Origin of the sequence: Citrobacter sp. S-77 (genome assembly GCF_963864895.1) — a bacterium.
GTDB lineage: Bacteria > Pseudomonadota > Gammaproteobacteria > Enterobacterales > Enterobacteriaceae > Citrobacter > Citrobacter murliniae.
On sequence record NZ_CAWLWU010000002.1, the window covers coordinates 1,019,428 to 1,115,805 of the forward strand.

The following is a 96,378-nucleotide window of genomic DNA, read 5'->3' on the forward strand; positions in this document are numbered from 1 at the left end:
TAAGCATAAAAAAAGCCACGGTATATACCGTGGCAAAACCCAACATAGCTAAATAAAAAAGTATCAGGCGGGCTGTACGCCGTTAGATCTCAACATCCCGGTTGCAATCTTTGGAATAGATGTAGCTGAATGCTTCTCCACGACCCACGCCGTATCCGGCCTGCAGGGAATAAGCGCCCATAAAGATGTAGTCGCCTTTTTTCACAGGGATCCACTGATTGTCGAGGTTATAAACGCCCTGGCCTGAAAGAATATAAGCCCCGTGTTCCTGGACGTGCGTTTCGATATAACCGTGGCTGGCGCCCGGCTCGAACGACAGAATGTGCATATTCATATCGAAGCCCAATTCTTTAGGCAGGAAATCCAGCAGAATCACGTCATCCATGCCTTCGTAATGGATGCGTTCTAACTGATTGGCGTTACCGGAGACCAGCCAAGGCGCATAGCCCGCTACTGGTATGTAACGACGTTTGTATAAAAACAGCTGGCTGTCTTCAGCCTGGGCATTGCTAAAGGTGAGCAGCTCGCCTGGCGGGCAATACAGATATCCACCCTGCGTTAAAGCGAATGTTTTACCTTCCGCTTTTGCCTCAATTTTGCCGGAAATAACATAAACGAACGTTTCAATGCCTTCGCCGCCGAAACCGCTCTGGTTGCCCCCGTTCTGATGTACCGTCACCAGATAATCAACAAACGACGCGCCCAGTTTTGGCGTTGAGAGGATGGTGACGTCACAGTTTTCAAAACCCGGAATGATATTTTTAACCAGTCCATCGGGGGTTAAGAGGGCGAAGTTACCGTGTTTTACAATTGCGCGGTTAGCCAGTAAATCATCGCGGTAACCCGTGACGTTATTCAGATATCCCATTGTTGACTCCTTATTTCTGCCAGGCAAGTTGATGAAGCATTAATGCCAGAGTTTTGACCCCTTCGGCAAGGTCGTTAATATTTGTGCGTTCAGCGGGGTTGTGGCTGATACCGTTAATGCTGGGCATGAATATCATGCAGGTCGGCACACGGGGCGCGAAAATCTGCGCATCATGGCCCGCGCCGCTGTGCATCACGCGATAGTTCAGCTGTTCCTTTTCACACAGTTTGGTGAGGGTGGCGACCAGTTTGCTATCCATCGGAACCGGCGTTTCGTCCATCCACAAATCGATATCAATGCCGATATCCATTTCGTCGCAGATGGCGCGCATGTCATTTTCCAGTTGCTGAGTAAAATCACGCAGCACTTCGGCGTTGGTATGACGGCAATCGATGGTGAAGGTCGTTTTTCCTGGCACCACGTTGACAGTGTTTGGCTGCGGCTCAACTTTGCCAAAGGTCAGTACCAGAGGATCGCCATGTTTTTTGGCTTTCTCAATCGACTGGCTACAGATACGGCTGAAGGCGTAAACGGTGTCGCGACGGTAGCTTAGCGGTGTTGTACCCGCATGGTTGGATTCGCCGTTCAGCGTTACTGTATAGCGACGCTGTCCAACAATCGCGCTGACGACCCCGATGGACTGACCATTGCTTTCAAGTACGCACCCTTGCTCGATGTGCAATTCAACAAAGGCTTTGATGTCAGTGCGAGCGTGGAGCGGTTCGGCGGGGAGAGTAAAGCCGCAGGCGTTCATCGCATCAACAAAACGTGTGCCTTTGGCGTCCTGGATGTCGCGGACGTCATCGGGATTCGCCAGCCCAAAAATGTTCTTACTGCCCCAGAAGACATACGGGAAGCGGCTGCCTTCTTCTTCTGCCATGGAGACCACTTCGACCGTTTTCAGCGGCGCGCCGTAGGTAGTCTTAAGCCAGTCAATCGCTAACCACGCCGCCAGCGCGCCAAACTGGCCGTCAAGATTGCCGCCATTAACGACGGTATCAATATGCGAGCCGCTTAAAATGACCTGTTCCGGGGATTCGCTCCCGCGCAGGCGACCGTATAAATTGCCCACTTCATCAAAGCGCGTTTCCAGGCCGCTGGCATCCATACGCTTTTTAAATTGCTGTTGTGTTTCAAGCCATTCTGGCGAATACAGCAAGCGCGTCATCCCACCGGAAGGATCTGCGCCAAAGGAAGAGAGCCAGGGAAGGGATTCTTCTATTGCGTGACGAAAATGGTTGATCATATGAAATTCCTGTTTCAATAATTATTGTGCAAAGGGATTCTTTGTTTCGTATGACTTGATATAGAGAACATCGGAAATCAGGTATTGATAAATATCGTCAACAATGTCGACGCCATGGGCCGCAGCATTGCGTTGATTAATATCTTGATCCTGTCCGGGGTAATAAACCTGTTTAAAACCAGGTGCAGGAGTAACAGCATTTAACTCTTGCATGGTTTGACTGAGATGCTGACGAAATAATTGGCTGGAGGAGAAAAACTCGGGATTAATCACTAAATGCAGTTGGCCTAAATTACGTCCGGCATGTAGATCTTCATACATAGAACTGACCTGGCGACCAAACGGTAATCCCAACAGGATGCCGGATAACACATCGATCATCATCATCAGACCATAGCCTTTTGGTCCGGCGGCGGGAAGCAACGCATTGACTGCAAAAGGATCGGCTGTAGGCGCGCCATCTTTATCGACAGCCCAGGTATCCGGGATCGGTTCATTGCGTGAGCGAGCATCCAGAACTTTGCCCCAGGCCTGCACCGTCGTTGCCATATCAAAGGTCATGATATCGTCGCCTTCCCCTGGTGCGGCGAAGGCTAGCGGATTGGTGCCGTAGTAAATATCCGCGCCGCCGAACGGTACGACCATCGGGTCGGACTGGCAAACGGAGAGGCCAATCAGGCCTGCGCGAGCGGCTTGTTGCACAAAGTAAGAAATGGCTCCGCTGTGTCCCATTCGGCTAATGCCGACAACGGCGACACCATTTTTTTTGGCAATTTCAATTGCATGCTCCATACCCATCTTTGCTGCGACTTGTCCGGCGGCATTATCGGCGTGCAAAATCGCTGTACAGGGACCGGTATCTTCAAAACGAAATGTGGGTTCGCGGTTGGTGCCGCCTTTTGAAATGCGCTCGGCATAGTATTCAACGCGTACGGCACCATGAGAGTGAATACCTCTGGCATCTGCATACACCAATACCTCGGCAACCGTTGCGGCGTGCTCACGTTTTAGTCCGGCCTTGCAAAGCTTATTCTCGATAAGCTGGTGGAGTGTTTCCCGACTGATTTTCATCTGTCTTCCTTTTTAACGACGGTGTGAAGCATGACTGCCGTTAACATACCGGGAATATAAATAGATTATGTGATCCAGACACACAAAAAAATATAGTTAGAATTTATTTGATAATCGGTACTGATTTGCCATTTCTTTTTAAATAAATAATGCCGTTAAAAAATAACATGTAATCCTCCTGTGGTTATTAAAATTCTTTTGCTAATAATCTGTGTGTGATGCTAGTCACTCTATTTGTGATGTTGGATATATACCTTGAGTTCCACATTAACACTACTCGTGCAATTGCCATGGGTGCAATTATTAAGGGGTTGTTATGATCCACGCCTTTATTAAAAAAGGGTGTTTTCAGGACTCTGTCAGTTTAATGATTATTTCACGCAAGCTGAGTGAGTCCGAAAATGTAGACGATGTATCGGTCATGATGGGAACGCCGGCGAATAGATCGTTGCTGGAAACGACCGGGTTTTGGCATGACGATTTTAATCAGGCGACGCCGAATGATATTTGCGTGGCTATTCGTACTGAAGCGGCGGATGAGAGTATTACGCAGGCGATTTTGCAACAACTGGATGAGTCGCTGCAGCAGCTGGCGCAGGCAACCGGAGGGAGCCAAACGCTTCTGCAGGTCAGACGCTGGGAAAGCGCGTGTCAGAAACTGCCTGACGCGAATATGACGTTAATTTCTGTTGCTGGCGAATACGCGGCAGAGCTGGCGAACCAAGCGCTGGATCGTAACCTGAACGTCATGATGTTCTCCGACAACGTCACGCTGGAAGATGAAATCAATCTCAAGCGCCGCGCACAAGATAAAGGTCTGCTGGTGATGGGACCGGATTGCGGAACCGCCATGATCGCCGGTACGCCGCTGGCTTTTGCCAACGTAATGCCGGAAGGCAATATTGGTGTGATAGGCGCCTCCGGCACAGGGATCCAGGAGCTCTGTTCACAGATAGCGCTGGCTGGGGAAGGCATCACTCACGCCATCGGGTTGGGCGGACGCGACCTGAGCGCTGAGGTGGGGGGGATTAGCGCATTTACCGCGCTGGAGATGCTCGGTGCAGATGATAAAAGCCAGGTGCTGGCTTTTGTGTCTAAACCACCGGCGGAAGCGGTTCGTCAGCGTATTGTCACGGCGATGAAAGCCACGGGAAAACCCGTTGTGGCCCTGTTTTTAGGTTACACCTGCACTGCGAACCGTGATGAGAACGTCTGGTTTGCATCGACCCTTGATGATGCGGCCCGTCTCGCCTGTTTACTGGCGCGCGTCAAGGCGCGACGCTGTGCGCTTGCTGGCACGGGAGATGGGCTGATTCGAGGGCTGTATACCGGAGGAACGCTGGCTGCCGAAGCCGCGGGACTGCTGGCCGCACACCTGAACGTTGCTACGGATGCGCAGCATCATCACGGCATGATGCTGGATGCTGCCGGGCATCAGATTATCGATCTGGGGGATGATTTTTACACCGTCGGGCGGCCGCATCCGATGATCGACCCTGCGTTACGTAATCAGCTTATTACGGATCTCGGCTCGCAGCCGCAGATACGGGTGCTACTGGTAGATGTCGTGATTGGCTACGGGGCGACGGTAGATCCGGCTGCGTCACTGGTTCAGGCCTGGCAAAAGGCATGTGCTGCCCGAGACATCGAGCAACCGCTGATTGCGATTGCGACGGTGACCGGCACAGAAGGTGACCCGCAGTGTCGTTCATTGCAAATCGCTACGCTGGAAGATGCCGGAATTGCCGTGGTGAGTTCGCTCCCTGAGGCAACACTGCTTGCCGCCGAACTGATTCGACCATCTCAACCGTTATCTCATCAATCCGCACCTTCGCTACTGGAAAACGTAGCGGTTATTAATGCCGGGTTACGCAGTTTTGCGCTGGATTTACAGGCGGCAGAAAAGCCGGTGGTGCATTACCAGTGGGCGCCTGTCGCTGGCGGTAATAAAAAACTGGCTCGTTTATTAGAACGTTTGCAATAAGGGGTTCCAATGTTTACATCAGTGGCGCAAGCCAATGCTGCAGTAATCGAACAAATTCGTCGTGCGCGTCCGCACTGGCTGGATGTGCAACCCGCGTCCTTGTTAATCAGCGAACTCAATGAAGGAAAAACGCTGCTTCATGCGGGACCGCCAATGCGTTGGCAAGAGATGACCGGCCCGATGAAAGGGGCCTGCATTGGTGCATGTCTTTTTGAAGGGTGGGCCAATGATGAAATGAGTGCGCTGTCATTACTGGAGCAGGGAAAAGTCAATTTTGTACCTTGCCATCACGTTAATGCCGTGGGGCCAATGGGCGGGATCACTTCTGCCAGCATGCCGATGCTGGTGGTGGAAAACATCACTGAAGGGAATCGGGCTTACTGCAACCTTAACGAAGGTATCGGCAAGGTGATGCGTTTCGGCGCGTATGGAGAGGATGTCCAGCAGCGTTTACGTTGGATGCGTGATGTTCTGATGCCGGTCTTAAGCGCAGCGCTGAGCACCCTGGAGCAGGGTATTGACCTGACCGCCATGATGGCGCAGGGCATTACGATGGGCGATGAGTTCCATCAGCGCAACATTGCCTCTTCAGCCCTGTTGATGCGTACGCTGGCGCCGCTAATTGCCCGCCTGGAACATGATAAGCAGCAGATTGCTGAGGTGATGGATTTTCTTAGCGTAACCGACCAGTTTTTCCTCAACCTGGCGATGGCTTACTGCAAAGCGGCAATGGACGCCGGAGCGCAGGTGCGTTCTGGTAGTATTGTGACGGCGATGACCCGTAATGGCGACATGTTCGGTATTCGCGTGAGCGGACTTGGCGATCGCTGGTTTACTGCACCTGTTAACACACCGCAGGGACTGTTCTTTACTGGTTTTTCGCAGGAGCAGGCCAACCCGGATATGGGCGATAGCGCCATCACCGAAACGTTTGGCATTGGCGGAGCAGCGATGATCGCCGCACCAGGCGTAACGCGTTTTGTCGGTGCAGGCGGGATGGAAGCCGCAAAATCCGTCTCCGAAGAGATGGCGGAAATCTACCTGGAGCGCAATATGCAATTGCAGATCCCCGGCTGGGATTTCCAGGGGGCCTGTCTGGGGCTCGATATCCGTCGCGTGGTCGAAACAGGGATTACACCGCTGATCAATACCGGTATTGCGCATAAAGAGGCCGGTATTGGCCAGATTGGCGCGGGAACCGTCCGTGCGCCGTTGGCCTGCTTTGAGTTGGCCCTGGAAGCGCTGGCTGAAAGCATGGGCATTAGCTAAAAGGGGCGCGCATGATGATCATCCATCCTCTGCTGGGCAGCCAGCAGTCTGCGGATTTTCGCCAGTCATGGCAGTTGTCTGGCATCTGGCGGCGCGCGATTAATCTTGTGGCCGAAAGCGGCGCATTGTTGACGTTGCACCGCCAGGGGAGCGGCTTTAGTCCGGGAGGATGGGTGATCCGTACGCATGACTTTGATGCGCTGCGTACGGCGTTACGTGGGAGTGAAACCCCTCTGGCTGTCCCTGGGGGGATCCAGTTGGGGCCATTTTTGCTGTGCCAGCCGCGGCGCTGCTGTTCGTTGAGAATAACTTACCGCCCACATTCCCCGCGCCTTGCACTCGCCTGGATGGATCGCGGCGAGGAAACGGGATTGTTCGGGCCATTAATGCTGGCGGCAAACCTGCCTTTGTGCCCCGAGCTACGTCAGTTCCGCCACTGCTTCTTCTCGGCGCTTGCGGGGTTGCCGACAGACTGGCGGCAGTGGTTAGGCAAAGGGCCCGGTTTAACGCCCAGTCATGATGACACGTTGACCGGTATGCTGCTGGCGGCCTGGTATTTCGGCGCGCTAAATAAGAACTCCGGGCACCGTTTCTTTGATGATTCCGGCAACCTTGAGCAGGCGACGACTGTGGTTAGCGTGACCTATTTGCGCTACGCGGCGCTAGGGTACTTTGCTTCACCTTTACTCCACTTCACCCATGCTCTGCGTCGCCAGGAAAGGCTGGACGCAGCGATAAATTCGCTGCTGGCGCTTGGGCATACCTCCGGCGCAGACACCCTGTTGGGGTTCTGGATTGGACAACAAATCATAGAAGGATAGGGAATGAAAACGCTGGTTGTTGCTCTTGGTGGCAACGCATTATTGCAGCGCGGCGAGGCGCTGACGGCAGAAAATCAATATCGTAATATTGCCAGCGCCGTACCCGCCCTGGCGCGTCTGGCGCGCTCGTACCGCCTGGCTATCGTACATGGCAACGGGCCGCAGGTTGGCCTGCTGTCGTTACAGAATCTTGCCTGGAAGGAGGTCGAGCCTTATCCATTAGATGTGCTGGTGGCCGAGACGCAGGGCATGATTGGTTATATGTTGGCCCAGAGCCTGACCGCAGAACCGGAGATGCCGCCAGTCACCACGGTGTTAACCCGTATTGTGGTGTCCGAGGACGATCCTGCGTTTATGTCACCGGAAAAATTTATCGGCCCGGTGTATTCGCCCGAAGAACAAACGCAACTGGAAGCTACCTACGGCTGGCATATGAAGCGTGACGGAAAATACCTGCGACGTGTTGTCGCTTCGCCAGAACCTCGCCAGATCGTAGAAAGTGATGCCATTAAGCTCTTACTTAAAGAAGGGCATGTGGTGATTTGCAGCGGGGGGGGCGGCGTGCCCGTCACTGGCGAAGGAGTCGGGTCTGAAGCGGTCATTGATAAGGACCTGGCAGCGGCGTTGCTGGCTGAACAGATTGATGCAGATGGTCTGGTCATCCTGACCGATGCAGATGCCGTGTATGAGAACTGGGGGACGCCGCAGCAACGTGCTATTCGCCAGGCTTCTCCCGATGAACTGGCTCCGTTTGCGAAAGCGGATGGGGCGATGGGGCCGAAGGTGACAGCGGTAAGCGGGTACGTGAAGCGGCGTGGCAAACCGGCCTGGATTGGCGCGTTGTCACGTATTGAGGACACGCTTGCAGGCAAAGCCGGCACCTGTATCAGCATGTAATTATTACGGGTGGCGTGAATAGACGACACCCGTTTCGTTTTACTTCAGCTTACTTTGCGCCCAGATAATCCCACTGGCGTATTCCGGCGGCAGAAGGGGAATGAGTGCTTCCAGCGTTGCGCTCAGGCGAGCGGTATCGCTGTCCGTCAGGTTCAAGTGACCGACCTTACGGCCTTCGCGCACTTCTTTGTCGTACCAGTGCAGGTGCACCAGTGGCAACTTCAGCCAGTCGTAGTTCAGGTCAGTACCGATAAGATTCACCATGACCGAAGGATTGTTCACTACCGGCGTGGGTAATGGCAGGTCGGTAATGGCGCGCAGGTGCAGTTCAAACTGGCTGATGCTGGCGCCGTTTTGCGTCCAGTGCCCACTGTTGTGTACGCGCGGGGCCAGTTCGTTAATCAGCAAGCCTTCCGGGGTGATGAAACACTCCATCGCCATTACGCCGACATAGCCCAATTCCTGCATAATAGCGGACAACATCGCTTCAGCCTGTTCCTGCTGTTTCGCATTGGCTTGCGGAAATACCACGCTGGTACGCAGAATGCCGTCCTGATGCAGGTTATGGGTCAGCGGATAGAAGACTGTGCTGCCGTCATGAGCGCGAGCGCCCACCAGCGACACTTCACCTGAGAAGTTTATGCCTCGTTCGACAATGCATTCGCCGTAGCAGTCGTCTGGAAGTTGTTCAGTTTCATTGACGCGTAAACGCCACTGACCACGACCGTCGTAGCCGCCGACACGACGCTTCACGATTGCCAGTTCGCCCAGTTTGTCGAATATTGCAGACCACTCGCTATTATCCGCCAGCAGTTGCCACGGTGCGGTCGCCAAGCCGAGCTTGTCAAAAAGCTGCTTTTGCGTCAGACGGTCGGCAATAATCGGGAACACATCGCGGTTAACAAACGCCGGATGGCGGGCCAGCTCGCGAGTGAGTGCGGTTTCCGGCCAGCGCTCAATTTCAGCGGTAATCACGCTTTGCTGAAAGGGGACGGCCGCAGGTTCGGCATCCAGGCCAACAGGCCAGACTGCAATGCCCAACGGCTCGCCTGCCTGACGCAACATGCGTCCTAGCTGACCGTTACCAAGTATGCAAACCTGCTTCATGCCGCACCTCGCGGGTCCGGGTTCTCCAGCACCTCATCGGTTTGCGCTTTACGCCAGTCGATCAGACGCTGGTGTAGCGTTTTATCGTGGGTTGCCAGAATTTGCGCCGCCAGCAGTGCCGCATTTGCTGCGCCCGCTTTGCCAATCGCCAGCGTGCCAACCGGAATGCCGCGCGGCATCTGCACGATGGAATAAAGGCTGTCTACGCCGCTCAGGGCAGCACTTTGTACCGGAACACCTAAAACAGGTACCAGCGTTTTCGCCGCAATCATGCCAGGCAGATGTGCTGCACCACCTGCACCGGCAATAATCACCTGATAGCCGTTCTCTTCTGCGCTCTCGGCGAAGCTGAACAGTTTATCGGGGGTGCGGTGAGCAGAGACAACTTCAACGTGGTGCGGGACATCCAGGATTTCGAAGATTTCGGCGGCGAACTGCATGGTAGTCCAGTCGCTTTTGGACCCCATCACGATGGCGACACGCGCCGGATTATTGCGGGAAGACATGCGTCTTAAAACTCCTGTGGTGCGAAACACACTGCTTTCGAGGCGAGAGAGAATAGCATGATATACAAGCAAGGAAAACGGTTGCGCAGCGAAATGTTAACGCCTGGATGTAATCCCCTGGAGGGTTTACTGGGAGATTTTTCATGGTCAAACAGGTCGTTACGCTGGGCTGTAGGGAAGTGGCAGATTTTCGATTATTGAAGCATTGGGTTTTGTTATTAGCCGCTGGTCAAAGTGCGTTTCTTCGTTATATCGGCGAGGAGCGTGCATATATCGGTGGCTTAGTTACTTCATTCCACTCTTTTTTGAGAAGCGCGTAGATAAAGGTGTCATCGTGGGGCGCGAAGCGGACATTCTCCAGCGGTATCGCTTACAAAAGTAGCAGTGCTAAAGATACCGACCCTGTAAAAACAATTTTTTATGAATAGTGCAACCCGCGGACCGTTCTTTCAGTCGCTCACACGCCACCATGCCTTGATAACACAATTTCGTATTTGGTATCCATTCGCATTCACCGAATGTCGGTACGATAATTCTGCTATTCAAATTGAGCACAGGATCACATTTAATCGCCTTATTACGGTTCAGCATGTTGAACAAGGTATATTTTCCACTACACAATGCCGATATCATTTATTCCAATAGCAAGAGGGAACCATTATGGTTCGCAAAGGGTGTAATTCATTAGTCCGTGCTGAAAAAATATTAACCCATATTGCGTGGGTAGGTGTGGCAAGTTATATGGAATTATTAAAAAAATTTCAGTATCCCAAAAGTAGTCTGCTTAATTTATTGAATGTGATGGTGGAATGTGGCTTCTTAATTAAAAATAAAAATGGCCATTATTCACTGGGGATTAAAAACTACGAACTGGGATGTCAGGCACTGCACCGCCAGAATATTTTTGAAGTGACGAAGCGGCCAATGCAGGAGCTGTCGTTGAAAAGCGGCTTGGTTTGTCATCTGGGCGCGATGGAGAGCTATTCTGCTATCTATCTTGACAAGATTGAAAGCCCGGATTCGGTGCCGACCAGCAAAAGCTGGATTGGCAAAAAACTTGAATTACATATTACCGCACTGGGTAAGGCGTTATTGGCCTGGAAAACGAGAGAAGAGTTGGATTATTTTTTAGATGCTCTTACGTTGACTCCACATACGCGCAATACATTTACTGATAAAAAATTATTTCTGGAAGAACTGCAAAAAACGCGGCTTCGGGGATGGGCCATAGATAACGAAGAATCGACCTATGGTGCAGTATGTTTAAGTATGCCTGTATTCAATATGTATAACCGGGTTAATTATGCGATCTCGCTATCAGGCGATCCGGTGGTTTACTCAGGAAATAAGATCGACGGTTATCTGGAACTGCTCCGAAAGTGTGCCGGGCAAATATCATATGGACTGGGATACATAAGCGAAAATGAATATTTACGAAAAGGAAATTGAAGTAATGAAAAAATTCAGCGGCATTATTCCACCGGTATCCAGTACGTTTCATCGTGACGGAACCATTGATAAAACGGCAATGCGCCAGGTTGCCGACTTCCTGATTAATAAAGGAGTCGACGGGCTGTTTTACCTTGGCACCGGTGGTGAATTTAGCCAGATGAATACCGCCCAGCGCATGGCGCTCACCGAAGAAGCCATATCCGTTGTTGGTGGGAGGGTTCCTGTATTGATTGGCGTCGGTTCGCCTTCCACTGATGAAGCGGTCAAATTGGCGCGGCATGCCGAATCCTGCGGTGCTGACGGTGTCGTCGCCATCAACCCTTACTACTGGAAGGTCGCGTCACGAAATCTTGACGACTATTACCAGCAGATCGCTCGTAGCGTCACTTTGCCGGTAATCCTGTACAACTTTCCGGATTTGACGGGCCAGGACTTAACCCCGGAGACAGTGAAACGTTTGGCCTTGCAAAATGAGAATATCGTTGGCATCAAAGACACCATCGACAGTGTCGGTCACTTGCGCACGATGATTAACGCAGTTAAGTCAGTGCGCCCGTCGTTTTCTGTATTTTGCGGCTATGACGACCATTTACTGAACACCTTGCTGTTAGGGGGGGACGGCGCGATTTCAGCCAGTGCTAACTTTGCACCGGAACTCTCCGTTGGTATCTACCGTGCCTGGCGCGAAGGTGATCTGGCAACCGCCGCCAACCTGAACAAAAAGCTACTGCAACTGCCATCTATTTACGCTCTGGAAACGCCGTTTGTCTCGCTAATCAAATACGGTATGCAATGCGTAGGGTTACCAGTAGAGACTTATTGCTTGCCGCCAATTCTTGAGGTGTCAGAAGAAGCCAAAGAAAAAGTCCATGCACTGTTGGTTGCGCAGGGTATTTTACCGGTCTGAGGAGAATCTCATGTCTGTACGCAATATTTTTGCTGACGAGAGTCACGATATCTACACCGTCAGAACGCACGCCAATGGCCCTGATGGTGAACTGCCGCTGACGGCGGAGATGTTAATCAACCGCCCGAGTGGGGATCTGTTTGGTATGACCATGAATGCCGGAATGGGCTGGTCTCCGGATGAGCTGGATCGGGATGGTATTTTACTGCTCAGTACGCTCGGTGGCTTACGCGGCGCAGACGGTAAGCCTGTTGCACTGGCGCTGCACCAGGGGCACTACGAGCTGGATATCCAGATGAAAGCGGCGGCTGAGGTTATTAAAGCGAACAGTGCCTTGCCCTATGCTGTGTATGTCTCCGATCCTTGTGATGGACGCACGCAGGGCACGACCGGGATGTTTGATTCGCTACCGTACCGTAACGATGCCTCAATGGTGATGCGCCGTCTTATCCGCTCTCTGCCCGATGTGAAAGCAGTCATTGGCGTGGCTAGCTGTGACAAGGGGCTTCCGGCTACCATGATGGCACTCGCCGCGCAGCATGATAAAGCGACGGTATTGGTGCCTGGTGGTGCGACGCTACCTGCAAGAGATGGGGAAGATAACGGTAAGGTGCAGACCATAGGCGCACGCTTTGCTAATGGTGAGTTATCACTACAGGACGCACGCCGTGCCGGCTGCAAGGCCTGTGCCTCATCCGGAGGTGGCTGTCAATTTCTGGGTACTGCCGGGACATCGCAGGTTGTGGCCGAAGGATTGGGGCTGGCGATTCCGCACTCGGCATTGGCCCCTTCTGGTGAGCCGGTGTGGCAGGAGATCGCCAGAGCTTCCGCAAGGGCGGCGTTGAACCTGTGCCAGCAAAGCATTACCACCCGGGAGATACTCACCGATAAAGCGATTGAGAATGCGATGACTGTCCATGCGGCGTTTGGCGGCTCGACAAACCTGCTGCTCCACATCCCGGCGATTGCCCATCAGGCAGGCTGCCATATCCCAACCGTTGACGACTGGATCCGCATCAATAAGCGGGTGCCCCGACTGGTGAGTGTGCTGCCCAATGGCCCTATTTACCACCCAACTGTTAATGCTTTCATGGCGGGCGGTGTGCCAGAAGTGATGCTGCATTTGCGCAATCTTGGATTGCTACATGAAGACGTTATGACTGTAACCGGCAGTACACTGAAGGAGAACCTGGACTGGTGGGAGCACTCAGAACGCCGACAGCGATTCAAACAACTACTGCGCGAACAAGAACAGATCGACGCTGACGAGGTGATCATGTCGCCGCAGCAAGCGAAGGCACGTGGCTTAACCTCAACAATTACCTTCCCAGTGGGTAATATTGCTCCGGAAGGGTCAGTGATCAAATCCACAGCCATCGATCCATCGGTGATTGATGATCAGGGAGTCTATTACCATAAAGGTGTGGCGAAGGTCTATCTGTCCGAGAAAAGTGCAATTTACGATATCAAGCACGACAAAATTAAAGCGGGCGATATTCTGGTCATTATCGGTGTTGGTCCTTCCGGTACCGGGATGGAGGAAACCTACCAGGTTACCAGCGCGCTGAAACACCTGTCATACGGTAAGCATGTTTCACTGATTACCGATGCGCGATTCTCGGGCGTTTCCACTGGCGCGTGTATAGGTCATGTGGGGCCAGAAGCGCTGGCCGGAGGACCAGTCGGTAAATTACGCACTGGAGATATTATCGAAATTAAAATTGATTGCCGCGAGCTTCAGGGCGAAGTCAATTTCCTCGGAACCCGTAGCGATGAAAAATTACCCTCAAGGGAGGAGGCAACAGCAATATTAAACGCCAGACTCAGTCATCAGGATTTACTTCCTGATCCTGAACTGCCCGATGATACCCGGCTTTGGGCAATGCTCCAGGCAGTTAGCGGCGGCACATGGATGGGTTGTATTTATGATGTGAATAAAATCGGTGCTGCGCTGCGAGATTATATTAATAAGAACTGATAGTAAAAAATAAAAAAATCCAGACACCCTAATAATTTGACTACGCGTTATAAATCATTTGCGTAGCCAGATTATTAGGGGTCGTTACCCTACAATGAGAGGACATTATGCCGCTAATTATCGTTGTGGCAGGGATTGCCTTACTCCTGCTTTTGACTATAAAAATTAAGCTTAATACGTTTGTATCTTTAATTATTGTCTCGATTGCTGTCGCCATCGCCAGTGGGATGGAACTGAATAAAGTCGTAACCTCGGTTGAGTCTGGTCTTGGCGGTACGCTGGGACATATTGGCCTGATATTCGGATTCGGCGTTATGCTCGGTCGATTACTGGCTGACGCGGGTGGTGCGCAGCGAATAGCTCTGACCATGCTGAATTATTTCGGGAAAAATAAACTTGACTGGGCGGTAGTCTGTTCAGCATTTATTGTCGGTATTGCACTTTTTTTTGAAGTCGGTTTAATCCTTCTGGTACCTATTTTATTCGCCATTGCCCGTGAAGCCAAAATATCGCCGATGTTTATGTGTGTGCCGATGCTCTCCGGTTTGCTGGTCGCGCACGGTTTTTTACCACCTCACCCCGGCCCGACGGTGATCGCCCGTGAATATGGTGCGGATGTAGGATTGGTATTGATATACGGTATTATTGTCGGCATTCCAACCTTTATTCTTTGCGGCCCGGTGCTGAATAAATTCTGCCAGCGCATTATTCCGGACGCCTTTAAAAAAGAGGGTAATATTGCCTCCCTGGGTGCAACCCGCCGATTCAGCGAAAGCGAAATGCCTGGCTTTGGGATCAGTTTTCTCACGGCAATGCTGCCAGTGATCCTGATGGCGGTAGTCACTATCATCCAGATGGCCCATGCCAAAAGCGCCGCGGACTCAGGCTTGTTCTACAACGTGATGCTGTTCTTAGGTAACTCGACGATCGCCATGCTGATTTCACTGCTGTTTGCGATCTATACCATGGGACTGGGCCGTGGGAAAACAATCCCTGACCTGATGGATTCCTGCGGGAAAGCGATTGCGGGTATTGCCGGTCTGCTGCTGATTATCGGTGGTGGTGGTGCATTCAAGCAGGTTCTCATTGACTCTGGCGTCGGTCAGTATATTTCCACCCTGGTGTCGGGCATGGATATCAACCCGATCCTGATGGCATGGGGCGTAGCCGCATTCTTACGTATTTGTCTGGGGTCTGCCACCGTCGCGGCGATCTCTACCGCCGGGCTGGTCATTCCGCTGCTGGCGGTACATCCTAATACCAACCTGGCCTTGATTACACTGGCTACCGGTGCGGGATCCTGTATTTGCTCCCACGTAAACGACGCCAGCTTCTGGATGATCAAAGACTTCTTCGGTCTGACCACCAAAGAGACGCTGTTGTCATGGACGCTGATGTCAACCCTATTATCCATATGCGGGTTGCTGTTTATTCTGGTTGCCAGCATTATTTTATAATAGTGTGTTCGCCAGTGAACCGCTTTGCCGGTTTACTGGCTCCCCTGTATCTCACAACAACAAGACAAAACTCAGACCTTCTGGTTGTCGCCTTATCTTATATGCCAACTCACAGATTTAACGGTCGGTGTCTTTGTCGTTTCGTTGGGAAAAGAGGGGGCCTGGATATTGATGCTGAAGCAGCCATACGCACTATCTTAAACACGACAGGGCATTTTTATTATTGTGGAAGGACGCTTCTGCTTTGCATTATCACGTTGTGTAGTAAACGTTACAGCAAATGGTCGCGATAATTTAAAACGGGAAAGCGATCAGTTCGACATTGTCTGGGGTGACTTTGACCATCGAGCCTTCAGTGTGCCATGCCCCGAGAACCACGCGGAAAGCGGGTTGTTTATTGGCGGTCAGTTTATGAACTGCCGGGCGATGAGTATGACCATGAATTAGCCACTGAACCTGATGTTTTTCCATCTCGGCAACGACGGCCTGTGGATTCACATCCATGATCTCCAGTGATTTGCTGCTGTTAGCGGCTTTGCTGTTGGCGCGCATTTTCGCGGCAATACGCTGGCGAATAAATAAAGGCATGGCAAGAAACAGAGTTTGTAACCAGGGTTGGTGAACTTTGGCGCGAAAAGCCTGATAGCCCGTATCATCGGTGCACAGGGTGTCTCCGTGCATGATTAATACTTTTCGGCCATACAGATCGAGCGCTTTTTCCTGCGGCAATAGGGTCATGCCGCTTTCACGGGCAAAACGTTTGCCGAGCAGAAAATCTCGGTTGCCGTGAATAAAAAAGCAGGGGATGCCTGAATCAGCCAGCGCTTTTATCGCGGCGGCGATTTGCTGATGCAGGGGATTGGGGTCGTCGTCGCCTATCCAGGCTTCGAAGAGATCGCCAAGAATGTACAGCGCATCAGCCTGGCGTGCTTCACCGGATAAAAAACGCAGAAAACCGGCGGTGATCGCCGGTTCTTCCGTGCAGAGGTGAAGATCTGCAATAAACAGTGTCGCCACGATTACTCGCTGACGGTCACGTTTTCGATGATAACGTCTTCTTTTGGTACGTCCTGGTGCATACCGCTGCGACCAGTGGAAACGCCTTTGATTTTATCAACCACGTCCATACCTTCGACAACTTCAGCAAACACACAGTAACCCCAACCCTGCATGCTTTCACCGGAGAAGTTCAGGAAGTCGTTGTCTGCAACGTTGATGAAGAACTGGGCAGTCGCGGAGTGCGGAGCCTGAGTACGGGCCATTGCCAGCGTACCACGAGTGTTTTTCAGACCGTTGTTGGCTTCGTTTTTGATCGCTTCTTTAGTGGTTTTTTGTTTCATGCCTGGCTCAAAACCGCCGCCCTGGATCATGAAACCGTTAATCACACGGTGGAAAATGGTGTTGTTGTAGAAACCTTCGCGGCAGTAGTCCAGGAAGTTTTTAACTGTTTCAGGCGCTTTATCATCAAAAGTTTTGATTACGATATCGCCGTGATTAGTGTGGAAAGTAACCATTTTTGCATCCTGTTCCGATAGAGTAGTGCTTCGACCCTGGTCAGGGTCACATATAGGGGCTTGTTATAGCATAACCGCAAGGTTCGATCACCTTGCAAAGTGTGCTGCTTCGAGGCCAATTTATAGGTATTATAGGGCTTTGTTATCCACACACGTCTACACGGAATCTTCGATGTTAAAAATCTTTAATACACTGACGCGCCAAAAAGAGGAATTCAAACCTATTCATGCCGGGGAAGTCGGCATGTACGTGTGTGGTATTACCGTTTACGATCTCTGTCATATTGGTCACGGGCGTACCTTTGTTTCTTTCGACGTCGTGGCGCGCTATCTGCGCTTTCTCGGCTACAAGCTGAAGTACGTGCGTAACATTACTGATATCGATGATAAAATCATTAAGCGCGCTAATGAAAATGGCGAAAGCTTTGTGGCGCTGGTCGATAGAATGATCGCGGAAATGCATAAGGATTTCGACGCGCTGAATATTCTGCGTCCGGATCTCGAACCGCGAGCGACACATCATATCGCTGAAATTATTGAAATCACCGAGCAACTGATTGCTAAAGGTCACGCCTACGTGGCGGATAATGGTGACGTGATGTTCGACGTGCCCACCGATCCGCATTACGGCCAGTTGTCGCGCCAGGATCTGGATCAACTGCAGGCGGGTGCTCGCGTTGATGTGGTCGATGTGAAGCGTAACCCAATGGACTTCGTTCTGTGGAAGATGTCCAAAGAGGGTGAGCCGAGCTGGCCATCGCCGTGGGGCGCGGGCCGCCCTGGCTGGCACATTGAGTGCTCGGCAATGAACTGCAAACAGCTGGGTAACCATTTCGATATTCACGGCGGTGGTTCAGATCTGATGTTCCCACACCATGAAAATGAAATCGCTCAGTCCACCTGCGCGCATGACGGTGAATACGTCAACTACTGGATGCACTCTGGCATGGTGATGGTTGACCGCGAGAAAATGTCCAAATCGCTGGGCAACTTCTTTACCGTACGTGATGTTCTGAAATACTACGATGCCGAAACCATTCGCTACTTCCTGATGTCCGGTCACTATCGTAGCCAGTTGAACTACAGCGAAGAGAACCTGAAACAGGCTCGCTCAGCGCTGGAGCGTCTGTATACTGCGCTGCGTGGTACTGATAAATCCGTTGCGCCAGCCGGTGGTGAAGCCTTTGAAGCGCGTTTCATTGAAGCCATGAACGATGACTTCAATACTCCGGAAGCCTACTCTGTGCTGTTTGATATGGCGCGTGAGGTTAACCGTCTGAAAGGCGAAGATCTGGCTGCAGCTAACGCGATGGCTTCACATCTGCGTAAACTGTCCGGTGTTCTGGGACTGCTGGAGCAGGAGCCGGAAGTGTTCCTGCAAAGTGGCGCACAGGCGGATGACGGTGAAGTTGCTGAAATCGAAGCGTTGATCCAACAGCGTTTAGATGCCCGTAAAGCGAAGGACTGGGCGGCAGCTGATGCTGCGCGTGACCGTCTGAACGAGATGGGTATTGTGCTGGAAGATGGTCCGCAGGGAACCACCTGGCGTCGTAAATAATCGTATTGCCGGATGGCGATGACGCTTATCCGGCCTGGAAAATATGAGCCGCTCTCAGGCCGGGTAAGGTGTTAGTCACCACCCGGCTTTTTAACGTCTGCGCCACCACAATAAACTCATCACTATCAATCCCGGCAGCCATACCCATATTAGTTCCGAGATAATGACCTGATATCCGTACGGCGTGGCATAGCGTGACAACGCAAACGGCGCGACCTTAATCACCTGCCACGGCGCAAAGAAGCGTTCATCTGACCATGGCCAAAGCCAGCCTACACCTTTGCCACCGGTAGTGACTGAATCCAGCAGGCTATGCGCCAGCAGTGAAACTGTCAGGAATAGCCAGCAGCGAATCAAGCCGGTTTTAAACCATCGTCGGCCAATCATCACGCAGAGCAGCGGTACGACAAAGGCAAACAACAACGAGTGGGTAAATCCGCGATGGCCAAACACGTTTCCATAGGCGACGCCGAACTTAAATGACAGGACGTCCGCATCCGGTAGCATCGCCAGTACGATCCCGGTGAACAGTAAACGTGGTGGAATAACGTTGAGTCCCAGGCCTAAACCTAAACAAATCGGAACGGCAGCGTGGGTAATAATGGTTGGCATGAGGTTCACTTCGAATGAGAAAACAACATGTTAGAAGTTTACTGTGAAGAGATGATGAAGTCAGTTACCTGACAATGGAGAAAACTGGCCGGATAAGGTGTAAACCGCATCCGGCACTCGGGATCACGCGACGACGTTAATGCTGTGACCTTCAAAACTGACGGTCTGTCCGGCAACGATTTTGCAGCGTTTACGCGTTTCCACTGCACCATCGACCTTCACTAACCCTTCGCTAATGGCAATTTTTGCCTGGGCACCGCTTTCGCTCCAGCCTTCCAGCTTCAGCAAATCGCAGAGTTCAACGTGTGGGTGCTTACCCAGTGAAAATGTGGCCATCTTAAACTTCCTTTACATCGTGATATTCAACGCACGCTTGCAGCGTGTTTTCGATAAGTGTTGCGACAGTCATTGGGCCTACGCCGCCGGGTACTGGTGTGATGTACGATGCCCGCGCAGCCGCATCGTCGAACACCACATCGCCAACAACCTTGCCATTCTCCAGACGGTTGATGCCGACATCAATCACAATTGCACCTTCTTTGATCCACTCACCGGGAATAAAGCCAGGTTTGCCGACGGCTACAATCAGCAGGTCAGCATGTTCAACGTGACGACGCAGATCTTTGGTGAACCGATGGGTGACCGTGGTAGTACAACCCGCCAACAGCAGTTCCATGCTCATCGGGCGACCAACAATATTTGATGCGCCAATAACCACGGCATTCAGGCCATAGGTGTCGATGTTGTAACGCTCAAGCAAGGTCACTATTCCGCGCGGGGTGCACGGGCGCAGGCGCGGCGCGCGCTGGCACAGGCGTCCGACGTTATACGGGTGGAACCCGTCGACGTCTTTATCCGGCGCAATGCGTTCCAGCACTTTAACGTTGTCGATACCCGCCGGTAACGGCAGCTGTACCAGGATACCATCGATGGTGGTATCCGCATTGAGCGTATCGATCAGCTCAAGAAGCTCCGCCTCGCTGGTGGTTTCAGGCAGGTCATAGGAGCGGGAGACAAACCCCACTTCGTCGCAGGCTTTGCGTTTACTTGCTACATAAATTTGCGAAGCCGGGTTGCTACCTACCAGCACAACAGCTAATCCTGGGGCGCGTAATCCAGCCGCTAAGCGTGCCTGAACTTTTTGAGCAACCTCAGAGCGCACCTGCTGCGCAATCGTTTTACCGTCAATAATCTTTGCTGCCATCAGAGAGAGGATTCCGTCTGTTACGTTAAACCGAAGGGGATGTGACTATTTTGTCAGAAGCGGGGCGTGCTGTCAGTTTTCGTTTGCGATTTTACGTGCGATTGCGGGAGTACTGTCAGAGAGCAGGGTGGCGCAAGACACAGGATTCAGCGGAATAAATAGTGCGCGTGCTAATTAAAATTAACGTTAATTAAACAATTCATCACCCTGATGTTTTCATGGTTAATGCTTAAGAAACCAGACTGTTACGTCCCATTATGAGTATATTCAACGTATTTTTACACAGATTTTTCCTGGATCCCATTAAGAATTAGCCAGGTGCATTTAAAGGATTTGCAGGTATTTTTCATTAATTGAAATGTTTAATTTATCCCTGTGACGAATTGTCATATTCGTGAAGATAAATTAGTGAACTTACGGCTCGGGATAGTGGGAGTAAAAGGTTAGCTAATTCTTTTACGATATATATCTTTACAGGATGCAGAGATAATTTGCCTGACATTTAATGTCGATAATGATTCAAACGGATCCCGCAGGATGCTGGAGCCGGATGTGTGTAATTCAAGGGAACTCCATGAAACGTAAATTAATAACCTCTTCTGTTATTGCCAGCCTGATGTTAGTTGCCGGGTCAGCGGTAGCGGCAGATCCGGTAAGTGTTAGCGGTGGTACCGTTCACTTTGAAGGTGAACTGGTCAATGCAGCCTGTGCGGTAAGTACTCAGTCAGCCGATCAGATTGTTACTTTAGGACAGTATCGTACCGCCAGCTTTGCTGCTGTTGGTGATACCACAGCACAAATTCCGTTCTCCATCGTGCTGAACGACTGCGACCCAACAGTTGCAGCTACTGCTGCCGTTGCATTCTCTGGTCAGTCGGACCTCACCAACAACAGTCTGTTGGCTGTGTCTTCCTCGGATAACAGCACCACGGCGACTGGCGTAGGTATCGAAATTCTTGACAGTAAGTCCACTGCACTGAAGCCTGATGGTGCGACCTTCTCTACTGCCCAGGCGTTGGTTGAAGGTACTAACACCCTGCGTTTCTCTGCGCGTTATAAAGCGACTGTAGCAAGCACAACGCCAGGTCAGGCAAATGCTGATGCCACCTTCATCATGAAGTACGAATAAGCCGTTCTGATTTGCACAAGGAAGATGATCGCCTCACTGGATGAGGCAATATCCGGGGATGAAGAGGGATGTGGCAGATGATAAGGAAAGGCATGGCGCTGGCTGGATTGCTCTGCGTACTGCCTGCGTTTGCACAGACGGTAATACTGGAAAGCGGTAGCCTTCACCTGCGTGGGCAGCTTGTCAACGGGGCTTGTACGGTCGCCACCGACAGCCAGAGTTTGCGGGTGCAGATGGGGCAATATCGCACGAATGCATTTGCCGAACCGGGAAGCTTTGCCTCTACCAGCGTACCATTTTCGCTGCGGTTAACGTCGTGCAGTTCCGATGTTTATGACCATGTTGGGATTGCCTTTGCCGGAGTGACTCCTGCAGAAGATCCGCAGGTTTTCCTGGCCAGCGGCGATGCTTCTGCGGCTTCGGGGATCGGTCTGGCATTATTTGATGAAGGGCAAAGGCAAATTATCCCGAATGCGCTGCCGCTTCATTACGCTCCGATTTTAACGCAAGAGATGACTTTTCATTTCACCGCTCGCTATCGGGCTGTCTCGGAACATATTACGCCGGGAACGCTTCGTTCAGATGTGTGGTTTACGTTGGTGTATCCCTGATTTAACTCCCAACGATAATCGCACTAAAGGTATTTGTAGCTATGTTTAATTATCTAAAATCAGGCGTTATCATTTTACTGGCCTTATTTTCAGTTGCCGGTGCACAAGCTGCCGGGGGAATTGCATTAGGCGCAACTCGTGTTATTTATCCTGCCGAAGCCAAACAAACTTCTCTTGCTATTAGTAATAGCGATACAAAAGAGCGTTACCTGGTTAATTCATGGATTGAAAACAGCGCTGGCGTTAAAGACAAATCATTTGTTGTCACGCCACCGTTGTTTGTCAGCGAACCTAAAAGTGAAAATACGCTGCGTATCATCTATGTCGGTCAACCGCTGCCTAAAGATCGCGAGTCGCTGTTCTGGATGAATGTGAAGGCGATTCCGTCGGTAAATAAAAACAGCCTTGAGGGTAAAAACGTTCTGCAACTGGCGATCCTGTCGCGTATCAAACTCTTTGTCCGACCGAATAATCTTTCGCATATATCGGAAGATGCACCCGGCATGCTGCAGTTTTCTCGTTCCGGCAACCACCTGAAAATCACGAATCCGTCGGCGTATTACGTCACGCTGGTCAACCTTAACGTAGGAAAAACGAAGGTTGATAACGTCATGGTGGCACCTAAGAACGATACGCAGATCCTTTTGCCCGCTGGCGCTCAGGGAAATGTGACGTTCCAGACGGTCAATGATTACGGCGCAGTGACCACTGCCAAAACGGTTAGCGTGCGTTGAGAAAGCGATGAACAAGACAACGTATTTACCTGGCCTGTTACCGGGGTTTACGCCACCGCTGGCGGGTGTGGCGTTGTCCACGCTGGCAGCGCTCTTTCCGATGTTGAGCTACGGAGAAAGCTATTTTAATCCTGCATTTTTATCTGCAGATACGGCATCCGTAGCGGATTTGTCACGTTTTGAAAAAGGCAATCATCAGCCAGAAGGCGTCTATCGCGTTGATATCTGGCGCAATGATGAATTTATCGCCACTCAGGATATTCATTTTGCACCGAGTACGGAAAAGACGGGTGATAAATCCGGGGGGCTGATGCCGTGCTTTGGTCTCGACTGGATTAAGCGGCTGGGCGTCAATATTGCCGCGTTTCCAGAACTCAATCAGGACCCAAACAACACATGCATTAATTTGCCTGCGGCGATCCCTGGCAGCGAAATCACCTTTGATTTTTCTACTCTGCGCTTAAATGTCAGTCTGCCGCAGGCCTCGATGTTGAACAGTGCACGCGGTTACATTCCACCAGATGAGTGGGATGAGGGGATCCCCGCCGCGCTTGTTAACTACAGTTTCACCGGTAGCCGCGGGAGTGACTCTGACAGCTATTTTTTAAGTATGTTGAGTGGCCTGAATTATGGTCCCTGGCGGCTTAGAAACAATGGTGCGTGGAGCTATTCCAAAGGCGACGGATACCACTCGCAAAGCTGGAAAAATATAGGCACATGGCTTCAGCGCTCCATTATTCCGCTAAAGGGCGAACTGGTGATGGGCGACAGCAACACCGGCAATGACGTTTTTGACAGCGTCGGGTTCCGTGGTGCGCGCCTTTACTCGTCAGACAGTATGTATCCTGACAGTTTGCAGGGATATGCTCCAACCGTGCGCGGGATTGCGCGTACCGCAGCGAAGCTAACCATTCGTCAGAATGGCTACGTTATTTATCAAAGTTATGTGTCACCCGGAGCTTTCTCTATTACCGATCTGAACCCAACGTCTTCCAGCGGTGACCTTGAGGTGACGGTGGATGAAAGAGATGGTAGTCAGCAACGCTATACGGTGCCGTACTCCACGGTTCCGCTGTTACAGCGTGAAGGGCGCATTAAGTATGATCTGGTCGCCGGGGATTTTCGGAGTGGAAATAGCCAGCAGGATTCACCGTTCTTCTTCCAGGGGACGTTAATCGCCGGGCTGCCTGAAGGCTATACCGCCTATGGTGGTACGCAACTGGCGTCACGCTACAGTTCGGTAGTGTTGGGAACGGGGAGAAATCTGGGAGACTGGGGTGCGGTCTCCGTCGATTTAACCCATGCGCGTAGCCAACTGGCGGATGACAGCACGCATCAGGGACAATCTCTGCGTTTTCTGTACGCGAAGTCATTGAACAATTTTGGTACCAACTTCCAGTTGCTGGGATATCGCTATTCGACGCGTGGGTTCTATACCCTCGACGATGTGGCTTATCGCAGTATGGAAGGCTATGAGTACGAATACGACAGCGAGGGTAATCGCCACGAAGTTCCGGAAGTGAAGAGCTATCACAATTTGACCTACAGCAAAAAGGGCCGGTTCCAGATCAATATCTCGCAGAATCTGGGGGATTACGGGTCGCTGTATGTTTCGGGTAGCCAGCAAACATACTGGAATACCTCAGATACCAACACCTGGTATCAACTGGGATATGCCAGCGGTTGGCAGGGAATTAGCTATTCGCTCTCCTGGTCGTGGAACGAATCGGTAGGGATCTCCGATACCGATCGCATTCTGGCGTTCAATATGTCGGTGCCGTTCAGCTTGCTGACCGGACGACGCTACTCGCGTGATAACGCGCTCGATCGTACCTACGCTACCTTTAATGCGAACCGCAACAGCAACGGACAAAATAGCTGGCAGAGCGGTATCGGCGGTACGTTGCTGGATGGGCGTAATCTGAGCTATAGCGTGAATCAGGGACACAGCAGCACTAATGGTTATAGCGGAAGCGCCAGCGCGAACTGGCAGGCGGCTTATGGCACCTTGGGCGTGGGATATAACTACGATCGCGATCAGCATGACTATAACTGGCAACTTTCCGGCGGCGTTGTAGGACATGCGGACGGCATTACCCTTAGCCAGCCGCTGGGCGATACCAATGTCCTGATTAAAGCACCGGGCGCTCAGGGCGTACGGATAGAGAACCAGACAGGTGTTCAAACCGACTGGCGCGGCTATGCGGTTATGCCGTATGCCACCGTCTACCGCTACAACCGTGTTGCGCTCGATACCAATTCAATGAACAACAATACCGATGTAGAAAATAACGTTAGCAGCGTGGTGCCGACGCAGGGGGCGCTGGTTCGTGCGGCGTTTGATACACGTATCGGCGTGCGGGCACTTATGACGGCGAAGCTTGCCGGAAAACCTGTGCCATTCGGCTCGGTGGTACGTGAATCCATAAGCGGTGTTACCAGCATGGTGGGCGAAGATGGGCAAATATACCTGAGCGGGCTGCCGCTGAAAGGGGAATTGTTGATCCAATGGGGGGAAGGAGCAAATGCGCGTTGCACAGCGCGTTATACCTTGCCTGAAGAGAGTCTGAAACAGGCGGTAACGCTCACTAATGTGACATGCGAACGCGCGTCGGGACGACAGGATTAAAACAATGAGACGACAAACGGGTTTGTTACTGGGGGGCGCTTTACTGCTATTGGCTAATTCGGCATCGGCAACGGTTTGCCAGAATTCTACTGGCACGCCAACAGATGTTTTTTACGATCTGTCGAATGTCTTCAATAGCAGTAATAATCGACCAGGACAGGTGGTGACGTTACCGGAAAAATCCGGCTGGGTTGGCGTCAATGCAACCTGTCCGGCAGGAACGCATGTTGATTATACCTATCGAAGCTATGTGACTGAACTTCCTGTCCAAAGCACGGAAGGTGGCTTCCAGTATCTGAAACTCAATGATTACCTGCTGGGGGCAATGAGTATTACCGACAGCCACGCAGGATTATTTTATCCGCCGCGTAATTACATCCGTATGGGGACTCACCCTAACGTGCCAAATCAGAAGCCGTTTGGTGTGATGGATTCAAAACTGGTATTCAAATTAAAAGTGATTCGTTCATTCATTAACATGGTGCCGATCCCGCGGCAAACTATGTTCAGCGTCTATGTCACGACCAGTACCGGTGACGCCCTGAGTATACCGGTTTACACCATCAGCTATAGCGGGAAGGTAGAAGTACCGCAAAACTGCGAAGTGAATGCCGGGCAGGTTGTAGAGTTTGACTTTGGCGATATTGGCGCCTCGCTATTTAGCAAGGCAGGGGTGGGTAATCGACCGGAAGGTATAAATCCGCAGACTAAAACGGTTGCTATTAAATGCACCAACGTGGCAGCACAAGCCTATTTGTCCATGCGCGTAGAAGCTGAGAAAGCCTCCGGCCAGATGATGGTATCGGATAACCCGGATTTAGGCTTCATCGTTGCTGACAGCAGTGGCGTACCACTGACGCCCAATAATCTGTCCAGTACTATTCCGTTTCGTCTTGATGATAACGCCGCTGCGAGCGTTGGGATTCGGGCGTGGCCGGTCAGCGTGACGGGCAATAAACCGACAGAAGGGCCATTCACTGCCCGTGGATATCTGCGAGTGGACTATGACTAAGACGCGAGAAAGAGTGATTCGTACACTTATCGTGATGGTGTCTGTTCTGTCATTTAGCTCCCAGTGTTGGGCGGACACTTCGTTGGGTGAGATCAATATTGAGCTGCGTGGCAATGTGGTGGATTTTACCTGTGTGGCGATTGCCAGTGACAGTAACAAAACCGTTGAATTGGGCAAATGGCCAACAAAACAGTTGAAAACCACTGGTGATACCACTCAACCGGTCTCTTTCACGCTAAAACTTGAGGGTTGTCCGCCTGGGTCTGCGTCAATAACCTTTTCTGGTACCCCTGCGGCGGGAACAAGCTTGCTGGCGCTGGATGATGCGGTAATGGCGCAAAAGGTAGCGATCGAGCTGCGCGACAGCGACCGTACGCGATTGCCTCTGGAACAGGCCAGTCAGGCTGTGAGCATTGACGAAAATGGCAATGCCACGTTGACCTTTTTCGCAAACTATATTGCTTTAGCGGAAGGGGTACAGCCAGGGCTCGCCAGGGCAGATGCTACGTTTATGATTAACTATAATTAAATTAACCTGTTACCTTCCGCCTGCCTGCAACTCGAATTATTTACGGCACATACTGATAATACACTCCCGAACGACATCTCGCCGGGAGTGTTATTACATTAGTTCGTGCATTTTCGCATAATCGATAAGCTCAACAATGGTATGCAAGCCAAGCTTGGAGTAGATATTGGCTTTGTGAGCACTAATGGTTTTATTGCTGAGTAAAAGTTGTTCAGCAATCTCTTTATTGGATAAGCCGTTTGCGAGGTACCGCAAAACCGTCACCTCACGATTGGAAAGTGGCATGTCATTCAGAACTCCTTTTCGTATATTAATGTTATTAATAAAGTTAAGGGTGTCAGAGGGGAAAAATGAATATCCTGATAAAATCATTTTTACCGCATTATAGATATCATTCAGATCCTTTCTTTTACTGACAAAACCATTTGCTCCGGCGCGGATAGCGCGTCCTGCATAAAAAGATTCAGACTTTGAGGACAGAAAAAGGACCCGGGTTTGCTCCTGCAGAGATTTTATTCTTTTGAGTAACGTGAACCCATCAGAACCTGGTAGTTCAATATCCAGAATTACCAGATCAACAGGATACGTACGCAAGTGGTCTATTGCCACGCGGCTGTCATCTGTTTTCAAGACAACCTCGATATTACTATTTTTTTCGAGCAGTACTTCTATAGACATTCTGACAATAGGGTGTTCGTCCATAATTATAACGGATGCTGGTTTCATTTTAGTATGCCTCAAACTGTTCGTGTATCTTGCGATTTTGATAAAACATCAGGCGTTATTAGTATTGTCAAATAGCCATCAATTGTTCTTGGAGGAGAACCGAATAAATATTGTTTCATCCTTGTTTATTCGGTTGCTCTTTATCAGAACAATGAGTTTGTGGAATATCCATTTCACACCAGGAAAAATTTGCAAATAATCAGAAGACAGTAGTGATTATACCTGCTCTGCTCTTTCGGAAAAGACTTACGACACATAACTTATTAATGCCTGTTAGGATATTCTGAAAGATTCGGGTATGTTAATGGCTATTGGTATTATTTTCCTGCTATTTGAATTATGGCAGATTGAAAAATTTTTTTAAATACTAAAAACAACACAACCCACTAATTGTTTAGGGTTTGTTAAGAAGAATATGAAGCTCATTTATGACGAGTTAAGCACAGAATCCGTAAGGCTTAGCTGATTATGCACGGTAAACATAATACCAGGAATAGTTGTAAATATTAAGAAATTGTGAAATTAACGCATTGTTTCTTAGTTTGTAATAAGTAATTTCTTAAAAAATCTTATATCACAGCAAGTTAAGATGTTAAATAAAATGAGGGGAGGTAACATCCAACCGATGTATCAGATGCAAAAAACGTTGGCGATGAGGCAATCCCAGATGCGTAATCAGTTGATTCAGTCGATAGATAATGCGGTGATACGGTTGCTTCTGCAAATGAGCAATTTCCTTTAAGGAGGTACCTTGTAATAGTAATGAAACCATCTCCCAGTCAGCCTGACTTATGCGTTCTGCTCGAATAAAAGTTGGAGATAATAAAGCGTGACGCAGGTCTGGGAGATGCTGGCGACGTGACAGGATATAAAACGGCCCAGCCATTGCAATAAAATTCCTCAAGCTCTGGTTTTCACTGGCAAGTAATAAAAAAATTTGTATGTCATTTCGCTGTCTGGCGAGTTGGCGTAGGCATTCGAGGGTATCGAAATAAGAACTTACAATGCCGTCCATATCAACGACCAACTGACGAAAGCCTGGGTCCAGCAGGCAGTTTTGGGCTGAGTCAATAGTCTGAAAGACAGCTGTGCGTGTACCAGAAAATAAATAACGATTCAGCGTATAGGCGAGATAGTAATCGGCTGTGATAATCGCCTGAGATATAGTATCGCCCGGTAATGTGTAATTGAGTTTTTGTGCAAGATATTCAATCCTGTCAAAAACCTGTGGCGTACAGTGATGATATTGATGGGTACAGTCAGTCTTTCGTAAACGGCGATGTCGTTCCCTGCGCATCCTGTCCTGTTTCCTTTCCGTTTTTATTATGCTTTGTCTGGATAGATTGCTGGCCATAAATATCCCTGACCCAGATTTGCGCCAGCTTGAAGGGCAATTTTCTTGTGCTTCTCGGTTTCAATACCTTCAATGATCACCAGATCCGCAATTTTTTTCCCCATCTGAATGAGTTGATGGAGTTTGCCAGGAATTTTACTCACCGCCCAAAAGGTATTTTTATCCAGTTTAATACCTGACAGGTGCCATTTAGCTGCGATGAATGCTGCCATTAGGTCTTCATTAACGTCATCCAACCAGATGGGGATACCGCAGGTCTCAACGCGTTGAATTGCGTCTAACACAGTTGTGCGTTGGTATGCGCTGAGAGAGAGAAAAGTTTCCGGATCCTGTATTTCAATGATGAGTCCTGGAGGATAAGACGTAATTTGGGCATGAAAAAATGGCCAATCCGCCAAGGCCTTCATGGGTAAATTCAACGAGTAATGTTGATCCTGTCGAAAGTGTCTGACGTTGGTAACTTGTTGGAAGAACAGGTTCTGTCTGCGCTGCAAGGACAGTTGAGTGAAATATTCTTCGCTGTTTATGTGGGCGGGAAGATGCGTGAGAACTTCAAAACCGTAGCGGCATGCGGTAGACAAATCTACAATTGGCTCACATTTGAGCGCGAATTGCAGAGGGGTTGCATCGCTGTTTTTTGAGGAAACTACAGTACGCTCAGATTTATCATTCCATAATAACAGGCTCGGTGTCACGATATCCCCCCGGGAGCTGAGTAAATATTACCGAGAGTGTCCTTTTGTTTCCCCGGAAATAATATACATAGGGCATTGTGGCAGCATAGAAATCGGTACAGTAGGCGCCGATACTTAATTACTGATGAGACATTTCGCAATAAAAAAACAATCAATGAGAAACTCTCTAGTTTTGCAGAAAACTCAGATTAGCCCTGATGTATCTCAAGAATTGCTGATCGTTTTTGACATGTAGCTTTTTCATAATACTTCGACGAGTCGCTTTAGCCTGGACGTCGCTGATTGAGAGCAGGTGCGCTGTTTCAGCCAGTGTGTAACCGCTGGCCAGGAACATTAAGAACTGGCGTTCTGCAATGGAAAAATTGCGGGTGGTACAGTAGTGACAGACGGTGGCTGGTACGCTGTGTCGGAGCGCGCGTTTTTGTAAAATGAGCACCATTTTTCTGGTTATCTCTTCGACATCATCTTCCCGGTAAATCAGTGGCAGCATGTACAGGCAGGGCCGAAACATCAGTTTATCTTTATCGTGTTCATTACAAATGACGACACGATGCTGGCGTCGGGTGTGGACAGGAACCTGGTAACATCCTGCGCTTGCCCAATCTTCGTCCAGCGATATAAATGCGATATCCGCGCGATCGATATCTTCGACTGGTAAGAAGCAAATCTCCTGATGCCACTGAGCTGCCAGGCGGGTAATAATGATTTTCAGTCCATGTTCGAAGTGACTATTTTCTTCTTTGATGGCGATACTTAACATTAAAGAGGTCCTAAACCGCAGGGGAGGGGATAGGAGAATGTTAAGCAAAATCATTAATTTTCTAAATACATTTAACCTTAAACGAGGCTTTACGGTGCCTGAGTTCTTACCAGGTGATTTCCTGGATACCTGTGTATGTCCGGAAAAAATCAACATTCGTACACTTCGTCAGCAACCAGAACAAAAGGCATTGACTCAGCAGGCACTGACCGTATAATTCACGCGTTTCATCCGCATGAAGTCATCACTTCACAATGCGCCCTTAGCTCAGTTGGATAGAGCAACGGCCTTCTAAGCCGTAGGTCGTAGGTTCGAATCCTACAGGGCGTACCATTTCGACAAAATCACCCCTTACTCCTGTTGCATCCACAGCATTAAACCAGCCGGATTGCGATTTACTTTTTCTGGAAATATTTGGATGTATTAAAAATGTAAAACGGGAGCTTGCTGGCTCCCGTTTTTGATTATTACTCCGCCAGAATTACCGCACAACAAGTACGGGACATTTCGCATGGCGAACCACGGCTGACGCCGTTGAGCCCAGCAGATAGGTACTAAAACCTGGCTTATGTGAAGCGATGACGATGAGTTCGGCATCCACTGCTTCCGCCAGTTTGAGAATCTGATCTTTTGGCGGACCATAAACCACATGGGACTGAGTCCTGCCGGTGGGGATATTGAATTGTTTAATTATTTCTTCCAGCTTTTCGGTCGCCTTGGCCTGGAGGCCGCTTCTGTCTGGAAATTCGTTGGAGTAGGCCAGCCCCAGCGATGCGTAGAACGGTACGGTAGGTATAACAGCTAAGAAATGGACTTTGGCGGTCTTGGCATGCGCCTTTACCTGAGGAATAACATGGCGAGTTAAATCGGCTTCAGAGATATCAATCGGCACCAGAATTGAGCGATACATATTCACCACCTCCTGTTTGTTTACCTCTGTATTGAGTGTAGCGAATTTATGTTCTGTATAAGAAGTGACCAGATCAAGGTTTTGTGAATAAATCTCTATGAAAAATAATGCGACGAACTTCTTTCTTTTTTACATCATTTCATTGTATATTTTTTTATATAACGAATGACGTCCAGAGCTTATATTCATCTCAGTGCTGCTTTTCCCGCCTTTTACTCTGACATTTTATTAAATAATAGATTATTAAACTTATAATCCATGTTAAGTCATTGATTTTTAACTAAACCATATATTTTTATTTTGTTCTTATCAAATATGCGACGGTCTTCAAATTTGCCTGAATGCTGATTCTCATTTCCTTCTACGCTTGATAAATATCAATAAGTAATAGACTTAGTATAATTATTGTCTACCCATTAAAGAGTAGGTGTCTTGTGGGAATTTAAAATGAGAAAAATAAATAAAACCATCCTCTGGACGATGCTGCTGTGCATTGTTCTTGGTGCGGTTATTGTTTTAGCTGGGCAATGGACATTGCATAAAACTTCGAGCACTGAATTTTGCCTGTCTTGCCATACGATGCAGGCACCATATGAGGAATATACAGGATCGGTTCATTTTCAGAACAAAAGAGGAATTCGGGCAGAATGTGCGGATTGTCATATTCCGGAAGGTGGACTGGATTTCCTCGTCGCTAAGCTGCGAGCAACAAAAGATGTTTATCATCAGTTTGTTACCAAAAAAATCGATACTCCGGAAAAATTCGAAGAACATCGACTGGAGATGGCACAAACCGTCTGGGCACAGCTGAAAGCCAATGATTCTGCTACCTGCCGTAGCTGTCACAGTATGGACGCGATGGATCTTGAAGCGCAAAGCGCTGATGCCCAAAAAATGCATAAAATGGGCATTCAGGAAAAGCAAACCTGTATTGATTGCCACAAGGGCGTTGCCCACTTCCCACCTGAAATCAAAATGGATGACAGCGCTCTCAAAGGACTTGAAGCACAGTCGGCCTCCACTCCTGCTACGGCAAAAGAGCTTTATGTCGTAACTAATACCGCACTCGGTGATTTGGGAACTGTCTATCCCGCTACAAAAATGCAGGTGTTGAAATCGACAGAAAACTCGCGGCTGGTTGAGATCCGTGGAAGCCAGATGCAGGGAACTGAACAGGTGATTTACTACGCAGCAGGTCAGCGTTTAATTCTGGCCAGCCTAAGTGAAAAGGGACAGCAGTCACTTAACATTCTCTCCGACTGGAAAACCGATGATTACGGTAATACATGGCGGGACGTGGCTCTACAGGGAGAGTGGAGTGGTTCTGCTCTCGCCAGTCGTGAGCCAATGTGGGACTACGCTCGCAAACTCGACAATGTGTACTGCGCAGGTTGCCATGCGCCTATTCCTGCGAACCATTTTACGCTCAATGCCTGGCCTTCAGTGGCAAAAGGGATGGGCGCTCGTACCAACATCAGTGAAAACGAACTGGATATCCTGAGCCGTTACTTCCAGTACAACGCAAAAGACATAAATAAATAAGCGATAACACCAGGAGAAATCATGAAACTCACAAGACGTGACTTTATCAAGACGGCTGGCGCGGCAACCGGGACTATGGCGATTTCTTCGGTGATCCCGATGCCAGCCTGGGCTGAAGGCCAAAATGGTGGGGCAATCCTGACAGCTGCACGTTGGGGAGCGGTGTATGTGGAAGTTAAAGACGGCAAAGTCGTTTCTTCAAAAGGCGCATTGCCTAAAACGGTGCCTAACTCATTGCAGCAAACCGCGCCCGACCAGGTACATACCAATATCCGCGTGAAATATCCGATGGTGCGCAAAAGCTATCTGGAAAACCCAGGTAAAGCGGATGGCAAACGAGGGAGCGATCCTTTCGTGCGTGTCAGTTGGGAGCAGGCGCTGAAACTCATTCATGAACAACATAGCCGGATCCGTAGCAGCTATGGCCCGGCTTCAGTGTTTGCTGGTTCTTATGGCTGGCGCTCCAGTGGTGTGCTGCACAAAGCGCAAACCTTACTGCAACGTTACATGAGTATGGCTGGGGGATACGCCGGACATACCGGGGATTATTCAACCGGAGCGGCCCAGGTCATCATGCCTTACGTTGTAGGCTCAGTTGAGGTATATGAACAACAGACTACCTGGCCAATGGTACTCGAGCACAGCCAGGTCGTGGTGTTGTGGGGAATGAACCCGCTCAATACGTTAAAAATTGCCTGGAGCAGTACGGATGAACAAGGACTCGAGTATTTCAATCTGCTGAAAAAATCAGGAAAAAGCGTTATCGCTATCGATCCAATGCGTTCAGAAACAATTGAATTCTTTGGTGATAATGCCACCTGGATTGCACCGCATATGGGGACAGACGTCGCCATGATGTTGGGTATTGCACATACGTTGGTGAAGAAAAATCTCCATGACAAAGCGTTCCTGGAAAAATACACCACCGGATATCCGCAATTTGAGGAATACCTGCTCGGCAAGAGCGACAATATTGAGAAAACTGCTGAGTGGGCATCAGGCGTCTGTGGTGTACCTGCAGAACAACTGGAGAAGCTGGCGGAAATTTTCTCCAGTAACAAAACCATGCTTATGGCAGGTTGGGGGATTCAGCGTCAGCAATATGGTGAGCAAAAACACTGGATGCTGGTGACACTGGCGGCGATGCTGGGGCAAATTGGTACAGAAGGCGGTGGCTTCGGCTTCTCCTATCATTACTCCAATGGCGGGAACCCGACGCGTACTGGTGGGGTATTACCGGCTATCTCGGCCAAAGTGGAAGGCGGTTCGTCAGCTGGAAATGACTGGGCGGTTTCCGATGCCGTGACAAATCTTCCCGTGGCGCGAATTGTCGAAGCGCTGGAGAATCCGGGTGGAAAATATCAGCACAATGGTAAAGAGCAGACCTTCCCGGAGATCAAAATGATCTGGTGGGCTGGTGGCGCTAACTTTACCCATCACCAGGATACAAATCGTTTAATCAAAGCCTGGCAGAAGCCAGAACTGGTTGTTATCTCCGAGTGTTACTGGACTGCTGCGGCTAAACATGCCGATATTGTTCTGCCCATCACTACATCGTTTGAGCGCAACGACCTGACCATGACCGGCGATTACAGTAACCAGCATCTGGTGCCGATGAAGCAGGTTATTGAACCGCAGTTTGAAGCGCGTAATGACTTTGATGTGTTTGCCGATCTCGCTGAAATGCTTAAGCCTGGCGGAAAAGCGGTCTATACCGAAGGCAAAGATGAAATGGCGTGGTTGAAGCAATTCTATGATGTTGCGCAAAAAGCCGCCCGTGCCCAGCGCGTTGCCATGCCTCAGTTCAATGCGTTCTGGCAGCAGAATAAATTGATCGAAATGCGTGAGAACGAAAAGAACAACAAATACGTGCGTTATGCTGATTTCCGCAATGATCCGGTTATGAATCCACTCGGAACGCCAAGCGGTAAGATTGAAATCTACTCGAAAACGATTGAAGGCTACAAATATAAAGACTGTCCGCCACATGCTTCGTGGATTGAACCGGATGAGTGGAAAGGGTCTGCGGATAAGGATCAGCTACAGCTGCTAACGGCGCATCCGGCACATCGCCTGCACAGCCAGCTGAACTACGCTTCGCTGCGTAAAGAATACGCTATTGCAAATCGTGAGCCGGTGACTATTCATCCGGATGATGCAAAAGCGAGAGGTATCGCCGAGGGAGATCTGGTGCGTGTCTGGAATGATCGCGGACAGGTGTTGGTTGGGGCGCACGTCAGCGACGGGATCAAACCAGGGATCATCTGTATCCACGAAGGTGCCTGGCCTGATATTGAGAATGGTATTTGTAAAAATGGCGGTGCTAACGTACTGACTGCGGACATTCCAACCTCAAGACTGGCGAATGGCTGTGCGGGGAACACAAGCCTGGTATACGCGGAAAAATATACTGGCGAAGCACCAAAACTGACCGTATTTGATGAACCTGAAATCGTAACCATCTAGGTTCGCCTGTGCTGCTAAGTCAAACGGGAACCGCAAGGTTCCCGTTTTAAAGCCCTAATCTTTCTGGCCGCATTCTTGCTGCTGCATCTGTACCTGCAGTCATGAATATCTACTCCAGAACAATCACATCCCCAGTTGCAGGTGCGCTTATTTCAGGTAGCCACAAGCGCCCCCACGATCCGGTACAATGACAGCCAAGGAGTCTTTCTGGTTTCTGTTGATTCAGAAATTGCCGGACTTGCCATAGTTTAAACGGCGAAGCACAACGTAGATGAAAGCCGCCAATCAGGGCGTGGATCTTCGTGATTCCGGTTATATTTTGGCAATGGCGTACGATGTTCTCTATCCCACGATGCCCACAGCCGGTAATAATAACTAAGCCGCGATCAGATTTATAAATCAATACACCTTCGTCAGCGATGTAGTCCTGTCGCATGGTGCGCTCACGAATAACACCATAGGCTCGCGGTGTGGGAACGCTTATCTCTCCAGACCACAGAAAACGTTCGCTGATGGATAGCGGTTCCTGGGTGTACTCCATACTGAGGCGAGAGTAATCATTATCGCGTGATAATTTCTTGATTTTTGAGGTATATCCAAAAAGGGATATTGCAGAGTAACGCTCACAGGCTATTTGGGGATGGCAGATGACGCGAGTGTTGTCCGCCAGCCAGGACACACCGCCGCAGTGATCATAATGACCGTGTGAGAGTACCGTAGCCGTTAATTGAGACAGGTCTACGCCCATCAGCGCGGCATTAAGCTTAAAGCTATCGTCCGGCCCGGTATCAAACAGAATTGTGGTCGTTTCATCCTGGACTAACAGACTGAGCCCTGGTTTTGCCTGCAATGATGTTTCTGCACCGGCAGCGCGCCTGTTTTCCAGCAACACTGTGATGGTTAAAGCCATGGCTGACTCCAGCGTTAAAGCGCCATACTGTAACGCGCGGAATTTAAGAGCGCTGTGATCTCAGCGCTCTTTGCTATTAATCAGCGTTAATAGTAGCGGTTGTCATCATCGTTATGATGGTGATTATGCCGCCATGCATGTTGGTTTTCTCTCTGCTCACGCTCCTGGCGGTCATGCTCTTTTTCGTGATTTTTGTGGTTAGCTATTGCCGTAGCAACAGCTGCAGCACCGACTCCAGCGGCGGCAGCAGAAAGGTACGGATGTTCAGCACAGCCTGACAGGCTGGCCATGATGACCATTGCGGATATCAGCTTTTTCATTATGGTGTAATCCGTTATTCACGCACAATTTTGCCAGCGTTACCGGCATCAGGATCAATCCAGCTACCACGACCATTCGCTTTAATGGTGTATGTTGAATACCCAACGCGGAAGGTCATCGTATCTTTATAAGTATTGATATCACGCACTTCGTTACCATTTACGTAGACGGTGGAGTCTTCGATGTGAATATCTACACTGCGCTGACCATTCTCAAAATTTGCAACGTAATTCCCGGAAAACTTGCCATAAATTCCGGCCTGATCATGATTGCGCGGCTGATCTTCACCATGTCGGTGATGTCGATTCTGATGGTTTTCTGTGTTGTCGATAAATCCATGATCACGATTCCACTCATAGGATTTATTAACATCGCAGCCGTTGAGTTCGCTCATCTGCGTACAGCCCGAGCGTTCATATTTTTTCTGCATTGCAGGAGTAATTGCGCATGCAGTGGTGGCGGTTGTCAGACCCAGGACAAAGACGGCCAGCAGACGTTTTTTCATTCTGTTACTCACTATCATCATTGAATTTATTTATAGGAATACTAACTTTCTTTACGTCATGTTTATGACGGAAGCAGTCTCCCACTAAATATTAATAAAACATACCAGGGGGATTCCTAATTTATATTCATCGGAAGGTTGTTGTTATTGATAAAAGCAACATCATGAGCTGGATGTTTACGTATTTTATACAAGTTGTTTATGTCTCAGGTGTTATTTTACTTTTTAATGAGGAGTTTAATAGAATATTAATATTGACATTAATAATTCGGTGAGGATAAACGAAAATACAGGCCTGTTGATAGACAAGCCTGTGAAGGGGCGGTTTTGTGATTGTAACCTATAGTTATTAGTTTTTTTTAAAAAAACTGGTATCAATTATCCCTGCGTCGGGATACGTTCACGGTGTTTTTCTGCCTGCAGTTCATGTGAATATGAATGGCTGTTATTCATCGACTGGTGAACGACCATCGCTTGTTCATGTTCATTCATTTGTGAGAAGGATGGAGCAATAGTCTGCCTGGATTTGCTGTTATACGCCTGCATCTCATGTGCCTGAGCCATTTTTTGATGGGCTGGAGCATTGCTGTTATTCATCATTTGATGAGCCGTCGCCGCTTGCTGATGGGTTCCTGAAGATTCTGCCGCATTAACGCCAGCTGAGATAAAAAATGCAATAGCTAAAAAAGACGATATTTTATTCATCATATTCTCCGGTTTGGTTTGACGGAGGGAATTATAATAAACAGGTACGCTCAACGACGTGACAGGATTATGACGGTTGTGTCAGAGAATAAATCTGCAATGGTGCCTCAGCGCCATTGCAGATGATTAAATCGCATGTTTTGGTAGCGTCAAAATAAAGCGGGTGGCGCGTGGGTCAGATGTCACAGAGACCTTGCCCTGATGAGCAGTGACGATTGATTTCACAATAGCCAGTCCAATACCGCTACCTTCGCCCTTACGCTGTCGCGATGGGTCCACCCGATAGAAGCGGTCGAAGAGCCGGGGGAGGTGTTCTGCGGCAATGGGGGGGCCGGGATTCTCGACGATAATCTGTACCTGCCCATCAGCCTCTTTCACCCGCACAGTCACAGACTCGCCTTTTGGGGTGTAACGCATGGCGTTAGAAATAAGGTTACTCATGGCCCGGCGTAACATTAAAGGATCGCCGGATACCCAACACGCGCGGCCTTCAAAACGCAAACTGACTTCACGCTCTTCCGCCCACGCTTCAAAAAAGTCGAATACTTTGCTGACTTCATCCGCCAGATTTAGTGCAGTCTTTTCCGGGATCAATTGATTATTGTCCGCTTGCGCCAGGAACAGCATGTCGCTCACCATCTTCGACATTCGACCAAATTCTTCAAGATTCGAATAGAGCACATCTTCCAGCTCTTTTTGGCTGCGGGGCTGGCTGAGCGCAATTTCCGTCTGCGTGACCAGATTGGTTATTGGGGTGCGGATCTCATGGGCAATATCTGCTGAGAAATTGGACTGACGTTTAAACACATCCTCGATTCGTTCAATCATATGGTTAAACGAAGCTACCAGTTGCTCCAGTTCAATAGGTACAGCCTGTGGATCCAGGCGGACGTCGAGATCCTTAGAGGTAATATTCTGGATTCGGCGGCTGACGTTACGGATTGGTGCGTGGCCTTTATAAACAGCGAACAACACGATAAAAATAATCATCATGCTGATCAACGATGCCGTCATAATCAGTTTGTTTTTCAAGTCATTAATGTAGTGCAGATGAAAATCTATCGATAATGCCATATACAGCGTATAGGCTGCTTTTCCGTCAGGTAGTTGGCCAATTGGCAAACGAATCATTCGCCAGTTGGAGGACATTTTTTGCCCGTGGGCATGTTCCTGTGAATGCAGCATTGGGCCGGATAATAAAAAGACGTTATTACTATGGGCATTTTTATCCGGCTTAGCGCTGGCGATAAACTGGCGGAGATCCGGCGCACCTGGCGAATGGAAAATCGCTTTTTGATTGGCATCTTCAAGTGAAATAATGACGTTTGAATATCCAGCAACCACGTTTTTTAATGTTTCCAGTCGTCGAAATTCCGGCTCGTCGGGATGATTAAGAATGCGTTCCAGCGTGGTGCTTATTTCTTTTAAGTCATTGATATCCTGCTCGGCGAAATGAACTTTCACTGAGTGGATCATTATCCAGGCAAAGGCGAAAAACGAGGCGATAGTGGCCAGACTAATAAAAAAGGTCAGACGCGTTGCCAGCGAAAAAGGGCGTTGCAATCGTTTAATGACCATCCGGTACCTCAAGCATATACCCCACGCCGCGCACGGTCTGAATCAGCTTCGGTTCAAAATCATTATCAATTTTGGCGCGCAGCCGTTTAACGGCGACATCAATCGCATTGGTGTCGCTGTCAAAATTCATATCCCAGACCTGAGAAGCGATAAGTGACCGGGGCAAGACTTCACCCTGATGGCGAAGGAAAAATTCGAGCAGCGTAAACTCTTTGCTGGTGAGGGTAATGCGCGTCCCGCTGCGGGTCACTTTTCTGCTGACCAGATCAACCATTAAGTCCGCGACCTGAAACTGACTTTCAACAATCACCGCAGCCCCTCGTCGCAACAGCGTTCTGACCCGCGCCAGAAGCTCGGCAAAGGCGAACGGTTTAACCAGATAGTCATCGGCACCCAATTCCAGGCCTTTGACCCGGTGTTCAATCGTACCCAGCGCAGTGAGAAGAAGGATTGGCATACCTTTGTTGGCGGTGCGCAGCATACGTACAATATCCCAGCCGTTTACGTCAGGCAGCATGATGTCAAGAATGAGCAAGTCGTAATCGCCGGTCATAGCCAGGTGATATCCGTTCAGACCGTTATCTGCTAAATCCACAACAAAACCTGATTCTGTCAGGCCCTTGGTCAGGTATTCGCCAGTTTTTTTCTCATCTTCGACTATCAAAATCTTCATCACATTCTCCTTCACGCACTGGCTGTGCGGGTTTTCAATTCTAGAGGAGCCGGATCGGATAGCAATGAGTTATTGGGAAAATGACAGTTTTGTCATTTACCTGTCACCGGTTAAACAGAGTCAATTAGGTAAGGTACAAGTCGATAAATTCACACTCATTTTACGGTTATCAGTCCGGTCCGGACGAGAAGAGCTATGTGCAAATTTAAACTTCTTACCCTCAGCGCTATTTTTGTTCTCGCCGGTTGTTCTCTGGCTCCGGACTATCAGCGCCCGGCCTTGCCGGTGCCGCAGCAATTCTCTTTAAGCCAGAACACGCTGGTTTCTGCACCAGCGGGGTATCAAGATACGGGGTGGCGCACCTTCTTTGTGGACGAGCAGGTAAAGGCGTTGATAGGTGAGGCGCTGCTCAATAACCGTGATTTACGCATGGCAACCCTCAAGGTTCAGGAAGCGAGGGCACAATATGGCGTGACGGATGCTGACCGTTATCCGCAGATTAATGCAGGCTCCAGCGGCACGTATAGCGGAAAATTAAAAGGCAATACCAGCACTAACCGGGAATTTGAGGCCGGGCTGAATCTCAGTTTCGATTTGGACTTTTTCGGTCGGCTAAAAAATATGAGTGAAGCCGACCGGCAGAACTTCTTTGCCAGTGAAGAAGCACGTCGGGCGGTGCATATCCTGTTAATCTCCAATGTATCGCAAAGTTATTTCAATCAGCGTCTGGCTTATGCGCAGCTGAAAATTGCGGAAGAAACGCTGCAAAATTATCAGCGTTCTTACGCCTTTGTCGAGAAACAGTTATTAACCGGAAGCACCAATGTTCTGGCGTTGGAACAGGCTCGGGGCGTGATTGAAAGTACGCGCAGCGATATCGCAAAACGTAAAGGTGAACTGGCGCAGGCGAATAATGCATTGCAGCTGTTGCTCGGAACCTACGGAAAATTACCAGACGATCGGTCGCGCAGCCATGGCGATATTAAAGCAGTGACGTTGCCGCCAGCGCTCCCTTCGCAAATACTGCTCCAGCGGCCAGATATTATGGAAGCTGAGCATGCTTTAATGGCGGCAAATGCCAATATTGGCGCTGCGCGAGCGGCATTTTTCCCGTCAATTACTCTAACCAGTTCAGTATCCGCCAGCAGCAGCGACCTCTCCAGCTTATTTAATGCCGCCAGCGGCATGTGGAACTTTGTCCCGAAAATCGATATTCCGATTTTTAACGCCGGGCGTAATCAGTCAAATCTCGATCTGGCAGAAATTCGCCAGCAACAGTCGGTAGTAAATTACGAGCAAAAAATTCAGAACGCGTTTAAAGAGGTGGCTGATGCGCTGGCGTTACGTCAAAGCCTCGCCGATCAGATTACCGCCCAGCAACGCTATCTGGAGTCCCTGCAGATCACTTTGCAACGCGCCAGAGCACTTTATCAGAATGGTGCAGTGAGCTATATCGAGGTGCTGGATGCGGAACGTTCTTTATTCGCAACGCAGCAATCGCTGCTCGATCTTAATTACGCCCAACAGGTTAATGAAATTAAACTGTTTGCTGCCTTAGGCGGCGGTTGGGCGGAATAACCCTATATTCGTCATATTTAAGTTGCATTAAACTGTCAGGAGAATGATTTATGAATATTACCGCCAAAGCCGCTCTGTTTAGTTTTTTATCTGTGGTTATGTTTAATGCTCAGGCAAATGAGCATCAGCATGGTTCCATGATGAATATGGAGCCAACGGCTCAACAGGAACAAACAATTAGCGCAACCGGTGTGATTGAATCTATTGATACAGAAAATAAAAAAATCACCATTAAACACGAGCCTATTCCGGCGGTGAACTGGCCCGCAATGACGATGCGTTTTACGCAAGTCTCAGATACACGTGCTGATGATATTAAACCAGGCGATAAAGTGGCGTTTACTTTTGTGCAGCAGGGAAATCTCTCTGTCTTACGAGATATTCACATCAGTAAATAACGAAGTCCGCAGGTCTCTTCTGTTCTTACCCGGGTTGTTTTGCACGCGGGTAAGACACTCGCGCAATGGAAATCACTATGGCGTCTTTAAAAATTAAAAATACCGCGCTTATACTCGCAGGCATGATTGCCGGTGGGATTATTTCTGTCGGTGTTTATACCTATTTTTCATCAGCAAACGTTTCGGACGATACAGCGTCACCTTCGCCAAAAGAAGCCCGTAAAGTTCTGTTCTGGTATGACCCAATGTATCCGAATACACGCTTTGACAAGCCAGGTAAATCGCCGTTCATGGATATGGATCTGATCCCGAAGTATGCCGATGAAGAGACTGCGAGCGCTTCTGCGCCGGGAGTGCGTATCGATCCGACTCAGACTCAGAATCTGGGATTAAAAACGGAACCTGTGCGCCGTGGGCCATTACTGTATGCGCAAACATTTCCAGCAAACGTCAGTTATAACGAATATCAGTTTGTCATTGTGCAGGCGCGTTCCGCTGGTTTTATCGAAAAGGTCTATCCGCTCACCGTGGGTGACAAAATTAAAAAAGGCGCGCCGCTAATCGACCTGACAATCCCGGATTGGGTTGAGGCGCAGAGTGAATACCTGCTGTTACGTGAGACCGGCGGTACCGCCACACAGGTTGAAGGTATTCTGGAAAGGTTACGTCTGGCCGGTATGCCAGAGGCGGACATTCAGCGTTTAACATCTACCCGCAGAATTCAGACACGCTTCACCCTGAGAGCACCTATTGATGGGGTGATTACCGCATTTGATTTGCGTACCGGCATGAACATTTCAAAAGACAATGTTGTGGCGAAAATTCAGGGTATGGATCCGGTGTGGGTCAGCGCGTCGGTCCCGGAGTCTATCGCCTGGCTGCTTAAAGATGCCTCGCAGTTTTCTATCACCGTGCCAGCCTGGCCTGATAAACCCTTTACCATCAGCAAGTGGAGCATTCTGCCGAGCGTCGATGCTACCACACGAACTCTCCAGCTACGTTTGCAGGTTGATAACCCTGACGAGGCGCTTAAACCGGGGATGAATGCTTATCTGAAGTTGAAAACGCAAAGTGAACCGATGTTGCTTATCCCATCTAAAGCGCTGATTGATACCGGCACGGAGCAGCGGGTGATCACCGTTGATAACGAAGGACGGTTTGTACCGAAGCAGGTTGCGGTATTCCATGAATCTCAGGGGCTAGCGGCTATTCGCTCTGGTCTGGCTGAAGGTGAAAAAGTCGTTTCCAGCGGTCTGTTCCTGATTGACTCCGAGGCGAATATCTCCGGTGCGCTGGATCGTATGCGGGCCCGGCAAAGTGATGCGCCAGATGCCGCAGCAATGCCCGCTCCGGCGACCCATGCACACTGAGGATATGACAAATGATTGAATGGATTATCCGTCGCTCGGTGGCTAATCGTTTTCTGGTGATGATGGGGGCGTTGTTTCTCAGCATCTGGGGAACGTGGACCATCATCAACACGCCCGTGGATGCTTTGCCGGATCTCTCTGATGTTCAGGTGATCATCAAAACCAGCTACCCCGGCCAGGCCCCGCAAATTGTTGAAAACCAGGTTACATACCCACTGACCACCACCATGCTGTCAGTGCCGGGGGCTAAAACAGTCCGTGGCTTTTCGCAGTTTGGCGACTCCTACGTATATGTCATTTTTGAAGATGGCACTGATCCTTACTGGGCGCGCTCCCGCGTCCTGGAATATCTCAACCAGGTGCAGGGGAAATTGCCAGCGGGAGTCAGTGCGGAAATGGGACCGGATGCCACGGGTGTTGGCTGGATATTTGAATATGCATTGGTGGATCGCAGCGGAAAACACGATCTGGCCGAATTACGTTCTCTTCAGGACTGGTTTTTAAAGTATGAACTGAAAACCATCCCTAACGTGGCGGAAGTCGCCTCGGTTGGGGGAGTGGTCAAAGAGTATCAGGTCGTTATTGACCCAATGAAGCTGACGCAATATGGCATCAGCTTGTCTGAAGTGAAGTCTGCGCTGGATGCGTCTAACCAGGAAGCCGGCGGTTCTTCCGTGGAGATGGCGGAAGCGGAATATATGGTTCGGGCCAGCGGGTATCTGCAAACACTCGATGATTTCAATAACATTGTACTGAAGTCAGGGGCAGACGGTGTGCCGGTTTACCTGCGTGATGTTGCGCGCGTACAAATCGGACCGGAAATGCGTCGTGGGATCGCTGAGCTGAACGGTGAAGGCGAAGTGGCTGGCGGAGTCGTCATTCTGCGTTCAGGTAAAAATGCGCGTGAGGTGATCTCTGCCGTTAAAACCAAACTTGAAACGCTAAAAAGCAGCCTGCCGGAAGGCGTTGAGGTAGTTACAACATACGATCGCAGTCAGCTAATTGATCGTGCGATTGATAACCTGAGCTACAAGCTTCTGGAAGAGTTTATCGTCGTGGCGCTGGTTTGTGCTCTGTTCTTGTGGCATATCCGCTCGGCACTGGTCGCGATTATTTCTCTCCCGCTGGGCCTGTGTATTGCATTTATCGTGATGCATTTTCAGGGACTGAACGCCAATATTATGTCGCTTGGTGGGATTGCCATCGCGGTTGGCGCGATGGTTGATGCCGCGATCGTGATGATTGAGAACGCGCATAAGCGGTTGGAAGAGTGGGAACATCAGCATCCGGGTGAAAAGCTGGATAACGCAACACGCTGGCAGGTGATCACTAACGCCTCGGTAGAAGTTGGTCCAGCGCTGTTTATTAGCTTACTGATTATTACTCTGTCGTTTATTCCCATTTTCACCCTTGAGGGGCAGGAAGGACGGCTCTTTGGGCCGCTGGCGTTTACCAAAACCTATGCCATGGCGGGGGCGGCGTTTCTGGCAATCGTGGTGATCCCGATCCTGATGGGGTTCTGGATCCGCGGCAAAATTCCGGCGGAAAGTAGTAATCCGCTCAACCGTTTCTTGATTCGTATTTACCATCCGCTACTGCTGAAAGTACTGCACTGGCCGAAGACCACCCTGCTGGTGGCGGTGCTGTCGATTCTTACGGTTATCTGGCCGATTAATAAAGTTGGTGGCGAGTTCCTACCGCAGATTAATGAAGGTGACCTGCTGTATATGCCATCAACACTGCCGGGGATTTCGGCGGCGCAAGCGGCGGACATGTTGCAAAAAACCGACAAGCTGATCATGACAGTTCCGGAAGTGGCGCGCGTGTTTGGTAAGACCGGCAAGGCTGAAACGGCAACTGACTCCGCGCCGCTGGAGATGGTCGAAACTACGATCCAACTGAAGCCACAGGATCAGTGGCGTCCGGGGATGACGATGGACAAAATCATCGAGGAGCTAGACAAAACCGTACGCTTGCCTGGGTTGGCAAATCTGTGGGTGCCGCCGATTCGTAACCGTATCGATATGCTTTCCACAGGGATCAAAAGCCCAATCGGTATTAAGGTGTCGGGGACCGTGTTGTCAGATATTGACGCCACGGCTGAGCAAATCGAAGAAGTGGCCAGAACCGTACCAGGTGTGGCTTCGGCACTGGCGGAGCGACTGGAAGGTGGTCGCTATCTCAGTGTGGATATTCACCGTGAGAAGGCCGCGCGCTATGGCATGACCGTAGGTGATGTGCAGCTGTTTATTACCTCGGCAGTGGGGGGCGCCATGGTGGGGGAAACGGTTGAAGGGATTGCACGCTATCCGATCAATCTGCGCTATCCGCAAAGCTTCCGCGATAGCCCTGAAACGTTGCGTCAACTGCCGATTTTGACTCCAATGAAACAGCAGATTACGTTGGCTAATGTGGCGGATGTGAAGGTCGTTTCCGGACCGTCGATGCTGAAAACCGAGAATGCACGGCCCACCAGTTGGATCTATATCGACGCACGCGATCGCGACATGGTCTCGGTGGTTAACGATCTAAAAAAAGCGATCGCCGAAAATGTACAGTTAAAGCCGGGGACCAGCGTGGCGTTCTCCGGTCAGTTTGAGCTTTTAGAGCGAGCCAGCCATAAGCTAAAACTGATGGTACCGATGACGCTAATGATTATTTTCGTGCTGCTTTATCTGGCATTCCGTCGCGTTGGAGAGGCGCTGCTGATTATTACCAGCGTGCCATTTGCGCTGGTGGGGGGGATCTGGTTCCTCTACTGGATGGGGTTCCATCTGTCGGTAGCGACCGGAACCGGATTCATCGCACTGGCGGGAGTAGCCGCTGAGTTTGGCGTAGTGATGTTGATGTACCTGCGTCACGCCATAGAAGCCGAACCGGCTCTGGAAAATCCACAAACTTTTACAGCGGATAAGCTGGATGAAGCGCTCTACCACGGGGCAGTACTTCGTGTTCGTCCCAAGGCGATGACCGTGGCGGTGATTATTGCCGGTTTATTGCCAATATTGTGGGGAACAGGGGCCGGGTCGGAAGTAATGAGTCGTATTGCCGCGCCGATGATTGGCGGCATGATAACCGCGCCGCTATTGTCGCTGTTTATCATTCCTGCGGCGTATAAACTGATGTGGCTACATCGACATCGCTCTCAGAAATAGCGTCCTGAAAGCGCGTGCTTCTGACCGGGGCGCGCGCTATGACTCCAGCGCTTTTACCCGTTTTCGGTATTCTCCCGGCGTGCAACCGAATTGTCGGAGAAAGACTTTGTGAAACGATGACTCGCTGGCATAGCCTACCGATTCGGCAATGACAATCAGTGGCTGAGAGCCACGTGACAACATCTGAGCGGCGAATTGCAGACGTAATGTGGTTAATACCGCGAGTGGAGTAGAGTTTGAGACCTCGCGGAATAACTGCGCGAAACTAGCCCGCGACATATGCGCGCGTTGTGCCAGTTCTTCCACAGTCCAGGGATGCGCGGGCGATTCCAGCATCAGGAAAACCACGCCCCCCAGTCTGGGGTGCAACAACAAACTTAGTACGTTCTTTGCGGGCGTAGCCTGTGTCAGCCATTGCCGAACGGCGAGTGTGAACAGCGTTGCGCACTGCTGACTGCATACCACATCCGATCCCGGCAGGTCGGTTGAGGATTCCTCCTGAAGTAGCGCAATCATCGCCCTGAGCCAGTGGCCGACGTGGCTATTTTCATCCGGTGCCAGTATTAGTGCTTCCGGCAGCGTGGTTAAAAAATAACGAGAGGAGGGCGGTAGCCGTAAACTGCCGCAGACGATATGCGTTTGTTCCTCACCAGACTGGCAAAGCCGATGCGCTGAGTTTTGCGCAAGGATCACAATCGAACCAGCACGAAGCGTAAACGAGGTTCCATCAGGCATGTCCAGTTGGGCAGCCCCCTGGGTCATGGTGTGCCAGCGGATAACTGACAATTCGCCCGCAGCGTGTGGCAATTGCCAGTCTCTGCTGAGCAGGCAATTTTTATCAATAGATCCCTGCGGGTCGTTAAGCATCAGTAATCGGCTAAGGGTATCCATAAAGACTCCTGAACAATTTTTATTGTTGGGGGATGGCAGCACTAATAACATACTTTTATATTAAATTATTAATGTCAAATAGTTAGTGTATTTTCAATATATCGACTGAGTAAGTTATTTATTGCTGTTTAGACGATTGGACAAAAACAATCGCGTTATGGATAGGCTTTTCTGGCATATCGCTCCGTATACTTTGGATTAACAAATGAACAGTGACTTTGCGGAGAGACAGCATGAATCAATACCAGGCAATCATTATTGGTTTTGGTAAAGCGGGTAAGACGCTGGCGGCGGCCCTGGCACAAAAGGGCTGGCAGGTGGCTATCATCGAGCAGTCCAATACTATGTACGGTGGAACATGTATCAATATCGGCTGCATTCCAACTAAAACCCTGGTGCATGATGCTGAATTGCAGCATGACTTTGCCGCAGCGATGCAGCGTAAAGCCTCTGTTGTGAGCTTCTTGCGTGATAAAAACTTCCATAATCTCGCTGATCTGGACAATGTGGATGTGATTGAAGGGCGCGCTGAGTTTATCGACAACCATACCGTGCGGGTGATTCAGCCGACCGGAACACTCGAGGTTCGCGGCGAGAAGATCTTTATCAATACTGGCGCGCAGTCAATTATTCCTGATATTGCAGGCCTGTCCGACACTCCTGGAGTCTTTGACAGTACCGGGCTGTTGAATCTGACGCAGCGCCCACAGCGTCTTGGTATTTTGGGCGGGGGATATATTGGCCTCGAGTTCGCGTCCATGTTCGCCAACTTTGGCAGCCAGGTAACAATCTTTGAAGCGGCACCGCTGTTTTTACCGCGTGAAGATCGGGATATCGCCGAGGCCATCGCCCAAATTTTGCGTGACCAGGGCGTAGAATTAATTCTCAACGCCAATGTACAGTCGGTATCGTCCCATGACGGCATGGTGCAGCTACAGACGCCGGAAGGTCTTCGAACTGTGGATGCGCTGCTGGTTGCCTCAGGGCGAAAACCCGCGACTGAGCATCTACAGCTAAAGAACGCCGGGGTGGATGTGAACGAGCGCGGTGGGATTATTGTGAACAAATATCTGCGGACTTCTGCAGATAACATCTGGGCGATGGGTGATGTAACCGGTGGTTTGCAATTTACCTATGTTTCACTGGATGATTTCCGCATTGTCCGCGACAGCTTATTTGGCGAAGGTTTACGCAATTCAGGCGATCGCCAGAATGTGCCGTATTCCGTTTTTATGACGCCGCCGCTCTCTCGTGTAGGGATGAGTGAAGAACAGGCTCGTGCCAGCGGGGCAACGGTCCAGGTGGTAACGTTACCTGTCGCGGCAATCCCACGAGCGCGGGTGATGGATGATACACGCGGCGTCCTCAAAGCCGTGATTGATGTAAACACTCAACGTATATTGGGAGTATCACTACTGTGTGCGGACTCTCATGAGATGATTAATATCGTCAAAACCGTTATGGATGCAGGGTTACCTTATACCGTATTGCGTGATCAAATATTTACGCACCCGACGATGAGTGAATCACTCAACGATCTTTTTTCTCTCATAAAGTCATAAATCCAGGGACCTGCCTTAAGGGGGATTTTGCATTCAGCCCGGACAGAAATTAATCAGTAGTACTTATTTTCTAACGTTATACCCTCTGTAAGATAGTATGCCATTATAGTTTAATACGGTAATTACCGGGGTCAGCTTAATGCTGGCCTTTTTTAACTTAAGTTAAATTTATTTACACGCCTGCAATATTAATCATTCGCTTTATTAAAATAATCCATCATGATTATTTCATTTGCTAATGATATAACGCCGTAAGCATCCATTTTCCTGTCAGCGATTAAACCATAGCTGGCGCTCAGCTTAGTCGTTCCGCCTTGCCCACCCATTGTTATCTATTATACCCGGCTAATTTTACGTCATTTTTATCTCTAAATGGAATTATAGATTTATTTCTTATTCCTTTTTGTTATTGTTGATGCGCAACTTCACATGGTTTTAGGCCTGGCTTCAGCTAGAATTAATTCTCATCAAACGTTTTTACATATCAATGTAAGATTAAAGATAGTTAAAAACTTAAGTTCGCATCAACAGTTTGACATGGAATCCACTAAGGTTATTAAGCACCAGGGGTGGATGCTGATCTCGTGTTTTGTCGGTAATCGAGACTGAGACCGAGACATATCTTAAATATGGAAATAAGGGTTTTTGTATGAGTTTTGGATTAGCCAAGGAAAACAAGTTTGAAATCATCGCCATCCTTCGTGAGGAGTTGCACAAGAAGACGAAGCTGGAAGTCTTATGTGAAAACAGCAGTGTTATCACGCAGTTAGAAAAGATTGATTTTGAACACTTTATGATTTCCTGGCACGAAGACATCATCCCTGAAAAGGTCCAATACTTTATCCTGCACAGCGATAGCGGGATTATCAAATTCTGCGCCAGACTCGAAAAGAGTCCGACAGCAGGTGCGGAGGCAGGATTATCTTATGCCATCCCGGATATGATTTTCTTTGCCCAGCAGCGACAGAATCAGCGGTTCTCTTTTTTGAAGGGCTATGATTTTTTCTGTTTTGGTCGTTACAAAAACGGAGAAAACTACTCATTTAAGATAAAAAACATCTCACAGGGCGGTTGCGCATTAATTGTTAAAGATGTGAATGCACGTTTTCTTTATAAAGATGCAGTGATTAAAGGTGCCTCTCTGGATTTTGATACGTTTGGAAATTTGCAGCTTGATTTAAAAGTTATTGATGTCGTCATGATCAACGAATTTGATGAGGATAATCAATTGTATTCCTGCTATCAGATTTCATGCGGGTTTGATTTCAGGAACCGTCGTGAAGAGGCAGAAGTTGAGAAAATAATCATCAAATTTTTAATGAGTAACAAGATCAGAAGTTTATAAGGAATGGTGAACAGGATGTTGATGTGTGGCAGTGATAATTTTGTAGGCAACGGTATGTTCGCCTATCTGACAAGCAAACATGTACCGATCAAAACCTACCAGTTTGAGGACATGTTGCATCAATCATCATTGGGCCAGCATCAAACCATGGTTTTTAATATCATTAACAATGAACAGCCATGTTCCGCAATTGTGCAGTATTTGAATAAAAACAGATTTAAATTTTATAATAACGTTATCGTGATTGTTGCCGATAGTTTGGTGGCGAAATTATGTGTTGAGTTATTATATATTGAGAAAGTCATTGTCTTGACTGAAAAGTCTTCATTGCGTGATTTTTCTCAATTAGCCACGTTAGCAGTAGGGAAATGGAATCCCCGACTGTATCGTTCGCAAAAAAGATTAACCGAAAGAGAGCAGCAGATTCTGAATCTGCTGGTAAATGGTTATACAGCCAGAGAAATTTCGGAGTTAGTTAGCCTGAATTATAAAACTATTCAGGCTCACAAGATGAAGGCCGTCACCAAACTGGGGCTGAGCAATACATCTGATTTGAACAAGTTGATTGTCAGGTTTACACATAGTTTGTCTTTTTTACCCTAACCTATCCGTTCTTTTCTGATATCACACGCATAAAAGTAGATACAACCTGGGAGTGACTTTAACTGGTTTTTAATTTATATGGTTACAAAGGGGGAAGGGGGGATGTTAAATTCCAGTGAGCTGCTAAATGCGCTTGAAAAGGCGGTGAATACCACTCAGCTTTATATGGTTTATCAGCCTATATTTGACTTGCCCACCCAGAAAATTAGCGGGTTTGAAGCACTTATGCGTTGGAATAGTCCGCAAATGGGCATGATTTCTCCCGATGTTTTTATTACGCTACTGGAAGACCGCGGCAATATATTTTCAATTGAAGATATGGTTACCAATCCTCCGTGGGACGTTGCAGCAGCCTGGCCCGATCCCCTTTCGTTATCAGTAAATATTTCCGCACTTGAGTTCTGCGATCCCCTTTTACCCCAACGTATCAGGCAAAACCTTGCTGCTTGCGGACTCCCGGCCCGCCGATGCCAAATAGAGGTCACGGAAACCTCACCTTTGCGTGACTGCCATATAGCAGCTAAAAATATGACAGAGTTGAAATCGATAGGGGTGAAGTTAGCTCTGGATGATTTTGGCACCGGGCATGCTAATCTTAATTACCTGTTGAAATATCCTTTTGATACCTTAAAAATTGATAAAGAATTTGTCGCAGGAATTGAACCGGACACCCGATCAACAAAGATCGTCGAAGGTATTATTTCATTAGCACACAATTTTGGTATTGAGGTGCTGGCGGAAGGGGTGGAAACTCCCTCGCAGTTAGAACGTTTGAAGCATATTGGCTGTGATAAAATTCAAGGTTTTCTTATTTCTCCTCCGGTAATGGCCGAAGAGATCCCCGCACTGTTAACGCAAAATAACCGTTAACCTGTCAATGTCTCATTACCCCCTGATTTTCACCGGATGGCGGCGCTGACGCTTTATCCGGCCTGCTCGCAACATTCGTTTTAACTTCCCGCTCCATACCTGTAGAACTGATAGTCAGCGGGCATAAAAAAGCCTCCTGTGAAAACAGGAGGCTGGCTAAGTTTATGCTGGGTTAGAACGATTTCTTAAAGCCAATCGATGCATTCACCGGGGCTTCAACCTGCGACTTATTGCTGCCATTGCTGAATTGGGTTCCCAGTTCACCGTAGACCTGCAAATTCCTGTCGATAGACCAGCTCAGGCCGGCTGCAACTTCAGTACTGGAGTACTGCTGTGATGATTCCAGCGTAGTGGTTGCGACCGCGTTGCTAAAGTGCGTTTTGTCTTTTGAACCCAGACCCTGCCAGACGTTTACCCGGCCATAAGGCTGGAATTTGCCATGGTTGGTATCGTAGTCGGCGACCAGGCGCACACCCAGACGAGCGGTAAATGAATCTGCGGTATCCAGATTAACCTTCGTTTTGGTTTCGCCATCCAGCGTACTGTTGTCGAAGTCGCTGTATTGGTAGATCAACTGCGCCTGCGGTTCAAGACTCCAGGCACTGGCGCCTAAACGGAATGATTTACCCACTTCCGTCGAAGCCGTCAGGGTATTGCCTCTCACGCTATATGAACCATTATTACCTGATGCGGACAGACGGGATTTATGGTTACCGTACTGCAGGACGTTATCGACGTACATACCATCGTCAGAGAACCAGGTAGCATAACCGCCGACGTAAAATGCGTTGTCGTCGATATTGCCGCCTTTACCATTGCTCCCCGTTTTCGTCCCTTGAACGTTACTGTCAATGTCGAGAACGCTGGCATACATACCGGCTTTCCAGCTTTCAGTAGCATACATATCGACGCCGACCTGGATACCCGTGGTATGTGAACTGGTTTGCGTACCTGCCGCATCATCCAGTTTGGTTTTACCGGAGTAACCGATCATTCTGGCCCAGGCGCGGTTGTCTTCATCAATACCCGGTTTAACATCATCCCCCATTCGCTGGTGCATGTTACCCAACAGGCTGATGTCTCCCTGACGAACGACGCTGGCGAGGCCGGAGTACAGCATTGTTTCCGGACGGTATTCGCTTCTCAGATACCAGTTTTCTCCCTGGCCTTGTGTGTTCCCGGCATGCAACTGGTACTCAAAGGCGCCCGCAGCCATGTGCGCGCTGGCCAGATGGAATGCATCCTGTGAGGTTTGCGCCGTGGTAGTTGCACCATTGATCGCGGTAACCACTTCGATACCATCACCAACTGTCGGAGCGCCCAGACCGGAACCGTCAACATCCAGCAGGGTACTGCCGCTGGCCTGACCGCCATCGATAATCAAGCGATCCGCAATGCCTGTTCCGCTGGTGTTCTGCGCTGCAGCAATTTGCAACGTACCATTTTCACCACGGTAATCCCCTTTGACGGTTATGGTTGAACCGACCTGTTGACCACGGAGCGATACATCACCACCGTTATCCAGTCCTGCCACCGTCTGGTTGTAACCCTGCGTATTCAGCGCGGTATCTGTAGCAACATAGTGGTGTGATGATGCGCTCAGGGTATCGGTATTACCTGCCTCGAGTACGCCGTTGGCAATCAGGGTCGCTCCGCTGTAGGTATTGGAACCTTGCAGAACAGTGGTGCCGCTGCCTGTCTGATACAACTGGCCTTCGCCGCTGATATTACTGGTTAATGCCAGCGTATCGGCACGATCGATATTGAGAATGCCGTTATCAACGATATCCCCCTGTACGCTGCCGATATTACCGCCGTTACCCAGTTGCAACACGCCCTGCTCGATAGTCGTACCGCCGGTGTAGGTATTGTCCAGCGTCAGTGTCAGTATGCCTTTACCGGTTTTGGTCAATTGACCGGAACCTTCGACTTCCGTCAGCAGAGAAACATCATACCCATTTGTGTCGAATGTCCCGCCTCCGGATTCCAGAGTGACCTGACGCGCGGTATCAAATGCGTCGCCATATTTCAGCGTACCGCCATTGAAGGTGATCCCGGTATCTGCCGCCCCGAGGTTGGTATCACCAGCCACTTGTAACGTACCAGACGTAATGGTGGTTCCACCGCTGTAGGTATTGTCACCGGTGAGGATCAGCGTTCCGAGGTCACCTTTGTTCAAACCACCGGTTCCGCGAATCACACTGTCGATGGTCGCGGTGTAGTTGATACCGTCTACAGTACCATCGCCGACGCGAATCAACGTATCGGCCGTATCGGTAGTGATGGCTTCACCACCTACGCGATAGCCATCGGTAGCGAATTGCGCACCGCTGATGATCACGTCGCCTTTGCTGTTATCAACGGTAACGTTGCCTGCTTCCCCCTGGAAGACAGCAAATGCGGCATCGGTAAACGGTGCGTTTAATGCACCTTCTGGTGTGGACTCATCGGTTGTCCAGTTGTCGTTGCCCTGGCTGGATTGCCAGATACCGTCACCACCGTTGATGACGCCGTTGTTTTTCAGTTCGCCATTCTCACCGCCGGTGCCGTCCCAGAAGCGCAGTGTCAGTCCTGCATGGTTGACCAGGTTGACCTGATTTTTCACCGAGGTTTGTACATACAGGCTGTCTGCAGCTTCCGGCGCGTTAGCAATGTCCATCACGTTGTTGGTTAACGTACCGGTGTAGTTAATGACGCGATAGACACCAACGTCGAAACTTCCGCCTGGCGATGTCTCAATGTTGAGTTTACCGTCAAGCGTCAGATCACCGTTCACATCAATCAGGTCGTTGAAGGCCCCGCCTGGGGTATAAGCCTGACCAAACTGATAATCCAGCTGGGCGTTATCACTGAGCGTCAGAGAGCCAGTCGTTAGTTTACCCACGCTGTTGATCGCTGCACCGGCGGTAATATGGGCGTTATCCAGCACATCGACTGCACCGCCGATAATACCGTTACCACCGAGCGTAGCCCCGGATTTCACGGTGACTTGACCTGTTGCGGCGGACTGATTACCGTTCACCAGCAGCACGCCCTGATTGACATCCGTGGTGCCGGTATAGGTGTTGTCGCCTTCCAGCGTTAACGTGCCGGTACCGATTTTCACCAGGTTGCCATCATTCCCGCTGATGACACCGCTGATAGTGTCATCAAAGTTCAGATTGCCCAGAGACAGGGATTTATTACCCAGCTCAACGTTACCTGCGCCAGACAGCGAACCGATAGACGTTGCGCTGTTTACCGCGCTGATGTCGACCATACCGCCAGCCTGGTTTTTGACGACAGCGTTTTCTGCCATCGCCAGGTCAGCAAAGGTCATCAATCCGCTGTTGGTCACATCGGCACTGCCGCCGCTGGTGTTGTCTTCCAGCGCCAGCGTACTGTCTTTCCCGACGTTAACCGTTGCGTCACCTGCAGTGGAATCCTGAGTTAATACTGCTTTCGCTTTGCCGGTCAGATTCAGCTTCGCGCTCGCGGCTGTCACATTGTCAGCCAGGGTTAGCAGGCTGTCGGCAATGTTCATGGTGAGCGATTGCAGACTGGTATCCGTCCCGCTAACGTTAACTGTCGCGCCTTTATTAACGGTAACTGTGCTGCTGTCATTGCCACCAAATGCGCCGGTTTTGCTGACGTTGACGGTAACATTGTTAGCATTGCCCGTACCTGCGACCTCGGTTTCCCCTTTGTAGCTGTTTGCTCTGTCGAGCGTCAGGGTACTGCCCGCATCGCTTGTACTGCTGGTGATTTTCAGTTTGCCATCACCGGTGATATCTCCGGTTGGGGTGAAGTGATGTGAGTTCAGGTCAAACACTTCTGCATCGGTATTCGCACCCAGCGTGATGGTACGATCGGTGCTTAGATCCGCGCCTAATTGCAATGTCGAAGCGTTGTTGATCTCCAGACCTGTGCCGCTTTGTCCGAGGTTATTGTCAGAAGAAATTTGCAGCGTACCGCCATCAATTCGTGTACCGCCACGATACTCGTTGTCGCCGCTCAGGATCAGACGACCAAGGTCCGTTTTCACCAGTGTTAGCTTATCGCTAGTGCTGGCTTCACGGATGATGGATTCTATGGTGGCGGTGTAATTTTGCCCCGCGCCGCCGGCCCCTACGCGCAGCAGCAGTTCACCAGTCCCGGGTGTTTGACCCGCATGCGTCGCATTTTCTGTGGTGGCATAGGCGTTGAGCGCATCGCCTTTGACGACATAGCCATCAGCGTCAAACTGCGCCCCGGAGAAGTTGACTTCACCCGCAGCTTTATCAACGGTTACCGTACCGGCATTGCCCGTGAACACGGCGAAAGATTTTTGTGCCCATGGTGCGTTGCCTTCGCCGGTTGCCGTCGTCCAGTTGTTATCACCCTGGTTGCCGATCGCCATCCATTTACCATCGCCACCGTCAATTTTGCTGTCGCCTTCGATACCCGTTGCGCCGTGGCTTTGGCTGACGGTCGCACCGTCCCAGAATTGCAGGGTGACGCCATTGGCGTTAACCAGGTTTACCTGTTTATCGATAGAGGTCTGGACAAAAACGTTGCTCTTATCCTGACTGTCCGGGATCGCGCCCAGATCCAGCCCCTGGTTATCTAGCGTGCCGCCGTAATTATAAATACGGTATACACCCGGTCCGAAATTACCGCCCTGCGAAGTGGTGACATCCAGCGTACCGTCAAGTTGCAGATCGCCTGCAACGTTAATCAGGTCGTTCAGTTTGCCGCCAGGCGTGTAGGCCTGACCCAGCTCGAAGGCGGAGGTTGTTTTGTTGCCGAGTTGCAAACTGCCGTTAATGGATAACGTGCCTGCGCCACCGTCACCGGCGCTGATTGTCGAGGCATCGTTCATCACCACGTGACCGCCGATCACACCGTTACCACCCAGTGTGGCAGCGTTGCTGACAGTGGTTATGCCAGTAGCAGCACTCTGGTTACCATTAACCAACAGAGCCCCGCTCGTGACGGTAGTATCACCTTTATAGGCATTGTTCCCGCCCAGACGCGTAGTCCCGCCACCGATTTGCTGCAGCGCGCCAATACCGGAAATGATGCCGTTAAGCAGCACGTTATTGGCACGATTAATGGTGAGTATGCCGTTGTCGAGAATATTCGACACTGCGCTGACTTCCCCGGTATTCCCGCCTGAACCTAACTGCAGCGTGCCACTCTGATCAATGGTGGTGGATCCGGTATAGGTGTTGTTGGCGGTGAAGATCGTAGTGCCGCCCGCCGCACGTTCAAAATTCCCGCTGCCGCTGATGATGCCGTTATAGATTTGAGCCTGGTTATTGTCGCCCGTTGTATCAAAGATGACTTTGCTGGCAGCGTTGTTAGTAGTGATGTTGTAATCGCCAATGGTGGCGGCATTACTGCTGGACTCACCGTGGTCGCCAGTGCGCAGCGTTGCCCCGTTATTAACGGCGATCGTTTCGCTCGCCAGTGTCAGACGATCCACGATGCGCATATCGGCCTGAGAGCCGGTAAGCGTGAGTGAGTCCCAACCGGTACCGATATTCGTGCCTGTGCCCAGATTATCGCTGCCCAGACTGCCAATTTTGGCACCCGTGCCATGCGTATCTGTAAAGGTGAGGGCGTTACCTGCACCTGCTGCGGTGATGATATGGCGCGTATTGCCCAGCTCGACGTTACCGATATTGGCTTTATTGTTTCCACTGGTTCCAGCGAAATTCATTTCACCTGCAAAGGTGCCTTTCGACCAGTTAACGGTATCCGTGCCAGCTCCGGTATTGATGACACCTACCGTTTCAACGCCGTTGATATTGATGGTGTCATTGCCGTTACCGGACTGAATTGCCACGGCTGTGTCGCTGGCGGCGCGGATAGTTCCCGTATTGGTAATGGTTTTACCGTTAGCGCCGCTGGCATCAATCACCGGACCATTGACGCTATTAGAGATGATTTTCCCGTTGTTGGTCAGAGAGTTAACATTTTTCGCGATAACGGCTGAATCACCCGTGCTGTCCTGAACGGTAATGTCGGCGCTGGTGGTGACATTACCACTGGTATTGGCGCGGATCCCGCTCCCTGTGGCATTACCTGTTGCGTTATGGACGAGCACGGTGTAACCCGTACCAATATTCAGATCGCCCTTCACAGCGCTACCGTCGCGTTCTTCAAAAGCAAAACCGGTACCGCTGCCGGTGACATTCAGCTTATTGCCCGCACCGTCTTTTACATTCAGCGCAACGCTGGTACGGATACCTGAGCCGTCGTTGGCATTAATGGTGACATCATTGAGCGTAATGTCGCTACTGTTGGCGTCGTTCTGGATCCCCGCCCCAGTGCCCAAGGCACTGATGGAAACCCCTTTGGCTGTCAGAGAGCCTGCACCGGCATCCAGGCGAATACCGTCGGCGGTGCCATTCGTGATGATGGAGTCACCGGCCGCGGCGGTAATGTCCAGTACGGCACCGTTTGTCAGCAAAACGCCAGCGGTACCATCGTCGACCTTGATCTGTCCGAGCCTTTTGATCTGCGCATCAGAGCCGGAGGCGCGTACGCCAATACCGTTACTGACATGTAAAGCGTTGGACGAGTTATTTGTTAAACGTCCGCCCTGTTGCACATCGACACCGATGCTGTCGATACTGTCGAGATCCACCAGTGCTTTCGCGTTGAGAATAATATTCCCCAGATTTTTCGCTACATACGCGATAACCTTGTTCCCGCTGGCTTCGGAGGTGATGCTGGCGCCAGAGATGAGGGTGGTTTCGACAGGGTTGCCCTGGCTGGAGCCGTTTAAATTATGCGCCTGGCCGTCGACGATGCCGGCAGTGGTTTCGACACCGGTCAAATTAATGGTGGTTTTATCGCTGATATTACCACTTGCACCGCCTTCAATCACAATGGCCGATGCGCCTTGACCACCGACGTTGAACGTCGCTTCACCTGTTTGAACGAGGGTATTATTCCCGGTACCCAGTACACCAACAGAATTCTTACCGCTGAGTGTCAGTTTAAGATCGGAAGCCGTGCCGGTTACCGGATCATTGCTGTTACCGGCAAATTTAGCGCCCTCAGCAATACGGAAGATAGTGGTATTGGTCTGGCCATTATCATTCATCTCCGTCTTGCCAATGTTAGCGACCGCATTGGCACCGTACAAATAATAGCCTATCTGATCGGTGCTGTTAAACACAGGGCTACTGTCGTTATTAATATTCGCCGTTGCGCTACCGCGAACGTGAACGCCGATGTCCCCGGTACCATTCAGCGTAATGCCGGAAGAGATATCAGCAACTGCCTGCTTGCTGGAGGAGCCTTCAACCCAAATGGCGTAGTTTCGCTCATTGGTTCCTCCTTCACCGTTCACCGTAATTTGACCGGCCTGGCTGGTGGTCACTTTGGCATCCGTGCTGTCTGCGCGGACATGAATGCCGATATTATTCTTGCCGTTAACATTAATCTCGCCATCATTACGGATAGTTTGACCCGCATTGGCGCCGCTGTTATGTACCGACATCCCGTAGTTTGGTAGCCCGGATGTCTTACCATTAACCGAAATTTTGCCGGAGTTGATGACATTCCCGGCCGCACCAGCAACCAGAATACCTGCAGCATTACGTACGCCTGTACCGAGGGTAATATCTCCCGCGTTAGTCACGGTACCAGTCCCTCGCGCGTGGATGCCGGCGCTAAGGTTTGACCCGCCAGCCATTGCAACATCCTGAGAGGTATTGGAACCATCACGGCCCAGATAAATAGATGCACCAGCGCTGTTAGTGAAGGTTGCGCCATCAGTTACTTCAACGCCGTAGGCTGTGCCTTTCCCGAAAGAGGCACCGTTGGCGTTACCGTCCACAATATTGATGGTTTTGTTGTTAACCCCGGTAGAGTTCCCCGATAATTGCATACCGATGGCCAGCGTAATTGGCGTTGTTACCGTGGTGTTGGTATCCCATGGATTGGCAGCTGAGGCGGTGCCATAGTTATTCGTCGTGATGGCCTGGTTAATGATGCCATCGTTGGTAACGGTACTGGCCCCTTTGCCCTGCATACCGATAGCGCCGTAGCTATTCAGAGCCTGTCGCCCATCTTTATCGATGAACAAGCCGGAGTTGATGGTACCGGTGTTGGTTGCCGTAGCGTTTTCCGCCAGCATACCAATCGCCAGACTGTGGCCTGTGGAAGTACGTAGTACGTTGAGGGAGCCCTGGTTCGTAATAACGGCACCTTCCGTGCCTTTCATCACGCCATTAATGCTGCCGTCTACCGCCAGTACAGAATCTTGTGTCACTGTGCCTGTTGCGCCCGCGCCATGTGCGTAGACAGCGTGCAGCTCGGTATTACCGATCGTGGCGTTATTAGTATGACCCTCGCCATCAGTCCAGACTTTATAGTCCCAGTCAACCGAGCCGGTTACCGTATCGGACTGTAAAACGCTGGTAATCAACTTCGCATACCAGTCTTCAACATCTTTGAGCGACATGGTGGCGCGATTGGCGTCCAGCATCAGTTGCAGCTGGCTTACCTTGTTCCCTTGTGCATTTAAGACCGTTGTATCACTTTCGCCCAGCAGCCAGTCATTAAGGTCGCCAAGCTCTTCGGTATTGGTGATATCGAACTCCTGGGTACCGGTTTTCACCGCATTCCCTTCGCTGTCGTATCCGTAGGTATCGATAGTCAACACTTTGCCGAACTGGTCCATTGTCTGAGAACCGTTAAAGCTTTTATTCGGGACAACGGGGGCGGCGCCAAATGAGATGTAGTTGTCGGATATCCAGTTAACCTTGCTATCTGCGCCGCTGGCTTCGAGTAACGAGCTGTTTTTAGCCAGGAGTTTGATGGTGTTTTCATCATCACGGGCATTTTTCTGATCGTTACCAATGTTCAGATTGGCCGTCGAACCGTTGCTGGCCTGCGCAATGCCAAAGTTGTTATAGATTTTTGAAAGGGCTGCGTCGTAGGTGTTTAACGTAATGCCTTCTAACGGGGTTTCGGTCAGATAGTGAACCAGTTCATCGGTGTTGTAGACCTGCATATCTGCCGGGGTTTGTAATGCAGGGTCAATGACGGTGATTTTGTCATCCTGAGCAGGCGTCGTCGTCGGCTGGTTGTAGTAATACTTTTCCAGTTCTTCAACGGTTGTAATCGGGGTGGTAACGCCCCCAATGGTCGCCGTGAGGGTGATTTTCTTTTGCTCTAGCAACTGCTCAATAGTCGCCGATTCGACAAGACCGGTTTGGCCTTGCTCAATCTTCGGCAATGCGCCAGTGACGTTTAACACCGCACCGTTAGTGGTGTTCTGGTAGAGGAAGCCATCATTGTGAACGTCGTCATTTGTACCAGGTTGAATGACAATATTATTATAATCGACAGAAATATCATGGTTGCCGATGTCATCCGCCGCCACGAGTGGCGAGGTGCTAATTAAGGCTGTAGCCGCGAGTACCGCGACAGTTTTACGCGAACTGCTTTTTTTCTTACCTTTGGTTAATTCGGAAACGACAACCCAGATACCGAGCGCCGCGTTCCAAATAATGCTGTAAACCTTGTTCATATATAACCCTCGTCTGCATTTCTGTATTGCATGTGTTATTACGTTGAGTTGTTGGCTATGGTTGGCACGCGGGTGTGCTACCGGGTAAATTAATTTTCGGAAATAGAGACCCCTTCCGGGCTATGCGGAATAAAAAAAGAGCCGAAAGTAAGCCTCTTAAAAAATAACCGTTATCAGTATCCTTAAATAAGTAAGTTACGACTGGCTATAGTGGGAGATGGTGTACTTTAGCCGGGTATTATGTTTACCGAGTTTTCTGGCGATGTTGCTTTTGTACGCTCCAATAGTTTTTTCGCTTTTTTGTGATGCTCCGGCGATTTGTGTCAGCGACCAGCCTCGGGCAAGCATCATCATTACGTTGAATTCGTTAGCTGTAATTTTATTGTTCAGTTCTTTGATATTGCGTGATTTTTTGTTTTGTGTGATACGAGTTATTGTATGCAGTAGCTGATCAAGGCTGGCGTCTTGATCCAGAAACTGCATGTTCACCCCGCAAACAGTTTGAAATATAGAGAAGGTGACTTCATCTGCCAGAACGATAATTTTCGTGGAGGGATGTAAAGCCATATTGCGGATAATCCGGGCATATTTTAATAAATCTGAATTGCCGGGGTTAATAATGATGCAATCTGTTTCATGAGATAGCTTGTTGACGGCAGAAAGCGTCTGTGAGGAAAAGTACGCGATATCAATTAATAATGATGAGCCACGTAGGATTTCTCGCATGCCTAGCCAGGGGTAAATTGAATCACCCAAAAAAACAGCCTTAGACATAACGATCTCCTTGAAATTTTGGTGCAAGCAATCGCCTCTTTTTTATGCTAAAAAAGAGTTTTTTACGACGCGTGAAGTGTTAATTAAATTTCGTATTCCGTTCTTCGGTTTGAACGCATCCTTATTTATTCGGATTTAACAGATATTCTCTGTATTGATTTAAATAATTAACTATTCTTAAAGTAGATATTACTCTTTGTGAAAATTTAAGATAAATCGTTTATTTCACCTCTGAGCAGATGATTGATAGATTTCGCTTATGAATCGTCGGGGTTTCCTGTCAGCCAGTGTGACAAAGACAGGGGATTCTTAGGGTTATAGATGGCTATTTTATAAAAATCTTTTTAATACAATAAGATATGTAGTGTTCTTAACAGATAGGGAAGGGGGTGAGAGAATTCTTAACCAGCGTCAGGGCAGTAAAGTATGAGGGTTGTTGGTAGATGAAAATATTGTCATATTTGAATTAAATGTCTTTAATTATTTATATTTTATGATTTTATCCTTAGTTTTATGTAAATTTTAAAATTTAATGTCAAAATGAGCTATTCGTGCTTAATGCGCAAATCACTCATGCCATCACCACTGTGTTCATCACGCAACCCGAGAATCCTCAACTGGCCAACAGCTCTTGTTCCACTTGTTGTACCTGTACTTCCAGCGTGTTACGGATCTCCGTTAATGCCCGTTGTTGATCTGAAAAATAAGCCTCTTTATCCGTCACTGAAGTGGCCAGGCGCCAGGCGTTTTCAGCTTCCAGTTCGGTAATCTCTTTGAGCAGAGCACTAATTTGCTCTCTGAGCTGCTGTATTTTGCTGCGTAAATGCTCCAGATCGTTCAGTCGGTCACTTGCCATCATTGGTTCAAGGCCGCTTTGCAGTTGGGTAAGCAATGCCCGAACGGCTGCCAGATCGGCATTTTGTCGCGCCTGATTAAGCTGCACCATCATCTGATGTGCCTTTTCTTTTAAATCATCTGCTACGACGTCCGGGTGGCAAAGGCGGCTGGCCTGACGCCACAGGCGTTTTAACTCATTACGTTCATTCGGAGATAGCCGCTGATCGCGGGTAAAGCGATGCTGAGCATCCTGCTGTTGTTCCTGGTATTCATCATATTCATGGCTGGCCTCTTCCTGAGCCTGCCGGGTAGCGCTGTCGTCCTGACGAGAAAAATCGTTTTCCAGTTCACGGATTTCTGCCAGCAGGGCGGTGATAAGCTCAGTTTGTTGCTGAATACGCTGACGGGTTTCTACGGACTCACGGGAGTCAGAACTCAGGTTCACCCAGTGCTGCTTAAGTTTTGCCAGTTGATCAACGGCCTGTGAAATATAGTGCTGGCAGGACTGATAATCTTTTTCCCGTCGTTTTCTCTCCGCTTCCTGTTTGCGCAGTGCGCTGGCGGCCAGTTGTTTGCGCAGTTCCAGAATCCGGCTCATTAACGGGCCGAGGCGAAGATGGTACAGGTCGTTAAATTCATCCAGGATTTGAATGTGTGTGTTGCGCTTATCAATAAGGTCTCGCAGTTGTGACTCGAGCGCTTTTAGCTCGAGTTTACTGGCTGCGATGCCAGGGTCTTGCCACGTTGATACCGCGCGCTGAGATTGTAACCAGCCGGAAATTTCGCGTAGGGCATCGTTGAAACGTCGCTCTTCGATAGCCTGTACTATCGCACCAGGAATGACTGCCAATGGTTCATTTTTCAGATGTGCCAGCTGCTGGAAAATAATCTCCTCATCTTCCAGTTCGATGGCGCTTTTGACGATTTCGAGTCGTTTAATGATCTTATTCATGACAGTCGTTGCCTGGCGTGGCTCAAAAACGAGTGACCGATACCAGAGTGGGTTCACCCGTTTGAAAATGTTGGAAAAACAGTAAAGCGCATTCTGTGGCCTGCGATGCCTTTTCGTCCAGAATAATTCACGGTAATTATAAAAAAGCGGCAGTAACGCGCATTTGTTCGGGTGTTCAAAGCCTCGTTTCATCTTTTATATCGTCCGCAAGCTGCGCGAACTCTGGTATTGAAGATTTTCGTGAGCGATGACTTCTGATTTTTTATCCTGAGCCCCGGCGCGTTGAGTTAAGGCAGCCCGGCGTATCCAAACGATTGCGCCTTGCGACAACCAGGTTGAAATGTTAAAAGAAGCCCCTTCAATAAAAACCACACAGGGGTAGGGCGTGAAAAACGCGTCAACTGCATCTGACACTAGTGTGTCCGATGCCGCGTCGACTAATGAACCGACGCTTCAGCGGGGGTTGCAAAACCGCCATATTCAATTAATTGCGCTGGGTGGCGCAATTGGCACGGGCCTGTTTCTGGGGATTGGCCCGGCAATTCAGATGGCGGGACCTGCGGTCCTGCTGGGCTACGGTGTCGCCGGAATAATCGCGTTTCTGATTATGCGTCAGTTGGGCGAAATGGTGGTTGAAGAACCCGTTTCCGGATCGTTTGCCCACTTTGCCTATAAATACTGGGGACCCTTTGCCGGCTTTCTGTCTGGCTGGAACTACTGGGTAATGTTTGTACTGGTCGGCATGGCGGAGCTTACCGCAGCCGGGATCTACATGCAGTACTGGCTGCCCGATGTCCCGACCTGGATTTGGGCCGCCGCTTTCTTTGTTATTATCAATGCCGTCAATCTGGTCAACGTTCGTCTGTATGGTGAAACGGAATTCTGGTTCGCACTGATTAAAGTGCTGGCGATTATCGGCATGATTGGTTTTGGTATATGGATGCTGTTTTCCGGCAACGGCGGTGAACATGCGAGCATCGATAATCTCTGGCGCTACAACGGTTTCTTTGCTACCGGCTGGAATGGTTTGATCCTGTCGCTGGCAGTGATTATGTTTTCTTTTGGTGGACTGGAGCTGATCGGCATTACAGCGGCTGAAGCACAGGATCCTCAAAAAAGTATCCCGAAAGCAGTAAACCAGGTGGTGTATCGTATTTTGCTGTTTTACATCGGCTCACTGGTGGTATTGCTGGCGCTGTATCCTTGGGTGGAAGTGAAATCAAACAGCAGCCCGTTTGTCATGATTTTCCATAATCTTGACAGCAACGTGGTGGCTTCAGCGCTCAACTTCGTTATCCTGGTAGCTTCGCTGTCGGTCTATAACAGTGGCGTGTATTCCAATAGCCGTATGCTGTTTGGCCTTTCGGTACAGGGGAATGCACCGAAGTTTCTAACCCGTGTCAGCCGTCGCGGCGTGCCAGTTAACTCATTGATTCTTTCCGGCGCTATCACATCGCTGGTGGTATTGATCAACTACGTGCTGCCGCAAAAAGCGTTTAGTTTGCTGATGGCGCTGGTGGTTGCGACCCTGTTGCTGAACTGGATTATGATTTGTCTGGCGCATCTGCGTTTCCGTGCGGCGATGCGTCGCAAGGGGCGTGATACCCAGTTCAAGGCGCTGTTATATCCGGTCGGAAACTATCTGTGTATTGCCTTCCTTGCTTTGATCCTGGTGCTGATGTGTACCATGGATGATATGCGCTTGTCGGCCATGCTGCTGCCGGCATGGATCCTGTTCCTGTTTGTTGCCTTCAAACTGCTGCGCCGTAAAGCCCGCTAATCGCTAACCGATCTCATCCTGATGATGAGATCGGTCATCTCTCGATCTTTATCGTGATTGAACTCGCAGTTCTGAATCGCTTCACAGGATCTTTATTTTGTAATCGATTACTTTTTATTTGAACCTGTTTGTAATCGATTACTTTTTAAAGGTGAGGCAAAAAATGGTGTCGACAACCGAAAGTAGTGGAAAACAGAGCGTACGGTACAGACTGCTGGTGCCGAGGCTCTCGCTAATGATGTTTTTACAGTTCTTTATTTGGGGAAGCTGGTCTGTCACGTTGGGGTTGGTGATGAGCCAGCACAACATGTCGCTACTGATTGGTGATGCGTTTTCCGCCGGACCAATCGCCTCGATTTTGTCGCCGTTTGTCTTGGGGATGTTGGTGGATCGCTTCTTTGCTTCGCAAAAGGTGATGGCGGTGATGCACCTTGCTGGGGCTGCGATCCTCTGGTTTGTGCCGCAGGCGCTGGTGGCGCAAAACGGCGCACTGCTGATTGGTCTGCTGTTTGGCTACACGTTGTGCTACATGCCAACGCTGGCGTTGACCAACAATATCGCATTTCATAGCTTGTCCGATAAAGACAAAACTTTCCCGGTAGTGCGGGTGTTTGGCACTATTGGCTGGATTGTCGCGGGGATCTTCATCGGCGTAACCGGCATTTCAGATACGACAGGCATCTTTACGCTGGCTGCGGTTATTTCAGTGATTCTGGCGCTCTATAGTCTGACGTTGCCCAATACACCCGCTCCGGCGAAAGGGCTGCCGGTAAAAGTGCGTGATCTGTTTTGCGCAGATGCCTTTGCTTTACTCAAAACTCGCCACTTCTTTGTCTTCTCTCTCTGCGCGACGTTAATCTCAGTGCCGCTGGGGACATACTATGCGTACACCGCGTCGTTTCTGGCGGATGCGGGCGTTGGTGATGTCAGCACGGCCATGTCATTCGGCCAGATGTCTGAAATTTTCTTCATGCTGGTGATCCCGTTCTTGTTCCGACGACTGGGCGTGAAATACATGCTGCTTATCGGCATGTGCGCCTGGTTTGTGCGTTATGCCTTCTTTGCGCTTGGCATCAGTGAAGAGGGGCGTTTCCTGCTTTATCTCGGTATTTTGTTACATGGGGTGTGTTACGACTTCTTCTTTGTGGTTGGCTTTATCTACACCGACCGTATTGCCGGGGAAAAAGTAAAAGGTCAGGCGCAAAGCATGATCGTCATGTTTACCTACGGGATTGGCATGCTGCTGGGTTCGCAAATTTCCGGTGCGCTGTATAACCGACTGGTCGCGGGACAGACCGTGCCTCAGGCATGGACTACATTCTGGTGGATCCCGGCAGTCGCCGCCGCAGTAATTGCTGTGATTTTCCTTTTCTCTTTCAAGTATGACGAGAAAGAGCGCGCGTAATATTCAGGAGGGGTTATGAGAACCATTAAGGGACCGGGGATTTTTCTGGCACAGTTTATCGGTGGGCAACCTCCGTTTAACACCCTGAAAGGGCTGGCTGAGTGGGCGGCGGGATTAGGCTATAAGGCATTACAGATCCCGTGTAATCACAAGTCGCTGTTTGATGTCGAACAGGCTGCGGTAAGCCAGACCTACTGCGATGATATTCGCGGGATGCTGGCGGAACATGGACTGGCGATCAGCGAGTTATCCACTCATCTCGAAGGTCAACTGGTTGCGGTCCATCCTACCTACGATGATGCTTTTGCCGGATTTGCACCACAGTCATTACGCGCCGATCCCCAGGCCCGCCAGGCGTGGGCGACACAGACGTTACAACAGGCTGCGGCCGCTTCACAAAGGCTGGGGCTGACGGCGCACGCGACGTTTTCTGGTTCTCTCGCCTGGCCCTATTTTTATCCGTGGCCACCGCATAATCGCCAGCGTTTTGAGGAGGCATTTCAGGAACTGGCACGTCGTTGGCGGCCCATTCTTGACTGTTTTGATGAACACGGCGTGGATGTTTGTTATGAGATCCATCCAGGCGAAGATCTGCATGATGGCGTCACTTTTGAGCGTTTTTTGGCGCTGGTTGATGATCATCCGCGTTGCAATATCCTTTACGATCCCAGCCACCTGCTATTGCAACAGATGGACTATCTCGGGTTTATCGATATCTACCATTCGCGCATCAAAGCGTTTCACGTTAAAGATGCTGAGTACCGTGCCAATAGCCGAAGCGGCGTGTACGGCGGCTATCAGCCATGGATTGACCGCGCCGGACGGTTCCGCTCGCTGGGGGATGGACAGGTTGATTTCAAAACGATTTTCAGCAAACTCACGCAATATGATTATCCTGGTTGGGCAGTCCTGGAGTGGGAATGCTGTTTGAAAGAGGCAGAAACGGGGGCCAGTGAAGGTAGCGGGTTTATTCAACGCCATATTATTCCGGTTTCATCTCGCGCATTTGATGATTTTGCCGCTGGCGATGAGGTACGCAAATGATACAGGTTGGCATTATTGGTAGCGGATTTATTGGGCCTGCGCATATTGAGGCGCTGCGTCGACTGGGTAATGTGAACGTGGTGGCACTTTGCGACAGCTCACAGGCCGTTGCTGATGAACGGGCTCGTTCGTTACATGTTCCCCATGCGTACGGCAGCGTTGAGGCATTGCTGGCGCATCCGGGGCTACAGGTGGTGCATAACTGCACGCCGAATCATCTGCATGCTGACATCAATCGACAGATTTTGCGTGCCGGGCTGCATGTATTTTCTGAAAAGCCGCTCTGTATGACGCCTGATGAGGCTCATGAACTGGTGGATCTGGCTGAGCAGGCGGGCGTGGTGCATGGTGTTAGCTTTGTTTATCGCCAGTTTGCAATGGTACAGCAGGCGGCCAGCATGGTACGCAACGGCAGCGTTGGGCGTCTGTTTGCCGTGCAGGGCTGCTATTTGCAGGACTGGATGCTGCTGGAAACTGACTACAACTGGCGCGTCGATGCAGCACTTGGCGGTGGCTCGCGGGCAGTGGCAGATATCGGCTCGCACTGGTGCGACACGGTGCAGTTCGTTACTGGCAAGCGTATTGTGGAGGTGATGGCCGATCTTGCTATCGTCTGGCCAACACGCAAAGCCAGCATTACCGGTGGTGCGACCTTTAATCAGCAGACCGCAGACCGACAGCTTGAAGATAAACCGGTTACTACCGAAGACTGTGGATCGGTGCTGGTGCGTTTTGAGGATGGTAGCAAGGGCTGTTTTAGTGTTTCTCAGGTCAGCGCCGGGCGAAAGAACCATCTGAGTTTTGAGATTAACGGCAGCCAACATTCTTTGAGCTGGGACCAGGAAACACCGCAGCAACTATGGGTGGGACATCGCCAGCAGGCGAATCAGATCCTGACGGATGATCCGGGACTGATGAATGCCGAGGTAGCCGCAAGTGCGCATTTTCCGGGCGGACATATTGAGGGGTGGCCAGATGCGTTCAAAAATATGATGCTGCAGTTTTACCAGGCGGTGCAGGCAGGGAAAATGCCTGCACCTGAGGCCCGTCGTTTTGCTTCGTTCACGGATGGTGCTGATGTGATGTATATCATTGATGCTATTATAAAAAGCCATCAGCAGCAGCGTTGGGTGTCGGTACAGCGTTAAATACGCACCCGGTTCGCCGGGCGGTGATTTTATGGTAGCCTCAACGCAAAGCGAAAACCGCAGGATGTGTCGTCGTTATGTCTATTCAAAAAATCGCCCAGCTTGCCGGTGTATCGGTGGCGACGGTATCACGAGTGCTGAATAACAGTGATACCGTCAAAGCCAAAAACCGCGAGCGCGTGCTACAGGCTATCAAGGAAAGCAATTATCAGCCCAACCTGCTTGCCCGCCAACTACGCACGGCACGAAGCTCGATGATCCTGGTGATGGTCTCCAACATAGCCAACCCTTTTTGTGCCGAGGTGGTGAAAGGCATTGAGGAGGAGGCTGAGAAGAACGGCTATCGCATTTTGCTGTGTAATTCTGGCTCTGATACGGCCCGCTCGAAATCAGCACTGAAACTGCTGTCAGGTAAAATCGTTGACGGCATCATCACCATGGATGCGTTTTCTAAATTACCAGAACTGACTACGTTGATTGGCGATGCGCCCTGGGTGCAGTGTGCGGAATATGCCGATAAAGGTGCGGTTTCCTGTGTGGGTATCAACGATGTGGATGCCGCGCAGTCGGTGATATCGCATCTGGTGGACAAGGGCTACCGGCGCATTGCGTTGATCAACCATGATCTGAGCTATAAATACGCGCGTTTGCGTGAACGGGGATACAAAGCGGCGCTGCATGCGCTGTCGCTTGAGTATCAGGCGGTGGAGTACGCCAGTGAATTAAGTTCCAGCGCTGGTATTGCCGCGATGGAAACCTTACTGGCGGCAGAGGTGAAACCCGATGCGGTATTTGCCGTGTCCGACACGCTGGCAGCCGGAGCCATGCGCGCGATTATCAACGCCGGGTTACAGATCCCACAGGACATTGCCGTGGTTGGATTTGACGGCACGGAACTGGCGGAAATGGTCTCCCCACAGCTTACGACCATTGAGCAACCCTCGCGCGATATTGGCCGCAAGGCGGTAGGGTTATTGCTAAATAGAATTGAAAATCCAGATGCCCCTGCCGAAAGGGTCATGATGGACTGGCGCTATATTTCACGCGCCAGCACCTGAGGACTACCGCTGAAATGCGCCTGACAGCGCACGAATATCATTCCCGGTAGGGGACTGATGAATGCGTAAACCAAACTCTTCGACCACGGCAAAAATATGGTCGAAGATATCAGCCTGAATACTTTCGTATTCCAGCCACACTACCGTATTGGTGAAGGCATAAATCTCAATAGGTAAACCGTGATCGTCCGGGGCCAACTGGCGAACCATCAACGTCATATCTTTGCGGATGCGTGGATGGTGACGTAAATATTCGTTCAGATAGGCGCGAAACGTCCCGATATTGGTCATCTGACGGTGATTTAGTACGGATTCAGGCGCATCTAACTGCTGGTTCCATTCATTAATTTCCTGATGGCGTGTCGTTAAATACGGTTTAAGCAAGTGCGCTTTGTGCAGTCGCTGGCGTTCATCCTCATCGAGAAAATGAATGCTGGTGGCATCAATATTGATGCTGCGTTTAATTCGGCGACCGCCGGACGCTGACATCCCGCTCCAGTTTTTAAAGGAGTCCGATACCAGCGACCAGGTTGGAATAGTGGTAATGGTATTATCCCAGTTACGTACTTTGACAGTGGTTAAACCGATATCGATCACCGCGCCATCTGCGCCGTATTTCGGCATTTCCAGCCAGTCGCCCAGTTTGAGCATATCGTTGGCAGAAAGTTGTATTCCGGCGACCAGACCGAGGATTGGATCTTTAAATACCAGCATTAAGACGGCGGCCATGGCACCTAAGCCACTAATGAGTATTGCTGGTGACTGGCCAATCAACAGGGAAATCATCAAAATACCGATGATAATTGCACCGATTAACTTGATGCCCTGAAATATACCTTTTAACGGTAGCTGTGATGCGGCAGGGAGTTTCTGCGACAGATTGAGAATAACGTCCAGCAGGGAGAATAAGGATAGCAGAGCGTACATCATGATCCACAGCTGTGCGCAGGTCACTAATATTTCGGCGGCTTCGCTTCCTTTTTGTAACCAGAGAGCAGCCTGGATATTGACGATGATACCTTGCAGCGTAAACGCCAGACGATGAAATAATTTGTTCTGCGTGATGATTTGTAGCCACAGACGGGAGCTGGCGTTGGCACGTTTTTCAAATGCGCGTAGTACCACCCAGTGCAAAATAACGTGAACAATAATGGCGGTGATAAAAATAATGCCAAAAATCATCACCAGCGAAGTGGTGTGATTCATTTCAATGCCGAGTTCTTCCACCTGAGATATCAATTCCTGCATAACGTCTCCTTAATAAACAGCGGTCTATGATGACCGCTGTGCAGAGGTTATGCAAATGCGTACTCCTCACTCTCTATTTTGAGGCGACACAGGCACGGGTTTGTACGACATTCAGCGTGCGACGGAAAAATAACGTTGCCAGAAGCAGAACAATCATCATTGCGGCTTCGACGGCCAAAAACCCGATAACCGACCGCGTATAATCACCGTGGTTATGCTGCTGCAGATGCAAAAACAACGCGCCTAACACGGCGGGGCCGAGCCCGAGTGTAGCCTGCTGTAGCGTACTCAAAATGGTCGTTCCGGCACCTGCATCATGTGTGGTGATATCGCGCATACCGATACGATAAAAACTGTTCACAATCAGCGCCTGGCCGTAACCGATAAGCGTTGTCGCCGGGATCAGCGTGAACACTGAAGTTTGCAGGCCCGAATGCCAGAAGGTCAGTATGAGCCCTGTTAATCCTGTAATTTGAATGACCAGGCCGGTTAACAGAATACGCCCTGTGCTATAGCGGGCAATCAATCGCGGCGCATAACACGCTGAGATAAAATAGGCCGCGCCGAGGGCAATAAAGCTGTTGCCGGATTCCCACGGTGCCATACCAAGACCTGCTTGCAGGGTCAGAGCCATGCAGAACATAAAACCTGACCAGGCGCTAAAAAACAGTAATGCAATCAGGACACCGAACCGGATGCTGCTGAGCCTCAACAGGCGTGGTGGCAAAAGAGGCTGTTGCTGACGTTGTTCCTGGTGTAATGCATTGCTCCGCATCCACCACCCCAACGGCAGGATTGCGACAAGTGCTACCTGTGTCTGCCATGGCCAGCCGGTTTCTGGGCCTAATGCCATCGGAAAAAGGAGGCAACAGAGGATAGCTGCCAGACCGGTGGTTCCCAGCCAGTCAATATCGGCCCGGGTTTCTCGGGTAGTTTCGGGGACATAACGGCGGCTGAAAATCAGCACCAACAGGCAGATCGGGACATTAATAAAAAACGCGTTGCGCCAGCCCAGTCCGGCAATATCTGCTGAAACTAACCATCCCCCACCCATCTGGCCTACGATAAAAGCGATACCGCCAATACCCCCGTACAAACTGATGGCTCGCGCATGTGCTGTACCTTTCAACGTGACGTGAAGCGTGGCGAGAATCTGCGGTACGATTAGCGCAGCCCCCGCACCTTGTAAAACACGGGCACTCAGTAACATGTCTATGGAGTTTGCCAAACCGCAAAACAGGGATGCTAACCCAAACACGACGACGCCCCACATAAACAGGCGGCGGCGACCGTAGTTATCGCCGAGTTTGCTTCCTAACGCCAGACAGACGGCGAAGGTCACACCGTACAAGGCAACAATCAACTCAAGCTGGGTCGTGGTAGCCTGTAGCGACTGCGTAATGGAATCCAACGCGACATTGGTAATTGATGTATCAATAAGCGGCAGCATTTGGCCTGTGAGTAACAGCAGTAACCCTACGCGACCGGGTGAAACAACTGAGGTATTCATGGTAACTCCATTGCGTCATTCAGCAGATGGACGTAGCATCACTGAATAATTAAACGGGTACCAGTTCCTGGTTATACGGGTATTGGTACTACCATGCTGGAGTGTATATGGCGGTAATGGCACAACCTGAATCTGTGGCTATCCTTCCTGATGACAGCCGCAAACAGCTCGGTGCGTTTTTGCGTGCGCGACGAGAAAGCCTTGACCCGCAACGACTGGGGCTGCCGAGAGTCGGGCGGCGGCGAACACCCGGCCTGCGCCGCGAAGAGGTCGCGATGCTGGCTAATGTTGGTGTAACCTGGTACACCTGGTTGGAGCAGGGGCGCGAGGTGAACCCGTCGCAAACGGTACTGCTGAGCGTGGCGAATGCACTGCAATGCAGCCCTCTGGAAACCCGTCACCTGTTTGTGCTGGCAGGATTGACACCGCCGGAATCGACGGCGGCTACGGTGTGTGAAGGCATCAGTCCAGGCACCCGGCGGATGCTAGACAGTCTGATGCCGCAGCCTGCCAGCATCCAGAAACCCAGTTTTGACATTGTGGCGTGGAATGACAGTTTTTGCCGCTTAATGGGGATTGATTTTGCTACGCTTCCGGACGAAGACCGCAACTGTATTTACCTCTATCTCACCAATGAAACCTGGCGAAGCCGTATCGAAAATTGCGATGTATTACCGACGTTTGTCTCGTACTTTCGTGCAGAAATGGCGGAGCATCGGGGCGATCCGATCTGGGAGAATAAATTGGCGCGTTTTTTTGCCGCGTCTTCTGAGTTCGAAGCGTTGTGGCATCAGCGTTATGAGGTTCGGGGCGTGGAAAATCAGGTGAAAAACTTTCACCATCCGCAGTTGGGGCGTTTTAGTTTGCAGCAGATGTACTGGTATTCAGCACCTCGTAACGGTTCGCGACTGCTGGTTTATTTACCGATGGATGCAGCCGGGGAGCAAGCATTAGCGTGGCTGGATAAGCAGTAAAAAGCCCGATGGCGTAAGCCTCCCGGGCTGTATGGGGAAATCAGACTTCCGTCAGCGTTGTTTCCTGTGGCAGGCGTGATTTTGGCAGTGCGGCGTTGAAGTCCTCTACGCTGTGGTGGCCCACCGGGACGATAACCACGCTGGTGTAGCCTTTTTCTTTCAGGCCAAACTCTGCGTCGAGAACTGCGGCATCAAAACCTTCGATCGGCACGGCATCCAGGCCCATCGCCGCAACGCCCAACAGGAAGTTACCTACGTTCAGGTACACCTGTTTTGCCATCCAGTGGTTGTCATCTTTGAGCTCTTTGCGGTGCATGTCAGCAAAGAATGTGCGCCCTTTGTGGTTAGCCGCCTTGGCTTCCGGGGTCGCAAAACGACCATCGATCTCTTCTTGATCCACGACACGCTCCAACCACGCGTCGTCCATAGCTGTTTTGGCGCAGAACACCACGACGTGAGAAGCATCAAGCATTTTACGCTCGTTGAACACAAAGTTACCGGCGGCGGATTTTGCTACGCGCGCTTTCCCTTCGTCAGTGCTGGCAACGATGAAATGCCACGGCTGGGAGTTGGTGCTGGACGGACTGAACTGCAGCAGCGTTTTTAATTTTTCTGCCTGCTCAGCGGTCAGTTTTTTACTCGGATCGAATGCCTTAGTGGAGTAACGTTTTAAGGCGACAGAAACAATATCCATAAAAACTCCTGGTGGTTTTTCGTACCCTGCGGGTGCGTTTTAGTTTCAGCAGGGTACAGGGTTAGCGAAAAAAAGATAAGACGGAAAAATGCAAAAACACTTATTGGCGCTAACGATAAATCAGGTGGGGCGCAGGCGTTTTTGATCCCGTTTAGGAAGACCGTCAACAACCCGATGCCATGAGTCATTCACCAGCTCTGTTAGTAATGACTCGCTAATATCGTCACCAGGATAGACCGAGATCCAGTGCTTTTTATTCATGTGATAGCCTGGCTCGATGCTGCGGTAAATCTGCTGATTTAACAGCGATTTTTGCGGTTCAGACTTCAGGTTGACCAGAGGGCGTCCGCGTTGCTCGGAGACAATCATAAAAATCTTGCCGCCGACCTTAAAGACGTCAAACTCAGGGCCGAATGGCCAGCAGAGCTCGGTAAAAGGGAGTTCAAGCGCAACACGTTTCGCACAAGCGTGTAATGTCTGACCGTCCATTATTTTTCCTCGCGGGTGAGCGCACGCCACATAGCTTCAAATCCCATAGCAATGTATTCATTTGCACGGGCAGGATCGCGGGCGGCGAATTCCATTGTTGTTTCCGCCAGCGACAGAAAAAGCCCGTCGCCGAAGGCGCGATACTCGTCAGACATGAACTCGGGCCGCACGGAGCGATGACAAAGATCGCGTAGTTCCGGGAACATATCGTCAGCCTGTTGTTCGGTTTCTTTGGAGATTTTCTCGCTGACGGCAAGCTGGCGAATGGTACGGTGCCCGGTAGTGTGATTCAAACCCCAGCTAATGTAGCTGTTCCAGATGTAGTGAGTCATAGTTTTGGCATCGGTCTCCGAACGGTCCAGATTAGCCATCATCGACTGACAGAGATCGTGCTTTAGATAGAGATAAAGCTCGTTGATGAGATCATCTTTTGTCGCGAAATAGCGAAACAACGTTCCCTCCGCAACCCCAGCATTACGGGCAATGACGGCGGTAGAGGCCGCAATGCCAGATTGTGCAAATGCTGTGGTTGCAGCTTCCAGTAATGCCATTTTTTTGTCTTCACTCTTCGGACGAGCCACTACACTTTACCCTTAAGTCTGTAAAAAACACGATTGAATCACGGCCTTTGCAGTACCGCAACGGCGAATGTCAAAGATTGAAAATCATCTTGACGGCGAACTTTCGATTTCTATAATGAGTGCTTACTCACTCATAATCAAGAGTCAGTCGCGCAAACCAACGGAAAGGAGGCGCGTTTAAGGTCAGGATATGAAGCGTCTCACAGTTTGTGTGGTTGTTATTATGCTCATTGCCGCTACTGCAAGTTTACCATTCGTACTCAATGCTGGATTTGGTCAGGCGCCGCAAGGGGCACAACTAAACCAGGTTGAACAGTCGCCGTACTATCGTGATGGACAGTTTCATAACCAGGTGCCTACACCGGGCTATACCGGCAACAAAAGTATGTTGGCGGCGTGGTGGGAGTTTCTGGTTGCTAAACGTGAAAATGCGCGGCCTGCACAACCGCTACCGCTGGTGGCGACCCATCTCGCGAGTTTATCACCGGAGCAAGATACCCTGGTCTGGCTGGGCCACTCCTCGTGGTACTTACAGTTGGCTGGCCAACGAATCCTTATTGATCCGGTGTTCAGCAATTACGCAGCGCCGTTTTCGTTTCTGAATAAAGCCTTTGTCGGGGATTACCCGTGGACGGCGCAGAACATGCCGGAAATCGATTTGCTGATCATCTCACATGACCACTATGACCATCTGGATCATGCAACCATCAAGGCGTTGATGCCAAAGATTAAACGGGTGATTACCCCGCTTGGCGTTGGTTCACACCTGCGTTACTGGGGAATGAACAGCGAGATAATAGAGGAGCGTGACTGGAATCAGTCCGTCAGAGTGACTGATTCACTGATTGTCCATGTACTGCCGGCGCGCCATTTTTCGGGGAGAGGCATTAAACGTAATCAAACGTTGTGGGCAAGTTTCATGTTTGAAACGCCAGAACAGAACGTTTATTACAGCGGAGACTCCGGCTACGGACCGCATTTTAAAGCGATTGGCGAGCAGTTTGGTACGGTCGATTTAGCCATCATGGAAAATGGTCAATATGACCAGGACTGGAAGTTTATCCACATGATGCCGGAAGAGACTGCGCAGGCGGCAGCGGATCTCCATGCGAAAGCCGTTTTACCGGGACATGCCGGTCGCTTCGTTCTGGCAAAACACACCTGGGACGATCCCTACAAACGCCTGGCGCTTGCCAGTCGCCTCAAAGATTACCGTTTGCTGACGCCTATGCTGGGTGAGCAGGTAGTACTGTCCGAACCAGACCAACAGTTTACGGCCTGGTGGCAGCAAACGGCCCAATGAACACAGGGAGATGACGATGACGATTTCTGCTCAGGTTATCGAAACAATTGTCGAATGGATTGATGATAATTTAAATCAACCATTGCGCATTGATGATATTGCCCGCCACGCGGGATATTCAAAATGGCACTTGCAGCGTTTGTTTATGCAGTACAAAGGTGAAAGCCTCGGGCGTTACATCCGTGAACGTAAGCTATTACTGGCGGCGCGTGACCTGCGTGATACCGACCAGAAAGTGTACGATATTTGTCTGAAGTATGGCTTCGATTCACAACAGACTTTTACACGGATTTTCACTCGTACGTTTAGCCAGCCGCCCGGCGCTTATCGTAAAGAAAATCACAGTCGCACCCACTAGCGCAGCAAGGGTTCTCGCGGGATTAATCTGCCAGCGAGAACCAGCGTCGCCAGATGAAGCGCAGAACAAAATACTCAATCACCCCCAGCAGTAAAAACCACAGACAAAACAGCAAAGTATAAAACTGATTGAGATCCATTAAATGAAAGGCGGCGACGAACTTTTGTGCCAGCACCAGGCCGAGCGAGGGCGCAGGTAGCAGCAGGCAGGAAAGAAACGCCATCAGCAGGATCCCGGCGGCGGTCATTAGTGATTCAAGCGGGTGTTTCATAACATTGTTAAACTTGAGTTAAAAACCCATTGTCCGGGATATCTTCCGCTAACGCAAACCCTGCTTAAAGCCCAGACCAGATCTCACAATGTTTCTTCACCAGACCGCTTAATGACCCGCCTTTCGCGACGAAATCACGCATCTGTTGCGCTTCATTATGACCATTTTTCACCTGCTGTCGTAGGGCGGTAATCGCGCTGGTAGCGCCCACTTTTTTCGCCGAGGATGCAACGTTTTCCAGCAGCCGTAGCGTGTCATCCGCCAGACGATGATGATCCCCGGTGTTCACATCGGTTAATACCCCATCCATACCAAAACGGCAGGCCTGAAAACGATTAAATTTGTAAAGCAGGTAATCACGCTCCTGGTGTTTGAACGGACGTTCGGTTAATAACCAGTGGGAGGTGGCCTGAATTAATCCTGCCATATTAACGGCATGGTCAAGGGTCAGTGGGGTGTCCATCACCCGAACTTCTACTGTGCCAAAGTGTGGGCTTGGGCGGATATCCCAGTGCAGATCTTTAATGCTGTCAATCATGCTGGTCCAGGACAGTCGGCGAAACAGTCCTTCAAATTCCTGCCAGGTTTTAACCCATGGCATGGGGCCGTTATCGGGAAATCCGGAGAAAATATTAAGGCGCGCGCAGGCAAATCGTGTGTCGGCTTCCTGCATGTAAGGTGAGGCGGCTGAGAGTGCAATAAAATGGGGAACAAACCGCGACAGGCCGTGCAGGAGGTAAATCGCGTCATCACCGTTTTCACAGCCAACGTGGACATGCTGACCAAACACTGTCGCCTGCTGAATGAGATAGCCAAAGTTTTCCAGGTTACGCCGGTAGCGCTCGTCATCACACACTTCCTGGCGCTGCCACTTTTGAAAGGGATGTGTACCCCCGCCGCAAATTTCGAGGTGGTATTTACCGGCAGATCGCATAATGACCTGCTGCATAGTGGAAAATTCCGCCGCTGCCTGATCAATGTTGCGACAGACGCCGGTCGCCATCTCCAGCATACTTTCGGTGATATCGTGTTTCACCTCTCCGGCGGTGAGTTGTGGTTTAACATCGTCGATCAGCCGAGAAGAGTCCTGACTCAGATCGAAACCTGGAGGGTTGACCACCTGCATTTCCAGTTCAATCCCTAACGTAAACGGTTCGGAGACGTGAAAATCGGGTAGTGACATAGCGCTTTCCCTTCTGCGTTGATTTTTAATCAGTATAGAAGGGCAGGGGGTTTTTCGTTCAGTGTCAGAAATCGCGCACCTGCGCTTTGACCGTAAAATGGCCGATGCTATAACTGTTTTTTACTTTTTATACAGGGGTGAACTGTGCCGGAAATAAATGTTTATGGGCAGACGGTAGGAGACGCACTTCCAGACTGGAATGGTGCGTCAGCACTGACTCGGATGTTGCTGGAAGGGCATTATTGCCGTCTTGAGCCTTTGGATGCCGACAGCCATGCAGCCGATCTGTTTGACGCCTACGCGCAGGCTCCTGATGAGCGTGACTGGACCTGGCTTGCCAGCACACGTCCATCGAACGTTGAGGAGACCGTGCGCTGGATTATGGGGAAATCAACAGATGCGTCTCTGGTTCCCTATGCGGTGATTGATTTACGCTCAGGACGTGCCGTGGGTCTGGTGTGTTTTATGGCGATCGATCTTGTAAACGGCTCGGTGGAAATTGGTCATGTGACATGGTCGCCACGCATGAAAAATACGGTGCTGGGCACCGAAACCATCTGGCTGTTGCTGAACCAGGCATTTGCTATGGGCTACCGTCGCGTGGAGTGGAAATGTGACTCGCTGAATGTCGCGTCCCGTCGGGCGGCGGAGCGTTTAGGGTTTGTTCACGAAGGACGCTTTCGCCAGAAGATTGTGCGTAAGGGACGCAATCGCGACAGCGACTGGCTATCGATGATTGACGGCGAGTGGCCGCAATGTGACGCCGTTTTGCAGCGCTGGCTGGCCCCGGAAAACTTTGACGAAAAAGGGCGGCAGCGAAAAACGCTGGCGGCATGTAGAGCGATTTAAGTTAACGCCCGCAGTATGTGATATCTGCGGGCGAATTGGCATTTACCAACAGATAAAGCCGCCGTCCACCACCAGATCTACACCGGTGCAAAATGAGGCGGCATCGCTGGCAAGAAATAACGCCGGGCCTGCCATTTCTTCCACCTTAGCCATTCGCTGAATGGGCGTCTGGCTTTCAAACTCCCGTGTCTGATGAACCATCTCCGGACGGGTATTCATCGGCGTGGCGGTATAGCCTGGGCTGATTGAGTTCACGCGAATACCTTTTTCAATCCACTCCATCGCCAGGCTTTTTGAGAGATGAATGACGCCTGCTTTGGAACTGTTGTAATGCGCCTGTTCAAGTCCACGGTTAACGATAATCCCGGACATGGAAGCGATGTTGATGATCGAACCGCCGCCGGATTCAATCATCAGTTCTGCTTCGGCTTTACAGGAGTTCCATACGCCGGTGAGATTGATGTCAATTACGCGTTGCCACTGTTCGCTCTCCATTTCCAGCGCGGGATTGGCGTTAGCGATACCTGCCGCATTCACTGCAATATCCAGACGACCGAATTGCTTTTTCGCCAGCGCAACTGCGGCGCGCAGGTCGTTAAGCTGCCGGACATCGCCCGAATAGAGTGCAGCCTGCCCGCCAATTGCTTCGATATTATTGACGGTCTCTTTTAGTCCGCCGTCTTCGCGCAAGTCAAAGCAAACTACGCGAGCACCCGCACTGGCGAGGGCATACGCGATAGTCTGACCAATACCGCTGCCTGCGCCGGTCACGAAAGCGACGCGCCCTTCAAGGTTAAACAGTTGTTGAGCAAAATCTTTTGCGATCATAGTGATGACTCTCCCTGCGAATACCCTTGCGGGCGTTACGACATAATCAGGCCGCCATCGATATTGATGGTTTGTCCGGTGAGATAACGAGCATCGTCAGAGGCCAGGAAAGCGACCAGTCCGGCGACATCCTCAGGTTTGCCCGCTCGTTTCATGGGAATGCCTTCAACCCATTCCGCCATCAGTTCACCTTTACCATAGCGTTTTTCATCGGTACTAAGGATCTCTCCCCATACGCGGTCGTTGTAATCCCACATTTCACTTTCGATAATTCCCGGGCAGAAAGCATTGACGGTGATATTCCACGGTGCCAGCTCATGCGCCAGACTTTGAGTAATACCGATCACGCCCATCTTGCTGGCGGCATAATGCGGGGTGTAGATAAAACCCTGGCGTCCCTGACCGGAGGACGTGTTAATCAGGCAGCCCTGGTTTTGTTTAACCATATATTTTGCGGCTTCCCTGCAGCAGAGCCACACACCGGTAGTGTTTACGGCGAGGACCTTTTCGAAATCCGCTTTCGGCATGCGGTCGAAATAATCGATAGTGATAACACCTGCGTTCTGGATGGATACATCAATGGTGCCAAAGCGCGCGGCGGCCTGTTCATACAGTGATTGCACCTGCGCCTCATTGGTGACATCAACCTGCAAAGACAGAATGTCGGCCTGGTAACGATGACGCAGTTTTTCAGCCGTTTCGTGGACACGTTCGGCATTGGATACCATCACCAGATTTGCGCCGTCTCGGGCGAAACGTTCGGCGATACCGGCTCCAATTCCCCGGCATGCGCCTGTGATGACGATTGTCTTACCATGAAAATCACGTTGCATATTTCTTTCCCCTGTATAAGCCGGGCATCAGATGCCCGGCGGAATGATGCTGATTAGCTGGATATCGTGTTTGCCGAGGGTGCCGCCGTCTGCTTTTCTTCATGGCGACGCATCAGAATGACCTTGTTCTGTAGCTTTTGCTGGAACTGGTCGACGACCACAGCAGTGACGATAACAACGCCTTTAATCACCATTTGCCAGAAATCGCTGACACCCATCATCACCATGCCATCCGCCAGAAAGACGATTACAAAGGCACCGATAATGGAGCCAGATACCCGTCCGCGTCCGCCAGCAAGAGCGGTTCCGCCCAGGACGGTGGCTCCAATGGCATCCATTTCAAACATGTTTCCGGTCATAGGATGTGCAGTTTGCAGTTGCGATGCCACAATCAGACCGACAAAAGCGGCACACAACCCGGAGAAGGCGTACACGAAGATTTTCGCTTTTACGATAGGTACGCCAGCCAGGCGCGCAGCAGATTCGTTCCCCCCGATAGCGTAGATATAGCGGCCAAGCGGGGTTTTGGTGGTGATCCAATAGCCCAATATCAGGAAAGCAATCATCAACCAGATGGGCAGATAAATCCCCAGTAGCGTGCCTGAACCCAGCGTGGCAAAGCCCGTGTTACCCAGTGCTTCTATACCGTTAAGGTTGGGGTAGGTGCTACCGTCATTAAACAGCAAGGCGGACCCCCTGGCGACGTACATCATGCCGAGGGTACAGATAAAGGGTGCAACTCCGAAGCGAGTGATTACCGCGCCGTTAACAAATCCAACAATGATGCCGAAGATAGCGACAAAGAGAATAACTTCTGGCACGTTGAAAAAGAGGATATTGCCGCCCCAGATGGGCAGTCCATTGGTAAGCAAGGCTCCGGCGACCATGCCGCAGATCCCGGCGACGGCTCCGACTGACAGATCAATGCCTCCTGTCAGGATCACCAGCGTCATACCAATCGCCAGTAACCCGGTGATCGCAACATGCTGGGTCATAATCAGCAGGTTAGATGTGGTCAGGAAATTCGGTACCATCACGCTGAAGAATGCGATCACCAGCAGCAGAGCGATAAACGTTCTGGCCTTCAGCAGGTACATATAAATCATATATTTCTGGTTCATGATGGATTCCAGCCTGATTAATCTTGAGGTGTAGAAGCCGCGATCAATTTCTCGCGAGTGACCGCATGGCGAGGGACATCTGCGGTAATGCGGCCATCGGCCATCACCAGAATGCGGTCCGCCAGCGCCATCACTTCGTCCAGCTCTGATGAGGAGAACATCACCGCCAGCCCTTGCTGAGCCATTTTGCCGATAAGGTGATATACGTCAGTTTTGGCGCCTACATCGATGCCGCGAGTAGGTTCATCGAGGAAGACCACTTGTGGTTGCGTCATTAATGCTTTGCCGAGCACAACCTTTTGCTGGTTGCCTCCACTCAATGAGGTGATAGGCAGCTCGGGATCGCTGACTTTGATGGCCAACTGCTGGATCATATTCTTCACGCTGGCCTGTTCTTTATGCGGGTTGAGCCATTTCCAGGCACGGCGAAATCCTTTCAGGCTGAAGTCAGACAGCGTCATGTTGGACTGAATTGACATCATCTGAATGACTCCTTCGCCCTGTCTGTCTTCTGGTACCAGCGCCAGCCCTTTTTTCAGTCGGGACTGAAAGTGGGCTTTATTAATGCATTCACCGTTGAGCTGAACATTCCCACTCTGGCAAGGCATCAGTCCAACCAGGCCTTTGAACAGTTCTGTACGTCCTGCGCCCAGCAGACCGTAGATTCCAATCACTTCACCTTTACTTAAGCTAAATGTTACGTCATTGAGCTTATAGCCGCCGCTGGGATGGAGCGCTGTGAGCCCCTGAACAGTAAGGATCGTGTCACCTTTTGGTGCAGGCTGATAATCGAAATGTTTTTTCTTATCGCCAACCATTTGCTCAATGATCCATGGAATGCTGGCATCGCTGACCGTTCTTTCACTGATAAATCGACCATCACGGAAGATAGTGATGTAGTCACCAATTTCCATCAGTTCTTCAAGACGATGAGATATATAGATGATGGTAACGCCACGCCGCTTGAGCTGCTCAATCACATTGAACAACACCTTTACCTCAGACTGGCTGAGGGCTGACGTTGGTTCGTCCATAATTAGAACGCGCGTATCTTTTGAAAGGGCACGGGCAATCTCAACCAGTTGCTGGTGGCCAATCCCGAGTTCATCCAGGGGCGTATACGGATCAACTTCCAGCTCAAGTCTTTCCAGTAAAGATTTAGCCAATGCATACTGGTACTTTTCGTTAATTCTCCCTTTCTGAAAGAACTCATTAGCCATGAAGATGTTGTCCATGACGTTCATATTTGGGAATAGATTCAATTCCTGGAAAATAATGCTAATACCCTGTTTTTCAGCCTGATGAGTTGAGTTCAGGGAAACTGGCTTGCCGTCCAGAAAGATTTGACCGGACGATGGGCTTTCAACACCAGCAAGCATTTTCATCATGGTGGATTTACCGGCACCATTTTCTCCGATCAGCACGTTTACTTTATTACGATATACCCGGTAATTAACGCTATCTAATGCGACTACCCCAGGGTAGACGCGTGACAGATCGCGGGTTTCGATAATAACTTCTGATTCGACTGGATGGGGAGCGACGATATCTTGCTGTTGCATTTTACTGTCCCCTCATCTTTTCTATTTTTGCCGGTGTAATATCCGGGAGCGTTTGCGGAATATCCCATGAAGAAAAAACACCATAGACTTGTGTTAATTCACCAGTTTTAAGTTGCGACGCTTGAATCATCTTTATCGCTTGTTCGTTAATGGCCCGACCATATTCGCCAAATAATACCTGGTCGTTGAAGTCGCCATAGCTGGCACCTTTATAGGCATCGCGTAATTGCGTACCACGCAGGGTTGGGCCTATCTGTACGATAATATTGCTGCCGCTTTTATCCGTGATAGTCATTTTTCCACTGCGGGAAGTGGTATCAAGATGACTAATTGGCCCCTCTACTTTCACGTAAAAGATACAGGGGTTTTCTTCCTGGGAACGGTAGCCAAGATTTTTACAGGCGCTATCAATGTCTGGCTCGGTTTGCAACGCGGCCATTAATTCAGCTACCGGACGAGCCTGTCCAACAATTTGTGGGACAATTTTGCTTTGCCACGTTTGGTCTATATTCGCCATATTTGGGTTTGGTGGAGATTTGAGATCCGCCAGCTCTTGCTGAGAGACGATGCGACATCCTCCGACGGTCAATACGGCCAGCGCCAGCCAGGCTTTTTTAGTCATAATATTCTCCTTTGCGCCTCGCGAGAGGCGCAATAACCCGAGATCAGGATTTGATATTGAAATCCTGTACTTTATCTGCGTTATCTTTAGTGATGAGAATGCCGCGGAACATGACGCGTTGTTTAGCTGGTTTTACGCCATTTTGCAGGTAGTTATCCAGGTCCGTGACGCCCTGTGCAGCGATCGCCTGAGCCTGAAGCATCACCGTGGCTTGTAGTGTTCCTGCTTTTACCGCATCGCGTTCGTCGTTGCTGCCATCAATGCCAACGACAATAACGTCGCTACGGTTGGCTGCTTTGAGCGCGGCGATGGCGCCAAGCGCTACAGGACCGTTACCGCAGATGACACCTTTAACGTCCGGATGTGCCTGCAGAATGCTGTCCATAATACGTTTACCGTCGATAAGCGTACCTTTTGCATCCTGTTTGGCGACGCTGGTCATGTCCGGGAACTGATCAATAACCTGGTGGAAGGACTTAGAGCGAGTAACGCAGTTATTATCAGCAAGGTTACAGGTCAATTCGGCATATTTGCCTTTTTCGCCCATCTTCTCAACAAATACGTTGGCCACTTCAGAACCAGCCTGGAAGTTATTATGGGTGATTTGTACAAGCGCAACATCATCAACCGGAATTTCCCTGTTGATTAATATGACAGGAATACCTGCTTTTTTTGCTTTTTCAATTGCCGCAACACTGGCGGTTGAGTCTGCATTATCCAGCACAATCCCCTGGACTTTTTTGCCGATGGCGGTATCGATTAATTCATTCTGTTTTTTAACATCTTCACTGTGCGAAAGAATCGTGGTTTTGTAACCTAACTCTTGCGCTTTTTCACTGGCACCTTTTGCCTCAGAGGCGTAATAAGGGTTATCCAGTGAGTTAACCATAATCATGATTGTCCCTTTATCTGCGGCATGGGCAGTAAAAGACAAAGCAGTCAGGGTTGCAGCGGTTAGCAGCGTTAAACGTAATTTCATGACAATGTTCTCTCTGTGTTGTTATTGTCGGGTACGGTGAAACAACGTAAAGCCTGAATTCTTTTATGGGCCGGAGTTCTCCTTTTATCGTTGGTAAAAAATCGTCACGTATTTTCCCTGGTAAGGCGTCAGACGGACGAGGCCGGTTTCCATAATGTTCTGTCTACCGCATGACGCCATTCTTGCCACCTTTTTTGCAGACGGTGATGACGGGCCATGTCGGGCTGAAATTTGCTGTGTACGGTTAAAAAGGCTTTTAAATCAGTGAGCGATCCAGGGTGAAGTGCTTTACGCGCCAGTAATGCTGCGCCAATGGCCGAAAGTTCCGGTACATCGCTGCGCATCACAGGGCAACCCAATAGATCTGCCTGATATTGCATTAACCAGTCATTCCTGGTTGGTCCGCCATCAACCATCAATGCTGACAGGCTAAAATCATTATGCTGTTGCATAGTGACCACGACGTCGGCGATTTGGTAAGTAATCGACTCGAGCGCGGCGCGAATTAAATGCGCCCGCTTTACACCCCGACTGAGTCCGCAGATAACGCCGCGGGCGCTGTCGTTCCACCAGGGCGCGCCTAGCCCGGTGAGGGCAGGGACAAAGTACACGCCGAGCGTTGATTCAACAGACTCTGGAAGGGTATTCAGCTCGTGAGTTAGTTCGGCGTCAGGCAGTTCGCTGAGTCCGGTGCTTTCCGCCATCCACGCAACTGCATCGCCGGTGTGTGGAATATTTCCTTCAAGGCCGTAAATGATGCTGTCGCCATCGTGCCAGGCGATAGTGGTAGCCAGCGCACCAATATCACTCTGCGCGGATTTCACTGGAGCCATTACAGAAGAACCTGTGCCGTACGTGGCCTTAACGCATCCCATCTCGCCGAGAGCATGGCCGAACAAAGCGGCGTGTGAGTCACCGACCATCGACATCACCGGAATGCCGTCCGGGATCCCATTCAGTCCACGGGTGTGACCAAATAACCCGCTCGATGGTTTGATTTCCGGCAATGCGGCGCGAGGAATATGGAACAATGACAGCATGGTGTCATCCCATTCTCCGGTGTGCAGATTGAGTAACTGTGTGCGTGCAGCATTGGAATAGTCGCAGGAGAAAGCTTCACCACCGGTTAAGTTCCACAGCAGCCAGCTATCGATTGTTCCAAGACAAATTAGTCCCTGTTCCGCGAGCAGTGGGCCATCGGTCACCGATTCCAGCAGCCAGCGCATTTTAGATGCTGAGAACAATGGGGCTATTGGCAGGCCTGTCGTTGTTTTAATCAACTGCTCTTTATTATCCTGGCGCAGTGCCTCGCAGTAAGCTGCACTGCGGGTACATTGCCAGGTGATGGCTGAATTCAGTGGTTTACCTGTATGACGATACCAGCCAATCGCGGTTTCTCGCTGATTACTGATCGCCAGTGCTGCCACGTTTTCTGCCCCAACGTGATTCACCGCTTTGGCAATGACGTCAATAGAAGCGTCAATCAACATTTCGCCGGATTGTTCAACCCAACCTTCTCGCGGAGTATGAATGGCCAGTGGTTGGGAAAACTTTGCGACGACATTGCCCTGATCATCAAGCGCTATTGCTTTCGCATTGGTCGTGCCTTCATCCAGCGCAATAATGAACTCTTTCTTCGCTGCACACATAGATTATCTCCTGAGTCACATTGCGTCCCGGCGTTGTAGGGAAATTCTCCCTCATTGTCGCGTCATTACTTCATCAGGTTCAGTTGTGACATATCGAATCTTTAATTTGTGAATATATATTCGGTATTGATTATTTATTTAATACCTTAGCCACAATCTGGCTGTTGAGCTACAGAAAAAATCATCAATTGTGCTGGTAATCACACTTAGCCTGACCAGGGAATACCCACTCGCAGCAAAAATTATGAGAAGGTGAATCCTTTCAGTTTATTGAAATTAAAGAGTTTTATGATGGCCTTTGTGTCAGGTGCTCACAACACACAGGCCTGGTTGGAAGTTAAGATTAGCCTGTTATCAACATGCGGGCGGTAGGATAGTCGGTGATCAGAACGTCGATATAGCCGCCATTCAGCGCACCCTTAATCGCGGCAACCTTATCCGTTCCTCCTGCCAGTGCCACCACATTCGGACATTTTTTCACTTTGTCGAGGGCCATACCGATAACCGGATCTTCATCATCCGTTAATACCGGTTGACCATTTTTGTCATAGTAGTGCAGACAAATATCGCCAACGGCACCGCGATCGGCCAGGACTTGCAGCATATCTTCGTGATAGTAGTTACCTGAGGTTTTCAGTAACTGAGAAGGTTCCAGAATACCGACACCAACAATAGCGATATCGACATTATCGAAGCGAGAAATGACGTCAGCGACGTCTTTACTGGCGATGAGGCGATTTTTCTCTTCGACCGAGCCTTCGATGCTTTGTGATGGAAGTAACCAGGCTTCACAGTTCAAATGTTGAGCAAGTGTCTGTGTCAGAATGGTAGCCTGTACGTTACCGTTAGGTCCTACACCACCCAGTAGTTGAATAACGCCACCTGCTTTAAGATTTTGGGTGTGGACTTCATCAACCATGGCGCGAATTGTTGAACTCCATGAAGATACCCCTACCAGATCTTTGGGCCGCAAGCGTGTTTCCAGGTAGTGTGCGGCGGCAGAGCCGATGGCCCGCTTGATGGTGTAATCACTGGCATCCTCTTCCGTATCCACCACAATTGCCTGCTTCAGCCCGTAGCGTTCTTCGATGCCTTTCTCAAGATTCAGGAAGATATTTGAGGGCTGGACGACGCTGATTTTTACCACACCTTCTTTTTGGCAGCGAGTGATGGCTCGGGATATAAACGACTGAGAAAGCGAGAGAAGCTGAGCAATATCGGATTGTTTGCGTCCCTCAAGATAGTAAAGGGTTGCGATTTTAACCAATAGCCGTTGTTCATCCTGCTTAGCCATATATTTCCCCGAAAATCATTTACGTACCGCCATTATCTTAGAGTGTTTTATCATACGCGAAAAATGAAGACAGTTAAGTGTGATAAAGCTCTAACTTTAACCAATACTCAAAAACAGCTATGGACAAAAATGGAAAATGGGTCGCATAATTGAATAAAGAGTCATCAGTGAATATATATTCATGATGATTTCAGGTCAACTGAATATTACCCGGCATCAGTTTGCATGCGGTAAGGAGGCAGAATGTTCCTGAGTATGACGCAGCGCGCAAGCCTTGTGATGCAACGCCTGGGGATTTCTGGTTTTTTTAGTCCCTGATGGAATAAATATTCCATATTGAAAATAAATTCAGAGGTATTAAATGAATCCCTACAACTATGATGTCCAGACACTTGAGCGCAAAGCGCGAGCTGTACGCCGCCACATCGTTAGACTGAATGCTAACAGCCCTGCGGGGGGACATACTGGCGCAGACCTCTCTCAGGTCGAACTGCTGACAGCGCTCTATTTCCGAATTCTTAATGTTGCCCCGGATCGTATCAATGATGAAGAGCGCGACGTTTATATCCAGTCTAAAGGGCATGCGGTAGGGTGTTACTACTGTGTCCTGGCGGAGGCGGGTTATTTCCCCATCGATTGGCTGGAAACGTATCAACATGCCAATTCCCATCTCCCCGGACACCCCGTTCGCCAGAAAACACCGGGCATTGAACTGAATACAGGCGCGTTGGGCCATGGTTTACCTGTTGCGGTCGGATTGGCGTTAGCAGCGAAGAAGAGCAACAGCACCCGCCGTATCTTTTTAATTACCGGTGACGGTGAACTAGCTGAGGGAAGTAACTGGGAGGCGGCACTGGCTGCGGCTCATTATGGTCTGGATAATCTAATCATTATCAACGACAAAAATAATCTCCAGTTGGCTGGGCCGACCCGAGAAATTATGAATACCGATCCTCTGGCAGATAAATGGTTGGCTTTTGGCATGAATGTTATGGAATGTCAGGGGAATGACATGACGTCTGTTGTCGCTGCGCTGGATGGCCTGAAGCAGGAGGGGAAACCTAATGTCATTATTGCCAATACCACGAAAGGCGCAGGTATCTCCTTTATTCAGGGGCGTCCCGAATGGCACCACCGCGTACCGAAAGGTGAAGAGATTGAACTGGCACTGGAGGAACTGAAAGATGAGTAATGCAGAGCACCTCGCAAACGTTATGGTCCAGGCATTTATTGACGCAGTAGAACGTGGTGTCGATCTGGTGCCGGTAGTCGCCGACTCTACATCAACCGCAAAAATCGCCCCCTTCATTAAGCAGTTTCCAGGGCGTTTGGTGAATGTGGGTATTGCCGAACAAAGCATGGTTGGAACGGCGGCTGGTTTGGCCCTCGGCGGTAAGGTGGCTGTCACTTGTAATGCCGCGCCATTCCTGATCTCACGTGCCAATGAGCAAATTAAGGTCGACGTTTGTTACAACAATACTAATGTGAAGTTATTTGGTCTTAACGCAGGTGCCAGCTATGGTCCGCTGGCGAGTACTCACCACTCGATTGATGATATTGCCATTATGCGCGGCTTCGGCAACATTCAGATTTTTGCCCCATCTTCGCCGCGTGAATGTCGTCAGGTTATCGACTACGCCATCGGTTATCAGGGGCCGGTTTATATCCGTCTTGACGGGAAAGCACTTCCGGAGCTCCATGACGAGAGTTATCGTTTTGTTCCAGGGGCGGTGGTGACGCTGCGTGAAGGAGGCAATGTAGCGCTGGTGGCGACAGGTTCGACAGTGCATGAAATCGTTGATGCTGCCGCGCTGTTGGCTGATTCCGGTATTCAGGCGACGGTGGTCAGTGTACCTTCAATTCGACCGTGTGATACGAAAGCGCTTTTATCTGCATTACAGGGCTGTAAAGCGGTGATTACCGTGGAAGAGCATAACGTTAATGGTGGTCTGGGAAGTCTGGTGGCAGAAGTGTTGGCAGAAGCAGGGGAGGGAGCGGTTCTGAGGCGGTTAGGGATCCCTGATGGTGAGTATGCTGCAGCAGCCGATCGTGGCTGGCTGCGTCAGTACCACGGATTTGACGCGCAGGCGATTGCCACTCTGGCACGTGAAATACTTTGAATACTAATCTGTCGCCAGGGAGATAACGTGGCTGTCTGAAAACAGCCACTGCACACGGTATGTCCGGGCGGGTGTCAGCAGGAGCAACTGCTGTTTCTGAACGCTGACAATTTGATATTGCAAAAACCCGGCGTTTACCTGTTGTAAAGCTGGGGTCGCTTTGAAGGCGCTCTCTTTGGCGGAAAAAGCCAGTGTGAGCGCCTGTTCAAAGGGCAGTCCACTCTCTACCATCCATGCTTTTTCTTTATCAGTCACTATGCTGCTTGCCAGCTCCGCTGCGGTTTGTGGCGTAAAAATGCGTTCCATATCCACGCCAACCGGATATGAAGATACGACGGCAAGCGCCGTGTGTTCGCAATGACTGATACTGCCAAACAAACTTTCTGGCCACAGGGGCTGGCGACGGTCGCCGATGCCGGGGATGTTTTTGATGCCATATTCACGCAGGGCATGGACTGCGGCAATACGCCCCGCCAGGTGTTCTGATTTTCGCTTCCGTCCGGCAGAGATTAGCTGTGCGTGATGGGGGAGCCAGAGTAAATCGTGCTCGTGAAAGCTGTCGGGCTCAAATTCGACAAGATGCAGCGTGTGGTCTGCAAAGGGAAGTGGTGTGTGTGTTGTGCGCATTGTCTTTGACAAATTCCCTCTCCTCACCAGGAGGAGAGGGAAAAATATTATCAGAAGCGCGTGTTAACGCTCATGTACCACGTACGACCCGGCTCGTTATAGGTGTACGCACCTGCACCTGCCATATAAGAAACGTCGGTCGTGCTGCCAGTGGTTTGGGCATTACCTGCACGCCACAAACGTTTGTCGAAGACGTTATCCACGCCGCCGGTCAGGCTGACATTTTTCATCACATCCCAGGTCGCGCTCAGGCCGACAATGCTGTACGGACTCACCTCATTTGCGGAGCTGCCGGTAACCGGTTTACCCTGGTAATCGTATTTTTTCGGCTGCTGTTTGCCATACCAGGTGAAGGTAGACTGCAATGACAAATCTTCGCGAGCCTGCCAGCTTAAGGTAGAGTTCAGCGTATATTCTGGAATAATCGACAGGCGCTCGCCGGTCTCTTTATTCTTGCTTTGCAGCATGTAAGTGATGTTGTTCGTCCAGTTAACGGTTTCGCTCACTGGTACGTTCAACGTCCCTTCCAGACCTTCGACCACCGCTTTAGGCACGTTCTCCCACTGATAGATATCGGTGTAAGTTGTCTTGCCTTTATTGGTGATGGACGTTCTGTCAAATGGCGTGGTACCGGCTTCGATCTTGTTACGGTAATCGTTGCGGAACCAGGTTACGCCGGCCAGCCAGCCATCGCGCTTGAACTCCAGGCCAATCTCTTTGTTGATACTGGTTTCTGCTTTTAGATCATCGTTGCCCATCATATAGCAACCAATGCCGCTGGCGGCTCCGGTGGCATAGCAACCCTGACCTTTACTGTACAGAATATAGTTCGGGTTGAGCTGGTACAGGCTTGGTGCCTTGTAGGCGCGAGCGATCCCCATTTTCAGGGTAAAGTCATCACCCAGACCTTGTGACAGGTTCAGAGAAGGACTCCAGTTATCGCCCACAATGCTGTGATGGTCGAAACGCAGGCCCGGGGTCAGCATGGTGCTGTCGGTCAGCTCCATATTGTTTTCAGCAAACAGGGAGAAAATTTCCGCTTTGGAATACGGGCTACGATCGGTGCTGTTGAAGCCAGGGATGTTGCCGCCCATAAAGGTTTGCGAGTTGGACAGCATGTCTTTCATACGCTGTTGGTTCCATTCGGTACCGAGCGTCAGATTTTGGTTAACCAGCAGATCCAGCGGAATACTGATTTCACTGTGCAGCATGACATCGTTCAGATCGGCATCAACATATTTTTGCGATGCGTTCGGGTCAAAGATCCCTTCTGTACCCCCGGCTAAACCTTCCGGCGTACGGGAGTTACGCGTATGTTCATACTGCACCCAGTTGCTGGTGGTAACGCCGTTATCCCAGCCGCCGTTCCAGGTCAGGGAGTAGTTTTGACGGTACAGACGATTGGTCTCTTTACCGTAGTTATCTTTCACCAGTTGGTTGGTGTTGGTGTTTTGGGTGTCGCCAGCGTACAGGTTGCCCTGGCGGCTATACCCGGCTTCAAGTTCCAGTGACTGGAGTGGAGCGAAATCCCAGCGTACAACGCCGTTGATGTCTTTGTTGATCACACCTTCGCGACCGGCAGGTAACGTGTTGGCATAGGTGCCGGTACGCTCTGACTGATGTCCCTGGTTGATATCCCATGCGTCGGCCTGGGTTTTATCGAGATTACCGTACAGGCGGAAGCTGAAATCCCCACCCATCGGGCCATTAAGGCTAAAGGTGGTACGTTTGGTCGAGCCTTCGTCTTTGTGTTCCGGGGCGTTGAAATAGGTATCCCAGGAACCGTGCCATTCGTTGCTGCCTTTTTTGGTGATGATATTCACCACGCCGCCCGCCGCACCGTTGCCGTAGCGTGCAGCAGCAGGGCCACGCAGTACTTCAATGCGCTCAATCATTTCCGGGGGTACCCAGGAGGTATCACCACGGGTATCGCGCTCGCCGCGCCAGCCCTGACGTACGGAGTTGCGGCTGGTGACTGGCTTACCGTCGATCAGGATCAGGGTGTTTTCTGGTCCCATACCGCGAATATCGATCTGACGGTTGTTACCTCGCTGACCGCTGGTTGAGTTACCGGTCAGGTTAACACCAGGCATGGTACGGATGATTTCCGAGACATCGCGAGCGGGAGGATTCTTACGGATTTCATCAGCAGTGATGGTTGAAACGCCTGGCGCCTGCAGGTTCTGTTGGGCAGCAGTGACGACGATGGTGTCTTCATGAGAGACGGCGGCGCTGTCGGTGTTATCTTCTGCCATTGCTGGCAGTGCTACCCCGTAAATACCTAAATTGACCAATAAGGCCAGTGAATGAATCTTGTTGTTCATTGTATGTCCTGCTTTCTTTTAGCCACGAGTACCAATGTGCCGTTTTGAAGCACCAGGCCTGATGTCGCCCGCATCTGCGAAAACTATCCATTCCAGAAAAGTTCGCAGCGCCAGGTCGGTTTATAAGTGGTGAAATAATGCGCGCGCTTCCCACAGCGCGGTAATACGCTATTGCAAATGCAAATAGTTATCAATAATATTATCAATATATTTCACGCCTAAATAAAAAATTGCACAATAAACATGGGGTTATGACGGTGACGACGTTAATGATGGGAAGCGAAGCGTGGTGGCAGTCAAAACAAGGCCCTGAGTGGGTGCGCGAGGATAGCGGTGATTACCGTGTGACCTTTTGGTGGCGTGATCCGCAGGGAACGGAGAAAACGTCGGCAATTCGTCATGTGTGGGTCTACATTACCGGTGTGACCGATCACCATCAAAATGCCATTCCCCAGTCGATGCAACGCATTGATGGTACAAATGTTTGGTGCTGGAGCACCACTATGAGCGCTCACTGGCGCGGTAGCTACTGCTTTATCCCCTCTGAACGAAACGATATTTTTGCCGCGTTATCTGTTGGTGATACGCCAGACAGAGCGACTCTTCGGGAAGGTTGGCGCCAACTGTTGCCGCAGGCGATTGCCGATCCCCTCAATCCCCAAAGCTGGCAAGGCGGGCGTGGTCATGCGGTTTCGGCGCTGGAAATGCCTGATGCGCCCGTCCAGCCAGGCTGGGATTATCCTGAAACCCCTGACTCACCCGCGATATGCCTGCAATGGCGTAGCACACGGCTGGGTAATACGCGACGCGTGTGGGTATTTACCACTGGCGAGGCCAGCCCTGAGGATCGCCCGCTCGCTATTCTGCTGGATGGCCAGTTTTGGGCGCAAAGTATGCCCGTCTGGCCAGCACTGACTTCACTTACTCAGCGCAATCAGCTTCCAGCTGCCGTTTATCTCCTGATCGATGCCATCGACACGTCTCATCGCAGCCATGAGTTGCCGTGTAATGCTGATTTTTGGTTGGCAGTACAGCAGGAGTTGCTGCCACTGGTGAAGGCGACTACCGCGTTCAGCGATGACCCGCAGCGCACCGTGGTGGCCGGGCAAAGTTTTGGCGGATTGTCATCGATGTACGCCGGATTGACCTGGCCCGAACGTTTTGGCTGCGTGCTCAGCCAGTCCGGCTCCTACTGGTGGCCTCATCGTGATAGTCATCAGGATGGGGTGATTATTGAACAACTAAAGGCGGGAGCGTTAAGCGCTCGGGGCCTGCGTATTGTTCTGGAAGCCGGTACTCGCGAACCGATTATTTTTTGCGCGAATCAGAGGCTTTACGCCCAGTTCCCTCCCGATTCACGGTCTTTTTTCTGGCGTCAGGTTGATGGTGGACACGATGCGCTTTGCTGGCGCGGCGGATTGATGCAGGGGCTGATGACGCTCTGGCAACCGCTTATCGACACGATTTAACCGGACGATGTTCCACGACAGGAGTTGAGTATGGAATTCAGTAATCCCTTCGATAACCCGCAGGGGCAGTTTTACATTCTGCAAAACCCACAACGTCAGTTTAGCCTTTGGCCGCAGCAGTGCTCACTTCCTGTTGGCTGGCAGGTTATATGCGAACCGCAATCTCAGGAAGTATGTCAACAATGGCTGGAGGCGCACTGGACCACGCTGACGCCTGCAAATTATGCCGATCGACAGGAGGCAGAATGACTCAGCGTTTACCGTTAGTTGCGGCTCAGCCGGGTATCTGGATGGCAGAAAAACTCTCCACATTACCCTCGGCATGGAGCGTAGCGCACTACGTAGAATTAACCGGGGAACTGAATGCGCCGTTGCTGGCGAAGGCCGTAGTTGCGGGACAGCAGCATGCCGATACTCTACGCATGCGCTTTACTGAAGATAACGGTGATGTTTGGCAATGGGTTGATCCTGCTCTGACTTTTGCCGAACCTGAGATTATCGATCTGCGCGGGAAATCCGCTCCGCATGAGGCTGCATGCGCGTTAATGCAGGCCGATCTGCAGCAGGACTTACGCGTCGATAGTGGGAAATCGCTGGTCTTTCATCAGCTCATTCAGGTGGAAGATAACCGCTGGTATTGGTATCAGCGTTACCATCACTTGCTGGTCGATGGCTTCAGTTTCCCGGCAATTACCCGCCATATAGTCGCAATCTACAGCGCATGGCAGCGTGGCGAAAAGACGCTTGACTCGCCTTTTACGCCATTTGTCGAAGTGGTGGAAGAGTATCAACAATATCGCGACAGTGACGCGTATCTACGCGATGGCGCTTTCTGGAACGAGCAGAGACGGCAGTTACCGCCGCCGGCATCGCTGTCAAGTAAACCGCTGCCGGGACGGGCGACCACTGCGGATATTATTCGCATGAAATTGTCAGCACCTGACGGCTCATTCCGTCAGCTTGCCGCTC

82 protein-coding genes and 1 tRNA gene are annotated in these 96,378 nt (G+C 50.3%); 41 read left to right on the forward strand and 42 right to left on the reverse strand.

Annotated features, from left to right (window positions below; all coding sequences use genetic code 11):
* Positions 1 to 82 precede the first annotated feature (82 nt).
* Genes allE through allD form a run of 3 tightly spaced genes read right to left on the reverse strand, consistent with a single transcriptional unit; the run spans position 83 to position 3,185 of the window.
* Positions 83 to 868 (reverse strand): (S)-ureidoglycine aminohydrolase, encoded by a 786-nt coding sequence (allE, locus tag AACS05_RS05410; protein WP_045440777.1) that lies wholly within the window; start codon positions 866 to 868, stop codon positions 83 to 85.
* A gap of 10 nt (positions 869 to 878) precedes the next feature.
* Complete coding sequence (gene allC, locus AACS05_RS05415; RefSeq protein WP_045440779.1) at positions 879 to 2,114, reverse strand: allantoate deiminase; 1,236 nt, start codon at positions 2,112 to 2,114, stop codon at positions 879 to 881.
* A gap of 21 nt (positions 2,115 to 2,135) precedes the next feature.
* Positions 2,136 to 3,185 (reverse strand): ureidoglycolate dehydrogenase, encoded by a 1,050-nt coding sequence (gene allD, locus AACS05_RS05420; protein WP_045440781.1) that lies wholly within the window; start codon positions 3,183 to 3,185, stop codon positions 2,136 to 2,138.
* A gap of 316 nt (positions 3,186 to 3,501) precedes the next feature.
* Between allD and AACS05_RS05425 the strand changes: the two genes are divergently transcribed.
* The 4 genes from AACS05_RS05425 to AACS05_RS05440 are packed head-to-tail and all read left to right on the forward strand — an operon-like array spanning position 3,502 to position 8,156.
* Positions 3,502 to 5,169: an acyl-CoA synthetase FdrA gene (locus tag AACS05_RS05425; RefSeq protein WP_045440783.1), complete on the forward strand. Its 1,668-nt coding sequence runs from the start codon at positions 3,502 to 3,504 to the stop codon at positions 5,167 to 5,169.
* A gap of 9 nt (positions 5,170 to 5,178) precedes the next feature.
* Complete coding sequence (locus AACS05_RS05430; RefSeq protein ID WP_045440786.1) at positions 5,179 to 6,438, forward strand: YlbE family protein; 1,260 nt, start codon at positions 5,179 to 5,181, stop codon at positions 6,436 to 6,438.
* 11 nt (positions 6,439 to 6,449) lie between these two features.
* On the forward strand, positions 6,450 to 7,259 hold the full coding sequence (locus AACS05_RS05435; protein ID WP_045440788.1) for a DUF2877 domain-containing protein: 810 nt from the start codon (positions 6,450 to 6,452) through the stop codon (positions 7,257 to 7,259).
* A 3-nt stretch (positions 7,260 to 7,262) separates the two neighbouring features.
* A complete protein-coding gene (locus tag AACS05_RS05440) occupies positions 7,263 to 8,156 on the forward strand; it encodes a carbamate kinase (RefSeq protein WP_045440791.1) in 894 nt (297 codons plus the stop codon).
* Positions 8,157 to 8,195: 39 nt separating this feature from the next.
* Here AACS05_RS05440 and purK read toward each other — a convergent pair whose 3' ends face one another.
* Positions 8,196 to 9,263, reverse strand: a complete 1,068-nt coding sequence (gene purK, locus AACS05_RS05445; RefSeq protein WP_045440793.1) for a 5-(carboxyamino)imidazole ribonucleotide synthase — start codon at positions 9,261 to 9,263, stop codon at positions 8,196 to 8,198.
* The gene (gene purE / locus AACS05_RS05450) at positions 9,260 to 9,769 is read right to left on the reverse strand and encodes a 5-(carboxyamino)imidazole ribonucleotide mutase (RefSeq protein ID WP_045440795.1); all 510 of its coding nucleotides are present in this window, start codon (positions 9,767 to 9,769) and stop codon (positions 9,260 to 9,262) included. The genes purK and purE overlap by 4 nt, the downstream gene beginning before the upstream one ends.
* A gap of 660 nt (positions 9,770 to 10,429) precedes the next feature.
* Here purE and AACS05_RS05455 point away from each other — a divergent pair.
* The 4 genes from AACS05_RS05455 to AACS05_RS05470 all read left to right on the forward strand — a co-directional run bounded on the left by AACS05_RS05455 (position 10,430) and on the right by AACS05_RS05470 (position 15,563).
* On the forward strand, positions 10,430 to 11,218 hold the full coding sequence (locus AACS05_RS05455; protein WP_045440798.1) for an IclR family transcriptional regulator: 789 nt from the start codon (positions 10,430 to 10,432) through the stop codon (positions 11,216 to 11,218).
* 4 nt (positions 11,219 to 11,222) lie between these two features.
* Positions 11,223 to 12,128 carry a dihydrodipicolinate synthase family protein gene (locus AACS05_RS05460; protein ID WP_144243052.1) on the forward strand — a complete coding sequence of 302 codons (906 nt, stop codon included), beginning with the start codon at positions 11,223 to 11,225 and terminating at the stop codon, positions 12,126 to 12,128.
* A 10-nt stretch (positions 12,129 to 12,138) separates the two neighbouring features.
* Positions 12,139 to 14,106: a xylonate dehydratase YjhG gene (gene yjhG / locus AACS05_RS05465; RefSeq protein ID WP_045440809.1), complete on the forward strand. Its 1,968-nt coding sequence runs from the start codon at positions 12,139 to 12,141 to the stop codon at positions 14,104 to 14,106.
* A gap of 107 nt (positions 14,107 to 14,213) precedes the next feature.
* A complete protein-coding gene (locus AACS05_RS05470) occupies positions 14,214 to 15,563 on the forward strand; it encodes a GntP family permease (protein ID WP_045440810.1) in 1,350 nt (449 codons plus the stop codon).
* Positions 15,564 to 15,857: 294 nt separating this feature from the next.
* Here AACS05_RS05470 and lpxH read toward each other — a convergent pair whose 3' ends face one another.
* Both lpxH and ppiB read right to left on the reverse strand, forming a co-directional pair.
* Positions 15,858 to 16,580, reverse strand: coding sequence for a UDP-2,3-diacylglucosamine diphosphatase (gene lpxH / locus AACS05_RS05475; RefSeq protein ID WP_045440811.1), 723 nt, complete (start codon positions 16,578 to 16,580; stop codon positions 15,858 to 15,860).
* A gap of 2 nt (positions 16,581 to 16,582) precedes the next feature.
* Positions 16,583 to 17,077: a peptidylprolyl isomerase B gene (ppiB, locus tag AACS05_RS05480; protein ID WP_045440813.1), complete on the reverse strand. Its 495-nt coding sequence runs from the start codon at positions 17,075 to 17,077 to the stop codon at positions 16,583 to 16,585.
* A gap of 172 nt (positions 17,078 to 17,249) precedes the next feature.
* Between ppiB and cysS the strand changes: the two genes are divergently transcribed.
* Positions 17,250 to 18,635: a cysteine--tRNA ligase gene (gene cysS, locus AACS05_RS05485; protein ID WP_045440815.1), complete on the forward strand. Its 1,386-nt coding sequence runs from the start codon at positions 17,250 to 17,252 to the stop codon at positions 18,633 to 18,635.
* 90 nt (positions 18,636 to 18,725) lie between these two features.
* Here cysS and AACS05_RS05490 read toward each other — a convergent pair whose 3' ends face one another.
* From AACS05_RS05490 to folD, 3 genes are all read right to left on the reverse strand, one after another.
* Positions 18,726 to 19,247 (reverse strand): metal-dependent hydrolase, encoded by a 522-nt coding sequence (locus AACS05_RS05490; protein ID WP_045440817.1) that lies wholly within the window; start codon positions 19,245 to 19,247, stop codon positions 18,726 to 18,728.
* Positions 19,248 to 19,370: 123 nt separating this feature from the next.
* Entirely contained in the window at positions 19,371 to 19,583 is a 213-nt protein-coding gene (gene ybcJ, locus AACS05_RS05495; protein WP_045440819.1) for a ribosome-associated protein YbcJ, read from the reverse strand.
* Between the two features lies 1 nt (position 19,584).
* Positions 19,585 to 20,451 carry a bifunctional methylenetetrahydrofolate dehydrogenase/methenyltetrahydrofolate cyclohydrolase FolD gene (folD, locus tag AACS05_RS05500; protein WP_045440822.1) on the reverse strand — a complete coding sequence of 289 codons (867 nt, stop codon included), beginning with the start codon at positions 20,449 to 20,451 and terminating at the stop codon, positions 19,585 to 19,587.
* A gap of 574 nt (positions 20,452 to 21,025) precedes the next feature.
* On the opposite strand from folD, the gene fimA reads away from it, so the two are divergent.
* The 6 genes from fimA to sfmF all read left to right on the forward strand — a co-directional run bounded on the left by fimA (position 21,026) and on the right by sfmF (position 27,095).
* Positions 21,026 to 21,580 carry a type 1 fimbrial major subunit FimA gene (fimA, locus tag AACS05_RS05505; protein ID WP_045440823.1) on the forward strand — a complete coding sequence of 185 codons (555 nt, stop codon included), beginning with the start codon at positions 21,026 to 21,028 and terminating at the stop codon, positions 21,578 to 21,580.
* 77 nt (positions 21,581 to 21,657) lie between these two features.
* Positions 21,658 to 22,191, forward strand: a complete 534-nt coding sequence (fimI, locus tag AACS05_RS05510) for a type 1 fimbrial protein subunit FimI (RefSeq protein ID WP_045449483.1) — start codon at positions 21,658 to 21,660, stop codon at positions 22,189 to 22,191.
* Between the two features lie 41 nt (positions 22,192 to 22,232).
* Positions 22,233 to 22,925, forward strand: coding sequence for a type 1 fimbria chaperone FimC (gene fimC / locus AACS05_RS05515; protein ID WP_045440826.1), 693 nt, complete (start codon positions 22,233 to 22,235; stop codon positions 22,923 to 22,925).
* Positions 22,926 to 22,932: 7 nt separating this feature from the next.
* Positions 22,933 to 25,554 (forward strand): fimbrial biogenesis usher protein, encoded by a 2,622-nt coding sequence (locus AACS05_RS05520; protein WP_045440828.1) that lies wholly within the window; start codon positions 22,933 to 22,935, stop codon positions 25,552 to 25,554.
* 4 nt (positions 25,555 to 25,558) lie between these two features.
* The gene (fimH, locus tag AACS05_RS05525) at positions 25,559 to 26,566 is read left to right on the forward strand and encodes a type 1 fimbria D-mannose specific adhesin FimH (RefSeq protein ID WP_045440830.1); all 1,008 of its coding nucleotides are present in this window, start codon (positions 25,559 to 25,561) and stop codon (positions 26,564 to 26,566) included.
* Complete coding sequence (gene sfmF / locus AACS05_RS05530; RefSeq protein ID WP_045440832.1) at positions 26,559 to 27,095, forward strand: fimbria assembly protein; 537 nt, start codon at positions 26,559 to 26,561, stop codon at positions 27,093 to 27,095. Before fimH ends, sfmF begins: the two co-directional genes overlap by 8 nt.
* Before the next feature lie 93 nt (positions 27,096 to 27,188).
* Here the strand turns inward: sfmF and fimZ are convergent, their stop codons facing one another.
* From fimZ to fimW, 4 genes are all read right to left on the reverse strand, one after another.
* Positions 27,189 to 27,821, reverse strand: coding sequence for a fimbria biosynthesis transcriptional regulator FimZ (gene fimZ, locus AACS05_RS05535; protein ID WP_045440834.1), 633 nt, complete (start codon positions 27,819 to 27,821; stop codon positions 27,189 to 27,191).
* A gap of 592 nt (positions 27,822 to 28,413) precedes the next feature.
* Positions 28,414 to 29,175, reverse strand: coding sequence for a fimbria biosynthesis regulator FimY (gene fimY, locus AACS05_RS05540; RefSeq protein WP_304413151.1), 762 nt, complete (start codon positions 29,173 to 29,175; stop codon positions 28,414 to 28,416).
* Positions 29,145 to 29,870 (reverse strand): EAL domain-containing protein, encoded by a 726-nt coding sequence (locus AACS05_RS05545; protein WP_081918183.1) that lies wholly within the window; start codon positions 29,868 to 29,870, stop codon positions 29,145 to 29,147. Before AACS05_RS05545 ends, fimY begins: the two co-directional genes overlap by 31 nt.
* A gap of 166 nt (positions 29,871 to 30,036) precedes the next feature.
* Positions 30,037 to 30,630 (reverse strand): fimbria biosynthesis transcriptional regulator FimW, encoded by a 594-nt coding sequence (gene fimW / locus AACS05_RS05550; protein WP_045440839.1) that lies wholly within the window; start codon positions 30,628 to 30,630, stop codon positions 30,037 to 30,039.
* 37 nt (positions 30,631 to 30,667) lie between these two features.
* Between fimW and AACS05_RS05555 the strand changes: the two genes are divergently transcribed.
* Together AACS05_RS05555 and AACS05_RS05560 are read left to right on the forward strand one after the other, a co-directional pair.
* Positions 30,668 to 30,847: a hypothetical protein gene (locus tag AACS05_RS05555; protein ID WP_045440841.1), complete on the forward strand. Its 180-nt coding sequence runs from the start codon at positions 30,668 to 30,670 to the stop codon at positions 30,845 to 30,847.
* Between the two features lie 39 nt (positions 30,848 to 30,886).
* A tRNA-Arg gene (locus AACS05_RS05560) sits at positions 30,887 to 30,963 on the forward strand.
* Between the two features lie 148 nt (positions 30,964 to 31,111).
* On the opposite strand, the gene uspF is transcribed toward AACS05_RS05560, so the two are convergent.
* A complete protein-coding gene (gene uspF, locus AACS05_RS05565; protein WP_045440843.1) occupies positions 31,112 to 31,540 on the reverse strand; it encodes a universal stress protein UspF in 429 nt (142 codons plus the stop codon).
* Positions 31,541 to 31,987: 447 nt separating this feature from the next.
* Between uspF and AACS05_RS05570 the strand changes: the two genes are divergently transcribed.
* Together AACS05_RS05570 and AACS05_RS05575 are read left to right on the forward strand one after the other, a co-directional pair.
* A complete protein-coding gene (locus tag AACS05_RS05570; RefSeq protein WP_045440845.1) occupies positions 31,988 to 33,082 on the forward strand; it encodes a NapC/NirT family cytochrome c in 1,095 nt (364 codons plus the stop codon).
* Positions 33,083 to 33,103: 21 nt separating this feature from the next.
* Positions 33,104 to 35,548, forward strand: a complete 2,445-nt coding sequence (locus AACS05_RS05575) for a trimethylamine-N-oxide reductase 2 (protein WP_045440847.1) — start codon at positions 33,104 to 33,106, stop codon at positions 35,546 to 35,548.
* A gap of 109 nt (positions 35,549 to 35,657) precedes the next feature.
* Here the strand turns inward: AACS05_RS05575 and AACS05_RS05580 are convergent, their stop codons facing one another.
* The 6 genes from AACS05_RS05580 to cusR all read right to left on the reverse strand — a co-directional run bounded on the left by AACS05_RS05580 (position 35,658) and on the right by cusR (position 40,240).
* Positions 35,658 to 36,458, reverse strand: a complete 801-nt coding sequence (locus AACS05_RS05580) for an MBL fold metallo-hydrolase (RefSeq protein WP_045440849.1) — start codon at positions 36,456 to 36,458, stop codon at positions 35,658 to 35,660.
* Positions 36,459 to 36,544: 86 nt separating this feature from the next.
* On the reverse strand, positions 36,545 to 36,778 hold the full coding sequence (locus AACS05_RS05585; RefSeq protein WP_045440851.1) for a membrane lipoprotein lipid attachment site-containing protein: 234 nt from the start codon (positions 36,776 to 36,778) through the stop codon (positions 36,545 to 36,547).
* A 14-nt stretch (positions 36,779 to 36,792) separates the two neighbouring features.
* Entirely contained in the window at positions 36,793 to 37,284 is a 492-nt protein-coding gene (locus tag AACS05_RS05590; RefSeq protein ID WP_045440861.1) for a hypothetical protein, read from the reverse strand.
* Positions 37,285 to 37,662: 378 nt separating this feature from the next.
* Complete coding sequence (locus AACS05_RS05595) at positions 37,663 to 37,989, reverse strand: hypothetical protein (protein ID WP_045440863.1); 327 nt, start codon at positions 37,987 to 37,989, stop codon at positions 37,663 to 37,665.
* Between the two features lie 126 nt (positions 37,990 to 38,115).
* Positions 38,116 to 39,567 (reverse strand): Cu(+)/Ag(+) sensor histidine kinase, encoded by a 1,452-nt coding sequence (locus AACS05_RS05600; protein WP_045440865.1) that lies wholly within the window; start codon positions 39,565 to 39,567, stop codon positions 38,116 to 38,118.
* Positions 39,557 to 40,240 (reverse strand): copper response regulator transcription factor CusR, encoded by a 684-nt coding sequence (gene cusR, locus AACS05_RS05605; protein WP_045440867.1) that lies wholly within the window; start codon positions 40,238 to 40,240, stop codon positions 39,557 to 39,559. Before cusR ends, AACS05_RS05600 begins: the two co-directional genes overlap by 11 nt.
* 195 nt (positions 40,241 to 40,435) lie before the next feature.
* Between cusR and AACS05_RS05610 the strand changes: the two genes are divergently transcribed.
* The 4 genes from AACS05_RS05610 (at position 40,436) to AACS05_RS05625 (ending at position 46,741) form a co-directional block, all read left to right on the forward strand.
* Positions 40,436 to 41,818, forward strand: coding sequence for an efflux transporter outer membrane subunit (locus AACS05_RS05610; RefSeq protein WP_045440869.1), 1,383 nt, complete (start codon positions 40,436 to 40,438; stop codon positions 41,816 to 41,818).
* Between the two features lie 50 nt (positions 41,819 to 41,868).
* On the forward strand, positions 41,869 to 42,216 hold the full coding sequence (gene cusF, locus AACS05_RS05615; RefSeq protein WP_045440871.1) for a cation efflux system protein CusF: 348 nt from the start codon (positions 41,869 to 41,871) through the stop codon (positions 42,214 to 42,216).
* A gap of 77 nt (positions 42,217 to 42,293) precedes the next feature.
* Positions 42,294 to 43,586 (forward strand): efflux RND transporter periplasmic adaptor subunit, encoded by a 1,293-nt coding sequence (locus AACS05_RS05620; RefSeq protein ID WP_045440874.1) that lies wholly within the window; start codon positions 42,294 to 42,296, stop codon positions 43,584 to 43,586.
* An 11-nt stretch (positions 43,587 to 43,597) separates the two neighbouring features.
* Positions 43,598 to 46,741: a CusA/CzcA family heavy metal efflux RND transporter gene (locus tag AACS05_RS05625; RefSeq protein ID WP_045440876.1), complete on the forward strand. Its 3,144-nt coding sequence runs from the start codon at positions 43,598 to 43,600 to the stop codon at positions 46,739 to 46,741.
* 36 nt (positions 46,742 to 46,777) lie between these two features.
* Here AACS05_RS05625 and rclR read toward each other — a convergent pair whose 3' ends face one another.
* A complete protein-coding gene (rclR, locus tag AACS05_RS05630; protein WP_045440878.1) occupies positions 46,778 to 47,632 on the reverse strand; it encodes a reactive chlorine-specific transcriptional regulator RclR in 855 nt (284 codons plus the stop codon).
* A gap of 233 nt (positions 47,633 to 47,865) precedes the next feature.
* Here rclR and rclA point away from each other — a divergent pair, with 233 nt between their 5' ends.
* The 4 genes from rclA to AACS05_RS05650 all read left to right on the forward strand — a co-directional run bounded on the left by rclA (position 47,866) and on the right by AACS05_RS05650 (position 52,012).
* On the forward strand, positions 47,866 to 49,194 hold the full coding sequence (gene rclA / locus AACS05_RS05635; protein WP_045440881.1) for a reactive chlorine resistance oxidoreductase RclA: 1,329 nt from the start codon (positions 47,866 to 47,868) through the stop codon (positions 49,192 to 49,194).
* Between the two features lie 649 nt (positions 49,195 to 49,843).
* On the forward strand, positions 49,844 to 50,539 hold the full coding sequence (locus tag AACS05_RS05640; protein ID WP_045440883.1) for a flagellar brake protein: 696 nt from the start codon (positions 49,844 to 49,846) through the stop codon (positions 50,537 to 50,539).
* A gap of 21 nt (positions 50,540 to 50,560) precedes the next feature.
* Positions 50,561 to 51,142 (forward strand): helix-turn-helix transcriptional regulator, encoded by a 582-nt coding sequence (locus AACS05_RS05645; RefSeq protein WP_190284553.1) that lies wholly within the window; start codon positions 50,561 to 50,563, stop codon positions 51,140 to 51,142.
* A 102-nt stretch (positions 51,143 to 51,244) separates the two neighbouring features.
* Positions 51,245 to 52,012 (forward strand): putative bifunctional diguanylate cyclase/phosphodiesterase, encoded by a 768-nt coding sequence (locus AACS05_RS05650; protein WP_045440887.1) that lies wholly within the window; start codon positions 51,245 to 51,247, stop codon positions 52,010 to 52,012.
* A gap of 172 nt (positions 52,013 to 52,184) precedes the next feature.
* Here AACS05_RS05650 and AACS05_RS05655 read toward each other — a convergent pair whose 3' ends face one another.
* The 3 genes from AACS05_RS05655 to AACS05_RS05665 form a co-directional block, all read right to left on the reverse strand.
* A complete protein-coding gene (locus AACS05_RS05655; RefSeq protein WP_045440889.1) occupies positions 52,185 to 61,523 on the reverse strand; it encodes an autotransporter-associated beta strand repeat-containing protein in 9,339 nt (3,112 codons plus the stop codon).
* Positions 61,524 to 61,718: 195 nt separating this feature from the next.
* Positions 61,719 to 62,297 (reverse strand): helix-turn-helix transcriptional regulator, encoded by a 579-nt coding sequence (locus tag AACS05_RS05660; RefSeq protein WP_045440891.1) that lies wholly within the window; start codon positions 62,295 to 62,297, stop codon positions 61,719 to 61,721.
* 613 nt (positions 62,298 to 62,910) lie between these two features.
* Positions 62,911 to 64,086 (reverse strand): DnaJ family molecular chaperone, encoded by a 1,176-nt coding sequence (locus AACS05_RS05665; RefSeq protein ID WP_045440893.1) that lies wholly within the window; start codon positions 64,084 to 64,086, stop codon positions 62,911 to 62,913.
* Between the two features lie 385 nt (positions 64,087 to 64,471).
* Between AACS05_RS05665 and pheP the strand changes: the two genes are divergently transcribed.
* The 5 genes from pheP to AACS05_RS05690 all read left to right on the forward strand — a co-directional run bounded on the left by pheP (position 64,472) and on the right by AACS05_RS05690 (position 70,521).
* Positions 64,472 to 65,866 carry a phenylalanine transporter gene (gene pheP / locus AACS05_RS05670; RefSeq protein WP_045440895.1) on the forward strand — a complete coding sequence of 465 codons (1,395 nt, stop codon included), beginning with the start codon at positions 64,472 to 64,474 and terminating at the stop codon, positions 65,864 to 65,866.
* A gap of 163 nt (positions 65,867 to 66,029) precedes the next feature.
* Positions 66,030 to 67,271, forward strand: coding sequence for an MFS transporter (locus tag AACS05_RS05675; protein ID WP_045440896.1), 1,242 nt, complete (start codon positions 66,030 to 66,032; stop codon positions 67,269 to 67,271).
* Positions 67,272 to 67,286: 15 nt separating this feature from the next.
* Positions 67,287 to 68,315, forward strand: a complete 1,029-nt coding sequence (locus AACS05_RS05680; RefSeq protein WP_045440898.1) for a sugar phosphate isomerase/epimerase family protein — start codon at positions 67,287 to 67,289, stop codon at positions 68,313 to 68,315.
* Complete coding sequence (locus tag AACS05_RS05685; RefSeq protein WP_045440900.1) at positions 68,312 to 69,463, forward strand: Gfo/Idh/MocA family protein; 1,152 nt, start codon at positions 68,312 to 68,314, stop codon at positions 69,461 to 69,463. The genes AACS05_RS05680 and AACS05_RS05685 overlap by 4 nt, the downstream gene beginning before the upstream one ends.
* A 77-nt stretch (positions 69,464 to 69,540) precedes the next feature.
* A complete protein-coding gene (locus AACS05_RS05690; RefSeq protein ID WP_045440902.1) occupies positions 69,541 to 70,521 on the forward strand; it encodes a LacI family DNA-binding transcriptional regulator in 981 nt (326 codons plus the stop codon).
* A gap of 3 nt (positions 70,522 to 70,524) precedes the next feature.
* On the opposite strand, the gene AACS05_RS05695 is transcribed toward AACS05_RS05690, so the two are convergent.
* Positions 70,525 to 71,769: a mechanosensitive ion channel family protein gene (locus AACS05_RS05695; RefSeq protein WP_045440904.1), complete on the reverse strand. Its 1,245-nt coding sequence runs from the start codon at positions 71,767 to 71,769 to the stop codon at positions 70,525 to 70,527.
* Between the two features lie 73 nt (positions 71,770 to 71,842).
* On the reverse strand, positions 71,843 to 73,279 hold the full coding sequence (locus tag AACS05_RS05700) for an MFS transporter (protein WP_045440906.1): 1,437 nt from the start codon (positions 73,277 to 73,279) through the stop codon (positions 71,843 to 71,845).
* A 107-nt stretch (positions 73,280 to 73,386) separates the two neighbouring features.
* Between AACS05_RS05700 and AACS05_RS05705 the strand changes: the two genes are divergently transcribed.
* Entirely contained in the window at positions 73,387 to 74,253 is an 867-nt protein-coding gene (locus AACS05_RS05705) for a helix-turn-helix transcriptional regulator (protein ID WP_045440908.1), read from the forward strand.
* Between the two features lie 40 nt (positions 74,254 to 74,293).
* On the opposite strand, the gene nfsB is transcribed toward AACS05_RS05705, so the two are convergent.
* The 3 genes from nfsB to AACS05_RS05720 all read right to left on the reverse strand — a co-directional run bounded on the left by nfsB (position 74,294) and on the right by AACS05_RS05720 (position 76,017).
* Complete coding sequence (gene nfsB / locus AACS05_RS05710; protein WP_045440910.1) at positions 74,294 to 74,947, reverse strand: oxygen-insensitive NAD(P)H nitroreductase; 654 nt, start codon at positions 74,945 to 74,947, stop codon at positions 74,294 to 74,296.
* A 120-nt stretch (positions 74,948 to 75,067) separates the two neighbouring features.
* Positions 75,068 to 75,436: an MmcQ/YjbR family DNA-binding protein gene (locus AACS05_RS05715; protein WP_045440911.1), complete on the reverse strand. Its 369-nt coding sequence runs from the start codon at positions 75,434 to 75,436 to the stop codon at positions 75,068 to 75,070.
* Positions 75,436 to 76,017 carry a TetR/AcrR family transcriptional regulator gene (locus AACS05_RS05720; RefSeq protein WP_045440912.1) on the reverse strand — a complete coding sequence of 194 codons (582 nt, stop codon included), beginning with the start codon at positions 76,015 to 76,017 and terminating at the stop codon, positions 75,436 to 75,438. Before AACS05_RS05720 ends, AACS05_RS05715 begins: the two co-directional genes overlap by 1 nt.
* Positions 76,018 to 76,207: 190 nt before the next feature.
* On the opposite strand from AACS05_RS05720, the gene AACS05_RS05725 reads away from it, so the two are divergent.
* Both AACS05_RS05725 and AACS05_RS05730 read left to right on the forward strand, forming a co-directional pair.
* Positions 76,208 to 77,320: an MBL fold metallo-hydrolase gene (locus AACS05_RS05725; RefSeq protein ID WP_045440913.1), complete on the forward strand. Its 1,113-nt coding sequence runs from the start codon at positions 76,208 to 76,210 to the stop codon at positions 77,318 to 77,320.
* Between the two features lie 16 nt (positions 77,321 to 77,336).
* Positions 77,337 to 77,678, forward strand: coding sequence for a RamA family antibiotic efflux transcriptional regulator (locus tag AACS05_RS05730; RefSeq protein WP_045440915.1), 342 nt, complete (start codon positions 77,337 to 77,339; stop codon positions 77,676 to 77,678).
* 22 nt (positions 77,679 to 77,700) lie between these two features.
* On the opposite strand, the gene AACS05_RS05735 is transcribed toward AACS05_RS05730, so the two are convergent.
* Together AACS05_RS05735 and AACS05_RS05740 are read right to left on the reverse strand one after the other, a co-directional pair.
* The gene (locus AACS05_RS05735; RefSeq protein ID WP_045440916.1) at positions 77,701 to 77,949 is read right to left on the reverse strand and encodes a DUF1158 domain-containing protein; all 249 of its coding nucleotides are present in this window, start codon (positions 77,947 to 77,949) and stop codon (positions 77,701 to 77,703) included.
* Between the two features lie 64 nt (positions 77,950 to 78,013).
* Entirely contained in the window at positions 78,014 to 79,132 is a 1,119-nt protein-coding gene (locus AACS05_RS05740; protein ID WP_045440919.1) for a YbdK family carboxylate-amine ligase, read from the reverse strand.
* Positions 79,133 to 79,276: 144 nt separating this feature from the next.
* Here AACS05_RS05740 and AACS05_RS05745 point away from each other — a divergent pair, with 144 nt between their 5' ends.
* Positions 79,277 to 79,981 carry a GNAT family N-acetyltransferase gene (locus AACS05_RS05745; protein WP_045440921.1) on the forward strand — a complete coding sequence of 235 codons (705 nt, stop codon included), beginning with the start codon at positions 79,277 to 79,279 and terminating at the stop codon, positions 79,979 to 79,981.
* Positions 79,982 to 80,023: 42 nt separating this feature from the next.
* On the opposite strand, the gene AACS05_RS05750 is transcribed toward AACS05_RS05745, so the two are convergent.
* From AACS05_RS05750 to AACS05_RS05785, 8 genes are all read right to left on the reverse strand, one after another.
* Positions 80,024 to 80,809: an SDR family oxidoreductase gene (locus AACS05_RS05750; RefSeq protein WP_045440923.1), complete on the reverse strand. Its 786-nt coding sequence runs from the start codon at positions 80,807 to 80,809 to the stop codon at positions 80,024 to 80,026.
* 35 nt (positions 80,810 to 80,844) lie between these two features.
* A complete protein-coding gene (locus AACS05_RS05755; RefSeq protein WP_045440925.1) occupies positions 80,845 to 81,642 on the reverse strand; it encodes an SDR family oxidoreductase in 798 nt (265 codons plus the stop codon).
* 53 nt (positions 81,643 to 81,695) lie between these two features.
* Positions 81,696 to 82,763, reverse strand: a complete 1,068-nt coding sequence (locus AACS05_RS05760; protein WP_045440927.1) for an ABC transporter permease — start codon at positions 82,761 to 82,763, stop codon at positions 81,696 to 81,698.
* A gap of 17 nt (positions 82,764 to 82,780) precedes the next feature.
* Entirely contained in the window at positions 82,781 to 84,325 is a 1,545-nt protein-coding gene (locus tag AACS05_RS05765) for a sugar ABC transporter ATP-binding protein (RefSeq protein WP_045440929.1), read from the reverse strand.
* A gap of 1 nt (position 84,326) precedes the next feature.
* Positions 84,327 to 84,947, reverse strand: coding sequence for a DUF2291 family protein (locus AACS05_RS05770; RefSeq protein WP_045440931.1), 621 nt, complete (start codon positions 84,945 to 84,947; stop codon positions 84,327 to 84,329).
* 43 nt (positions 84,948 to 84,990) lie between these two features.
* A complete protein-coding gene (locus AACS05_RS05775) occupies positions 84,991 to 85,926 on the reverse strand; it encodes a D-ribose ABC transporter substrate-binding protein (protein WP_045440932.1) in 936 nt (311 codons plus the stop codon).
* 128 nt (positions 85,927 to 86,054) lie between these two features.
* Entirely contained in the window at positions 86,055 to 87,575 is a 1,521-nt protein-coding gene (locus AACS05_RS05780; protein ID WP_045440934.1) for an FGGY family carbohydrate kinase, read from the reverse strand.
* Between the two features lie 343 nt (positions 87,576 to 87,918).
* Positions 87,919 to 88,869, reverse strand: coding sequence for a sugar-binding transcriptional regulator (locus tag AACS05_RS05785; protein WP_045440936.1), 951 nt, complete (start codon positions 88,867 to 88,869; stop codon positions 87,919 to 87,921).
* 361 nt (positions 88,870 to 89,230) lie between these two features.
* Between AACS05_RS05785 and AACS05_RS05790 the strand changes: the two genes are divergently transcribed.
* Together AACS05_RS05790 and AACS05_RS05795 are read left to right on the forward strand one after the other, a co-directional pair.
* A complete protein-coding gene (locus tag AACS05_RS05790; protein WP_045440938.1) occupies positions 89,231 to 90,061 on the forward strand; it encodes a transketolase in 831 nt (276 codons plus the stop codon).
* Entirely contained in the window at positions 90,054 to 90,989 is a 936-nt protein-coding gene (locus AACS05_RS05795) for a transketolase family protein (protein WP_045440940.1), read from the forward strand. The genes AACS05_RS05790 and AACS05_RS05795 overlap by 8 nt, the downstream gene beginning before the upstream one ends.
* Before the next feature lie 3 nt (positions 90,990 to 90,992).
* On the opposite strand, the gene entD is transcribed toward AACS05_RS05795, so the two are convergent.
* Together entD and AACS05_RS05805 are read right to left on the reverse strand one after the other, a co-directional pair.
* Entirely contained in the window at positions 90,993 to 91,616 is a 624-nt protein-coding gene (gene entD / locus AACS05_RS05800; protein WP_045440943.1) for an enterobactin synthase subunit EntD, read from the reverse strand.
* Positions 91,617 to 91,666: 50 nt separating this feature from the next.
* Positions 91,667 to 93,940, reverse strand: coding sequence for a TonB-dependent siderophore receptor (locus tag AACS05_RS05805; RefSeq protein ID WP_045440945.1), 2,274 nt, complete (start codon positions 93,938 to 93,940; stop codon positions 91,667 to 91,669).
* Positions 93,941 to 94,191: 251 nt separating this feature from the next.
* Here AACS05_RS05805 and fes point away from each other — a divergent pair, with 251 nt between their 5' ends.
* The 3 genes from fes to AACS05_RS05820 all read left to right on the forward strand — a co-directional run.
* Positions 94,192 to 95,409, forward strand: coding sequence for an enterochelin esterase (gene fes, locus AACS05_RS05810; protein ID WP_081918184.1), 1,218 nt, complete (start codon positions 94,192 to 94,194; stop codon positions 95,407 to 95,409).
* Between the two features lie 30 nt (positions 95,410 to 95,439).
* Positions 95,440 to 95,658: an MbtH family protein gene (locus AACS05_RS05815; protein ID WP_045440946.1), complete on the forward strand. Its 219-nt coding sequence runs from the start codon at positions 95,440 to 95,442 to the stop codon at positions 95,656 to 95,658.
* The coding region (locus AACS05_RS05820; RefSeq protein ID WP_223306977.1) for a condensation domain-containing protein at positions 95,655 to 96,378 on the forward strand (724 nt) is incomplete at its 3' end. The genes AACS05_RS05815 and AACS05_RS05820, both read left to right, overlap by 4 nt.

Excerpts from the sequence above, each read along its gene's own strand:
- AACS05_RS05440 (WP_045440791.1), top strand. The coding sequence starts at position 7,263 with ATGAAAACGCTGGTTGTTGCTCTTGGTGGCAACGCATTATTGCAGCGC.
- AACS05_RS05590 (WP_045440861.1), bottom strand. The coding sequence starts at position 37,284 with ATGAAAAAACGTCTGCTGGCCGTCTTTGTCCTGGGTCTGACAACCGCC.
- AACS05_RS05520 (WP_045440828.1), top strand. The coding sequence starts at position 22,933 with ATGAACAAGACAACGTATTTACCTGGCCTGTTACCGGGGTTTACGCCA.
- purE (WP_045440795.1), bottom strand. The coding sequence starts at position 9,769 with ATGTCTTCCCGCAATAATCCGGCGCGTGTCGCCATCGTGATGGGGTCC.
- folD (WP_045440822.1), bottom strand. The coding sequence starts at position 20,451 with ATGGCAGCAAAGATTATTGACGGTAAAACGATTGCGCAGCAGGTGCGC.
- AACS05_RS05675 (WP_045440896.1), top strand. The coding sequence starts at position 66,030 with ATGGTGTCGACAACCGAAAGTAGTGGAAAACAGAGCGTACGGTACAGA.
- cysS (WP_045440815.1), top strand. The coding sequence starts at position 17,250 with ATGTTAAAAATCTTTAATACACTGACGCGCCAAAAAGAGGAATTCAAA.
- cusR (WP_045440867.1), bottom strand. The coding sequence starts at position 40,240 with ATGAAGATTTTGATAGTCGAAGATGAGAAAAAAACTGGCGAATACCTG.
- AACS05_RS05610 (WP_045440869.1), top strand. The coding sequence starts at position 40,436 with ATGTGCAAATTTAAACTTCTTACCCTCAGCGCTATTTTTGTTCTCGCC.
- AACS05_RS05795 (WP_045440940.1), top strand. The coding sequence starts at position 90,054 with ATGAGTAATGCAGAGCACCTCGCAAACGTTATGGTCCAGGCATTTATT.
- AACS05_RS05775 (WP_045440932.1), bottom strand. The coding sequence starts at position 85,926 with ATGAAATTACGTTTAACGCTGCTAACCGCTGCAACCCTGACTGCTTTG.
- allE (WP_045440777.1), bottom strand. The coding sequence starts at position 868 with ATGGGATATCTGAATAACGTCACGGGTTACCGCGATGATTTACTGGCT.
- AACS05_RS05660 (WP_045440891.1), bottom strand. The coding sequence starts at position 62,297 with ATGTCTAAGGCTGTTTTTTTGGGTGATTCAATTTACCCCTGGCTAGGC.
- fimC (WP_045440826.1), top strand. The coding sequence starts at position 22,233 with ATGTTTAATTATCTAAAATCAGGCGTTATCATTTTACTGGCCTTATTT.
- allC (WP_045440779.1), bottom strand. The coding sequence starts at position 2,114 with ATGATCAACCATTTTCGTCACGCAATAGAAGAATCCCTTCCCTGGCTC.
- AACS05_RS05685 (WP_045440900.1), top strand. The coding sequence starts at position 68,312 with ATGATACAGGTTGGCATTATTGGTAGCGGATTTATTGGGCCTGCGCAT.
- allD (WP_045440781.1), bottom strand. The coding sequence starts at position 3,185 with ATGAAAATCAGTCGGGAAACACTCCACCAGCTTATCGAGAATAAGCTT.
- AACS05_RS05595 (WP_045440863.1), bottom strand. The coding sequence starts at position 37,989 with ATGAATAAAATATCGTCTTTTTTAGCTATTGCATTTTTTATCTCAGCT.
- uspF (WP_045440843.1), bottom strand. The coding sequence starts at position 31,540 with ATGTATCGCTCAATTCTGGTGCCGATTGATATCTCTGAAGCCGATTTA.
- AACS05_RS05460 (WP_144243052.1), top strand. The coding sequence starts at position 11,223 with ATGAAAAAATTCAGCGGCATTATTCCACCGGTATCCAGTACGTTTCAT.
- nfsB (WP_045440910.1), bottom strand. The coding sequence starts at position 74,947 with ATGGATATTGTTTCTGTCGCCTTAAAACGTTACTCCACTAAGGCATTC.
- entD (WP_045440943.1), bottom strand. The coding sequence starts at position 91,616 with ATGCGCACAACACACACACCACTTCCCTTTGCAGACCACACGCTGCAT.
- yjhG (WP_045440809.1), top strand. The coding sequence starts at position 12,139 with ATGTCTGTACGCAATATTTTTGCTGACGAGAGTCACGATATCTACACC.
- AACS05_RS05780 (WP_045440934.1), bottom strand. The coding sequence starts at position 87,575 with ATGTGTGCAGCGAAGAAAGAGTTCATTATTGCGCTGGATGAAGGCACG.
- AACS05_RS05425 (WP_045440783.1), top strand. The coding sequence starts at position 3,502 with ATGATCCACGCCTTTATTAAAAAAGGGTGTTTTCAGGACTCTGTCAGT.
- AACS05_RS05815 (WP_045440946.1), top strand. The coding sequence starts at position 95,440 with ATGGAATTCAGTAATCCCTTCGATAACCCGCAGGGGCAGTTTTACATT.
- AACS05_RS05805 (WP_045440945.1), bottom strand. The coding sequence starts at position 93,940 with ATGAACAACAAGATTCATTCACTGGCCTTATTGGTCAATTTAGGTATT.
- AACS05_RS05730 (WP_045440915.1), top strand. The coding sequence starts at position 77,337 with ATGACGATTTCTGCTCAGGTTATCGAAACAATTGTCGAATGGATTGAT.
- fimA (WP_045440823.1), top strand. The coding sequence starts at position 21,026 with ATGAAACGTAAATTAATAACCTCTTCTGTTATTGCCAGCCTGATGTTA.
- AACS05_RS05645 (WP_190284553.1), top strand. The coding sequence starts at position 50,561 with ATGTGTGGCAGTGATAATTTTGTAGGCAACGGTATGTTCGCCTATCTG.
- AACS05_RS05655 (WP_045440889.1), bottom strand. The coding sequence starts at position 61,523 with ATGAACAAGGTTTACAGCATTATTTGGAACGCGGCGCTCGGTATCTGG.
- AACS05_RS05470 (WP_045440810.1), top strand. The coding sequence starts at position 14,214 with ATGCCGCTAATTATCGTTGTGGCAGGGATTGCCTTACTCCTGCTTTTG.
- AACS05_RS05600 (WP_045440865.1), bottom strand. The coding sequence starts at position 39,567 with ATGGTCATTAAACGATTGCAACGCCCTTTTTCGCTGGCAACGCGTCTG.
- AACS05_RS05725 (WP_045440913.1), top strand. The coding sequence starts at position 76,208 with ATGAAGCGTCTCACAGTTTGTGTGGTTGTTATTATGCTCATTGCCGCT.
- AACS05_RS05740 (WP_045440919.1), bottom strand. The coding sequence starts at position 79,132 with ATGTCACTACCCGATTTTCACGTCTCCGAACCGTTTACGTTAGGGATT.
- AACS05_RS05490 (WP_045440817.1), bottom strand. The coding sequence starts at position 19,247 with ATGCCAACCATTATTACCCACGCTGCCGTTCCGATTTGTTTAGGTTTA.
- AACS05_RS05575 (WP_045440847.1), top strand. The coding sequence starts at position 33,104 with ATGAAACTCACAAGACGTGACTTTATCAAGACGGCTGGCGCGGCAACC.
- fes (WP_081918184.1), top strand. The coding sequence starts at position 94,192 with ATGACGGTGACGACGTTAATGATGGGAAGCGAAGCGTGGTGGCAGTCA.
- AACS05_RS05620 (WP_045440874.1), top strand. The coding sequence starts at position 42,294 with ATGGCGTCTTTAAAAATTAAAAATACCGCGCTTATACTCGCAGGCATG.
- AACS05_RS05785 (WP_045440936.1), bottom strand. The coding sequence starts at position 88,869 with ATGGCTAAGCAGGATGAACAACGGCTATTGGTTAAAATCGCAACCCTT.
- AACS05_RS05435 (WP_045440788.1), top strand. The coding sequence starts at position 6,450 with ATGATGATCATCCATCCTCTGCTGGGCAGCCAGCAGTCTGCGGATTTT.
- purK (WP_045440793.1), bottom strand. The coding sequence starts at position 9,263 with ATGAAGCAGGTTTGCATACTTGGTAACGGTCAGCTAGGACGCATGTTG.
- fimI (WP_045449483.1), top strand. The coding sequence starts at position 21,658 with ATGATAAGGAAAGGCATGGCGCTGGCTGGATTGCTCTGCGTACTGCCT.
- fimY (WP_304413151.1), bottom strand. The coding sequence starts at position 29,175 with ATGGCCAGCAATCTATCCAGACAAAGCATAATAAAAACGGAAAGGAAA.
- AACS05_RS05640 (WP_045440883.1), top strand. The coding sequence starts at position 49,844 with ATGAGTTTTGGATTAGCCAAGGAAAACAAGTTTGAAATCATCGCCATC.
- AACS05_RS05585 (WP_045440851.1), bottom strand. The coding sequence starts at position 36,778 with ATGAAAAAGCTGATATCCGCAATGGTCATCATGGCCAGCCTGTCAGGC.
- AACS05_RS05625 (WP_045440876.1), top strand. The coding sequence starts at position 43,598 with ATGATTGAATGGATTATCCGTCGCTCGGTGGCTAATCGTTTTCTGGTG.
- AACS05_RS05665 (WP_045440893.1), bottom strand. The coding sequence starts at position 64,086 with ATGAATAAGATCATTAAACGACTCGAAATCGTCAAAAGCGCCATCGAA.
- AACS05_RS05430 (WP_045440786.1), top strand. The coding sequence starts at position 5,179 with ATGTTTACATCAGTGGCGCAAGCCAATGCTGCAGTAATCGAACAAATT.
- AACS05_RS05580 (WP_045440849.1), bottom strand. The coding sequence starts at position 36,458 with ATGGCTTTAACCATCACAGTGTTGCTGGAAAACAGGCGCGCTGCCGGT.
- AACS05_RS05680 (WP_045440898.1), top strand. The coding sequence starts at position 67,287 with ATGAGAACCATTAAGGGACCGGGGATTTTTCTGGCACAGTTTATCGGT.
- AACS05_RS05790 (WP_045440938.1), top strand. The coding sequence starts at position 89,231 with ATGAATCCCTACAACTATGATGTCCAGACACTTGAGCGCAAAGCGCGA.
- AACS05_RS05705 (WP_045440908.1), top strand. The coding sequence starts at position 73,387 with ATGGCGGTAATGGCACAACCTGAATCTGTGGCTATCCTTCCTGATGAC.
- rclA (WP_045440881.1), top strand. The coding sequence starts at position 47,866 with ATGAATCAATACCAGGCAATCATTATTGGTTTTGGTAAAGCGGGTAAG.
- AACS05_RS05760 (WP_045440927.1), bottom strand. The coding sequence starts at position 82,763 with ATGAACCAGAAATATATGATTTATATGTACCTGCTGAAGGCCAGAACG.
- rclR (WP_045440878.1), bottom strand. The coding sequence starts at position 47,632 with ATGGATACCCTTAGCCGATTACTGATGCTTAACGACCCGCAGGGATCT.
- AACS05_RS05750 (WP_045440923.1), bottom strand. The coding sequence starts at position 80,809 with ATGATCGCAAAAGATTTTGCTCAACAACTGTTTAACCTTGAAGGGCGC.
- AACS05_RS05755 (WP_045440925.1), bottom strand. The coding sequence starts at position 81,642 with ATGCAACGTGATTTTCATGGTAAGACAATCGTCATCACAGGCGCATGC.
- AACS05_RS05765 (WP_045440929.1), bottom strand. The coding sequence starts at position 84,325 with ATGCAACAGCAAGATATCGTCGCTCCCCATCCAGTCGAATCAGAAGTT.
- AACS05_RS05700 (WP_045440906.1), bottom strand. The coding sequence starts at position 73,279 with ATGAATACCTCAGTTGTTTCACCCGGTCGCGTAGGGTTACTGCTGTTA.
- fimH (WP_045440830.1), top strand. The coding sequence starts at position 25,559 with ATGAGACGACAAACGGGTTTGTTACTGGGGGGCGCTTTACTGCTATTG.
- fimW (WP_045440839.1), bottom strand. The coding sequence starts at position 30,630 with ATGTTAAGTATCGCCATCAAAGAAGAAAATAGTCACTTCGAACATGGA.
- ybcJ (WP_045440819.1), bottom strand. The coding sequence starts at position 19,583 with ATGGCCACATTTTCACTGGGTAAGCACCCACACGTTGAACTCTGCGAT.
- AACS05_RS05695 (WP_045440904.1), bottom strand. The coding sequence starts at position 71,769 with ATGCAGGAATTGATATCTCAGGTGGAAGAACTCGGCATTGAAATGAAT.
- AACS05_RS05735 (WP_045440916.1), bottom strand. The coding sequence starts at position 77,949 with ATGAAACACCCGCTTGAATCACTAATGACCGCCGCCGGGATCCTGCTG.
- fimZ (WP_045440834.1), bottom strand. The coding sequence starts at position 27,821 with ATGAAACCAGCATCCGTTATAATTATGGACGAACACCCTATTGTCAGA.
- AACS05_RS05770 (WP_045440931.1), bottom strand. The coding sequence starts at position 84,947 with ATGACTAAAAAAGCCTGGCTGGCGCTGGCCGTATTGACCGTCGGAGGA.
- AACS05_RS05715 (WP_045440911.1), bottom strand. The coding sequence starts at position 75,436 with ATGGACGGTCAGACATTACACGCTTGTGCGAAACGTGTTGCGCTTGAA.
- AACS05_RS05650 (WP_045440887.1), top strand. The coding sequence starts at position 51,245 with ATGTTAAATTCCAGTGAGCTGCTAAATGCGCTTGAAAAGGCGGTGAAT.
- AACS05_RS05570 (WP_045440845.1), top strand. The coding sequence starts at position 31,988 with ATGAGAAAAATAAATAAAACCATCCTCTGGACGATGCTGCTGTGCATT.
- AACS05_RS05455 (WP_045440798.1), top strand. The coding sequence starts at position 10,430 with ATGGTTCGCAAAGGGTGTAATTCATTAGTCCGTGCTGAAAAAATATTA.
- sfmF (WP_045440832.1), top strand. The coding sequence starts at position 26,559 with ATGACTAAGACGCGAGAAAGAGTGATTCGTACACTTATCGTGATGGTG.
- AACS05_RS05555 (WP_045440841.1), top strand. The coding sequence starts at position 30,668 with ATGTTAAGCAAAATCATTAATTTTCTAAATACATTTAACCTTAAACGA.
- cusF (WP_045440871.1), top strand. The coding sequence starts at position 41,869 with ATGAATATTACCGCCAAAGCCGCTCTGTTTAGTTTTTTATCTGTGGTT.
- ppiB (WP_045440813.1), bottom strand. The coding sequence starts at position 17,077 with ATGGTTACTTTCCACACTAATCACGGCGATATCGTAATCAAAACTTTT.
- AACS05_RS05690 (WP_045440902.1), top strand. The coding sequence starts at position 69,541 with ATGTCTATTCAAAAAATCGCCCAGCTTGCCGGTGTATCGGTGGCGACG.